Genomic DNA, 113,590 nt, shown 5'->3' on the forward strand with positions numbered 1-113,590 from the left:
CACGGGGAAGGTCTGCGCCGGGAGTTCGGTGCCGACCTCGACCTCGTCGTAGGAAATCGTGGCGGTCATCTCAGGCCTCCTTCGCGGCGCGTGCCACCAGCTTGGTGACGGCGGTCACGACATGCTCGCCCGCCTCGTCGTGCACCTCACCGCGGATATCGATGATGTCGTTGCCCGCCATGGACTTGATGGCCTCGATGGTGGAGGTGACGCTCAGCCGGTCCCCGCTGCGCACCGGCCGGGTGTAGGCGAACTTCTGGTCGCCGTGCACCACCCGGCTGTAGTCCAGACCCAGTTGCGGATCCTCGATGACCTGGCCCGCGGCCTGGAAAGTGATCGCGAACACAAAGGTCGGCGGCGCGATCACATCACAGTGCCCGAGTGCCTTGGCCGCTTCGGCGTCCGTGTAAGCGGGGTTGGTGTCACCGATCGCCTCGGCGAATTCGCGGATCTTTTCCCGGCCGACCTCGTACGGGTCGGTGGGCGGGTACGTGCGTCCGACAAAAGACTGGTCGAGCGCCATGGGCTCGCAACCTCCCTGTACTGATGGTGATAACGCCGTGAGGCCGCCCCCACGAATGGGGACGGCCTCACGAACGAGCCTGTGTTATCGCGTCTCGCGGTGCGCGGTGTGCGAGTTGCAACGGGGGCAGTGCTTCTTCATCTCAAGACGGTCCGGGTCGTTACGCCGGTTCTTCTTGGTGATGTAGTTCCGCTCCTTGCACTCCACGCAGGCCAGCGTGATCTTCGGGCGGACGTCGGTGGCAGCCACGTGAGTGCTCCTTGACGGAAATGGACGGATGAACGCATAAAAGAGTAGCCGATCGGAGGACCGACCCCACAATCGGCTACTGTCAGTAGCGGTGACCGGACTTGAACCGGTGACACAGCGATTATGAGCCGCTTGCTCTACCGACTGAGCTACACCGCTGCGATGCGAGGGGATCCCGTCCGAAGACGGGAACCTCACACATCAGAGCCCCAATACGGAATCGAACCGTAGACCTTCTCCTTACCATGGAGACGCTCTGCCGACTGAGCTATTGGGGCGAGCGATGAAGACATTACACGGCCCGCCGCCAAACGTGAAATCCGTATCCGGGCCGTGCCCCAACGGCCCCGCGCACCACACCGGTACGACTATTCCGCGCCTGCGCGAAGCTCTCCCGGCAGCGCCCTAGGCTCGGAAGAACGCTGCGTGATCTTGCACGCCGGTGGCTTCGAGGAGCGCGATGTCCGACAGCAGTTCGCCGCAGCCCCAGCCGGGAAAGCCCGGCGGCGGCGGCCGCTACGCCAGGTCGGACAGCGGTGCGCTGGTGCTGTGCGGCGCCCGGCTCGCCGACGGCAGGACGGTGGACGTACGGCTCGGCGGCGGGTGCATCGAGGCCGTCGGAACAGCCGGCAGCCTCGCCCCGCAGGGCGCCCGCGTCGACCTCGCCGGCTACCTCCTGCTCCCCGCCCCCGCCGAACCCCATGCGCACTGCGACACCGCCCTGACGGCGGACGCCGAGGGCCCCGCCTCGGGGTCCCCCGAGGACGTCCAGCGGCGGACGACCGAGGCCGCGCTGCTGCAGCTGGGGCACGGCGCCACCGCTTCGCGCAGCCACGTCCGGATCGGCGACGTACAGGGCCTGCGTTCGCTGGAGGCGGTGCTGCAGGCCCGCCGGTCGCTGCGCGGGCTGGCCGACCTGGCGGCGGTCGCGGTGCCGCGGGTGCTGACCGGGGTGGCCGGGGCGGACGGGCTGGCGATGCTGCGGGACGCCGTGAAGATGGGCGCCGCGGTCATCGGCGGCTGCCCGGACCTCGACCCCGATCCGGCCGGGTACGTCGAGACGGTCCTGGAGCTGGCCGGGGAGCACGGCTGTCCGGTGGATCTGCACACCGACGGTGACGATCCGGCGCGGCTGGCGCGGTTCGCGGCGATGTCCGGCGGGCTGCGGCCGGGTGTCGCCCTCGGGCCGTGCTCGGGGATGGCACGGATGCCGCGGAGCGTGGCGGCGCGGGTCGCCGAGCAGTTGGCGGCCGCCGGGGTCGCCGTCGTCTGTCTGCCGCAGGGCGACTGCACGGGGCTGGAGCGGTACGGCTCGCGGGTGTCGCGGCCGGCGCCCGTACGGCTGCTGCGGGCGGCCGGGGTGCGGGTGGCGGCGGGCAGCGGGGCGCTGCGGGACGTGGCGAACCCGGTCGGGCGGGGCGACCCCCTGGAGGCGGCCTATCTCCTGGCTTCCCTGGGGGAGGCGACGCCGGATGCGGCGTACGAGACCGTGAGTTCGGCGGCGCGGGCGACGCTGGGCCTGCCCGAGGTGCGGGTCGAGGCGGGCTTCCCGGCGGAGCTGCTGGCGGTGCGCGGCGAGCGGATCGCCGGGGTGCTCTCGCTGGCCTACAGCCGGATCGTGATCCACCGCGGGCGGGTGGTCGCCCGTACCAGCGCGGTGCGGGAGTACTGCGACTCGGCGGCGGAGGTGGCGCTGGAGCTGCCGCGGCAGTCGCAGCGCTGAGCCACGGCGGCGAGAAGGCCCCGGCCCCCGGCCGGTCCCGCACCGCGCGACGGGCCTTCGGCGTACGGTCGGGATCATGCGCATTGTCATCGCAGGTGGACATGGTCAGATCGCGCTGCGGCTGGAGCGGTTGCTCGCCGGGCGCGGGGACGAGGTCGCGGGCATCGTCCGCCGGCCGGAGCAGGCCGGCGATTTGCTGGCCGCGGGCGCCGAGCCGGTGGTCTGCGACCTGGAGTCGGCGTCGGTGGAGGACGTCGCCCGGCACATGGAAGGCGCCGACGCGGCCGTCTTCGCGGCGGGTGCGGGGCCGGGCAGCGGCAGCGAGCGCAAGGAGTCGGTGGACCGCGGCGCGGCGCGGCTCTTCGCGGACGCGGCCGAGGCCGCGGGCGTACGGCGTTTCCTCGTCATCTCCTCCATGGGCGCGGACCGCGAGCCCCCCGAGGGCACCGACCCGGTCTTCGCGGCCTACCTGCGGGCCAAGGCCGCCGCCGATGCGGACATCCGGTCCCGGGCCGGCCTGGACTGGACGATCCTGCGGCCGGGCATGCTGACGAACGACCCCGGCCCCGGCCTGGTGACGCTGGCCGACGCGACCGGCCGCGGCCCCGTCCCGCGCGACGATGTCGCCGCCACCCTGATGGCACTCCTCGACGAACCGGGCACGATCGGCAAGACGTTGGAGCTGATCGCCGGGGATGTGCCGGTGGTGGACGCGGTGCGGGCGGTGTCGGCGGCGCAGCGGTAGGACGGCTGCCGGGTGCCGAAGGACACACCGGGCCCCGTTCCGCCCCGGCCCGTCGGCGCGGAACGGGGCCAGCTGTTCACTGCGGACCGGCTTGCGCTGCGGGCGCCGGCCCACGGCAGTCGCGGTGCCGTGCTCGACCGGGCGAAAGAAGCGTTCGGGAAGGAAGCGTTCGGGAAGGAAGTCTTCGGACAGTGACGACGACCACCCGCCCCGGAAATCCCGGTGGCCGACTGCTCATCGGCACCTTTGTGGGGGCATGTCTCCTGGTCACGGTGGAGGCGCCGCCGGCCTTCGTCACCCTGGTCCAGCTCATGCCCCGCGGCGAAGAGGCTGTCGAGTTCGACGCGGCGGCGGAGTTCGCGCTCCTCAGCAAGCTCGGCAACGGCTGGGCCGTGCTCTGCCTCGCCCTCACGCTTCCCTTCGTGAGGACACGGAGGCTGCGCCCCTGGTGGTACGCGCCGCCCCTCGCCCTGCTCGCGGCGCTGACGGTACGGCTCGTCGTGTTCCCGCCGTACGGAAGCTGACCCGGCGCGCGGAACGCAAGGCCGGCCGCGCCCGAAGACGCATGGCAAAAGGCCCTTGGCCTGCGATAGTCGCAGGCCAAGGGCCTTTGCTTCCTGTGGCGGCGCCAGGATTCGAACCTGGGAAGGCTGAGCCGGCAGATTTACAGTCTGCTCCCTTTGGCCGCTCGGGCACACCGCCAAGGTTTGCTGCCGGGAGACCCGCTGTGGGGCGGCGCTCCGTGGCAACGACGTAAACCATACCCGATGGCTGGGGGTGGTTCGCCACTCGATTCGGGAGCGCTGGATCTTGGCCGGGTGGCTAGGCTTGGCAGGCGGGCCCGGGAAGGGCCGCAGCCCTGACGGATCTACGTACGAGGAGCCAACTCAACATGGCCGACTCCAGTTTCGACATCGTCTCGAAGGTAGAGCGGCAGGAGGTCGACAACGCCCTCAACCAGGCCGCCAAGGAGATCTCGCAGCGCTACGACTTCAAGGGCGTGGGCGCGTCGATCGAGTGGTCGGGCGAGAAGATCGAGATGCGGGCCAACGCCGAGGAGCGGGTGAAGGCCGTGCTCGACATCTTCCAGTCCAAGCTGGTCAAGCGCGGGATCTCGCTGAAGGCGCTGGACGCCGGTGAGCCGCAGGCCTCGGGCAAGGAGTACAAGATCTTCGCCTCGATCGAGGAGGGGATCTCGCAGGACAACGCCAAGAAGGTCGCCAAGATCATCCGCGACGAGGGCCCGAAGGGCGTCAAGGCGCAGGTGCAGGGCGACGAGCTGCGGGTCAGCTCGAAGAGCCGGGACGACCTGCAGGCGGTGCAGCAGCTACTCAAGGGCAAGGACCTGGACTTCGCCCTGCAGTTCGTGAACTACCGGTAGCAGCCCGGCTTTCGGGTGCCACGGGATGGGGCGGCGCGTTTCGGCGTGCCGCCCCACCGATGTGTCGGGGCGGCACGCCGAGGAGCGGCACGCCTGCCCGGGCGGTCCCCGGGCAGGCGCTCAGCAGGCTGTCAGCGGGCGGCGAACGGCTCGTCGGTGGGGACGATGTCGCGGCCCAGGGGCATCAGGGAGACCGGGATCATCTTGAAGTTGGCGATGCCGAAGGGGATCCCGATGATCGTCACGCACAGGGCGATGCCGGTGATGATGTGGCCCAGAGCCAGCCACCAGCCCGCGAAGATGATCCAGATGACATTGCCGATCGCCGATCCGGCGCCGGCGTCGTCGCGTACGACCGTCGTCCGGCCGAAGGGCCACAGGGCGTAGCCCGCGATCCGGAAGGACGCGATGCCGAACGGGATGGTGATGATCAGGATGCAGCAGATGATGCCCGCGAAGACGTAGCCGAGCGCCAGCCAGAAGCCGCTGAGGACCAGCCAGAGGACGTTGAGGATGAACTTCATGATCAGCAGCCTTCCACGGGCACGGCGGAGAATGTATCTGCCGTGCTAGACGCGCTGAGCCCGGTGAATCGTTGCGTTCATGATGCGCCGGGCGTCTGCTGACGGCCACCGGTCCCGGCGGACGCGGCGGTGTCAGGGGCGGTGGCCCGCCATGTTTTCGAGGCGGGCGATCCGTTCGTCCATCGGGGGGTGGGTGGAGAAGAGCCGGGACAGGCCGCCGCCGCGGAACGGGTTGGCGATCATCATGTGGCCGGCGGTCTCCAGGCGCGGCTCGGGCGGGAGCGGGAGCTGCCGGGTTCCGGTCTCCAGCTTGCGCAGCGCGGAGGCCAGGGCCAGCGGGTCGCCGGTGAGCTGGGCGCCCGCGGCATCGGCCTCGTACTCGCGCGAGCGGCTGACGGCGAGCTGGATCAGCGAGGCCGCGACCGGCCCGAGGATCATGATCAGCAGCATGCCGAAGAGGCCGGGGCCCTCGTCGTCGTCGGAGCGGCCCAGGGGAATCAGCCAGGCGAAGTTGACCAGGAACATCACGACGGAGGCCAGCGCGCCGGCGACGGAGGAGATCAGGATGTCGCGGTTGTAGACATGGCTGAGCTCATGGCCGATCACGCCGCGCAGCTCGCGTTCGTCGAGCAGCTGGAGGATGCCGTCGGTGCAGCAGACCGCGGCGTTGCGGGGGTTGCGGCCGGTGGCGAAGGCGTTGGGTGCCTGGGTCGGGGAGATGTACAGGCGCGGCATGGGCTGGCGGGCCGCGGTGGAGAGCTCACGGACCATGCGGTAGAGCTGTGGCGCCTCGAACTCGCTGACCGGGCGGGCGCGCATCGCCCGCAGGGCCAGTTTGTCGCTGTTCCAGTAGGCGTAGGCGTTGGTGCCCAGGGCCACGACGACGGCGATGATCAGGCCCGTACGGCCGAACAGGCTGCCGATGACGATGATGAGGGCGGACAGGCCCCCGAGGAGTACGGCGGTCCTGAGCCCGTTGTGCCGGCGGTGCACGGTACGCCCTCCAAGCGGTGCGGCAGGGGAACCCTGTGCTGCGTTTCTCCACTGACCAGTGGACCCTTACTCACTGGTCAACGCGAGATGAACGAGCCAGGTTCCCTTGTGCACCGGCGGCACACCGGGGAGGGCATGCGGGCGCGCCCGCCGGGGAGGGGCGCCGTAGGGGCGGGATGGAGGCCGGTGTGGGCGCCGTGGGGGCGTTGGTGCCCGCCCCCGTGGGGGCGCCGGTGTCCACCCGTGGGGCCGCCGGTGAGGGCTTCCGTGGGGCGGGTCGGCCGTTAGAGCAGTGCCCCGGAGGCGAAGCGCAGGACGAGCTGCGGGGCGCCGGAGAGGGCGATGCCGAGGACGGCGGCGAGTCCGATGGCGGTGGCCAGGGGGGCCGGGACCGCGGTGCGGGCCGGGTGGCCCGCGGGGGCGGGGGTTCCGCCGGCCCCTGCCGTATCGCCGGTGCTCGCGGCTTCCCCGGTGCTCGCGGTTTCCTCTGCTCCCCGGAAGAGGACCGTGGTCCACTGCAGGTAGTAGTAGAGCGCGATCACGACATTGACGGCCATGATCACGGCGAGCCAGGCCAGCCCCGCGTCGACGGCCGCGGAGAAGACCGTGACCTTGGCGAACAGGCCGATGATGCCGGGCGGCAGTCCGGCGAGGCAGAGCAGGAAGAAGCCGAGGGCGAGCGCCACGACGGGCCGCTGGTGGTACAGGCCCCGGTAGTCGGTGATGCGGCCCGCGGGGCTGGTGCGGGCCACCAGGGCGGCGACGGCGAAGGCGCCGAGGTTCACGGCCGCGTACATCAGGGCGTAGGCGACGGTGGAGCCGATGGCGTGCCCCGGGTCGTGGGCGTAACCCGCCGCGGCGATCGGGACCAGGAGGTAGCCGGCCTGGCCCACCGAGGACCAGGCGAGCAGGCGTACGGCGCTGTGCGCGCGGCGGGGGTCCTGGCGCAGGGCCGCGACGTTGCCGACGGTCATGGTGAGTGCGGCGAGGACGGCCAGTGCCGGGCCCCAGACGTTCGCGTACGAGGGGAAGCCCCGGACGGTGACGAGGATCAGGCCGGAGAAGCCGACGGCCTTGCCCACCACGGAGAGGTAGCCGGCGATGGGCAGCGGCGCGCCGACGTAGGTGTCCGGCACCCAGAAGTGGAAGGGGGCGGCGGCCGTCTTGAAGGCGAAGCCGACCAGGGTGAGGGCGACGCCGGCGCTTGCCAGGGTGGCCAGCCGCGGGTCGGGGAGGTCGGTGAGGGCGTGGGCCACCCGGGAGAGGTGCAGGCTGCCGGTGGCCGCGTAGAGGAAGCTCACGCCGAGCAGCATCACGGCGGTGGCGGCCACCGAGGACAGGAAGAACTTGAGGGCGGCCTCGGAGGAGAGCCGGTCGCCGCGCCGCAGGCCGACCAGCGCGAAGGCGGGCAGGGAGGCGACTTCGAGGGCGATGACCAGGGTGGCGAGGTCGCGGGAGGCGGGCAGCAGGGCGGCGCCTGCCGCCGAGGAGAGCAGCAGGAACCAGTACTCGCCGGCGGGCAGGTCCTGGTCCTTGAGGGTGTCGATGGACAGCAGGGCGGTCAGCAGCGCCCCGCCGAGCACCAGGAACTGGATGACCAGGGCGAACGGGTCGGCCGCATAGCTGCACACGTCCGGGTGGGCGGGCAGGCAGAAGGTGCGGCGGTCGCCGTCCAGGAGGGGCAGCAGGGACAGCGCGGCGAGCGCCAGGCCCGCGGTCGCGATCCACCCCAGCAACGGCTTGCGGGCCGCCGGGAGGAAGAGGTCGGCGACGAGGATCACCAGGGCGACGGCCGCGGCGAGGGTGGGCGGCGCGAGGGCGAGCCAGTCGACGGACTGGACCAGAGAAGTCGCCGTGCTCATCACTTACCGCCTCCGAGGAGCTGCTGGACGGCCGGGTCGGTGAGGCCGAGGAGGGCTGCGGGCCACAGTCCGGCGAGGACGGTGAGGACGGCGAGGGGGGTCCAGGCCGCGTACTCGTAGCGCGCGATGTCGGGGATGACGGGGGCCGGTACGGCCGGGGCCGTGGTGGCCGCTTCGGCCGCCGTCGCGATGCCCTCCTCGACGGCCGGGGCGGGTTCCACGGCCGCCGGGGTGCCGCCCATGCAGACACGGCGGACGACGAGCAGCAGGTAGGCGGCGGTCAGCAGGGTGCCGAGGCCGGCCAGCGCCATGAACGTCAGGAAGGCGGGGCGGCTGAGGCCGGCGGCCGGCCGGAAGGCGCCGAACATCGCCAGCATCTCGCCCCAGAAACCGGCCAGCCCGGGGAGGCCCAGCGAGGCGACCGCCCCGAAGGCGAGCAGGCCGCCGAAGCGGGGGGCCTTGCCGTAGAGGGCGGCGCCGGTGCCGTACGGGAGGGGCGCGGCGGAGCCGCTCGTTGAGGGGCGGTGGTCGGGCGACGGGCGGGACAGGGTGTCGAGGTCGGTGCTGCCGTAGCGGTCCTTGAGGGCGCCGACCAGGAAGAAGAGCAGGCCGGTGATGAGGCCGTGGGCGATGTTGGCGAAGAGCGCGCCGTTGACGCCGGTGGGGGTCATGCTGGCGATGCCGAGCAGGACGAAGCCCATGTGGCCGACGGAGCTGTAGGCGATCAGGCGCTTGAGGTCGCCCCCCGCGCCCTTGCGTACGAGGGCGAGGCAGGCGAGCGAGCCGTAGATGATGCCGATGGCGGCCAGCGCGGCGAGGTAGGGCGCGAAGGTGTGCATGCCCTCGGGGGTGATGGGCAGCGCGATCCGCACGAAGCCGTAGGTGCCCATCTTCAGCAGGACGCCGGCCAGCAGCACCGAGCCGACGGTGGGCGCCGCGGTGTGGGCGTCCGGCAGCCAGCTGTGCAGCGGCCACAGCGGGGACTTGACGGCCAGTCCGATGCCGATCGCGAGCACCGCCAGGAGCTGAACCGTGTGGCTGAGCTGGGCTTTCGGCCCGTTGTCAGTGGCGAGTGCCACCATGTCGAAGGTGCCGGATTTCACGCCGATGAGGAGGAGGCCGAGCAGCATCACGACGGAGCCGAGCAGCGTGTAGAGGATGAACTTCCAGGCCGCCGCCTGCTTTTCCGCGCCGCCCCAGCGGGCGATGAGGAAGTACATCGGGATGAGGACCATCTCGAAGGCGAGGAAGAACAGCATCAGGTCGAGGACGGCGAAGCTGGCGAGGGTGCCGGCTTCGAGAGTGAGCAGCAGGGCCACAAATGCCTTGGGGGACGGGCCCTTCGGCATGTGGAAGTAGCTGTAGAGCGCGCAGAGGAAGGTCAGCAGCGCGGTCAGGACGACAAGGGGGAGCGAGATGCCGTCGACGCCGAGGTGGATGCGGATGTCCAGCGCCGGGATCCAGCTGATGTCGGTGGTGGCCTGCATACGGGCCGGGTGGTCGTGGTCGAAGCCGGCGGCCAGCGCGAGGGCGGCGGCGAGCACGACGCCGGTGACGGTCACGCCGTGGCGCAGCACGGCCTGGCCGGGGTTGCGGCCCTTGAGGCCGGGGGGCGCCGGGAGCAGGGCGCCGGCCGCGCCCAGCAGGGGGAGGACGACGACCGCCGCGAGGAGGTACTGCAAAGCGGTGGGGTTCACGGGTCAGGCCCTCCTGCGGGTTTCGGCTCCGGCGAGCCCGGCCACGAGGGGCGTCGGCTGGGGGTGCGGGGTGCGGCCATCAGGGGTGCGGGCGCCAGGGGTGCGGCCATCGGGCGTACGTGCACCAGGGGTGTGCGGCATAGGCATCGGCATGGGTCAGGCTCCCGTGCCCGTGGCGACGAGGACGGCGGCGACGGCCAGGACGAGCGAGCCCGCGAGCAGCGCGGCGAGGTAGGTCTGCACGTTTCCGGTCTGGGCGCGGCGGACCGCGGCGCCCAGCAGGCGGGGGGCGGCGCCCGCGCCGCGGACGTAGGTGTCGACGACCGCGCGGTCGAGGAAGCGGACGAGCGTGGCCGCGGCGCGTACGGGCCGGACGAAGAGGGCGGAGTAGACGGCGTCGAGGTGGAAGCCGACCGCCGCATGACGCTGCAGCGGGCCCAGGAGGAGGCGGCCGGGGTCGGCCGGGTCCGGGGCGGCGGCGTTGTCGCCGTAGGCCGGGGCGTGGGTGTCGATGGCCACCTCCTCGGCGAGCGCGGGGGTGGCGTCCGGAGCGGCGACGACCGCGCCGAGGGGGATGCGGGCGGCGAGCGCGGTGGTGTGCCGCCAGGCCGCATAGGTGACCAGGCCGCCGACGAGGGCGGTACCGGTGCCCAGGACGGAGGTGGTCAGGGTCGGCGCGAGCGAACGCCCGTCGAACCAGCCGGGCAGGAAGGGGGCGGCGAGGCCGAGCGCGACGGTCGGGAGGAAAAGCACCCACAGGACGGCGTTCATGGCGACCGGCTGCGGGCCGTGGGCGGGGGCTTCGGCGCCCTTGCCCTTGAAGACCAGCAGCCACAGGCGGGTGGCGTAGGCCGCGGTGAGGAGGGCGGTCAGCAGTCCGGAGACCAGCACGGTCCAGCCGGCCGCGCCGGGGATGCCGTGCGCATGGCCGGTGGCGGCGTGTTCGGCGGCGCCCAGGACGGCTTCCTTGGAGAAGAAGCCGGCGAACGGCGGGATCGCGGCGAGCGCCAGCAGCGCCACGGTGACCGTCCAGTAGGCGTCCGGGATGCGCCGGGCCAGGCCGCTCATCCGGGACATGGCGGCCAGCGAGTTGGTGCCGGCGGCGTGGATGATCACGCCGGCGCCGAGGAAGAGGAGGGCCTTGAACGCACCGTGCGAGATGAGGTGGAAGACGGCGGCACCGCGGTCGCCGACGGCCAGGGCGCCGAGCATGTAGCCGAGCTGTCCGACCGTCGAATAGGCCAGCACACGCTTGATGTCGTCCTGGGCCAGTGCGGCCAGCCCCGAGCCGACCATGGTGAGCGCGGCCATGACGGCGAGCACGACCAGCGCGGCCGCGGAGGCGGCGAAGACGGGGAGGAGACGGGCCACGAGATAGACACCGGCCGCCACCATCGTCGCGGCGTGGATCAGCGCCGAGACGGGCGTCGGGCCGGCCATCGCGTCGGGGAGCCAGGTGTGCAGCGGGAACTGCGCCGACTTGCCCGCGACACCGGCCAGCAGCAGCAGCGCGATCAGCGTCGGATGGTCCAGGCCGCCGGCGGCGACGGAGCCGAGGATGCCGGTGATCCGGAAGGTCCCGGCATCGGCGGCCAGCGCGAAGATGCCGAAGAGGAAGGGGACGTCGCCGAGCTTGGTGACGAGGAAGGCCTTGAGGGAGGCGGCGCGGGCGGCCTCGGTCTCCCAGTAGTGGCCGACGAGGAAGTAGGAGCAGATGCCCATGACTTCCCAGCCGACCAGCAGCAGCATCAGGTCGCCGGTGTAGACGACCAGCAGCATCGCGGAGGTGAAGAGCGAGACCAGCGCCGCGTAGGAGGGGTAGCGCGGGTCGTCGCGCAGATAGCCGGTGGAGTAGATCTGCACACAGGTCGCCACGACGCCGACCAGGACGGCGATCAGCGCGGCGAAGCCGTCGATGTGCAGGGCCAGGTCGATGGGGATCGAGCCGGTCGGGGTGAGCTCGGTGGCGATGTCGGTGGCCGGCCCTGTGCCCTGTCCGAGGGCGACGGCCACGGTGAGCGCGGCCGCGGCCAGCGTCGGCAGCACGGCCAGCGGCCGGACGAAGCCGGGCGCCCGCCGGCCCAGGAGGAGACCGGCGACGGCCCCGAGGAAGGGCAGGAGGGGAACGAGAACGGCGGTGGTGGTGAGGGTCACGCGGCGGCCTCCGCCGTGGTGTCCGGCTGCGGGTCCCCGTCCGCAGCGCCCGTCTTCTCGGCGAGATCGCGGAGCCGGTCGATGTCGGAGCTGCCGCGGTTGCGGTAGACGAGCAGCACGATCGCCAGGCCGATGCCGATCTCGGCGGCGGCGATCGCGATGGTGAAGAGGGTGAGGGCCTGGCCGGTGTGCAGGGTGTCGCGCAGCCAGACGTCGAAGGCGACGAGGTTGAGGTTGACGGCGTTGAGCATCAGCTCGACGGACATCAGCACCAGGATCGCGTTGCGGCGCGCGAGCACGCCGTACAGCCCGGTGCAGAAGAGGAGGACGGCGAGGACGGCCGGGTAGACGAGATGCATCAGCGCTGCTCCTCTCGCGGGGCGGGGGCGGCGGGGGCCCGGGAGGCGGCAGGGGCCGGCGAGGCGGCGTTGTGGAGACCGGCCGCAGCGGACCGCTCCTCCCCCGTCCTGCGGGACAGCACGATCGCCCCGACGAGCGCGGCCAGCAGCAGCACGGACAGCGCCTCGAAGGGCAGCACCCAGTACTGGAAGAGGCTGCGTCCGGAGGCCTCGGTGGAGCCCTGGGCGGCGCCCTCGAAGCTGATCCAGGTGGTGCGGAAGGCATCCACGACGACCCAGACCAGGGCGGCGGCCGAGGCGAGGGCCACCGCGAGCGCGGCCCAGCGGTTGCCCGAATCGGCGTCCGGGGAGCGGCCGATGGGCGCCTTGGTGAGCATCAGCCCGAAGAGCAGGAGGACGACGACGGAGCCGACGTAGATCAGCACCTGCACCCAGGCGATGAACTCGGCCGTCAGCAGCAGGTATTCGACGGCGATCCCGCCGAGCGCGACGACCAGCCAGAGGGCGGCGTGCACCAGCTGCCGGGTGGTGACGGTGATGACGGCCGCGCCGAGGGTGGCGATCCCGACGAGGAGGAAGGCGATCTCGACACCGGAGGTCGAGAGGAAACCGTGGCCGGCTGCGGTGGCGGCGAGCGTCACTGTCCCTCCCCAGGGGTGTCCGGTCGGTTCCGGTCCGTGGCCTCGTCCGCTGTCGGGTCCGTGGCCTGGTCCGGGGTCCGGTCCGCGGCCTCGTCCACCGCCTGGTCCTGGGCCTGGGCGGCCTCGGCTTCGGCCTGCTGCTGGGCGGCAAGCTTGTCGGCCGCCTTGCGGGCGGCGGCGAGCTCCTTGGGCTCCTCGGCCGCCGGGTCGAGCGCCGGCGGTTCGGGCACCGTCCACATCCACTCGCGGAGCTTGTCGCGCTCATGGGTCAGATCGCGGATGTCCGTCTCGGCGTACTCGAACTCCGGTGACCAGAAGAGCGCGTCGAAGGGGCAGACCTCGATGCAGATACCGCAGTACATGCACAGCGCGAAGTCGATCGCGAAGCGGTCCAGCACATTGCGGCTGCGCTCCCGGCCTCCGGGGGCGGCCGGCGGCACCGTTTCCTTGTGGGAGTCGATGTAGATGCACCAGTCCGGGCACTCACGGGCGCACAGCATGCAGACCGTGCAGTTCTCCTCGAACAGCCCGATGACGCCACGGGTACGGGGCGCGAGGTCGGGCTGGACGTCCGGGTACTGCGCGGTGACCGATCGTTTCGTCATCGTCCGCAGGGTGACGGCCAGCCCCTTGGCGAGTCCGGAACCGGGGAAGCTCATGACGAGATCACCACCTTGACGACGCCGGTGAGGGCGATCTGGGCGAGCGAGAGCGGGATGAGGACCGTCCAGGCGAGCTTTTGCAGCTGGTCCTCGCGCAGCCGCGGGTAGGTCACCCGCAGCCAGATGACGCCGAAGGCGAGGATCACGGTCTTCAGCAGCGTCCACAGCCAGCCCAGGCCGTCGGCGCCGAACGGGCCGTGCCAGCCGCCGAGGAAGAGGACGGAGGTCAGGGCGCAGAGGACGACGATCCCGGCGTACTCGGCGAGCAGGAAGAGCGCGAAGCGCAGTCCGGTGTACTCGGTGTAGGCACCGAAGATGATCTCCGAGTCGGCGACCGGCATGTCGAACGGCGGCCGCTGCAGCTCGGCGAGCCCCGCGGTGAAGAAGACCACGCCGCCGACGATCTGCCACGGCACCCACCACCAGTGGAAGGCCTCGATGATGCCGGGCAGGGAGAGCGTGCCGGCCGCCATGGCGACGGAGGCCGCGGCGAGCAGCATCGGCAGCTCGTACGCGAGCAGCTGCGCGGCCGTCCGCAGACCGCCGAGCAGCGAGAACTTGTTCGCCGAGGCCCAGCCCGCCATCAGCGAGCCGAGCACGCCGACGCCCATCACGGCGAGCACGAAGAAGATTCCGGCGTCCAGCGCCTGTCCCACGGCGTTGTGCGGGCCTATCGGGATGGCGACCAGGACCAGGAGGTACGGCAGCAGGGCGACGGCGGGCGCGAGCTGGAAGATCCGCCGGTCGGCGCCGGCCGGAACGATGTCCTCTTTCTGCGCGAACTTCACACCGTCGGCGACGAGCTGCGCCCAGCCGTGGAAGCCGCCCGCGTACATGGGACCCAGCCGGCCCTGCATATGGGCCATGACCTTGTGCTCGGTCTGCCCGATGACCAGGGGGAAGACGAGGAAGACGACGAAGACGGCGGCGAGGCGCAGCGCGATGTCGAGGGCGTCGCTCATGGGGTGTCGCCTCCTTGCTCCGGCTCCGGCTGCTCCTTGGGCTCCGTCGGCTCTGCCTGTTCCTTCGGCTCTGCCGTTTTCTCCGGCTCCGGTTTCTTCTCCGGCTCCGGCTTCTCCTGCGGCTGCTTCTCCGGCTCGTCGAAGGCCGGACGGGCGTGGTGCCAGGGCGCGTCCGAGGAGCGCGGGGCCGCCTCCTTCGGGGGAGCCGCCGCGGCCTCCTTGGCCGGGGTCTGTGCCGACGGGGTCTCGGCCGACGGGGTCTCCGTCGACGGACCCTCCTTGGGCGAAGCCGCCTCGGAGGCCCCCTTGGGCGAAGCCGCCTCAGGGGTCACCTCGGTCGCGGCAGCCTCGGTCGCGGCAGCCTCAGTTGCGGCCGCGGCTGCCTCAGCCGCCTGCCGCTGGGCGGCCGAACCCTCGCTCGCCGACCGCGTACGCCGCGCCGGGCGCTCCGGGCGCTCGGGACGTGCTTCGGCCGCTGGGGTCCCGGCCGCCTCCCCCGCTGCCTGCTGCTGACCGGCCGAGCCTCCGGCCGCGGTCCGCGTACGCCCCGCCGGCCGCTCACCCGCGGCACCACCGGCCGCACCGGCCGCACGTGCACCACCGGCCGCCCGCGCACCCCGCGCCGGACGCGCAGGGGCAGGCGGCAGCTGGCCCTTCAGCGGGCCCCACTCGTTCGGGTCCGGGACGCCGGGGGGCAGCATCTGGCGGCGCTTGGGCCCGCCGTGCTCGGACTCCCCCGGTTCCTTGGCCCCCGGCCATGCCTTGGCGACCCGCGCCGCCAGCACGAAGTCCTTGCGCAGCGGATGCCCCTCGAAGTTCTCCGGGAGCAGCAGCGGTACGAGGTGCGGATGGCCGGTGAAGTCCACACCGAACATCTCGTGGGTCTCCCGCTCGTGCCAGCCCGCGCCCGCGTACACACCGACGGCGGTGGGGAGCGCGGCCGCCTCGTGCGGCACGGTCGTCCGCACGATCAGCCGGTGGACGGTACCGGGCCGCGACACATCGGCGAGGTGCGCACAGATCCGGAAGCCGGTGCCGGGCTCGTCGACGGCGCTCAGCCAGTCGAAGTAGCTGCAGCCGAGCGCGTCGCGGGCGGCCGTCAGCGCGGTGAGCCAGCCGTTCACGGGGACGTCGACGGTCAGCACCTCGTACGCCAGCTCCGCCGTGGCCCCCGCACCGAAGATCTCGCTCGCGGGCCGCGGCAGCCAGCCGACAACGGGCTCGGCGACCGGCTGCCCGGTCTGCTCGCCCTGCGTGTCACCCTGTGCGTCGGTCTCCGCCTGCTGCTCCGGCCGCCGCTCCGGCTGCTCGCTCATCGGGGCTCCTCCCCCGCCGCCTTCGGCTCATCCGCCGGTGCCGTGGTCTCCTGCGCCGGCTTCGGCGCGGGCGGCGTGACCAGCCCGCTGCGCAGTGCGGCGGCGGAGGGGCGCGCGGCGCCGCCCTTCGCGTACCGCTCCCCCAGCGACTCGCGGGCGATCTTCTCCTGGAGCTTGAGGATGCCCTGGAGCAGCGCCTCCGGACGCGGCGGGCAGCCCGGTACGTACACATCCACGGGAATGATCTGGTCGACGCCCTTGGTGACCGAGTACGAATCCCAGTACGGGCCGCCGCAGTTGGAGCAGGCCCCGAAGGAGATGACGTACTTCGGCTCGGGCATCTGCTCGTAGAGCCGCTTGACCGCGGGCGCCATCTTGTCGGTGACCGTGCCGGAGACGACCATCAGGTCGGCCTGGCGCGGGCCGGGCGCGAACGGGATCACGCCGAGCCGGATGAAGTCGTGCCGTGCCATGGACGCGGCGATGAACTCGATGGCGCAGCAGGCGAGGCCGAAGTTGAAGACCCAGAGGCTGTAGCGGCGGCCCCAGTTGAGGACCACCTTCATCGGTTCGGGCGCGAGCCGGGCCAGGGTGCCCAGGCGCCGCGGCTCCGGCAGGAACTGCGGGGCGGCGCCCTCGGACGCGGCTGCGGAGCTGTGGGAGGCGGGGGTCACGTCCATTCCAGGACGCCCTTCTTCCATGCGTAGAGCAGGCCGATGGTGAGGAAGCCGAGGAAGATGAACATCTCCACCAGCGTCACACCACCGAAACCGGGGGCGGCAAAGATCGTCGCCCAGGGGAAAAGGAAGATCGAGTCGACGGCGAAGATGACGTAGAGGAAGGCGTACACGTAGTAGCGGACCTGGGTGTGTGCCCAGCCCTCGCCGACGGGGTCCACGCCGCACTCGTACGTCAACAGCTTCTCGGGCGTCGGCACCACGGGCCGCAGCAGCCGCCCGGCACCGAAGGCCACGGCCACGAAGAGCACCCCGATCACGGCGATGATGCCGACGACCGAGTAGCCCTGGAAATAGTCCGCGGCGACGGTGGTGCCCACGGTCGCGTCCGGCACGTCCGCCCCTCGCTCCCTGACTGCGCTTGTTTCAACGACTTCGACGATCTGTACGGATCGGAGTCTAGGCCCTGCCCCGGCCGCGGTGAGCAGCCGGATCGTCGCGGACGGTGGGGTTGTCCCTACTTCGCCCTACCTGGGCGGCCGGCAGCGTAGACGGCGCGGACGGTTGTCTCAGAAGGTGTCTCACGGAGCGGACGGGCACGGGGTGGCTCGGGCGGGGCGGGACACCTTCTGCCGCGTCACCGGGGCGGCCCTGCGTGGGGGTGGGCGGGGCCGGGGTGGACGGGGCCGGGGTAGACGGGGCCGGGGTGGACGGGGCCGTCGTGAGCGGGACCGGCGTGAGCGGGGCCGGGGTATGCGGGGCCGGGGTAAGCGGGGCCGGGGTAAGCGGGACCAGGGTGGACGGGGCCGGAGGGGGCGCCGTCCGGGGCTGCCGGGGCGCTCCCGCCCGTACGCTGCCGGCCCGGGCCGCGCGAGACGGCCCGGTTCATCGCCTCGGCCGCGATCCGCGCCGCCGCCTGCAGCGTCCGCTCGCCGAGCAGCTCGGTGCGGATCGCACCGCCCGCCGCGAGATGGCGGTCGTAGGGAAGCGGGAGCACCGTCGCGCCGCCGACGCTCAGATGCTCGGTGGCCTTGCGCAGGTCCAGCCCGGAATCGGGGGACACATGGCTGAGAACCACCACTGTCGTCGGCAGCATGCCGGGGTGGAGCCCGCCGGCCCAGTCCAGTACCGAGCGGGTGGCCGCCACTCCCTCCGGGGTCGCCGGGGAGACCAGCACCCTCGCCTGCGTCGTCACCAGCGCGGTACGCGCCACCTCGGCGGGCAGCGTCTCGCAGTCCACGACGGTGGTCGCGAAGTACCGGCGCAGGGACGTCATCACCACCCGGTAGGTGTCGATGTCCAGCCTCGTCCCGATGGCGCCCTGGCTGCCCGGCAGCAGCCAGCCGCCGCCGGGGAACGGGATCAGATAGCCGGTCAGGTCCGTGATCAGCATCGACGGATCCACTATCTGCGCCAGGTCGGTACCCGACCAGCGCACTTCTCGTGCGCCCAGCCGGTGCGGCAGCGTGCCGAGCGCTGGATCGGCCTCGACCGCCAGCACCGGATCGGCGCGGTAGTGCGCATAGGTGAGGGCCAGCAGGGCGGCGACGGTGGACTTGCCCGCACCGCCCCGGATGCTCGTCACGGAGATCTGCCGGCCGGTGGCCACCGGCTGCTGGATGGCGTGGGCGGTCTGGGTGACGGCGGCGGTCTCCGCGGCGGGCGACGAGGCGATCGCCCGCCGTACGGCCCGCCCCGCACGCTGCGCGACCGACTCTCCGTGCCGCGGCTTGGACCGCAGCGCGTCCAGCTCGGGCGGCAGCAGCGGTACCGAGACGGGCGTCGGCTGGGACCTGAGCAGGCGCGTGGGCTGGGACCTGCGCACGGGGGTGGGCGTGTGAACAGGGGCGGGCGGGGGCGGCGCGGTGGAGGGGGCTGCCGCGGTGGAGGGGGGTGGCGTGGTGGGCAGGGGCGGCATGAGGGGAGGGGGTGCGGTGGTGTGGGGGGCCGTGGCGGCGTGGGGCGCCACTGTGGTGTGGGGGGCACCCGTGCCGTAGGTGACCGGCACGTCGTAGGGGACCGGCACGTCGTAGGTGACCGGCACGTCGTGGGCGGCCGGCGCGGGTGCCTGTCCCGGTACGGCTGCCGGTTCCGGTGCGCGTGCCGGTTCCGGTACGGGCTGCGGCGGCGGAGCGGCAGCCGGCAGCGGTCCTGCCGAGGGCATGGCAGCAGGCATGACGGGCGGCGTCACGGGTGGCGTGACGGGGGGCATGGCAGGAGGTACGGCAGAAGGCATGGCGCCGGGCGCGACCGCACCGGCGTCCGGCGCGTCCGGCGCGTTCGGCTCCGCCCGCGCCGTCAGCGGTGTGTCCCATACGGTCGCAGCCACGGCCGAGGGGGCGGACGTGGCGGCCGCCGGCTCGGGCGCATCCCCGGGTACGGGCATGGCCAGCGCCTCGGGCGCATCCCCAGGTACCGGCGTGGCTGCCCTGGCCGTCTTCTCAAGGGTGACTGCGCCAGTGCCGCTCTTCTCAAGGGTGGGGCCACCGGGGCCACTCCCCGTGCCGCCCTCCGCGGCGCCCGTTCCCGCGGGCATCCCCGGCGTCATCGCCGCCCCGCCGAGACCGCGCGGCACATCGTGCTGCCGGTCTCCTTGCACAGGTTGCGCCGGTTGCCCAGGCTGCACCGGTTGCCCGGGTTGCCCAGGTCCACCCGGCCCGCTCGATCCCTTGGTTTCCTCTGCTGACATGGTCCCGCGGCCGCCTTTCCGGTTCCGTCAGAAGGTGTGCAGCAGCCCGCTGAAGACCCCGAACGCCCCGAGGGCCACCGGGATCAGCGCCACCACACTGACCGACTCGACGAGGTTCATCAGCCGGCGCAGCCGGACCTGAACGTGTTCCGGCACCCGCACCGCGAGCACCACCAGCGGCAGCACCGCCGCCACACACAGCGCGGCGAGCGCGCCCGGTGCCCCGGCCCCGTCCGCCGCTCCTTGCCACACCAGGCTCACCCCCACTGCCGTACCGGCGGCCAACAGAGCGACGACCTCGACCACCAGGGGATAGGCACGCGCACGTGACAGCGTCACCAGACACAGCAGGGCCGCGGCCGCCACCGACCAGCCGTCCTCCGACCCGGCCGCAAGTACTCCCGCCGCACCCGCCGAGACCGCCATGGCGACGGTGGCCGGCGCGAGACCGCGGTGGGTCGCACCGAGGGCGGTCGCCACCTGATGCCGGCTCACCGGCGCGCCACCGGAACGCCGGTCATCGAGCCGGGTCAACCCGGCCGCCGTCAACGCCAGTCGGGGCAGGTAGCCCAGCACGAGCACCGAGAGCACACCGAGTACGACCCCCGCACGCGCCACCCCGGTCAGCGCCAGCGCGGCCTCCCACGCTCCCACCGCGAGCGCGACCGCCGCCGCGCCGACGAGTCCGCCGCGCCCCAGCTCCGTACGGACGCCGAGCAGCGCGAGCGCGGCCGCAACGGTCAGTCCGACGGCGGCCAGTCGCACCGCGCCGGCCGGAGCGGCCTGCCAGGAGGCGAGTGTGCCGAGCGCGCCGCCCCACACCAGCAGTGCGGTGGCCGGCGCACGCCGTCCGAGCCCTCCGGCGGCAGCTCCGCCGGCCGCGGCGAGCACAGCAACGCCCCCGAGCCAGGGGGCGGCCGGCCCCGGCCCGTACCAACTCGCCGCCGCGACCCCGGCGACCAGCGCCAACAGCACGCTCGCGGCACCGGCCGTCCACGTCCGGCTGCGCGCGTCCCAGGACCGGCCGGGCACCGCCGGACCGCCCGGGGTGTCATCGGCGGCCTCGCCAGTTGCCCCGTCAGCTCTGCCGTCAGCGGCCTCATCGGTGGCGTGCTCGGTGGCGTACCTGGTGTCGTGCTCAGTCGCGTGCCCGGTGGCGTGCTGCATCCCCGCCGTCACCAACCGCCGCGCCATCGCCCGCTCCCCCTCCCGATCTGTATCGCGACACGATACGGCCCTCCTCCGACACGCTGTCCAGCACGGTCGGCAGCGGCGGGTGGGGAAAACCCCACCCCCACCACCCCAGCCACCCCATGGCACGCGGATCGGCAACCGGGCAGGCTGGGCGCATGACGGAGAGTCCCCGGCCCAGTGCCGATATTGGCGATACCACCCCTGACGGTGGGTCACTGCCGCCGCCCGCAGGGCCACTCAGCGGCGCGACGTGGCGGGAGATCGCGTACCTGCTGTCCAACTTCCCGCTGGGTCTCATCGGGTTCGTGGTGCTGGTGGTGTGGCTGACCCTCGGAATCGGGCTGGCCGTCACCGTGATCGGCCTGCCGCTGCTGGCCGGGGGCCTGGTGGCCTGCCGGCAGTACGGGAAGCTGGAACGGGCGCGGGCGCGGGCCCTGCTCGGGGTGCGGGTGGCGGAGCCGAGTCCGCTACGGGCCCGGGAGCGGGGGTTCCTGCCCCGGATGTGGACGTGCCTGAAGGATCCGGTCGCCTGGCGGCATGCGCTGTTCGCGTTCATCCGGCTGCCGTGGGCCCTGCTCACCTTCGCCGTCGCCCTGGTCTCGCTCCTGGTGGCATGGCCGGCGCTCCCGTGGCTGGCGCGCTGGCTGACCAACGTGGACCGGGCCATGGTGCGCGGTCTGCTCTCGCCCTCCGACGAACTGGAGCGGCGGATCGCCGAGCTGGAAACGGACCGGGTGACGGTCACCGACACCGCGGCCGCCGATCTGCGGCGCATCGAACGGGATCTGCACGACGGCGCACAGGCCCGGCTGGTGGCGCTCGCCATGGGGCTCGGCCTGGCGAAGGAGAAGCTGCTGGAGGGCCGGGCCGACGACAGCGTGGCGGCGATGGTGGACGAGGCGCACGGCGAGGTGAAGCTGGCGCTGCAGGAGCTGCGGGATCTGGCCCGGGGCATCCATCCGGCGATCCTCACCGACCGCGGGCTGGGTCCCGCCCTGGCCTCGCTGGCCGGGCGCTGCACGGTGCCCGCCACCACGGCCGTGGACCTGGACGAGCGGCCCGCGCCCGCCATCGAGGGCATCGTCTATTTCACGGTCTCGGAGCTGCTGCAGAACGTCTCCAAGCACAGTGCGGCGCGGGAGGCGTCCGTGGAGGTGTGGCGGGCCGAGGGGAGTGGGCGCGGCGGGCACGGCGGGCCCTCGGGCAAGGGCGCTGGCGGGCCCCGGGCGGGCGACCGGCTGCTGATCCAGGTGACGGACGACGGGAAGGGCGGGGCACGGCTGGACGGCGGCAGTGGGATGGCCGGGCTCGCCGAGCGGCTGGGGTCGGTGGACGGGCTGTTCGTGCTGGATTCGCCGGTGGGCGGGCCCACGCGGGTGACGGCGGAGCTGCCGTGGCGGGCGCGGACGGCACGGAAGGCGTCGGCGAAGGTGCCGAGGGCGGCGAAGGCCTCGAAGGCGGGGGCAAGGGCTTCGAGGGCGGAGTCGAAGGCGCGCTGACGAGGCCGGAGGTGCGCTGACGGGGGCCGGAAGTGCGCTGACGGGGCCGCGGAGGCGCTGACGGGGGCGGAGGGGCCGCCGACCACCCGGCCAAGGCGGGTGGCGGCGGCCGCAGGCCCGGGGGTGGGGAAAACCCCAGGCGAAGACTGCGAAAGGCCTCATGGTGCGCGGGACGCCGGCCGCGGACCCTTGTCATGGCGGAAAGAACCGCACGGCCTGCAGGTCAGGCAGCGGGTCCGACCGGGCAAGGGCCGCATCCGGCGGAACGGACGAACGGACGACGAGACATGGAAACCGCATACGCACCGCAGCCCCACGGCTCCCGGGTGCCCGAGGGGCTGCGCGCCCCGTTCTCCGGGCGGGCCTGGCGGGAGTTTCTGTACCTCATCCTCAGCTTCCCGCTGTCCATCGTGATGTTCACCTACGCGATGGTGGTGATCACCACGGGCGCCGGTCTGCTGATCACGTTCCTCGGCATCCCGCTGCTGGCGGGCGGGCTGGCCGGCGCCCGTGCGCTGGGCGCCCTGGAGCGGGTGCGGGCCCGCGCGCTGCTGGGGCTGGACGTCGCCGACCCCGAGCCCGTCCGGCCGTCCAAGCCGAGCCTGATGGGGTGGGTCGGGGCCGTACTGAAGAGCGGGGCGTCCTGGCGGCACGTTCTCTACTCGCTGCTGCACTTCCCGTGGGCGCTCTTCTCCTTCATCTTCTCGGTGACCTTCTGGTCCCTCGGCTGGGGGCTGCTGACCTACCCGCTGTGGCGGTGGACGTTCCCCGCCTACCTCGGCCAGTCGGGTATCCAGCTGTGGGGCGACGGCAACGGCCACGGCGCCTGGCTCGACACCCCGACCGAGACCGCGGTCGTCAGCGGGGCGGGGCTGCTGCTGGTGCTGGCCGGGCCGTGGGTGGTCCACGGGCTGACGCAGGTGGACCGGGTCATGGTCCACGGCCTGCTGGGGCCCTCCTCCCTCGCCACCCGGGCCTGGCAGCTGGAGTCGGACCGCGGGGTGATGGTGGACACCGCGGCGGCGGATCTGCGGCGCATCGAGCGTGATCTGCACGACGGGGCGCAGGCCCGGCTGGCCTCGCTCGCCATGGACCTGGGCCTGGCCAAGGAGAAGCTGGCCGAGGACCCGGAGGCCGCCGCGCGGATGGTGGACGAGGCGCACGGCGAGGTGAAGGCCGCGCTCCAGGAGCTGCGGGACCTGGCCCGCGGGATCCACCCGGCGATCCTCACCGACCGGGGCCTCGGCCCGGCCCTGTCGGCGCTGTCCGCACGCGGCGCGGTTCCGGTGACGGTGACCGTGGACCTGGACCGGCGGCCGGCCGCGGCGGTCGAGGGCATCGCGTACTTCACCGCCTCCGAGCTGCTGCGGAACGTCTCCCAGCACTCCGGGGCCACGCACGCGACGCTGGACGTCTGGCACACCGAGGACCGGATCATGGTGCTGGTCGCGGACAACGGCCACGGCGGCGCACACACCGGGCCGGGCACGGGCCTGGCCGGCCTCGCCGAGCGGCTGGCGGCCGTCGACGGCCTGCTGCTGGTGGACTCCCCGGCCGGCGGCCCGACCTGCATCACCGCGGAGCTGCCGTGGCGCGGGTGACGGCGGGGCTGCCGTAGCACGGTCGGCCTCCGAGCTGCCGGGGCAGCTGGCTACCGGGTCGCCAAGGCACCAGGCCGCCGGGCCACTGGAGGCCTGGCCGGCGCTCTGGCGGCTCCGGTGCCTTGGTGCCCCTGCTCCACCCCACGCGCGGCCCAGCCCCCACCCCCGTCGCACCCCGCCCCAGCCCCCGTATCAGCCCCGCATCGCCCCCACTCCCCCTTCCCCGCACCCCGATCCCCCTCATCCGCCGCGCCGCCGTCCGAATGCTGGAATGCTGGAGGCCGACGGGGTGGGACGCGAGGAGACATGGGGGAACCTGAGCCGTGGAGGACAAGGTGCGGGTGGTCATCGCCGAGGACTCGGTGCTGCTCCGCGAGGGCCTGACCCGGCTGCTCACCGACCGGGGGCACGAGGTCGTGGCAGGTGTGGGGGACGCCGAGGCGCTGATCAAGACGATCGGGGAGCTGGCGGACGAGGGGGCGCTGCCGGACGTGGTCGTGGCGGACGTACGGATGCCGCCCACGCACACCGACGAAGGGGTCAGGGCCGCCATCCGGCTGCGCCGGGACCACCCCGGCCTCGGGGTGCTGGTGCTTTCGCAGTACGTCGAGGAGCAGTACGCGACGGAGCTGCTGGCCGGGTCGAGCCGGGGCATCGGCTACCTGCTCAAGGACCGGGTGGCCGAGGTGCGAGAGTTCGTCGACGCCGTGGTCCGGGTCGCCGGGGGCGGAACCGCCCTGGACCCTGAGGTGGTGGCGCAGCTGCTGGGCCGCAGCCGGAAGCAGGACGTGCTGGCACATCTGACACCCCGGGAACGCGAGGTCCTGGGCTTGATGGCCGAGGGCCGGACGAATTCCGCGGTCGCCCGGCAGCTGGTGGTCAGCGACGGAGCGGTCGAGAAGCACGTCAGCAATATCTTCCTGAAGCTGGGCCTGTCGCCGAGTGACGGGGATCACCGCAGGGTGCTTGCGGTGCTCACCTACCTCAACTCCTAGCGACCTGACAACCTGTCAGGTAGGCGCTCCGAGACGTTTTCCGCCGCGGTCCAGGACTTTGGTCGTAGAACCAATGGAGGGGTCCGGAGCGTCATGAAGAAGGGGCCACGGGGGTGGTGATTTCATGACTAAACACACCAGATCGGTGTCTCATGTTGATGTCCAACATGCGAGCACCCCAGGGAAGGCCACCCTTACCCACGTACGATGGTTATGGGACAACCGGTCGGTATGACACGTCCCGAGCCCTGCCTCCGGCGGGGAAGCCGCACCCCTCGAGGGAGGTCCGAAGCAGTGACCAGCCAGGTCAGTAGCACAGCCGAGCAGACCGACGCAGCGCTTGTCGGGGAAGAGCGCGCTTCCGGTAACGGCGGCGAAGGCAAGGAAGTCCGACGCCTCGACCGGGTGATCATCCGGTTTGCCGGTGACTCCGGTGACGGTATGCAGCTCACCGGCGACCGGTTCACCTCGGAGACCGCGTCGTTCGGAAACGACCTGTCGACGCTGCCGAATTTCCCCGCCGAGATCCGCGCCCCTGCCGGAACCCTGCCGGGCGTCTCCAGCTTCCAGCTGCACTTCGCCGACCACGACATCCTCACGCCCGGTGACGCGCCGAACGTGCTGGTGGCGATGAACCCCGCGGCGTTGAAGGCGAACCTCGCGGATGTGCCGCGGGGCGCGGACATCATCGTCAACACCGATGAGTTCACCAAGCGCCCGATGGCGAAGGTGGGCTATGCGACCAGCCCGCTGGAGGACGGGTCGCTGGAGGCCTACAACGTCCACCCGGTGCCGCTGACGACGCTGACGGTCGAGGCGCTGAAGGAGTTCGGGCTCTCCCGCAAGGAGGCCGAGCGCAGCAAGAACATGTTCGCGCTGGGGCTGCTGTCGTGGATGTACCACCGGCCGACCGAGAGCACCGAGAAGTTCCTGCGGGCGAAGTTCGCGAAGAAGCCGGAGATCGCGGAGGCGAATGTCGCGGCGTTCCGGGCGGGCTGGAACTTCGGTGAGACGACGGAGGACTTTGCCGTCTCCTACGAGGTCGCGCCGGCGACCACGGCCTTCCCGCCCGGCACCTACCGCAACATCTCCGGGAACCTCGCGCTGTCCTACGGGCTGATCGCGGCCGGCCGGCAGGCGGACCTGCCGCTGTATCTGGGCTCGTACCCGATCACCCCGGCCTCCGACATCCTGCACGAGCTGTCCAAGCACAAGAACTTCGGTGTGCGCACCTTCCAGGCGGAGGACGAGATCGCCGGGATCGGCGCGGCGCTGGGCGCCGCGTTCGGCGGGGCGCTGGCGGTGACGACCACGTCGGGTCCCGGTGTGGCGCTGAAGTCCGAGACGATCGGTCTGGCGGTCAGTCTGGAACTGCCGCTGCTGATCGTGGACATCCAGCGCGGCGGACCCTCGACGGGGCTGCCGACGAAGACCGAGCAGGCCGACCTGCTGCAGGCGATGTACGGGCGCAACGGTGAGGCGCCGGTGCCGATCGTGGCACCGAAGACGCCCGCGGACTGCTTCGACGCCGCCCTGGAAGCGGCCCGGATCGCGCTGGCCTACCGCACGCCGGTCTTCCTGCTCTCCGACGGCTACCTGGCCAACGGTTCGGAGCCGTGGCGGATCCCCGAGGTCGACGAACTGCCGGATCTGCGGGTCCAGTTCGCCTCGGGCCCCAATCACCAGCAGGCGGACGGCACCGAGGTGTTCTGGCCGTACAAGCGGGATGAGCAGACGCTGGCCCGGCCCTGGGCGGTGCCGGGCACACCGGGCCTGGAGCACCGTATCGGCGGTATCGAGAAGCAGGACGGCACGGGCAACATCTCCTACGACCCGGCCAACCACGACTTCATGGTGCGCACCCGCCAGGCGAAGGTCGACGGCGTCGACGTCCCCGACATCGAGGTCGACGACCCCACCGACGACAGCGGCCGGGGCGCCGGGACCCTCGTACTGGGCTGGGGGTCGACCTACGGACCGATCACCGCGGCGGTGCGGCGCGTGCGGCGGGCCGGCGAGCGCATCGCGCAGGCCCATCTGCGCCACCTCAACCCCTTCCCGGGGAATCTCGGCGAGGTCCTGGCGCGTTACGACAAGGTGATCGTGCCGGAGATGAACCTCGGACAGCTCGCCACCCTGCTGCGCGCCACGTACCTCGTCGACGCGCAATCGCACACCCAGGTCAGCGGAATGCCGTTCAAGGCCGAGCAGCTCGCGGAGGTCTTTAAGGAGGCCATCAATGACTGAGACGATCGCGGAGGGGTCCTCGCCGATCGAGGCGCTCTCCCTGGTGCCCAAGGCCGATGCCAAGCAGTCCATGAAGGACTTCAAGTCCGATCAGGAAGTGCGCTGGTGCCCCGGCTGCGGTGACTACGCCGTCCTTGCCGCCGTGCAGGGCTTCATGCCCGAGCTCGGCCTGGCCAAGGAGAACATCGTCTTCGTCTCCGGCATCGGCTGCTCCTCCCGCTTCCCGTACTACATGAACACCTACGGGATGCACTCCATCCACGGCCGCGCCCCCGCCATCGCCACCGGCCTGGCCTCCTCCCGGCGCGACCTGTCCGTATGGGTCGTGACCGGCGACGGCGACGCGCTCTCCATCGGCGGCAACCACCTCATCCACGCCCTGCGGCGCAACGTCAACCTCAAGATCCTGCTGTTCAACAACCGGATCTACGGTCTGACCAAGGGGCAGTACAGCCCCACCTCCGAGGTCGGCAAGATCACCAAGTCGACGCCGATGGGCTCGCTGGACGCACCGTTCAACCCGGTCTCGCTGGCGCTCGGCGCCGAGGCGTCCTTCGTCGCGCGCACTGTCGACTCCGACCGCAAGCACCTCACCTCGGTGCTGCGCGAGGCCGCTGCCCACCCCGGCACGGCGCTGGTGGAGATCTACCAGAACTGCAACATCTTCAACGACGGCGCCTTCGAGGTCCTCAAGGACAAGGACCAGGCCGAGGAGGCCGTCATCCGCCTGGAGCACGGGCAGCCGATCCGCTTCGGCGCCCTGGCCCCCGACGGCTTCGGCTCCAAGGGCGTGGTCCGCGACCCCGCCACCGGCGACCTCAAGGTCATCGACGTCCGGGAGGAAGGCCTGGGCGGGGTGCTGGTGCACGACGCGCACAACCCCTCGCCCACCACGGCCTTCGCCCTCTCCCGGCTCGCCGACCCCGACACGCTCCACCACACCCCCATCGGGGTCCTGCGCAACGTCAACCGGCCGGTCTACGACACCCTGATGTCCGACCAGCTCGACGACGCCATCGAGCAGAAGGGCAAGGGCGACCTGGCCTCTCTGCTGAACGGCAACGACACCTGGACGGTCGTCGGCTGACGGTCGGTCCACGACGGCGGATCATTCCGACGGGCTGCCCGCGGGCTGCCGGCGGGTGTCCCTACGGGAGCGTCTTACGGCGTCCCGTACGGGCACCCGTTTTGCGTTCCCCGGGCCCGGGACGCGTGAGCCGGCCCGGCACTCGTGGGCCGCCGGCCTGTCATGACCGTATGGCAAGACAGGTATGACAGCCGGGCAGGGCGGCGCTACTTTCGCAGAGGCGGCGAAGCATCCTGCGGAGGTCCCCCTTGCAGCCTCGAAGCGATCAGCGTGCCGGACTTGCCTACGGTCTCGCCGCCTACACCATGTGGGGCCTGCTGCCGCTCTACTGGCATCTGCTGGACGCCGCCTCACCGTCCGAGATCCTGGCCCATCGCATGGTGTGGTCGCTCCCCGTCGCCGTCGTCATCCTGGCCGTGCTGCGCCGCTGGTCCTGGATCGGCCCGTTGCTGCGGCAGCCCAGGAGGCTCGGGCTGATCCTGGTCTGCGCCCTGGTCATCTCGGCGAACTGGTTCCTCTACATCTGGTCGGTCAACGCCGGGCACGTCCTGGAGGCCTCGCTCGGCTATTTCATCAACCCGCTGGTCAGCATCGCCTTCGGCGTACTGGTGCTGCGCGAGCGGCTGCGGCCGCTGCAGTGGACGGCGGTGGGGACCGGCCTGCTCGCCGTCGTCGTGATGACCGCCGCGTACGGCAAGGTGCCCTGGATCGCGCTCGGGCTGGCCTTCTCGTTCGCGACCTACGGGCTGGTCAAGAAGGGCATCAAGCTCGACGGGATCGAGGGCTTCAGCGCCGAGACGGCCCTCCAGCTGCTGCCCGCGCTGGGGTTCCTGGTCTTCCTCGGCTTCCACGGCGAGTCCCGCTTCACCACCGGAGGGGTGGGCCAGGCGCTGCTGCTCTCGGGTTGCGGTATCGCGACGGCGGTACCGCTGATCTGCTTCGGCGCCTCGGCCGTGCGGCTGCCGCTGACGACGATCGGGATGATGCAGTATCTGGCGCCGACCTTTCAGTTCCTGCTGGGGCTCACCGTGTTCCACGAGCGGATGCCGCCGGAGCGCTGGGCCGGCTTCGCTCTGGTGTGGGCGGCCCTGACGCTACTGACCTGGGACGCGCTGCGGACCGCACGGCGGGGTCGGGCGGCACTGGCCGAGGCGGCGGCACGTGCGGGCGAGGCGGCCGGGGCGCATGTGGGCGAGGTGGCCGGGGCGCGTTCGGGCGAGGTGGCCGGGGCGGTGCAGGCGGCGGAAGCGGACCGGGCAGCGGAAGCGGCGGCGGGCCGGTCGACGGATGCGGACCGGGCAGCCGATGCAGTGGCGGGGAGGCCCGCCGGAGCACCGGACGCGACGCCGCGGTCCGGTGGCCTCACCCGGTGATGTCCCGGGTGGTGAAGCGCGCCCAGGCGGCCGAGCCGAACACCACGGCGTACAGCGCCTGCAGGCCGAGGTTCTTCTGCAGCTGGTCCCAGTAGACGGGGTCGCGGAGCAGGTCCGCGAACGACAGCCAGTAGTGCGGGAAGAGATAGGGCTGGATGGCGTGCAGCTGCGGGAGGGTGTCCAGGATCTGCACGGTGATCAGCAGGCCGACCGTGGTCGCCATGGCGGCGATACCGCTGGTGGTGAGTGCCGAGATGAACAGGCCAACGGCCGCCACTCCGATGAGGGACAGCGCCACCGCGACCGCGATGGCCAGCGCCCGCAGCAGCCCCTCGCCGAAGGACACGGACGTCCCCGAGAGCAGGGTGACCTCGCCCAGGGGGAAGAGCAGGGCGCCGGTCGCCAGGGCGGAGAGCGCCACGACCAGGGTGCCCACCAGGCAGAACGTCAGGACCGTGGCGTATTTGACCAGCAGCAGGCGGGTGCGGCCTGCGGGAGCCACCAGGAGATAGCGCAGCGTCCCGCCGTGGGCCTCACCGGCGAGGGAGTCGCCCGCTATCACCCCGATGGACATCGGCAGGAAGAACGGCAGCGTCACCGCGAGCGAGGTGAAGACCAGGAAGAGGCCGTTGTGGGTGACCTGCGAGAGGAACGCCGGGCCGCCACCGCCACCGCCCGCGCCGCCCCCGCCACCCGTCTCGATCTTGACGGCGATACCGACCAGGACCGGTACGCCCGCGAGCACCGCCAGCAGCGCGAGGGTGCGCCAGCGCCGGAACATCGTCACGATCTCGCTGCGCAGCAGACCCAGCGACCACAGCGGTCGGGGCGTGCGCGCCGCCGCCTCAGCCTGCGACATCGAAGCCCTCCCCGGTCAGCTGAACGAAGACATCCTCCAGCGACGCCCGCTCCCTGCCGAACCCACGGACCCGTACACCGGCGAGCACCAGCGCGGCGTTGAGATCGGCCAGGTCCGGCAGGTCCCCCAGCTCCGGCACGTCCTCCAGCTCCGGCAGGTCCGGCGGCGTCCCGCCGTCCGGGGTGCCCATGGACGCGTGCGGGCCCGGGAGTTCGCCGGTCACCCGGTCGCCGGTGACCTCCAGGCCGGTCAGGCCGTGCTCCTTCAGGACCCGGACCGCGTCGGCCGGGTCGGGGGTGGTCACCGTCAGCCGGCCGTGACCGCGCGAGTCGAGAACCGTGGCGGAGAGGTCGGCGACCGTGCCCTGGGTGATCAGCCGGCCACGGGCCATCACCGCGGCATGGGTGCAGACCTGCTCGATCTCGTCGAGGAGGTGGGAGGAGAGGAAGACGGTGGTGCCGTCCGCCGCGAGTTCGCGGATCAGCGCGCGGATCTCCCGCATGCCCTGGGGGTCCAGGCCGTTGGTCGGTTCGTCGAGGACCAGCAGCTCACGGGGCTGGAGCAGGGCCGCGGCCAGGCCGAGGCGCTGCTTCATGCCGAGGGAGTAGGCGCGCGCCTTCTTGCCGGCCGCGGCGGCCAGGCCCACCCGCTCCAGTGCCTGCCCGACCCGTTCGGCACGGGTACGGGGATCGGCGAGCGGGTCGGCGGCGTCGAAACGGCGGAGATTGTCCCGCCCGCTGAGGAAGCCGTAGTGCGCCGGGCCCTCGATCAGCGCGCCGACCTTGGGGAGCACCCGGCGTACCGCGGCCGGCATCGGCTGCCCCAGCACCCGGGCGCTGCCGGCGCTCGCCTGGATCAGGCCCATCAGCATGCGGATGGTGGTGGTCTTGCCGGAGCCGTTGGGTCCGAGGAAGCCGAAGACACTGCCCCGCGGTACGGCCAGATCAAGTCCGTCGACCGCGAGCCGGCCGCCACGGTAGGCCTTGGTCAGCCCGCGCGTCTCGATCGCCGGCTCCCCGGCGGGCCGGCGAGCGGGCTCGTCGTCGGCCGGGCGGGCGTCGTCGGGCGCGCGGGAGCCATCGGGTGGCCGGGCGCCGTCGGGCGCCGAGGCGGTGGGCTGTGGCATCGGCTCCCCCCGACGTCGTACGGATGTGGCCCACGAGCCGCACCGCGCCACCCACGGAGGGGCGGCACGGCGCTCCCGCTCTTCTGCGCTTCCGCACTTGCGCACGTCCGCGCTTCCGCGCTCTGTATTTGCTTGGCGCTTCTGCGCTTCCGCGCGGTGGCCCGTTACTTGGCGGCGTTGGCCGCGTCGATCAGGGCCTGCTTGTCGACGGCGCCGACGTAGACCGTGCCCTTGTCCGTGACCAGGGCATTGACCAGGCGGGTGCTGAAGACCCGGCCGGAGCCGAAGGAGCCGTGCGCCTTCTCGCCGATGCTGTCCAGGAACTTGGCGGCGTCACCGCCGGCGCCCTGCTCCTTGCCGGAGGGCATACCGGGGCCGGCGCCCTTGATCGTGGCGATGGACGTCCAGCCCTTGCCGATGACGTTCAGCCCGCCCATGTCCTTCTTGAAGTCCTTCGCGCCCTGGTGGGACCGGAGGTTCTTGCCGTGCTCGCGCTGCGCCTTCGCCCCTGCCTTGTCGCCGTCGACGACCTTGGCGCCCTTGGGCGGGGTGAAGGAGAACGTGCTCGCGGCGGGCTTGGCGAAGTCGACGTTCGTGTAGCCGACGTCGATGGCGGCCGCGCCACCGCTCTTGGGGGTCAGGGTGAACTTCAGCGGCACGCCGTTGGAGGCGTCCACCGCGACCCGGATCGAGCCGACCGTCGAGGCGGCCTGCTTGGGCTTGATCAGCAGCTGGTAGGCGTCCCGCCCGGCAACCGTGGCGGTGCCGTCGACGGTGACCGAGGTCGTGTCGCCGGCCGCCTTCAGGGCCTGCTTCGCGAGGTCCTGCGGGGTGGCACCCTTCAGGTTCTTGGGCAGGCCCTCGGGCGCCCGGTGCTGCTTGCCGTGCGGGCCGGCGTGGGGTGCGGTGCTGTGCACCGCGGTGTTGCTGCCGCTGTCGTAGGCCCAGACCTCGTTGCCGTTGTGGACAAGGCTGTACTCGGCGGCCTTGTCGATGATCGACACCCGCTGCTTCTCGGGGCCGTCGGCCGCGACCCGCAGCGTGTGCGCCCCGGACGCCAGCTCCATCAGCTTGTTCTGGGGCGCGGCGGAGGCGCCGTCGCCGCCCTTACCGCCGGGGGCCTGGCCGCCGCCGAAGCCGCCCGCCGCGCCGCCGGCGCCCGGCAGGGACGGCAGACCGAGGTCGGTGGTGACCCGGACCGTGCCGGAAAGCTGCTGGACATCCGACTTGGCGACCTTGGCTATCAGGTCCTGCGCCGAGATCTTGGGCAGGTCCGGAGAACCGGAGCCGGCGAACGCCGGGACCAGCCCGATCGTGGCCGCCGCCACTCCCGCCACGGCAACCGGTACGCCGTACCGCACCGCCTTACGGCGCCTCGGGGAGCGCCTCTCGTCCCATCCGTCGGTGGCCTGTGTCGGTTCGTTCCGTGGCATCTGCCCTACCTCCGTCGTATGCGGCGGTTGCTGCGCTGTCCACTCGTCACCCCTGGGGCTCATTGTGACCGTCCGCCGCGCTCTGGTGCTTTCCATCTCACCAAATCGCCTCACGAATAGCGTCACCCAGCGGGAGCAAGTCGTCCTACTGCTGAGGTATGACGCATGGTCACCGCAGGGCGGAGTCCGTACCCCAGGAGTCTGAGCGTTCCCTAGGGGATGCGGGCACCGGCTCTAGGGGATGCGAGGCACAGGCAGCGGAGCGATGCGGAACACGGGGAGGGAAGGCAGGCACGGAAAGCTGGCACGGAGAGAACAAAAAGCAGGCACGGAACACAGCCCCCGCACAGGCCCCCAGGCAGGCCTCAGCCAGCCCGGTGCACCACCGCGTCGCAGAGCCCTTCCAGGGCCGACTTGGCCGTGCAGGACCGCAGCGGCGCCAGCATCGCGCGGGCCTCCTGCGCATAGCGCACGGTGTCGCGGCGGGCCTCTTCGAGCGCCGGGTGGGCGCGCAGGCCGGCCAGTGCCTCGGCGTGCCGGGCGTCGTCCGTGAGGTCGCCGGACAGCAGCTCGGCAAGGGCACGGTCCTCGGGCGTCCCGGCGTCGCTCTCGGCGCGCGCCCGCAGATGCAGCACGGGCAGCGTCGGGATGCCCTCCCGCAGGTCCGTGCCGGGCGTCTTGCCCGATTCATGCGAATCGCTGGCGATGTCCAGCACGTCGTCGGCCAGCTGGAAGGCGGTGCCCAGGCGCTCGCCGTACTGGGTGAGGATGTTGACCGCCGACTCCTCGGCGCCCGACATCATCGCGCCGAACCGGCACGCGACGGCGACCAGCGAGCCGGTCTTGCCCGCGAGGACGTCCAGGTAGTGGCTGATGGGGTCACGGCCGTCGCGCGGGCCCGCGGTCTCCAGGATCTGGCCGGTCACCAGGCGCTCGAACGCCTCGGCCTGGATCCGGACCGCCTCAGGGCCGAGGTCGGCGAGGATGTGCGAGGCGCGCGCGAACAGGAAATCGCCGGTCAGCACCGCGACGGAGTTGCCCCAGCGGGCGTTGGCGCTGGCCACGCCGCGGCGCACTTCGGCCTCGTCCATCACGTCGTCGTGATAGAGCGTCGCGAGATGCGTCAGCTCCACGACGACCGCGGAGGGCACCACGCCCGGGCTGTAGGGGTCACCGAATCGGGCGGCCAGCGTCACCAGCAGCGGCCGGAACCGCTTACCGCCCGCGCGCACGAGGTGCTGCGCGGCTTCGGTGATGAACGGCACGTCGCTCTTGGTGGCCTCCAGCAGGCCCTCCTCGACAGCCGCCAACCCGGCCTGGACATCGGCCTCAAGAGCCTGGTCCCGCACGCTCAGCCCGAAGGGCCCGACGACGGTCACGAGGGGTACTCCTGTCTGCTGACGATCAAACTGAATGTCGATCTGTCGCTGTCTCCACCGTTGGCCAGCGTATCCGGTCGCAGTTCGATCACCGTGAGCGCCCGCCCCCCGAACCGCCCGGGAAGCACAGCGGCCCGGCCGACAGGTTCTGGATCACCTGTTGACGAAAGTGTGACGCGGGAGCGTGGTCTGCGGCAACGAGAGGAGTATTTCCGGCCTGCTTCTTGTCCGGCAAGGCATCCCGCCCGGCCAGGGCACGGCCGCCCCGCTCGCCTCCGCGCCCGCTCTTCCGCGCCTCCGCGCCCGTCTCGCGCGCCTCCGTGCCCGCCTTACGCGCCTCCGCGCCCGTCCCCCGCTTGCCCGAATCGCCGCGGTTTCGCCCGGATCACGGTCACTGCGTCCACCATCACCGCAGCTTCCCGCGAAAGCACCCCAGCTCCCCCGAAGTCACCGCAGCCTCCCGCGAAGGCCCCGCAGCGCAGGGTGACTTCCCTCGCCGGAGACGAGCCGCAGGGCCCCACCGGAAGCAGCGCCACCGGCTCACCTCACCGGCAGGCCCGCTCCGCGGCGGCCCCTCTCACCCGCAGGCCCCTTCCGCGGCAGCCCCGCTCACCCGTAGGCCCACCTCCCCCCGCAGCCCCCTACTACCTGCAGGCCCGCTCCCCCGCAGCCCCTCTCACCCGCAGGCCCCTTCCGCGGCAGCCCCGCTCACCCGAAGGCCCGCGCCACCGCCCGTGCCAGCCGCGGCGAGGCGAACTCCGTGCCGCACACGAAGCGCATCACCGGCCCGAACGAGGCGGCCGCCGGCAACCCCGTGAAGTACAGCCCCGGTACGGACGAGCCGAAGCCCGCGTCCAGCAGCGGCCCGCCGGCCCGGGTCACGATCCCGGTGCGCAGCCCCTGGCCCAGGAAATCCAGTGCCGCCAGGTCCATCCGGTAGCCCGTCGCGGCCAGCACATGGTCGGCGGCGAGCTCCCCGCCCTGCCCGTCGGCCCCGCGCAGCGCCAGTACGGGACGGCCGTCACGGACCGTGGCCCGTACGATCCGCCGCCCCTGCGTCACCTGCACCCGGCCGGCGAAACGGTCCCGCAGCCACCACGCCCCCAGCGGGCCGAGCACCCGCCGCACCAGATACCGCCGGGCGGGCACCGGCAGCCGGCGAAAGCCGCCGGCGTAATACGTCAGCGCATGCAGCGACCAGGCGTTGCCGAACGGCGACGGCGGCCGCAGGCGGGGCTGGCGGTCCGGCGGCGCACCGAAGCCCACCGCGGCCTGGCCGCGCGCCACCACCCGTACGGATGCCGCGCCCGCCTCGGCGAGCAGCACCGCGCTCTCCAGCGCCGACTGCCCGGCGCCGATCACCACCACCTCGCGCCCGGCCAGCGCGGACAGGTCGTGGTGCTGCGAACTGTGCGAGACCGGGCCCGTGGCGGACGGCCCGTCCGGGATCGCGGCGGCCAGCTCCGGCGGCAGCTGCGCCAGCCCGCTCAGGCCGGTGGCCACGACCACGGCCCGCGCGCCGACCTGCTCCCCGCTGTCCAGCTTCAGCTCGAAGCCGCCGTCCCGCCGGTCGACCGAGACCACCTTGACCTGCTCCAGATCGGGGACCGTGCGCTGCTGCACCCACTGCCCGTACCGGATGAACACCTCGATGGGGACGATGTCCCAGTCCGAGGCGTAGGGCCCCTCCCCCGTCTCCGCGCAGAAGTCGCCGAGGGTGCGGCCGGGCTGCGGGACGTCGATGGTGGAAGCCGCCGGCGTCGACTTGAGCAGCATGCCCGCGGGCATCTGCGTGCGCCAGCTCGCCATCGGCGCCCCGAAGACCCGCACCGGCAGGCCGCGGGCCCGTAGATGCGCGGCCGTCGACACGCCGTACGGGCCGGCCCCGATGACCGCTACCGGAGTGCTCACTTCGGTCCCTCCCCTTGCCTGAGTGGTGCCTCGGTACCCGCCCGGCGGCCCGCCAGCCGCAGTTGCCTCAGATGCCGGGCGCCCGGCCCGGCGGACCGCGCCAGCATCGTGAGGAACGGCAGCGGGTCGTCGCCCGCGAACCACGCCAGCTCGGTGCCCGAGGCCCGCGCCGGAGCGTGCGGCGGGCGCGGGCCGCTGCGCCGGTACGCGAGCCGGGCGGGCAGATCGACGTTCTCGACGACGAAGCGGCGCCCGGCCCGCTGCGCCCCCTCGGGGACGGTGCGCCCGGTGAGCTCCAGATGCTGGGCGCGGACGACATCCACCCCGGCGGCGTTCTCGAAGAGCCGGAACTGCGCGCCCATCCGCGGGTTGAAGTCCAGCAGCTTGTACCGGCCGTCGCGGCGGTCGAAGCGCCAGTCCAGATCGGCGATGCCGGTGAACCCGATGCGGTCGACGAACTCCGCCGACATGGTGGCGAGTTCCGGGTTGTCGACGACGTACGCGCAGGCCGTCATGCCGGCGTGCGGTGGCCAGGAGCGCACCTTGACCCCGGTGAACAGCGCCAGCGGCGCACGGTCCGCGCCGAAGCAGGCGTGCACGATCCAGTCCTCGGCCTGCTCCCGCGGCAGGTACTCCTGCAGGATCACGCCCGGCCGCGGGCCCCAGTCACGGGCCAGATCCAGCAACTGGTCCGGCCCTCCTATCCGGGTCGTCCCCGCGACGGCGGGCCGTTTGCGCCGGACGAACGCCTCGCGGTTCTTGGCCACCACCGGGAAGCGCGCCCGCCCGGCGTACGCCTCGATGTCCGCGTACGAACCGGGGAAGACGGCGGCCGGCGAGGGCACTCCATGGGCCGCGCACAGTTCGTGCAGGCCCTGTTTGCTGGCCAGCCGGCGCGGCAGTCCGGGGGCGGAGCGGGGGAAGAGGAACGACCCGGCGAGCGCGTCGGTGTGCTCGGCTATCAGCACGGCCGCCTCTTCGTCGGTGGGGAGCAGCAGCGTCGGCCGGCCGATCCGCCGCCCGATCCGCAGCAGCCCCGTCACCAGCCGGTCCGGCTCCTCCCGCCCGGTGGTCGGCCAGACGAAACGGCCCCGGAGATAGCGGGAGAGGGCCGCCGGGGTGAAGCGGTCCTCCGTCACGGCGTACATGGGCACCCCGAGCCGCCCCAGGCTGCGGATCGCCCCCACACCTCCGTGGTGCAGGGGGTAAGCCCCGATCTTCACGATCAGCCCCGGAACGCTCCGGTCGACCGCGAGCCGTGCGGCACTGCGAGCCACGTGTCCCCCCAACGGCGCGGTCCCTCCCCGGCCCGCGCCAGGAAAGGAAGCTAGGCCCGAATTGCGCAGTGCAGCAAGGCTTTTCCGGACATTGCCGATGCTTGGGGGCGCATCACACGGCGCGCCCGCCGTCCGAATCCGTACGCCCGCACGCCCTCGCGCCCCATGACCGCCCCGTGGGTCACCACCCGGCCGTACGCTGATCGTCGGCACCGCCGGCCGTCGGGCCACCAGGTCCGGCCGGCCCGGCCGCCCACCGGCGACGACGAACGCGAGGAGCTGTCCATGCCCGAGCAGAGCCCGTTCGACCTGGCGGAAGGCGATCCCTTCGGCCCGCACAACCTGCCCTACGGCGTGTTCAGCACCGCCGACGCGCCCGGTCAGCGGCGCCTCGGCGTCCGCTACGGCGACCGGGTCCTCGATCTGAGCGCACTGCCGAGCGCCCTGCCCGCCGCCATCCACCCGCACGCCGAACTGCTCGCGGCCCCGACCCTCAACCCGCTGCTGGCGGCCGGCCGTCCCGTCTGGCAGCAGATCCGGGCGGCCGTCCGCAGCGCCGTGACCGACCCGGCGCACCGCGACGAAGTGGCACCGCTGTTCCATCCGCTCACCGAGGTCACGCTGCACCTCCCCTTCGAGGTCGCCGACTACGTCGACTTCTACGCCAGCGAGCACCACGCCACCAACGTCGGCCGGATCTTCCGCCCGGACGCCGCGGCGCTGACCCCCAACTGGAAGCATCTGCCGATCGGTTACCACGGCAGGGCGGGCACCGTCGTCGTCAGCGGCACCCCGGTCGTCCGCCCGCACGGCCAGCGCAAGGCCCCCGCGGACGAAGCGCCCTCCTTCGGCCCCTCCCTCCGCCTCGACATCGAGGCCGAGGTCGGCTTCGTCGTCGGTACGCCCTCCACGCTGCACGAGCCCGTACCGCAGGAAGCCTTCCGCGACCACGTCTTCGGCGTCTGCCTCGTCAACGACTGGTCCGCGCGCGACATCCAGGCCTGGGAGTACGTGCCGCTCGGCCCCTTCCTGGGCAAGTCCTTCGCCACCTCCGTCTCCGCCTGGATCACCCCGCTCGACGCCCTCGACGAGGCCCGGACGCCGCCGCCCGCCCGGGACGTGCCGCTGCTGCCCTACCTCGACGACGCGGACGCGGAGCCGGGCGGCATCGACGTCCGCATCGAGGTGCGCATCAACGGCGAGACCGTCTCCCGGCCGCCGTTCTCCACCATGTACTGGACGGCCGCCCAGCAGCTCGCCCATATGACCGTCAACGGCGCCTCGCTGCGCACCGGCGACCTGTTCGCCTCCGGCACCGTCTCCGGTCCTGACCCCGACCAGCTCGGCTGCCTGCTGGAGCTCACCCAGGGCAAGGGCCCCTACCTCCAGGACGGTGACGAGGTCACTCTCACCGCCTGGGCGCCGGGCCCCGAGGGCGCCCGGATCGGCCTGGGCGAGGTCACCGGCCGCATCCTGCCCGCGGGATGACCGGCGCGCCGCTCACCCTCCCGGAGGAGCTGCTGCTGCTCGCCCTCGACCCGGTCCGCGGCCGGCCGCTGAACCACGGCGCGTACCTGCGGTACGGGCTGGCCGGTGCGGCGCTGGCCGATCTGGAGGGGGCCGGGCGGATCACCGTCGAGGGCCGCGACCGGATCGTGGTGGCCAACCCGCTGCCGCTGGGCGACCCGGTGCTGGACGGCGCGCTGGCGGCGCTTCCGGGACCGGCCAAGCAGCGCCGGGGCGGCACGGCGCGGCGCTGGGTGCGCAGCGCCGGACGGCCCGTTCAGGAGCTGTGTCTGCGCCGGCTGGAGGAGCGCGGCGCGCTGCGCAGGGAGTCCCGGCGGGCCCTGGGCCTCTTCCCCTACGAGCGCTTCCCGGCCGGGGCGGTGGATCTGGCCGGCCCGGCCCGGGAGCGCTTCGCCGCGGCGCTCGGCGCCGGGTTCCCGGACCGCCGCAGCCGGCTGCTCGGCGCGCTGGCCTCGGCGACCGACCTCGACCGCAGGCTCCTGCCGGGCCGCGAGTACCGCACGGTCCGCCGCGAGATGAAGCGCTGGGCACGGGAGATCTGGACGGTGCATGCGGTGGAGCGCGCGGTACGTCAGGACAAGGAGGCGGCGTCGAATGCGGGCTCGTGAGGAAGGCGGCTGGGGCCGGAGGGGACCGAGCAAGGCCGGAGGGGACCGGAGGAGACCGGACGAGACCGGCTGAGGCCGGAGGGAACCGTACGAGAAGGGCCGAGACCGGCTGATATACGGCAGATGTGCTCATCCGTCCCGCCCGGCGTCCCGCTACGTCACAGCCCCACACCAAGTCCGTACCGGCGTTGCCGCGGTCCGGGAACCGTCACGGGCCGCTGCTAGCCTCACGGGTCCCTGACCCACAACGGAGGAGACGTACGTGCGTAAGGCAGCGCAGATCGCCGGGGCGGCAGCCATCGCCGCGATGCTGCTCAGCGGTTGCGGAAGCAGCGGCGACAACGGCAGCGGCAACGACAGCAAGCCGAGCAAGTCGCCGGACGCGCCGTCGACTCCCGACAAGCCCGCGGGCGCCGGTGCCGTCGAGGGCGCCTGGAAGGCCGGCACGAAGAGCAGCCCGCTGATCCTGGTGATCAGCAAGGGCACCGTCGCCTTCAGCAACGGGCACAAGGCCGCCTGCCTGGGCAAGGTCCAGGAGATGGCCGGGATGACCATGGCCGCGATCAAGTGCACCGACAAGGACACCACCCGCACCGTGGGCACCCTCAAGCCCGCTGCCGACGGCAAGACCCTGACCGTCGACTGGAAGAACGGGCCCACCGAGAAGTACACCAAGTCCAGCGACGGCAGCGTGAAGGTCCCCGACATGCCGCAGCTGCCGAGCGGTATGCCCAAGAGCTGACCGCCGCCACCCGGCGGGCTGCCCACCGCAGGCCGGACCGCCCGCCACAGGCCGGACCGCGCGCCGCACGACGACGGCCGCCGCCCGGAACCCCCCGAGGGCTCCGGGCGGCGGCCGCTGTCGTGGCGCGCCGCCGGATCTCAGCGCACGAAGACCCCGGCCTGGCCGGCCAGGTCGAGGAAGTACTGCGGCGCCAGGCCGAGCACCAGCGTGGCCGTGACGCCGACGGCGATGGCCGTGGTCGTCAGCGGGCTGGGCACCGCGACGGTCGGGCCGTCCGCCTTGGGCTCGTTGAAGAACATCAGCACGATGACGCGGATGTAGAAGAACGCGGCAATGGCCGACGAGATCACACCGACGACCACCAGCCAGCCCGCGCCGCTTTGCGCAGCCGCCTTGAACACCGCGAACTTTCCGGCGAAACCGGAGGTCAGCGGGATACCCGCGAAGGCCAGCAGAAAGACCGCGAAGACCGCGGCCACCAGCGGCGAACGCCGGCCGAGCCCGGCCCACTTGGACAGCGCGGTGGCCTCGCCGCCCGCGTCCCGCACCAGGGTGACCACGGCGAAGGCGCCGAGCGTCACGAAGGAGTAGGCGCCGAGGTAGAAGAGCACCGAGGAGATGCCGTCCTTGCTGGTGGCGATGACACCGGCGAGGATGAAGCCGGCGTGGGCGATGGAGGAGTAGGCCAGCAGCCGCTTGATGTCGGTCTGGGTGATGGCGACGATCGCTCCGCCCAGCATCGTGAGGATCGCGACGCCCCACATCACCGGCTGCCAGTCCCAGCGCAGGCCCGGCAGGGCGACGTACAGCAGCCGCAGCAGCGCACCGAACGCGGCGACCTTGGTGGCGGCCGCCATGAAGCCGGTGACCGGGGTCGGGGCGCCCTGGTAGACGTCCGGGGTCCACATGTGGAAGGGGACCGCGCCGACCTTGAACAGCAGCCCCATCAGCACCAGCGCCGCACCGATCAGCAGCAGCGCGTCATTGCCCATCGTGCCGGCCAGCGCCGGATCGATCTGCTTGGCGCCGTCCGAGACCACCTCGGCGATCCCGGCGTAGGTGACCGTGCCCGCGTAGCCGTACAGCAGGGCCACGCCGAACAGCAGGAAGGCCGACGAGAAGGCGCCGAGGAGGAAGTACTTCACCGCGGCCTCCTGCGACAGCAGCCGCTGGCGGCGGGCCAGCGCGCACAGGATGTACAGCGGGAGGGAGAAGACCTCCAGCGCGATGAAGAGCGTCAGCAGATCGTTGGCCGCCGGGAAGACCAGCATCCCGCCGACCGCGAAGAGCAGGATCGGGAAGACCTCGGTGGTGGTGAACCCGGCCTTGACCGCGGCCTGTTCGGCGGCGCCGCCGGGAACGGCCGCGGCCTGAGCGGCGAAGGAGTCCACGCGCTTGCCGTGCGCCGCCGGGTCGAGCCGGCGCTCGGCGAAGGTGAAGACCGCGATGAGGGACACCAGCAGGATCGTGCCCTGCAGGAACAGCGCCGGGCCGTCGACGGCGAGGGCGCCCATGGCCGCGAGGTGCGCCTTGGACGAGCCGAAGCCGCCGGCCGCCAGGCCGATCACCGCGGCGAACGCGGCGGCCAGCGCCACCACGGTCAGCAGCAGTTGGGAGTAGTAACGGTGCCGGCGCGGCACGAACCCCTCGATGAGGATGCCGGCCACCGCCGCGCCGACGACGATCAGCGTCGGCGACAGCTGGGCGTACTCGATGTGCGGTGCCGGGATCTTGCCCGGCGCACCGGCCGCCGCTGTCCACAGGCTGTGGACACTTGCCACGGAACTCACTTCGCGGCCTCCACGTCTTGAGGGCGCACGGTATGGCCGGCCCGGCCTCCACCGGGCACGGCGTCCACCTGCACAGGGGGCTTGGGGTCCTTCTTGTCCACGACGGACAGGGTGTGGCCGACCGCCGGATTGACGAGGTCGGTGAGCGGTTTCGGATACACCCCGAGGAAGAGCAGCAGCGCGATCAGCGGCGCCACCACCACCAGCTCCCGTACCCGCAGGTCCGGCATGCTCCGCACGTCCGTCTTCACCGGCCCGGTCATCGTCCGCTGGTAGAGGACGAGGACGTACAGCGCGGCGAGGACGATGCCGAGGGTGGCGATGATGCCGATCACCGGATAGCGGCTGAACGTGCCGACCAGGACCAGGAATTCGCTGACGAACGGGGCCAGGCCGGGCAGCGAGAGGGTGGCCAGGCCGCCGATGAGGAACGTGCCGGCGAGGACCGGGGCGACCTTCTGGACGCCGCCGTAGTCCGCGATCATCCGCGAGCCGCGGCGGCTGATCAGGAACCCGGCCACCAGCATCAGCGCGGCGGTCGAGATGCCGTGGTTGACCATGTAGAGCGTCGCGCCGCTCTGGCCCTGGGACGTCATCGCGAAGATGCCCATGATGATGAACCCGAAGTGGGAGATCGAGGCGTAGGCGATCAGCCGCTTGATGTCCCGCTGGGCGACCGCCAGCAGCGCGCCGTACAGCACGCTGATCAGCGCCAGAACGAGGATGACCGGGGTGGCCCAGCTGCTGGCCCCGGGGAAGAGCTGGAGGCAGAAGCGGAGCATCGCGAAGGTGCCGACCTTGTCGACGACCGCGGTGATCAGCACCGCGACCGGCGAGGTCGACTCGCCCATGGCACCGGGCAGCCAGGTGTGCAGCGGCCACAGCGGCGCCTTCACCGCGAAGGCGAAGAAGAAGCCGAGGAAGAGCAGCCGTTCGGTGCCGGCTCCGATCTCCAGCTTGCCGGCCGCCCGCGCCTCGACGATCTGCTGCAGCGAGAACGTGCCGGTGCCGAGCTGGTCGGCGGTGACCGCATACAGCCCGATCACCGCGGCCAGCATGATCAGTCCGCCGGCGAGGTTGTAGAGCAGGAACTTCACCGCGGCCGACGACCGCCGGCTCGCGTCCCGCTCCTCACCGTCCCCGCCCGCCCGGTCCCCGAAGCCGCCGATGAGGAAGTACATCGGGATCAGCATGGCCTCGAAGAAGAGGTAGAAGAGGAAGACATCGGTGGCCTCGAAGGAGAGGACCACCATCGCCTCGACGGCCAGGATCAGCGCGAAGAAGCCCTGGGTGGGCCGCCAGCGCCGGTTGGGCGTGGCCTCTTCCAGGGGATCGGCGTCGTGCCAGCCCGCCAGGATGACGAACGGGATCAGCAGGGTGGTCAGCGCGATCAGGGCGACCGCGATGCCGTCCACACCGAGTTCGTAGCGGACACCGAAGTCGCTGATCCAGGCGTGCGATTCGGTGAGCTGGAACGGGCCCTTGGCACCGGGGTCGAAGCGGAACGCGACCACCAGCGCCAGCGCGAAGGTGGCCAGCGAGAACAGCAGCGCGAGCCATTTGGCCGCGGTGCGCTTGGCGGCGGGCAGCGCGGCGGTGGCGATCGCACCGGCCGCCGGCACCACGGCCACCGCCGTCAGCAGGGGAAACGACATGGCTCAGACACCCCTCATCAGCAGGGTCGCGGCGACGAGAACGGCGGCCCCGCCCAGCATCTGGACCGCGTACGAACGGACGAATCCGGTCTGCAACCGGCGCAGCAGGCCGGAGAGTCCGCCCATCGAGGCCGCCGTGCCGTTGACCGCGCCGTCCACGAGGGTGCGGTCGAGCTGGACGAGGGTGCCGGTGAGCTCTTCCCCGCCGCGTACGAACACGACGTGGTTGAAGTCGTCCTGGAGCAGATCGCGGCGGGCCGCCCGGGTCAGCAGCGAGCCGCGCGGGGCGAGCGCCGGAACGGGCTTGCGGCCGTACATCAGCCAGGCGATGCCGACGCCGAGGAGCAGCACCACGATCGTCGAGGCGGTGACGGTGGTCGCGCTGACCGGGGAGTGGCCGTGCGCGAACGAGGTGACCGGCTCCAGCCACTTCACAAAGGCCTCGTTGATGCTGAACAGCCCGCCCGCGAAGACCGATCCGAGGGCCAGCACGATCATCGGCAGCGTCATGACCTTCGGCGACTCGTGCGGATGCACCTCGTCGGGGTTCCAGCGCTTCTCGCCGAAGAACGTCATCAGCATCACCCGGGTCATGTAGAACGCGGTGATCGCCGCGCCCAGCAGGGCCGCGCCGCCGAGGATCCAGCCCTCGGTGCCGCCCTTGGCGAACGCCGCCTCGATGATCTTGTCCTTGGAGAAGAAGCCGGACAGACCGGGGAAGCCGATGATCGCCAGATAGCCGAGGCCGAAGGTGACGAAGGTGACCGGCAGGTACTTCCGCAGGCCGCCGTAACGGCGCATGTCCACCTCCTCGTTCATGCCGTGCATCACGGAGCCGGCGCCGAGGAAGAGGCCCGCCTTGAAGAAGCCGTGGGTGACCAGGTGCATGATCGCGAAGGCGTAGCCGATCGGGCCGAGGCCGGCGGCCAGGATCATGTAGCCGATCTGCGACATCGTCGAGCCGGCCAGCGCCTTCTTGATGTCGTCCTTGGCGCAACCGACGATCGCACCGAAGAGGAGCGTGACCGCACCGACCACGACGACCGCCAGCTGGGCGGTCGGCGCGGCGTTGAAGACCGCCCCGGAGCGGGTGATCAGATACACCCCGGCGGTGACCATGGTGGCGGCGTGGATCAGGGCCGAGACCGGGGTCGGGCCCTCCATCGCGTCACCGAGCCAGGACTGCAGCGGTACCTGCGCCGACTTGCCGCAGGCGGCCAGCAGCAGCATCAGCCCGATGGCGGTCAGCTTGCCCTCGGAAGTGTCACCGGTGGCGGCGAGCACCGGGCCGAAGGCGAAGGTCCCGAACGTCGTGAACATCAGCATGATCGCGATGGACAGGCCCATGTCGCCGACCCGGTTGACCAGGAACGCCTTCTTGGCGGCGGTGGCCGCGCTCGGCTTGTGCTGCCAGAAGCCGATGAGGAGGTACGAGGCGAGGCCGACGCCCTCCCAGCCGACGTACAGCAGGAGGTAGTTGTCGGCGAGGACGAGCAGCAGCATCGCCGCGAGGAAGAGGTTGAGGTAGCCGAAGAAGCGGCGGCGCCGCTCGTCGTGCTCCATATAGCCGATCGAGTAGATGTGGATCAGCGATCCGACACCGGTGATCAGCAGGACGAAGGTCATCGACAGCTGGTCGAGCTGGAAGGCGATATCGGCGTGGAAGCCGCCGACCGGAATCCAGGTGAACAGGTGCTGGTGCAGCGCGCGGTCGTCGACGCCCTTGCCGAGCATGTCGGCGAAGAGCACCACTCCGATGGCGAACGACGCCACCGAGAACAGCGTGCCGATGAGGTGGCCGGTGCGGTCGAGTCGTGTACCTCCGCACAACAGCAGGGCCGCACCGACCAGCGGTGCCGCGACAAGCAGCGCGATCAAGTTCTCCACTTTGTGCGACCCCTTACAGCTTCATCAGGCTGGCGTCGTCGACCGAGGCCGTATGACGGGTGCGGAAGATCGACACGATGATCGCCAGGCCGACCACGACCTCGGCCGCGGCGACGACCATCGTGAAGAAGGCGATGATCTGGCCGTCCAGATTCCCGTGCATCCGCGAGAAGGTGACGAAGGCGAGATTGCAGGCGTTGAGCATCAGCTCGATGCACATGAACACCACGATGGCGTTCCGCCTGATCAGCACCCCGGCCGCACCGATGGTGAACAACAGGGCGGCGAGATAGAGGTAGTAGACCGGGTTCATTTCTTGGCCCCCTCCTTGTGCTCCTTCGGCGCCACGCCACCGGACGAGGAGGGCCGGGGCTCCTCCGAACCCCGGCCCAGCCAGTTCTCGGAGCGCTCCTCCAGCGCCTTCAGCTCGGCGAGCGATTCACCGGAGACATCGCGCATCTGGCCGCGCTCCCGCAGCGTCGGGCTGACGCTCAGCTCGGACGTGGTGCCGTCGGGCAGCAGGCCCGGGATGTCGACGGCGTTGTGCCGGGCGTAGACGCCCGGGGCGGGCAGCGGCGGCACCTGCTTGCCCTCGCGGATGCGCGCCTCGGACTGCTCGCGTTGCGTCCTGGCGCGCTCCGTACGCTCCCGGTGGGTGAGCACCATCGCGCCGACGGCCGCCGTGATCAGCAGCGCGCCGGTGATTTCGAAGGCGAAGACGTACTTGGTGAAGATGAGCGCGGCCAGGCCCTGCACATTGCCGCCGGCGTTGGCCTCGCCCAGGCCGTCGAACTCCTTGAGCGAGGCGTTGCCGATCCCGGCGATCAAGAGGATGCCGAAGCCGATGCCCAGTCCGGCGGCGAGCCAGCGCTGGCCCTTCAGCGTCTCCTTGAGGGAGTCCGCGGCGGTGACACCGACCAGCATCACGACGAAGAGGAACAGCATCATGATCGCGCCCGTGTAGACGACGATCTGGACGACGCCGAGGAAGTACGCACCGTTGGCGAGGTAGAAGACCGCCAGCACGATCATGGTCCCGGCGAGCGAGAGGGCGCTGTGCACGGCCCGCTTCATCAGGATCGTGCACAGCGCGCCGCTGACGGCGACGATGCCCAGGATCCAGAACTGCACGGCCTCTCCGGTGGAGGTCATGGAGGCCGCGGCGGCGAGAGAGGTCATGCTTTCGCCCCCTTCTCCCGGGCGTTCCCGTCGGCCTTCTCGCCCTTGGAGGCCGCGACCTGACGGACGGTCCCCGGAGCGGCCTCGGCCACCAGGCCCTGGTAGTAGTCCTTCTCCGTCATGCCGGGGTAGATCGCGTGCGGGGAGTCGACCATCGTCTCCGACAGGCCCGCCAGCAGCTCCTCCTTGGTGTAGATGAGCGATTCGCGGGACCGGTCGGCGAGTTCGTACTCGTTGGTCATGGTCAGTGCGCGGGTCGGGCAGGCCTCCACGCACAGGCCGCACAGGATGCAGCGCAGGTAGTTGATCTGGTAGACGCGGCCGTAGCGCTCACCCGGGGAGTAGCGCTCCTCGGCGGTGTTGTCCGCGCCCTCGACGTAGATCGCGTCCGCCGGGCAGGCCCAGGCGCACAGCTCGCAGCCGATGCACTTCTCCAGCCCGTCGGGATGGCGGTTGAGCTGGTGGCGGCCGTGGAAACGCGGCGCCGTCGGCTTCTTCTCCTCCGGGTACTGCTCGGTCAGCCGCTTCTTGAACATGGCCTTGAAGGTCACGCCGAAGCCGGCCACGGGGTTCTGGAACTCAGGCACCGTCGCCCCCCTTTCCGTCGTTTCCGATTCCGTCACTGACAGTGTCCGCCCCGCCACTGACAATCAGCTCGCGCTCGCGGCGCGGCCGGCGTCGCGGCACCGGCGGCAGGCTCTGTCCGGGCAGCGGCGGCACGGGGAAGCCGCCGGCCATCGGGTCGAAGGCCCCGTCTCCGCCCGTCTCCTCCTTCTCGGCGCGCCGGAAGAAGTCCACGAGGAGGGAGATCAGCAGCAGCACGACGGCGCCGCCGGCGACATAGAGCACGATCTGGGAGAAGTTGTAGCCCTCGTTCTTCAGCGCCCGGACGGTGGCGACCAGCATCAGCCAGACCAGCGAGACCGGGATGAGGACCTTCCAGCCCAGCTTCATGAACTGGTCGTAGCGCACCCGGGGAAGGGTGCCGCGCAGCCAGATGAAGAAGAACAGCAGCAGCTGCACCTTGACCGTGAACCAGAGCAGCGGCCACCAGCCGTGGTTCGCGCCCTCCCAGAACGTGGAGATCGGCCAGGGGGCCCGCCAGCCGCCCAGGAAGAGCGTGATCGCGACCGCCGAGACGGTGACCATGTTGATGTACTCGGCGAGCATGAACATCGCGAACTTGATGGACGAGTACTCGGTGTTGAAGCCGCCGACGAGGTCGCCCTCGGACTCCGGCATGTCGAAGGGCGCACGGTTGGTCTCGCCCACCATCGCGACGATGTAGATGATGAAGGACACCGGCAGCAGCAGGACGTACCACCTGTTCTGCTGCGACTCCACGATGGTCGACGTCGACATCGACCCGGAGTAGAGGAACACCGCCGCGAACGACATCCCCATGGCGATCTCGTACGAGATCATCTGCGCGCACGAGCGGAGCCCGCCGAGCAGCGGATAGGTCGAGCCGGAGGACCAGCCGGCCAGCACGATGCCGTAGATACCGACCGAGGCCGTGGCCAGGATGTAGAGGATGCCGATCGGCAGGTCGGTGAGCTGCATCGGGGTGCGGACGCCGAAGATGGAGATCTCGTTGCCGGCCGGGCCGAAGGGGATCACCGCGATCGCCATGAAGGCCGGGATGGCCGCCACGACCGGCGCGAGGATGTAGACCACCTTGTCGGCCCGCTTGACGACCAGGTCCTCCTTCAGCATCAGCTTGATGCCGTCGGCGAGGGACTGCAGCATCCCCCAGGGGCCGTGCCGGTTGGGGCCGATGCGCAGCTGCATCCAGGCGACGACCTTGCGTTCCCAGACGATCGAGAACAGCACCGTCAGCATCAGGAACGCGAAGCAGAAGACCGCCTTGATGACGACCAGCCACCACGGGTCGCGGCCGAACATCGACAGGTCTTCCTGCGCCAGCGCGCTTCCGGTGGCGGCGAGTTGACCGAGCTGCATCATGCGTCCACCTCCTCGGCCGGCTCCGGGGTGCCCGGGACGGCGGAGATCTTCACCAGGTCACCGGGTTGCGCCCCGGTGTCGGCGGCGATGCCACCGCCCGTCGAGTTGAGCGGCAGCCACACCACCCGGTCGGGCATCGGCGTGACCTGGAGCGGCAGGCGGACCGGGCCGGCCGGTCCGGTGACCGCCAGCAGGTCTCCGTCCTTGACCCCGGTCTCCTGCGCGGTGACCTGCGACAGCCGGGCAACGGCGGCGTGCCGGGTGCCGGCCAGCGCCTCGTCGCCCTCCTGGAGCAGCCCCTGGTCCAGCAGGAGCCGGTGTCCGGCGAGCACCGCCTCGCCGGGTTCGGGGCGGGGCAGCGGGCGTCCGCTCTCCCGGGGCTCGCCCGCGTGCGGACCGTCCCAGCCGCCGAGCCGGTCCAGTTCGCGGCGGACCGCGCGGATGTCGGGCAGCGCCAGATGGACGTCGAGGGCATCGGCGAGCATGTGCAGCACCCGGGCATCCGGCAGCAGGTGCCGGCGGGTCATCTGGTCCGGCTTGAGGGCGGCCTCGAACAGCCGCGCCCGGCCCTCCCAGTTGAGGAAGGTGCCGGCCTTCTCGACCACGGCCGCCACCGGGAGGACCACATCCGCCCGGTCGGTGACCTGCGAGGGCCGCAGCTCCAGGCTGACCAGGAAGCCGACCTCGTCCAGGGCTGCCAGCGCACGCGCCGGGTCCGGCAGGTCGGCGGCCTCGACGCCCGCCACCAGCAGGGCACCGAGCTCGCCGGTCGCCGCCGCCTCGATGATCTGGCCGGTGTCCCGGCCGTGCCGGTGAGGCAGCGCGGCCACGCCCCAGACGGCCGCGACCTCGTCGCGGGCCCGCGGGTCGGTGGCCGGCCGGCCGCCGGGCAGCAGGCCGGGCAGTGCGCCCGCCTCGACGGCGCCGCGTTCGCCCGCCCGCCGGGGGATCCACACCAGCCGGGCGCCGGTGGCCGTGGCGGCACGGACGGCGGAGGTCAGGGCGCCGGGCACGGCCGCCAGCCGTTCGCCGACGACGATCACCGCGCCGTCGGCCCGCAGCGCCTCGGCCGCCGCCTGCCCCTCGCCCTCCAGCCCGACGCCGCCCGCGAGCGCGTCCAGCCATTCGGTCTCGGTGCCGGGCGCGGCCGGCAGCAGCGTGCCGCCCGCCTTGATCAGCCCGCGGGAGGCGTAACCTGCCAGCCCGAAGGTGCGCTGTCCGCTCTTGCGGTGCGCCTTGCGCAGCCGCAGGAAGACGCCGGGCGCCTCCTCCTCGGCCTCGATACCGGCCAGCAGGACGGCCGGCGCCTGCTCCAGCGCGGTGTACGTGACGCCGCTGCCGTCCACATCGCGGCCCCGCCCGGCGACCCGGGACGCCAGGAACTCGGCCTCCTCGGCGCTGTGCACCCGTGCCCGGAAATCGATGTCGTTGGTGTCCAGCGCGATCCGGGCGAACTTGGCGTAGGCGTAGGCGTCCTCGACGGTCAGCCGGCCGCCGGTCAGCACTCCGGTGCGCCCCTTGGCGGCGGACAGCCCGCGGGCCGCCGCGGCCAGGGCCTCGGGCCAGCTCGCCGGCTCCAGTTCACCGGACTCCGGGTTGCGTACGAGGGGCTGCTCCAGCCGGTCGCGCAGCTGCGCGTAGCGGAAGGCGAACCGCCCCTTGTCGCAGATCCACTCCTCGTTGACCTCGGGATCGTTCGCCGCCAGCCGCCGCATGACCTTGCCGCGCCGGTGGTCGGTACGCGTCGCACAGCCGCCCGCGCAGTGCTCGCACACCGAGGGCGAGGAGACCAGGTCGAACGGGCGGGAGCGGAAGCGGTACGCGGCGGAGGTGAGCGCGCCGACCGGGCAGATCTGGATGGTGTTGCCGGAGAAGTACGACTCGAAGGGGTCGCCCTCCCCCGTGCCGACCTGCTGGAGGGCGCCGCGTTCGAGCAGCTCGATCATCGGGTCGCCGGCGATCTGGTTGCTGAAGCGGGTGCAGCGCGCACACAGCACGCACCGCTCGCGGTCCAGCAGCACCTGGGTGGAGATCGGCACCGGCTTGGCGAAGGTGCGCTTCTTGCCCTCGAAGCGCGACTCCGGGTCGCCGACCTGCATCGCCTGGTTCTGCAGCGGGCACTCGCCGCCCTTGTCGCAGACCGGGCAGTCCAGCGGGTGGTTGATCAGCAGCAGCTCCATCACGCCGCGCTGGGCCTTCTCGGCCACCGGCGAGGTGAGCTGCGACTTGACGACCATGCCGTCGGTGCAGGTGATGGTGCACGAGGCCATCGGCTTGCGCTGGCCCTCGACCTCGACGATGCACTGCCGGCAGGCGCCCGCCGGGTCCAGCAGCGGGTGGTCGCAGAACCGCGGGATCTCGATGCCGAGGAGTTCGGCGGCACGGATGACCAACGTCCCCTTGGGGACGGAGATCTCGATGCCGTCGATCGTCAGGGTGACGAGGTCCTCCGGCGGGACCGCGGCCTCGCCGCCCCCCGTAGGGGCATTTGTGGTGACGGTCATGCATTCACCCCCAGGTGAGCGTCGTTGTCGGCCCACAGGGTCGACTTGGCCGGGTCGAAGGGGCAGCCCTTCCCGGTGATGTGCTGCTCGTACTCCTCGCGGAAGTACTGCAGGGAGGAGAAGATCGGCGAGGCGGCGCCGTCGCCGAGGGCGCAGAAGGACTTGCCGTTGATGTTGTCGGCGATGTCGTTCAGCTTGTCGAGGTCGTCCATCCGGCCCTTGCCGGCCTCGATGTCGCGCAGCAACTGCACCAGCCAGTAGGTCCCTTCGCGGCAGGGCGTGCACTTGCCGCAGGACTCGTGCGCGTAGAACTCGGTCCAGCGGGTGACCGCCCGCACCACGCAGGTGGTCTCGTCGAAGCACTGCAGCGCCTTGGTGCCGAGCATCGAACCGGCCGCGCCGACGCCCTCGTAGTCCAGGGGGACGTCGAGGTGTTCGTCGGTGAACATCGGCGTCGAGGAGCCGCCCGGCGTCCAGAACTTCAGCCGGTGGCCGCGGCGCATTCCGCCGCTCATGTCCAGCAGCTGGCGCAGGGTGACGCCCAACGGGGCCTCGTACTGGCCGGGGCGGGTGACATGGCCGCTGAGCGAGTAGAGCGTGAAGCCCGGGGACTTCTCGCTGCCCATCGACCGGAACCAGTCCTTGCCCCGGTTCATGATCGCGGGAACCGAGGCGATGGACTCGACGTTGTTCACGACAGTGGGGCAGGCGTACAGGCCCGCCACCGCCGGGAAGGGGGGACGCAGCCGGGGCTGTCCGCGACGCCCCTCCAGCGAGTCCAGCAGCGCGGTCTCCTCACCGCAGATGTACGCGCCGGCGCCCGCGTGCACGATCACGTCCAGGTCGAGTCCCGAGCCGAGGATGTTCCGCCCGAGGAAACCCGCCGCGTAGGCCTCGCGCACGGCTTCGTGCAGCCGCCGCAGGACGGGCACGACCTCGCCGCGCAGGTAGATGAAGGCGTGGTGCGACCGGATCGCATGGCAGGCGATCACGATCCCCTCGATGAGGGAGTGCGGGTTCGCGAAGAGGAGCGGGATGTCCTTGCAGGTCCCGGGCTCCGACTCGTCGGCGTTGACGACGAGGTAGTGCGGTTTGCCGTCGCCCTGCGGGATGAACTGCCACTTCATCCCGGTGGGGAAGCCGGCGCCGCCGCGGCCACGCAGCCCGGAGTCCTTGATGTACGCGATGACGTCGTCCGGGGGCATGGCGAGCGCCTTGCGCAGGCCCTCGTACCCCTCGTGCCGACGGTAGGTCTCCAGCGTCCAGGGTTCGGGCTGGTCCCAGAAGGCGGACAGGACGGGCGTCAGAAGCTTCTCGGGGTTGGTCTCCCCGCCGGCGTCCGGCCGGGAGGCGCCCCCGTGTTCGGCTGCCACTGTCATCACTCCCCCTCCTCTGCTGCGGGGCCGGATGGGTGCTGGTCATCGGAGGCCGAGGTCTGCTGCGGTGCGTCATGGGAGCTGGGGTGCCCGGCGGGCGGCTCCTCGGCGGGGTGGCCGGACGGGGGTTCGCCGCCGGTCGCGTCGGTGGCCCCGTCGGTGGTCTCGGCGGTGCGCGGCGCGATGACGTGGTCGGCGCCACGGCCGGGGACGGCCTCGCCCTTGGCGAGCCGCAGCCCGATCAGCGAGGCGGGGCCCGCTCCGCCGGTGGCCTCGACGGCGCCAGGACGCTCGTCCGGGAAGCCGGCGAGCATCCGGGCGGTGTCCTTGAAGGTGCACAGCGGCGCACCGCGGGTGGGCCGCACGCTCCGGCCGGCCCGCAGGTCGTCGACGAGCTGCCGGGCGGACTGTGGCGTCTGGTTGTCGAAGAACTCCCAGTTGACCATCACGACCGGGGCGAAGTCGCAGGCCGCGTTGCACTCGATGTGTTCGAGGGTGACGGCGCCGTCCTCGGTGGTCTCGCCGTTGCCGACGCCCAGGTGCTCCTTGAGGTCCTCGAAGATGGCGTCGCCGCCCATCACCGCGCACAGCGTGTTGGTGCAGACTCCGACCTGGTAGTCGCCGCTCGCCTTGCGGCGGTACATGGAGTAGAAGGTCGAGACCGCGGTGACCTCGGCGGTGGTGAGGTCGAGCATTTCGGCGCAGAAGCGGATGCCGGTGCGGGTGACGTGCCCTTCCTCGGCCTGGACGAGGTGCAGCAGCGGCAGCAGCGCCGAGCGCGCGCCGGGGTAGCGGGCGATCACCTCCTTGGCGTCCGCTTCCAGCCGGGCCCGTACGTCCACCGGATAGTCGGGGGCGGGGAGTGCGGGCATCCCCAGCTGCACGTCATGGTTTGCCTCGGTGGGGTTCACCGGTCGACGCCTCCCATCACGGGGTCGATGGACGCGACGGCGACGATGACGTCGGCGACCTGGCCGCCTTCGCACATCGCCGCCATGGCCTGGAGGTTGGTGAAGGACGGGTCGCGGAAGTGCACCCGGTAGGGGCGGGTGCCGCCGTCGCTGACCGCATGCACGCCCAGCTCGCCCTTGGGCGACTCGACGGCCGCGTACGTCTGTCCCGGCGGGACCCGGAAGCCCTCGGTCACCAGCTTGAAGTGGTGGATCAGGGCCTCCATCGAGGTGCCCATGATCTTCTTGATGTGGTCGAGGGAGTTGCCCAGGCCGTCCGGGCCGAGGGCCAGCTGGGCGGGCCAGGCGATCTTCTTGTCCGCGACCATCACCGGGCCGGGCGCCAGCCGGTCCAGGCACTGCTCGACGATCCGCAGCGACTGGCGCATCTCCTCCAGCCGGACCAGGAACCGGCCGTACGCGTCGCAGGTGTCGGCGGTCGGCACCTCGAAGTCGTAGGTCTCGTAACCGCAGTACGGCTGCGTCTTGCGCAGGTCGTGCGGCAGTCCCGCGGAGCGCACGATGGGCCCGGTGGCGCCGGTGGCCATGCAGCCGGCCAGGTCGAGATAGCCGATGCCCTCCATCCGGCCCTTGAAGACCGGGTTGCCGGTGGCGAGCTTGTCGTACTCGGGGATGTTCTTGCGCATCTTCTTCACGAACTCGCGCACCTGGTCGACCGCGCCCGGGGGCAGGTCCTGGGCGAGGCCGCCGGGCCGGATGTAGGCGTGGTTCATCCGCAGGCCGGTGATCAGCTCGTAGAGATCGAGGATGAGTTCGCGGTCGCGGAAGCCGTAGATCATGATCGTGGTGGCGCCCAGCTCCATCCCGCCGGTGGCGATCGCCACGAGGTGGGAGCTCAGCCGGTTGAGCTCCATCAGCAGCACGCGGATGACGGTGGCCCGGTCGGGGATCTGGTCGGTGATCCCCAGCAGCTTCTCCACGGCCAGGCAGTAGGCCGTCTCGTTGAAGAAGGGGGTGAGGTAATCCATGCGCGTGACGAAGGTGGTGCCCTGCGTCCAGGTCCGGAATTCGAGGTTCTTCTCGATGCCGGTGTGCAGATAGCCGATGCCGCAGCGGGCCTCGGTGACGGTCTCGCCGTCGATCTCCAGGATCAGCCGGAGCACGCCGTGGGTGGAGGGGTGCTGCGGCCCCATGTTGACGATGATCCGCTCGTCGTCGGACTTCACGGCGGCGGCCGCGATCTCGTCCCAGTCGCCACCGGAGACGTTGTAGACGGTGCCCTCGGTGGTCTCCCGGGCCAGGGACTCCGTCGTGTCGAAGTCGCTGGCGGTGCGGTGGCCGTTCGGGGAGTGGGAGTGCGGTGCAGTAGTCATCAGCTGTACGACCTCCGCTGGTCGGGAGCCGGAATCTGAGCGCCCTTGTACTCGACGGGGATGCCGCCGAGCGGGTAGTCCTTGCGCTGCGGGAAGCCCTGCCAGTCGTCGGGCATCATGATCCGCGTCAGCGCCGGATGGCCGTCGAAAACGATTCCGAAGAAGTCGTAGGTCTCGCGCTCGTGCCAGTCGTTGGTCGGATAGACCTCCACCAGCGAGGGCACGTGCGGGTCGGCGTCCGGGGCGGAGACCTCCAGCCGGATGAGCCGGTTGTGGGTGATCGAGCGCAGGTGGTAGACGGCGTGCAGCTCGCGGCCCGTGTCGCCCGGGAAGTGCACTCCGCTCACGCCCGTACACAGCTCGAAGCGCAGCGCCGGATCGTCGCGCAGGGTCCTGGCGACCGTCGGCAGGTAGCTGCGCTCGATGTGGAAGGTCAGCTCGGCGCGGTCCACGACCGTCTTCTCGATGACGTTCTCGGGGACCAGGCCCTGTTCGTCGAGAGCGCCCTCCAGCTCGTCGGCGATCTCGTCGAACTCTCCGTACCCTCCCCCGTCGCCGCGGGGCCCGCCGTACGGGCGGCTGCTCGCGCCGGGCAGCCGGACGGTCCGGACGAGTCCGCCGTAGCCGCTGGTGTCGCCGCCGTTGTCGGCGCCGAACATGCCGCGGCGGGTGGCGATCGCCTCGCCGGTGTCGTCGCGCTGCGCGGGAACGGCGTCGTCCGTGCCGTTCTCGCCGTCCGGCTCGCCGGGGTTCTTCTGCTCACTCACTGCAGCAGCCCCTTCATCTCGATCAGCGGGAGTGCCTTGAGCGCCGCCTCCTCCGCCTCGCGGGCGGCCTGCTGCTGATTGACCCCGAGCTTGGTGTTCTGGATCTTCTGATGCAGCTTGAGGATGGCGTCCATCAGCATCTCGGGGCGCGGCGGGCAGCCCGGCAGATAGATGTCGACGGGAACGATGTGGTCGACGCCCTGCACAATCGCGTAGTTATTGAACATTCCACCTGATGAGGCGCAAACCCCCATGGAAATCACCCACTTCGGGTCCGGCATCTGGTCGTAGACCTGCCGCAGAACGGGGGCCATCTTCTGGCTCACCCGGCCGGCCACGATCATCAGATCCGCCTGCCGCGGGGAGCCGCGGAAGACCTCCATGCCGAAGCGGGCCAGGTCGTAGCGCCCGGCGCCGGTCGTCATCATCTCGATGGCGCAGCAGGCCAGCCCGAAGGTCGCGGGGAAGACCGATGATTTGCGCACCCAGCCCGCGGCCTGTTCGACAGTGGTCAGCAAAAAGCCGCTGGGCAGCTTCTCTTCAAGTCCCATGTGTGACCCCTAGTCCCATTCCAGGCCGCCACGACGCCAGACATAGGCGTAGGCGACGAAGACGGTGAGCGCGAAGAGCAGCATCTCGACGAGCCCGAACAGCCCCAGGGCGTCGAAGGTGACGGCCCAGGGGTAGAGGAAGACGATCTCGATGTCGAAGACGATGAAGAGCATCGCCGTCAGGTAGTACTTGATCGGGAAGCGACCGCCACCGGACGGATGTGGCGTCGGCTCGATCCCGCACTCGTACGCCTCGAGCTTGGCCCGGTTGTAACGCCTGGGCCCGACGAGGGTGGCCATCACGACGGAGAAGATCGCAAAGCCTGCCCCGAGGGCTCCCAGTACGAGGATGGGCGCATAAGCGTTCACCGTCCTCGCTCCCTTCAGTCGACGATGACTGGATGGCGGTCCGCTCGGGCCCTCCGGCTGCCCCATGGAGGTCGTGCATATGTGAGGCAGTTCACAAGCCCGAACCGCCAGCATCTTATGCCCGCTGGTCTGTGATCTGCGACACGGGAGTGAACAACGCCTTTGTGATCTCCACCACCCGGCGAAGGATCATGAAGTCGGATGAGCGGTGATCTTCATACGCGAAGCGCGCGAGTGATCACCAGAGGTGACATTCGCATGGGTTACCGCTGGTCAGGGCGGGGTTGTCGATATCAAGTGGATGCCGCTACAGGCAAATTGGCGCCGGACGCGACCAACTGCTATACGGGGGCGGCCCGCAGGCGTGATCCGCTCGTGACCTGACCGTGATCATCGGTACGTGCATCGATTCACGAGCATCCGGCCGACGCCAGGTCACGGGAACATAACGGACACTCAAGAGTGACCTATCCCACGCTATTTCCAGCACTAAGTCCTTGACGCCCGGGAAGCCTTGGCGTGGCGGATGGGGAAGTGATAAGCCCTCGCCGCCCCCGCATCGAGCAGCAAATGCCATGCGTAGGAACATGATCGCGAAATTCGGACATCCCGTCGCCGGCTCGCCGGGCGGTCAAAAGTCCGTTTTATTCGTCGCGTACACGTCAAGTGTGGCGCACTGCACCTTTCTTGGCAGCAACCTGCGGCTCCTGATAGCCGTTGTTGCCATGTCCCCGAACGCACTCATACCCAGCCACCGGAAGCCCCGCCGTCCTTCCGCGTCCTCGCGGGCGCTGCGCGCGGGCGTGACCGGTGGCTTCCTCACCCTCGCGGTGACCGGCGCCACCGTGCCGGCCAACGCCGCGGAGAAGCCCGTCTCCGAAACCCAGGAGATGCCGACGATCACGACGGCGCTGGCCACCAGCGCCACGAAGAGCGCCGACACCGCCGAGCAGGTCGCGTTCAACTACGAGCGCCAGGCTCTCCAGGACAGCGCCTTCTCCAAGGCCGCCAAGGCCGCCGAGAAGGACAAGGCCGAGGCCGTGAAGAAGGCCAAGGCCGAGGCGAAGAAGAAGGCCGAGGAAGCCCGTAAGGCCAAGGAGGCCGCGCAGGCCCGTGCCTCGCGCTCCTCCGAGCGTTCGACGCTGTCCGCCCCGTCGTCGTCCAGCGCCACCGGCAGCACCGCCACCCTGGTCTCCTTCCTGAAGGCGCAGCTCGGCAAGGCCTACGTGCTCGGCGCCACCGGCTCCTCGGCGTACGACTGCTCCGGCCTGACCCAGGCCGCCTTCAAGCAGGTCGGCATCGACCTGCCGCGGGTCTCCCAGGACCAGTCCACCGCCGGCAAGCAGGTCGGCCTGGACAACCTCCAGGTCGGCGACGTCCTGTACTGGGGCAGCGCGGGCAGCGCCTACCACGTCGGCGTCTACGTCGGCGGCGGCAAGTTCATCGGCGCCCAGAATTCCAGCACCGGCATCGTCGAGCGCCCGCTCGACTACGACATGCCGACCGGCGCGGTGCGCGTCCTTTAGGACCACCACGCCCTCAGCGCCCCCATGAGGGCCGTCCCTCTCGCCGCTCGGGAGGGACGGCCCTTTGGTGTGCGCGGGTCTCCTGGTCGTGCCGTCACGGCCCTCCCGGCGCCCGTGTCGTCGCGGCTCTCCCGGCGCCCTTGCCGTCCCCTCCCGGCGCCCGTGCCCGCCCGCCGGCCGGAGGGCCGCGGGCGGGCCGCCGGTCACCAGCCCGCGCCCGCTGGCTGCTTGGTGGTCGCGTTGAGCCGGTTGAAGAGGTTGGTGACACCGATCGTCAGGATGATCGCCGACAGTTGCCGCTCGTCGAAGTGGTCCGCGGCGTCCTCCCAGACCGGGTCCGGCACCGGGTCACTGCGGTCGGCGAGCCGGGTGGCGGCCTCGGTGAGCGCCAGGGCGGCGCGCTCGGCGTCCGAGAAGTACGGCGCCTCCCGCCAGGCCGCGACCGCGAACAGCTTGTCGTCGCTCACGCCCTGCTTCCTGGCGTTCTTCACACCCCCGTCGACGCAGAAGCTGCAGCCGTTGATCTGGCTCGCGCGCAGGTGCACCAGCTCCAGCGTGGCCTCCGGCACCCCGCCCTGACGGGTGGCCTTGACCACGTCGAGAAGGGGCTGCAGGGCCTCGGGCAGGACTATCGCGGGGTTCTTCATTCGTGCGTCCATCACTGTCTCCTCAAGGAATCGCGTCGTTACTGCGCTGACGGATCCCGGCCGGAGAATGTGACGGGGCGGCCCACGTGGCAGGGAGGGCCCACGCGACAGGGGCGGCCCGGGATGTTTCCCGGACCGCCCGTGGGGCGCTCGCCAGGGGCAGGCACCGGGGCTCCCGCCCGGCGCCGGAGCCTCGTGAAGGCCCGGCGACCCGGCCTCAGGCCTTCGGCGCGACCTTGCTCAGGCCGTTGATGATGCGGTCCATCGCGTCGCCGCCCGTGGGGTCGGTGAGGTTGGCGAGCATCTTGAGGGTGAAGCGCATCAGCAGCGGGTGGGTCAGACCGCGCTGGGTGGCGATCTTCATGACCTTGGGGTTGCCGATGAGCTTCACGAAGGCGCGGCCCAGGGAGTAGTAGCCGCCGTAGGTGTCCTTGAGGATCTTCGGGTAGCGCTGCAGGGCCAGTTCGCGCTGCGCGTACGTGGCGCGGGCGTGCGCCTGCACGATGACCTCGGCGGCGATCGCGCCGGACTCCATGGCGTAGGCGATGCCCTCGCCGTTGAACGGGTTGACCAGGCCGCCCGCGTCGCCGACCAGCAGCAGGCCCTTGGTGTAGTGCGGCTGGCGGTTGAACGCCATGGGGAGCGCGGCGCCACGGATCGGCCCGGTCATGTTCTCCGGCGTGTAGCCCCACTCGGCGGGCATCGAGGCGCACCACGCCTTGAGGATCTCGCGCCAGTCCAGCTCCTTGAAGGCGGAGCTGGAGTTGAGGATGCCGAGGCCGACGTTGCTGGTCCCGTCGCCCATGCCGAAGATCCAGCCGTAGCCGGGCAGCAGCCGGTCCTCGGCGCCGCGGCGGTCCCACAGCTCCAGCCAGGACTCCAGGTAGTCGTCGTCGTGCCGGGGCGAGGTGAAGTACGTCCGCACGGCCACGCCCATGGGACGGTCCTCGCGCCGGTGCAGCCCCATGGCCAGGGAGAGCCGGGTGGAGTTGCCGTCGGCGGCGACCACGAGCGGGGCGTGGAAGGTGACCGGGGTCTTCTCCTCGCCGAGCTTGGCGTGCACGCCCGTGATGTGGCCGGTCAGGTCGTTGATGATCGGCGCGCCCACGTTGCAGCGCTCGTACAGCCGCGCGCCGGCCTTCTGCGCCTGCCGGGCCAGCTGCTCGTCGAAGTCGTCGCGCTTACGGACCAGTCCGTAGTCGGGGTAGGAGGCCAGATCCGGCCAATCGAGCTGGAGGCGGGAGCCGCCGCCGATGATCCGCAGGCCCTTGTTGCGCAGCCAGCCCGCTTCTTCGGAGATGTCGATCCCCATCGCGACCAGCTGCTTGGTGGCGCGCGGGGTCAGCCCGTCGCCGCAGACCTTCTCGCGCGGGAATGCGGTCTTCTCCAGCAGGAGCACGTCCAGACCGGACTTGGCGAGGTGGTAGGCGGTCGCCGAGCCGGCGGGCCCGGCACCGACGACGATCACGTCCGCGCTGTGCTCCGAGCGGGCGCTGGTCACGGAATCGGTCACGGACGCGGACTCGGTCACGGTGCTGTCTCCCGGAAGTCGATATCTGGATTTCTGGGTGCCGACCGGCACCGGGCACGTCAGTCTATGGGGGTCGTGGTGATCAGAACCTGAAGGGTTGTGCCGTGAAGTCTGTGAACACCCCGCCCGTGGACCGGCCGCTTCCTGCCGTCGAACTGCGTGTGCCCACCGATGAGGACGCGATGAACTGGCACCGGGTCTTCAACGACCCGGACGTCATGGAATTCCACGGCGGCACACCGGCCGAACTCTCCGTCTACGAGGAGCTCACCGCGCGCCAGCGCAGGCACCACGCGGAGCGGGGATTCTGCCTGTACACGCTGGTGGATCCGGCGGACGGCGCGGTCCTCGGCTTCGCCGGCGCCCAGCCGTGGCCGTGGGACTGGGGCCCGGCGGGCGAGATCGAGATCGGGTGGCGGCTGGGGCGCGCCTCCTGGGGCAAGGGCTACGCCACCGCCGCGGCGCAGGCCGCGCTGGCGGCCGTCCGCACGGCCGGCGTCCGCCGTGTGGTCTCCCTGGTGGACGCGCACAACGAGCGGTCGATCGCGGTGACCCGGCGGCTGGGAATGCGGCGGGCGGAGATGGTGATCACACCCGCGCAGCGGACGGCGTACTGCCACCGGCTGGAGGTGTGAGCGACCGGCGGGGCGGGGGCCGGGCGGCGCGACGGGGCCGGCGTCCGGCGTCAGCCCCGGCCGTCAGCCCTCGCCGTCAGCTCCCGGCCGGCTTGCGCCCCCGGTGCATCGCCACGATGCCGCCGGTCAGATTGCGCCAGGCCACCTCACTCCAGCCCACGCCCTGCAGCCGGGCGGCGAGTTCGGGCTGGTTCGGCCAGGTGCGGATGGACTCGGCGAGGTAGACGTAGGCGTCCGGGTTGCTGCTGACCGCGCGGGCGACCGGCGGCAGCGCGCGCATCAGGTACTCGGTGTAGACGGTCCGGAACGGCGCCCAGGTCGGCTCGCTGAACTCGCAGATCACGACCCGGCCGCCGGGCTTGGTGACCCGGTACAGCTCGGCCAGCGCGGCGTCGGTGTCCTGGATGTTGCGCAGCCCGAAGGAGATGGTGACGGCGTCGAACACCCCGTCCGCGAACGGCAGCCGGGTGCCGTCACCGGCCGTGAACGGCAGCCACGGGTGCCGCTTTTTGCCCTCCCCCAGCATGCCGACGGAGAAGTCGCACGGCACGACGTAGGCGCCGCTGCGCGCGAACGGCAGCGAGGAGGTGCCCGTACCGGCCGCGAGGTCGAGCACCCGCTCGGCGGGCCGGGCGGCCACCGCACGGTCCACCTCCTTGCGCCACAGCCGCGCCTGCCCCAGGGACAGCACATCGTTGGTGAGGTCGTACCGTGCCGCCACGTCGTCGAACATCGCGGCGACTTCGTGCGGCTGCTTGTCCAGGGATGCTCGGGTCACCCGGCCATTGTCCACCGTGCCGGGGGCCGCGCCCGCACCGGGCACGGCCCGGCACGCCCGCCGTCAGCGGCGGCGGTACACCAGGCGGCCGGCGAGGACGGTGGCCAGGCACGTTCCGGCCCCGTGCAGCCGTAGCGCGCGGGCCGGCAGCTCGTCGACCGGGACGTCGAAGACCGCGAGATCCGCCGGCCGGCCCTCGGCGAGGTCGCCGCCCAGCACGGCGCTCAGCGGCTGCACGGCAAAGACGTCGAGTGTGGCCGCGGCTTCGTGCCCTTCCCGTGGAGCGCACACGCGCAGGCCGGAGCGCGCCACGGCCGTGCGCACCGGCGTCCGGCGGAAGGGCCCGGCCACCGCGGTCGTGCCGTGCTGGAGCATGCGCTGCAAGCCGCGCCGGGCGCTCGCCCCCCAGCGCGCATCGTCCATCGGGAGCGCCGCGAGCGCGTCGCCGGTGAGCGGTTCGGTGCCCAGCTCGTCGGCCTCCCGCGGATCCGGGTGGTAGGCCGCTTCGAGCAGCGCCGCCGCCTGGTGATTGACCAGCCCGGGCGTCATCAGCCCGGGCCAGCGCCGCACCCTGGCCTGCGGCCACGCGGCCGTCATCCGCTCCAGCGTCCCGACGCCCGCGATCGCACCGCCGTCGACGGCCACGGCGTCACACCGCGGACCGGCCCCGAACACCGCGTCGGCTGCGTGAATCGTCAGCACGGCCGCTCAGCTCACTTCCGACGCCGCCCGCAGGGCGCTCAGTTGGCCTCGACGAGCTTCAGCTCCGGATGCGCCGTGCCGCCCTCGATCGCCGTCGACGACAGATGCGAGACGACCTTGTCGTCGACCGGGTCGTTGGCCGGATCGTCGTGGACGAGCAGGTGCTCGTACGTGGTCGCGCGCTGCGCCGGGACCCGGTCCGCCTTGCGGATCAGGTCGATGATCTCCATGCGGTTGGAGCGGTGCTTGGCGCCGGCGGAGGAGACGACGTTCTCCTCCAGCATGATCGAGCCCAGGTCGTCCGCGCCGTAGTGCAGCGACAGCTGGCCGATCTCCTTGCCGGTGGTCAGCCACGAGCCCTGGATGTGCGCGACGTTGTCGAGGAAGATCCGGCCGATGGCGATCATGCGCAGGTACTCGAAGAGGGTGGCCTGCGTCTGGCCCTTCAGGTGGTTGTTCTCCGGCTGGTAGGTGTACGGGATGAAGGCGCGGAAGCCGCCCGTACGGTCCTGGACGTCCCGGATCATCCGCAGGTGCTCGATCCGCTCGGCGTTGGTCTCGCCGGTGCCCATGAGCATGGTGGAGGTGGACTCGACACCCAGCTTGTGGGCCGCCTCCATGATCTCCAGCCAGCGCTCGCCGGACTCCTTCAGCGGCGCGATGGCCTTACGGGGACGGGCGGGCAGGAGCTCGGCGCCGGCACCCGCGAAGGAGTCCAGGCCCGCGGCGTGGATGCGCGAGATCGCCTCCTCGGCCGACACCTTGGAGATCCGCGCCATGTGCTCGATCTCGGAGGCCCCGAGGGAGTGGATGACCAGCTGCGGGAACGCCTTCTTGATGGCGGAGAAGTGCTCTTCGTAGTACTCGACGCCGTAGTCCGGGTGGTGGCCGCCCTGGAACATGATCTGGGTGCCGCCCAGTTCGACCGTCTCCGCGCAGCGGCGCAGGATGTCGTCGAGATCGCGGGTCCAGCCCTTGGCGGTGTCCTTGGGCGCGGCGTAGAAGGCGCAGAACCTGCAGGCCGTCACGCACACATTGGTGTAGTTGATGTTGCGCTCGATGATGTACGTCGCGATGTGCTCGGTGCCGGCGTAGCGGCGGCGGCGCACGGCGTCGGCGGCCTGGCCCAGCGCATGCAGCGGAGCGGAGCGGTACAGGTCGAGCGCTTCCTGTGGCGTGATGCGGCCGCCCTGGGCGGCGCGGTCGAGTACGGACTGGAGGTCGGCGTTCTCGGTCACCGGGGCGTCCCTTTCGCAGGCGGGCATCACGAACTGAACCAGCGTACGTCAGGGGTACGACAGCGCCGTCGCCGGTCAGCCGGGCGGGCGGGGTTCCGGCGGCGCCCGGGGCCGGCGCCGGTCGGCGAGCGGACAGTGCCCAGCGGTCTGCAGCCGGACAGCGCCCGGGGAACGAAGACGCGACAGCGCCCGGAGCTGGAGACGGGACAGCGCATGGCGGCGGCGGCCCCTGCCCGTCCCGGCCGCGCCTCAACGCTTGGTCAATGTCGCCTTCGGCGTGCCGCCCGCGTCGTCCTGCGAGGAGAAGCCGAGCGTGCCGTCCTTGCCGAGCGCGTACGTCACACGGGACTTGTTGCCCGTACAGCCGGGCCCCTGCCTGCCGTCCGGCCGTTCCATGAGCACCAGCCGCCGCGCCGTGGCCGACTCCAGCTTCGCCTTCGCCTGACACTTCACCAGCACCGCGTCATAGGTGGTGTGGATGACGTAATCGCCTTTGCCGCCGGGCTTGATGACGCTGGTGATCGTGCCGTTGGGGATGCCGTGCACCGTGGTGACGCTGCCCGTCCAGGTGCCGAGGAAGGCCTTGGCCACCGTGGCGTGCCCGGCCGCGTCCCCCGGTCCGGTGGGCCGGGACGTCGGCGCATCGCCGGCCGGCGGCCTGGCGCCCGGCTGCGCCCTGTTGTCCGTGCCGCCGTCTCCACCCGGCATCAGATGGAAGACGAACCCGGCCGTCGTGGCGGCGGCGAGCGCACCTGCCACCGACAGCACCAGCGTGCAGCTCATCCGCCGCGGCCGGCCCGGGCCGCCGGCCGCGGCGGACAACGCGATCCGCCGCTCCTTGGGGGCGGCAGGCGGCGCCCCGGTGGGCAGGTCGGCGATGCCGGAGGCGGACGGCGGACGGTCCGGGCCGGTGGCCGCGGGGTGGCCGGCACCGGCCGTCGCAGGATGGCTGCAGGCCGTCGCGGGGTGCCCGTGACCGGCAGCCGCGGAGGACGCCGCGGCCCCGGCCACAGGCCAGGACGGCGGCTGCGACGGAGGGCCGGGCGGCTGACCGGGGAGGCCGGCGGCGCCCGGCGGCGGCCCGGGCGGCCCGGCCGGAAGCGGACTCTCGAACGGCACCAGCCCGGACGGCGCGCCGTGGGAGGGATCTATCGCCGCATATGAGGGATCCGGCGGCCCGAACGCCCCGCCCGGAGACGTTCCCGCCCCACCCGTCGATACCCCTGCCGCGCCCCCGGCTTCCGCCGTCCCCTCCCCCGCATCCAGGTTCAGCAGCTCCACCGCCTGCCGGCTGACCCGCTCGACCAGCGGGCCGGGCAGCCACCCGGCCCGCACCAGACCCGTCGCGCCCCCGCTCCCCTCCCCCGCGAGACAAGCCGCCAACGCCTCCGGGACGGGCCGGGCCGCAGGGTCCTTGGCAAGCGCGCCGGCCACCGACTCCCGCAGGTCGCCGCTGAGCCGGGAGCCCAACTCGGGCTCCTCGTGCACGACCTTGTAGAGCAGGGCAGCGGAGGAATCACCCGAGAACGGACTGAGGCCGGTCGCCGCAAAAGCCAGCACCGCACCGAGCGAGAAGACATCCGCGGCGCCCGTGGCCGCCTTGTCCAGGATCTGCTCGGGCGCCATATAACCGGGCGACCCCACCGAGACCCCGGTCGAGGTCAGCGAGGCGGTGCCCGCCATGGCCCGCGCGATCCCGAAGTCGATCAGCAGCGGCCCGTCCAGCGTCAGCAGCACATTGGACGGCTTGACGTCCCGGTGCACCAGCCCGAGCGCATGCACCGCGGCCAGCGCCTCGGCCAGCCCGGCGCCCAGCGCCCGTACGGAGTGCTCCGCCAGCGGTCCGAAGTCGGCAACGGCCTGCGCGAGCGAGGGGCCCGCGGCGTAGCCGGTGGCGACCCAGGGCACGGCCGCGTCCGGGTCGGCGTCCAGCACCGGGGCGGTCCAGGCGCCGCCCACCCGCCGCGCCGACTCGATCTCACGCCGGAACCGCGCACGGAACTGGTCGTCCGCGGCGAAATGCGCATGGACGACCTTCACGGCGACGGTGCGACCGCCCGCGCTGCGCCCGAGATAGACCCGCCCCATCCCGCCCGCGCCGAGCCGGCGCAGCAGCCGGTACCCGCCCAGGACCCGTGGATCATCCGCTGCCAACGCCTCCATGGCGCCTCCCCCTCGATACGGCGCACCCAGCTTATGGCCCGGGCCCTGCCGGGCCCCCGCACCGGTCCGCAGGCGCCCGTGCCACACCGCTCCGGGGCAACGCCACGGGCCGAGACGGCTCACCCGCCGACTAGCCGGCCGACCGCTCCAGCAGCGACACCTTCACATCGGCAGGGAACCCGGTCGTCGGCCCGACCCGCCGGGCGAATTCCGTGACACCGCCCAGCTGTTCGGGCCCGAAGCGGAAGTCGAGCGTGGTGAAGTACCGCTCCAGGACCGGCTCGTCGAAGGTCTCCCAGCGCGCCGCCTGCTCGGCGACCTTGGCGACCTCCTCCAGCGACAGATCGCGCGAGGCCAGAAACGCTTCGTGCACCTTCCGGACGACGGCCGGCTCGCGCTCCAGGTACTCGCGCCGGGTCGCCCAGACAGCGAAGACGAAGGGCAGGCCCGTCCAGTCCTTCCACATCTGGCCCAGGTCGTGCACCTCCAGGCCCAGCCGCGGCCCGTCGTGCAGATTGGCGCGCAGCGCGGCGTCGCCGATCAGCACCGCCGCGTCCGCCTCCTGCATCATCACGCCGAGATCCGGGGGGCACGTGTAGTAGTCCGGCCGCACGCCGATCTTCTCGGCCAGCAGCAGCTGGGCCAGCCGCACGGACGTACGCGAGGTCGAGCCGAGGGCGACCCGGGCACCGTCCAGCTGCTCCAGCGGCTTCTGCGAGACGATCACGCAGGACATCACCGGGCCGTCGCAGCCCACCGCGAGGTCGGGGAAGGCGACGAGGTCGTCGGCGGCCCGCAGGTACTCCACGAGGGTGATCGGGGCGATGTCGAGCTCCCCGCGGACCAGCTGCTCGCTGAGCTTCTCCGGCGTGTCCTTGGTGAGGTCCAGATCGAGCAGGGTGCCCGTACGGGCGAGGCCCCAGTAAAGGGGCAGGCAGTTGAGGAACTGGATGTGGCCCACTCGCGGCCGGCTGCGACGGCGGCCGGCGTCGGCTCCCGCGGGTGCGTCTCCGAAGGTTGAATTGTCCACATGCGGAGGCTAGACCTGTGTCCCCGGGGGCAGAGCGGCGGGGCGGCGTATGGACGTTAGTGCCATCGGTTAAACGTGATCTTTGGCTCTTCCGCCTCAGGAGCAGCACATGCTACGCTCAGCGCAAGTTGCAGTTTGGTTTCCCTTGCAGTACAGAGCCTGCGGAGCATGTGACCCCGCAGGCTCTTGTAGTTTCAGACTTCTTTGCAGGTTCTGGAGCAGGGCAACCCTTTGGCCCAAGGAGGGCTTATGGCTACCGGAACCGTCAAGTGGTTCAACGCTGAAAAGGGCTTCGGCTTCATCGCCCAGGACGGCGGCGGCCCGGATGTCTTCGTCCACTACTCGGCGATCAACGCCTCTGGCTTCCGCTCCCTGGAGGAGAACCAGCAGGTGAACTTCGACGTCACGCAGGGCCCGAAGGGTCCGCAGGCGGAGAACGTCACGCCGGTCTAAGTTGCCCGGCCCGGAATTCCTTCCAGGTCGCCCCTAAGCAGTACCCAAGGAGCCTCGCTCCGCCACTTCGGTGGCGAGCGGGGCTCCTGCCTTTTGTTTGCCGCACGGTAAATGTCGGCTGCATGAATTTTCACCGTCGGGTACCTGACACACCCGAATGGCGGGCGCAATACGGAATTGCCGAGGCATTGTGCGCCCGGCCCGTACGCCCTCTCGGCGACGGACCGGGCGCACTGCCGGGACGGCGGAATACCGGTGCGGCACGCCCGTCCGTTCCCTCTGCCGAGCGGCACCTGCTGGGCAGCGGCGACGGACCGGCTGCCGCCCGGCCACGGACCAGCTGGTCCCGGCTGCCGCCCGGCCGGCTACTGATCAGGCAGCCACCCCAGCTGCACCAGGGGCGTGCCCCGCTTGCGGGAGACGAAGTGGGCGCGGCCCGCGGGCAGGGGCTGGGGGCGGGTGGTGCCGAGGATGTCCCCTTCCTGTGGATCGCCGGAGAGGATCAGGCCCTGGGCTCCGAGCTCCTTGATGCGCTGGAGGAAGGGCTCGAACAGGGCGCGCGAGACCCCGGCGGTGGTGCGGGCGATGAGGAAGTGGATACCGGCGTCGCGGGCGAAGGGGAGGTGGTCGGTGAGGACGGCCAGCGGGTTGCCGGCGGACGAGGTGACCAGGTCGTAATCGTCGATGATCACGAAGAAGCGGGGGCCGGTCCACCAGCTGCGGTCTCGGAGCTGCTGAGGAGTGACCTCCGGGCCCGGCCGGCGGCGTTCCATGAGGCCGGCAAGGGCCTCCATGTGACCGGTGAGCGCCGCATCGGTGGCGGCGTATTCGAGGAGATGGCCGGAGGAGACCGCGCCGAGCAGGGAGCGGCGGTAGTCACCGACGACGATCTTCGCCTCATCCGACGTGTACCGCTCGGAGATCTTGTGGGCGAGGTGGCGCAGGGCCGCGGTCTTGCCGGATTCGCTTTCGCCGAAGACCAGCAGAAAGGGATCGGTCTCGAAGTCGACATGGACCGGTTCGAGACGGGTCTCGTCGATACCGATGGGGATGCCGCGGTCCGGGTGGGCGGATCCCTTGGGGAGATGGCCGGCGGGGACCTTACGGGGAAGGAGGCGGACCGCGGGCGCCTGCGGACCCTGCCAGGCGTCCCCGACCGCCCGGACGAAGGCGGCCGTGGCGTCGGCGAGTTCGGTGCCGGCGCCGGCCGCGTCGGTACGCGGGAGGGCCGCCATGAAGTGGAGCTTGGCGGGGGTCTGGCCGCGGCCGGGGACGCCAGGGGGAACATTGGCGGCGGCCTTGCGGTCGAATTCGGAGTCGAAGGGGTCCGCGAGACGCAGTTCAAGGCGCCCGAGCAACTGGTCCTTGAGGGCGGCGCGCACCTCCATGTGCCGGGAGGCGGTGAGGACGACATGGATGCCGAAGCCGAGGCCACGGGCGGCGAGGTCGGTGACGACCGGTTCGAGCAGTTCGTACGCGTCCTTGAAGGGGCCCCAGCCGTCGATGAGGAGAAAGACGTCGCCCCAGGGCTGGTCGGGGAAAGCACCCTCGGCGCGCCGGCGGCGGTAGGTGGCGATGGTGTCGATGCCGTGGTCGCGGAAGAACTCTTCCCGCTGGGCCAGGATGCCCGCCACCTCCGCGACGGTACGGCGGATGCGCTCGGGGTCGAGGCGGGAGGCGACGGAGCCGACGTGCGGGAGATCCGCCATCGAGCTCAGCGCGCCGCCGCCGAAGTCGAGTCCGTAGAACTGGACCTCACGGGCGGTGTGGGTGAGCGCGAACGCGCCGATGAGGGTGCGCAGCAGGGTGGACTTTCCGGACTGCGGGCCGCCGACGACCAGCAGATGCCCCGTGGCTCCGGAGAAGTCGTGCAGGAGGATTTCGCGGCGCTGCTCGAAGGGCTTGTCGACCAGGCCGAGGGGAACGGTCAACCCGCCGGTGGCGCGCGGGGACCCGGCGTGCAGGCCGCGTTCGGGCGTGGTCACCAGGGCGGGCAGCAACTGGTCGAGAGCGGGGGCCTTGTCCAGGGGCGGGAGCCAGACCTGGTGGGCGGCGGGGCCCTGGCCTTCCAGACGGCCGACGATCACGTCCAGGACGGTGTCGGCGAGCCCGTCGCCCGGTGCGGGCCCGGTGCCCGTGCCCAGGGCGGTGTCCGGCTCCGGGGCGGCCTCGGCGAGCGGGACGGGCGGGGCCTGGAAAAGGGCGGCGGTCCGCTGGACGGGGCGCGGGCCCTCGTCCGTGGCGGCGGCGCCCGGGAGAGCGGGGCCGGAGACGTATGCGGCCTTGAAGCGCGTCATCTCGTCCGTGCCGAACTTGAGGTAGCCCGAGCCGGGGACGGAGGGGAGGTGATAGGCGTCGGGGACGCCCAGGGCAACACGGGATTCGGCGCCGGAGAAGGTGCGCAGGCCGATGCGGTACGAGAGGTAGGTGTCCAGGCCGCGCAGCCGGCCTTCCTCCAGGCGCTGGGAGGCCAGGAGCAGATGGGCCCCCAGGGAGCGGCCGATGCGGCCGATCTGGATGAACATCTCGATGAAGTCGGGCTTCGCGGTCAGCAGTTCGCTGAACTCGTCGATGACGATGACGAGTGAGGAGAGCGGGTCCAGCGCCTGTCCGGCGGCGCGGGCCTTCTCGTAGTCGTGGATGTTGGCGAAGTTCCCCGCCTGGCGCAGGAGTTCCTGGCGGCGCTGGAGTTCACCGCGGAGGGAGTCGCCCATCCGGTCGACCAGGGAGAGGTCGTCGGCGAGGTTGGTGATGACCGCGGCGACATGCGGAAGAGCCGACATCCCGGCGAAGGTGGCGCCGCCCTTGAAGTCCGCCAGCACGAAGTTCAGGGTCTCCGAGGAGTGGGTGACGGCCAGGCCCAGGACGAGGGTGCGCAGGAGTTCGGACTTTCCGGACCCGGTGGCGCCGACGCACAGGCCGTGCGGGCCCATGCCGTTCTGCGCGGCCTCCTTGAGGTCGAGCATGACCGGCCGTCCGGCCTCGTCGATGCCGAGCGGCACCCGGAGGCGTTCGGCCTGGGAGCGGGGGCGCCAGGTGCGGGCGGTGTCCACCGAGGCGGGGTCGCCGAGGTCGAGCAGATCGGTGAAGTCGAGATTGGCGAGCAGCGGCTCGTCGTCATCGGTGCCCTCGATCCGTAACGGGGCGAGCCGGCGGGCGAGCGTGTCGGCGCGTTCGGGGGAGAGCGTGTCGGGGGTGCCGTCGTAGACGGAGACGGCGGATTCCAGACGGAGGCGGGCCGGATGGACCTGGACGGACAGGCCGCCGCGCGGTTCGCCGAGTTCCCCCGGGACGACCTCGACGACGGTGACGCCCTGCAGCCCCTCGGGAGCGGCGAAGGCGGAGTCCGGGGGGACCATTCCGCCGTCCAGGACGACCACGAGGTGCGGCCGGTCCAGCAGCGGCGGTGCGTCCCGGCTGAAGCGCGGGCGGTCGGCCAGCTGGTCGCCCAGGAGGGTTTCGAGTTCGGCGAGGTCGTCGCCGAAGAGGCGCTTGGTGCCGGCCCCGTCCACAGACTGGGGAAGCTGGGCGTGCGGCAGCCACTTGGTCCAGTCCCACCGGGCGAGGGCACCGGGGGACGCGACCACGGCGACCATGAGGTCCTGTGGCGAGTGCAGCGTGACGAGTTGGCCGATCAGGGCCCGTGCGGCGCCCTGGGCGGACTCCGGGTCGCCGGAGACGGTGAGGTGGTAGAAGGCGCGCATCGAGACCGCGACCGGCATGTGCCGCAGCGAGCCGTGGGCGGTGAGGAAGCGCTGCATGACCCCCGCGGTGAGCGGTTCGAGCTCGTCGACGGGCGCGGTGTCGGGAGCGATGAGCGGGGTGGCGAGCTGCTGGGTGCCCAGGCCGATACGGGCCTGGCCGAAGTCGGCGTCACCGATCCGCCGTTCCCAGACCCGGCGGCCTTCGGCGACCACCGCCCACAGCTGGTCGGGAGCGGGATGGAGGTAGTGCTGGGCGTTGCGCTGCGACGCTGCCGTACGGCGGATCCGGCGCCGGGTCTGCGCCAGATACTTCAGGTAGTCACGGCGACTTTGCGCCATCTCTCCCTGGGTGCCCCGGCGGTAGCGGACGACCTGTGCGATCACCATGCCGAGCGTCGAGGCAAGCATCAGCGCACCCATGATGCGCATGAAGCCGGGCATGCCCGGCATGAAGAAGAACACCACCGACGAGCCCATGCCGATCATCGGCAGGAGCTGCATCAGCACGCCCTCCTGCTGGCCACGCGGGAGTTCCGGCGGCGATTCGAGGCGTAACTCGTCCGTGGGGACCACGGGCGGCAGCGCCCGCGGCGGACGCTTGACGACAATCTGGCTCACCGCGCACCCATCCCTCGGCGCGGAAGGGAAATCTCCGTACCGCTCACCCCCCTGGCGACGGCGCCTTCCGCATCGGACGATCCTACTGCCGACTAATGTGGCCGATGGGGAAGGATCATGTGTCACGGCCGGCCGGGCGCAGGACCGGGTGGCGGACAGGGGGAAGAAGTGCGAACGAGCGTGGGGACCGGTTTCCGCAGGGTGACCGTGGTCGCGCCCGACAGCCGTATCGATGTGGCACTGCCCGAGAACATCGCCGTCTCCGACGTCTATCCGGAAGTACTGCGGCTGACCCGGCAGACCCAGCCCGCGGACGCGCCGACCGGCTACTACCTCTTCCGGAGCGACGGCAGCGCGCTGGACAGTTCCCGCTCGCTCGCCGACCAGCGGGTCGTCGACGGCGAGATGCTGCACTTACGGCCCTTCGCGCAGTCCCTGCCGCCGGCCGTCTACGACGAGGTGTCCGACGCCGTGGCCTCCGCCGTCGCCCGGGACCGCCGCCTGTGGAGCGACGGCATGCTGCGCGGCGCCGGCCTGGTGGGGGTGGGCGTGCTGCTCGCCCTCGTGGGGTTCGTGCTGTGGTGCGCCGATCCCTTACGTCACGACATGCACGGCCTGCCCGGCGTGATCGCCGCCGTCGCGGGGCTGCTGGCGGCCGCGTTCGCCGGTGTCCGCGCCCGGGTCTACCGCGACCAGCCGTCGGCCGTGGCGCTGGGCCTGGGAGCGTTACCTGCCGTCTGGTGCGCGGGCTCGGGGATCGTCGGCCCCGACGCCGGCCAGGGGGCCGGACGGCTGCAATTCCTGCTGGGCTGCATCGCCGCGCTCGTCGTGTCCGTCGCGCTGGTCGCGCTGTCGCCGCAGGGCGATGCCCCGTTCATCGGGGCCACGTTCGTGACGGCCGCCGGCACCCTCTCGTCCTTCCTCGCCCTCATCGCCGAGGCCCCGGCCGCCCGGGCCGCGGCCGTCTGCCTCCCGGTGGCCATCGGCCTGATGGCCTTTCTTCCCGCCCTCGCCACGCGTCTGGCCAGGCTCCCCATCGGCTACGCCACACCGCGCAGCCTGGCCGAGCGGGAGGCGGAAGCGGGCCCGGGCGGGGCGATGTCCGCCGAAGACCTCGTGGACATGGACGGCATCGCCGCACAGGCGCGCCGCGGCCATGAACTGCTGCTGGGGCTGCTGGGCGGCTGCTGTGCGGTGGTCATCGCGGCCGCTGCCGTGCTCGGTCCGTCGGAATCGGCATGGGGACGTCTGCTGACCCTCGCCGCCGGCCTCGCCACGCTGCTGCGCGCCCGGCTCTTCCGCTACACCGCGCAGGTGGCCTGCGTGATCATCGCGGGGTTCGGGGCGCTGGCCCTGCTCGTCCTGGGGATGGCCCTCGCTCCGCCGGCCGGCGCGCTCACCGACTTCGCCGCGGGCGACCGTGCCCAGCTCGACCTCCGCACCCTCTGGCTGGCACTCGCTCTGGCGGGCGGGGTGGCGCTGGTGACCCTGGTGGCGCTGACCGTGCCGAAGCGGGGGCTCACGCCCTTCTGGGGGCGCGCTCTCGATCTCACCGACGGACTGCTCCTGCTGTCCCTGATGCCGCTGTGTCTGGCGGTCCTGGACCTGTACGGCCGGGCACGCAGCATGACCAGCGGGTGACGCGACGCGTCGGCAAGGACGGTCGTGGCCGCACGCACACACGGCCGGCACTCGGGTAACGGTCTCAGGGGGAACTCAGCACCATGGCATCACGGCGGGACGAGCTCAACGGCTACACCTTCGCCAAGAAACGACTCGTGGCGGCCTTCCTGCAGCCCTCCCCGGACCGTACCGACGAGGGTGCCCCGCATCCGCTGCGTGCCGTGCTTCCCGGCCTGGTCATCGCCGCGCTCGTGCTCGCGGGCTTCGGCGCCTGGGGCATGTTCCGGCCGCAGGCCCCCAAGGGCTGGAACACGCCGGGCGCACACGTCCTCCTGGGCAGCCAGTCGGCCACCCTCTACGTCGTGCTCACCACGGACGGCAAGCCGCAGCTCCACCCCGTCCTCAACATGGCCTCCGCCCGGCTGCTGCTGAAGACCGAACAGTTCGACGTCCTCAAGGTCGATGAGCACGAACTCGACAGCGGGAAGATCCCGCACGGACCGACCCTGGGCATCCCGTACGCCCCCGACCGCATCCCCGAGGCCCCGGAAGCGCAGAAGAGCAAGCGCTGGGCGGTGTGCGAGCAGCCTGGCAGCAACGGCAAAGCCGTACAGAAGGCCACGTTCCTCTTCGCCGCCCGCGACGAGCACAAGGTGGAGGGACCGGGCCGGCTGCGCGGCGGCCAGGTGCTCTACGTCCAGGAAACCGGCGCGTCCGGCGCCCGCTATCTGATCGGCCCCCAGGGCACCAAGTACCGCATCGACGGCGGCAGTTCCGGCAAGGAATCCGAACTGCTGCTGCGTGCGCTGGTGGGGAGCCGGCCGCCGCAGCAGGTCACCAAGGACTGGCTGGCCACGTTCCACGACGGCACGCCGATCGGCTTCCCCTCCCTTCCGCGGTCCGTCGGGCGGCGGGCCGGCATCAAGGGCCTGGACCCCCGAGACGACCGGGTCGGCATGGTGCTCCGCGCCACGACGGGCTCCGGAGCACAGCAGTACGTCGTGCTGCCCGGCGAGGTCCGGCCGGTGTCGGACTTCGTCGCACGGCTGCTGCTCTTCTCCCCGCAGACCGGCCGGCTCCAGCAGCACAACGAGCCGACGGAGGTGAACGCGCAGTCCTTCACCCCGAAGGGCGGGAACCTCTTCGCGGAGAAGAAGTGGCCGCAGCCGGCCGCCGCGCAGGCCAACACCGCTGCGGCACCGGGCCGACGGGACACGGTCTGCAGCGTGCTGCGCACCGTGTCCCCGTCCGGCGGCACCCAGCTCAGCACCTGGGCCGGGACGGACTATCCCCAGCCGGTCGTCAACGGCGGGACCAGCGCCTATGTGACGCCCGGAACCGGGCTGTTCTACCAGCAGATCCAGGCCGGAGACGGGACATCGGGAGGGCGCTTCCTGGTGACGGACACCGGCCTGCGGTACGGCGTACAGACGAACAACGACAGCAGCACCAAGCCCTCCGGCATCGGTGCGGACGCCAAGGACACCGGGCAGAGCCGGGGCGCGCCGCAGCAGGAGACGTACCGGGCGCAAATGCTGCTCGGTTACAAGGGACTCAAGCCCGTGCGTGTCCCGGCGAACTGGTCGCAGTTCCTGCCGATGGGCCCTCGGCTGGACACCAACGCCGCACGGCAGCCCCAGGGCTCGTAGGGAAACGGAGTCACCACGGTGCGGAGGAAGACAACCGCGGCCTGGGGCACGGGCGCGCTGCTCGTGGCGCTGGCCGCCGCCCCTGCGACGGCGGCAGGACCGGAGGGCACCACTCCGGTCCCGGAAGGCAACGGCGCCTGCACCTTCCCCATGAAGCAGCAGATCAAGGAGCGGCCGTGGGCCCTGCAGCGGATCGTCTTCGACCGCCTGTGGCAGAGCACCAAGGGCCGTGACGAAGACGGCCGGCCGGTCCGGGTCGCGGTGATCGACACGGGCGTCGACCGCACCAACCCGCAGCTCACCGACGCCGTCGAGGCCACGTCCGGCCGGGACTTCCTCGGCAAGGGCGACGACGCGGATCCCAAGGCGCCCAAGGACGGCACCTACGATCCGGTCGGCCACGGCACCAAGGTCGCGGGCATCATCGCGGCCCGCCCGCGCCCCGGCACCGGCTTCGTCGGCCTGGCCCCCGAGGCGACCGTCATCCCCCTCCGTCAGAACGACGAGAAGGGCACCGGAAACGTCGGCACGCTGACCGCGGCCATCCAAGCGGCCGTGGCCGCGAAGGCCGACATCATCAATATCTCCCAGGACACAACACAGCCCGTCCCTGCGGACTCCCGCCTCGCCCAGGCGGTCCGCGAGGCACGGCGCAAGAACATCGTCGTGGTGGCCTCCGCCGGCAACGACGGCTTCGACGGCCGCCTCAAGAAGACCTACCCGGCGTCGTACCCGGGCGTCCTGGCCGTCGCCTCCTCCGACCGCAACAACGAGCGCGCCGCCTTCTCCCAGAGCGGCGACTTCATCGGCGTCGCCGCTCCCGGGGTGGACATGGTCTCCACCGTCCCCAAGGGCGGCCAGTGCGTCGACAACGGCACCAGCTTCTCGGCTCCTTATGCCGCCGGTATCGCGGCCCTCCTGCGGGCCAAGCACCGCGACTGGAAGGAGTACCAGATCGTCGCCCAGATCGAGCAGACCGCCGAGCGCTCCGTCAACGGCCGCGACAGCTTCGTGGGCTGGGGCGTCGTCGATCCCGTACGCGCCCTGACCGAGGACGACCACCCCCTCGACCACGCGAGCGCGGACGACGGCCCGCCCCGGGCCGCTCCCCCGGACCCGGTCACCCCGGTGGACGGTGAGACTCCGCAGGACCGGAGGGAGCGATATGCGACATACGGAGTGGGGGCAGGGGGCGTTGCGGTCGCGGTCATCGTGGGAGTGGCGGTCGTCCGACGGGACATTCGCCGCCACGCGGCAGCTTCCGCGGCGCCCTCTGCGCCCGCCGCGGGACAAGTCAATGAGTAGCCGTACTCAGGTTTCACCGGAATAAGACCACATGACCGGGAAAACCGGCTGCCGCTGCCTTCGCCCCGGGCTCGCGGTGAAGGCACGCGCCATTGGCGAATTCTGAACGGTACCGGCCAAACACCACCGTTCGTTGTCAGAGGTGGTGACTACAGTGACTCCTGAAGTTTCTGACTTACGGGTCTGACTTACGGGGGAGTCACTATGGGGTCCGACGCGAACACAGGCGTGCAGGTGAACGGCGCGGGCACCGGCGCCGGAGGCGGGTCGTTCGAGGTCGATCCCGAGGAGCTGAAGAAGCTGAAACAGCGCGTGGACGACCTGCTGGACCAGCTCAAGGGATCAAATGCGGATCACCGCGCGATCGGCCATCGCAAGATCCCTCCGTCTTCCTTCGGCCAGGGATTCGTCGAGGCGCAGGGCATCGCGGACACCTACGAAAAAGTATTGTCCCAACTCGAAACTTTCTCCAAAGCGTTCGGCGACCAGATCGAGGCGCTGAGCCTCGGAACCGAGTTCATCGGCCGGGACTACGAAGCGGTGGATGCCGACGTCCGGAACCGCCTGGCCGCGATCCAACGTCGTACCCAAGGCCTCTACAAGGCACCACAGCCCCCGCACCAGCCCGCCGGCACCACCGGTCCGGAACTGGGCGACGGCCGGTCCGCGGGCTCCGACGGCATCTGAGGCAAGGGGGGAACGGACATGGCAGGCAACACCGTCGACTTAGGCATTCAGGGTTGCACCAACTTCGAGCAAGCGTCCCATCAGACGCTCTACGACATGGTGGCCGACGCCGATCACCTGCACATCATCGTGATGGGATCCGACCTGGTCGACGCAGGCAAAGAGATCGCCAGAATCACCCACGACCTCGAGGCATACGCCCGGCAGACCCAGGCCCACTGGAAAGGCGAGGGCGCCCAGGCTTTCGACGACTGGACCAGGGAAACCGCCAGGGAAAGCCGCAAACTGGGCCACTACGCCAAAAACACCGGCGAAGCAATGGTCGATGCCGCAACCGCACTGGGCCAGGCCAAACTGATGCCCAAGCCTCCCGAACTGCGGAATTTCGTGGAGACGGACCCCGGAAAGGCGAACGGGGTCACCGCCCTCACCAAAGACCCGGACAGGGAAGCTGCCATCGGCGAGATGAGCCGGCTGGCGTCCTACTACCGGACGGCCCAGGAGAAAATCGCGCAGCAGGAGGCGCCCAACTTCCGGCCGGCTTCTGGGTTTGTGCCGGAGCCCTGGGACGATGGCCTTGATACGAGTTATGTTCTGGACCAGCCCATGGCCAGTCGAAATGCGGACGCCAGAGGCAGTGCAGGGGCCACTACTCCTTCGTCAAGCGATAGCCGCGGAGAGCACCACGCAGGAACTGCCCAGCCGGTCACGGGTGGCCAGCGGGTCCAACAGGTGAGTACGTCCGTCGACTCCACTGCACCCGTCACCACAGCCGATGCGGCACCGCCTCACGGGGATACCACCCGCTCTCAGCCCGGCAGTTTCCCCGACTCTCAAAGTACCAACGTGCCCAGCACCGTGCCCCCTGCCGGGGGTAGGAAAGCGCCTATCGGGCGTGACGGCACGACGAGAGGCTCGCAACCAGTAACTGGAGGCCCGGGCAGGGTGCAGCAAAAGCCCCGCAGCACCACGGGCGACGGCATCATCGGGGGCAATGCCCAACGCGGCGGAACCGCCACTGGGCGTGCCCGGTTGCCAGGAGGGGCCGTCATCGGGGAGGAGCGCGGCGCGATCACGCCCCGGCCTGTCCAGGGCGGAGGGAATCCTCCAGGCGGTAGAGGCGTTACACCACAAGACGGAATGGGAAACTCCGGTCAGCGCCCTCTCCCCCCGCCTGGAGAGGCCTTTGGAAAAGCTCGTGGATCCGTCATGGGCGAGGAACGTGGTTCGCATGCTCGCGGCCTCACGGGCGGCGGCATCCCGGGAGGTACAGGGAACGGTGTAAGCCAAGGCATGCGAGGCGGTTCTGGACGTCGTCTGGCATACGAGCCCGGTGGAACCGTGGGCACAGGGCCCGGCGAAGCAGTGGCAGGAGGTGAGCAGCGCTCCGGGCTGCACCGCTCCCTGCCCGGTAATAGCAGCTCAGGAGGCATCGCCGAAGGTGCCGCCGCCGGACCCTCCACGACGGGGCGCATTTCTGAGCCAGGCGGGAAAAGCGGACGAGCAGAGGCCTCTCGTCTCCGGGCAGGTGACTTCACGTCCGGCGGATCGGGACTGACGCGAAGCAACGCCTCCGGCGGCACGCTCCCCCTGGCCGGAGCCCCGTCCCACCAGGGCAAGAGGCGCCCCTCCACGCAGCGGCCGAGCTATCTCCAGGAAGAAGAAGAGATGTGGACGGCGCAGGGCCCAGCAGTTGTTCCCCCAGTGATCGAGTAGCCCTGGCGTGATTCGGCAATGGGAAGGAGGACACGCACCGTGACTCGTGCGGAAATTCGTGTGCAGTGGAAGGGCCAGCTGCCGACTACTGCGGTGTTATGCCTCACGGCACTGTGCCTGGGCTCGTTCGCACCCGCAGCCGCTGCGGAGGACAAAAGATCCCACCAGTGGTACCTGGACGCAATGCAGGCCGAACGGATGTGGCAGAGCAGCACGGGAGTAGGCGTCACCGTTGCTGTGATCGACAGTGGCGTCGACAGCTCCGTACCCGAACTGAACGGTCAAGTGCTGCCGGGCAAGGACTTCTCAGGCGAGGAGCGCGGCGCACACTACGACGGTGAGGGCCATGGGACGGGCGTGGCCGTGGTCATCGCCGGCAAACGGAGCGGGCCGAACGCCTGGGGACTGGCACCCGGGTCAAAGGTGCTCCCCATCAGAGCCCAGGGGGCGAACGGGATCCTCAGCATGGCGAATTCCATCCGCTACGCAGCGGATCAGGGAGCAAAGGTCATCAACATCTCCCGCGCCGGGCCTGCTGGAAAAGCAGCGAAAGATGCGCTCCAACCGGCGGTTGACTATGCGAACAAGAAGGGGAGCCTGATCTTCGCCGGCACAGGGAACAACGGCGCCAAAGGCAACGCTCCCGTCTATCCCTCAAGTCTCCCTGGAGTTGTCGGCGTCGGGGCAGTGGACAAGTCCCTGAAGGCAGCGAAGTTCTCCGTCCATGGGCCCCAGGTAACACTGGCAGCGCCTGGGGTCAGCATTCCAACTCGCTGCACAAAGGAACTTCTGGGCTGCACAGCGGACGGCACCACCCAAGCCACCGCCATCGCCTCGGCCTCCGCCGCCCTGATCTGGTCCGCCCACCCCACCTGGACGAACAACCAGGTCCTGCGGGTCATGATGGAGACCGCCGGCAAGCCGGAGGACGGCAAGGTCCCGAGCGAATACCTCGGCTACGGCATCGTCCGCCCCCGGAAGGTGCTCCTGGACAAGGAGGGCGACCCCGGCCCCGCCGACATCAACCCGCTGCTTGCCGCCCGCGGAACCACCGCACCGCCCAAGACCCCGCAGTCGAGGGCGGACAACTCAGCAGCCGACGCCGCGCATAAACCGGCCGACCGCCCGGACAGCTCACTGCCCTGGCCCCTCACTGCCGGACTGGCCGCAGCAGTCGCGGCCCTGGCAGCCGGCGGACTGATCATCGTCCGGCGACGGCGGACGTGATGACGGACCTATCGGCGGACGTAACGGCCGACGAACACCGCAGAACAACCAGAACTCCGGCTGCCCACGCCACGAGCAGCCGGCGCAGAAACCGCATCTCTCGAGATACGGCCAACAACCCGAGCTGAAAACCAAGACCTCTCACTCAGCTCTTCTGTAACCCACTCATGGGGGAAGGTGGATCATGGCAGGGAATACCGCACTTACCTATGCGGAGATCGAAAAGCTCAAGAACGAGATCCAGAGCGGCAGTCAGGCGATGTCGTCCCAGCTGCGGACGCTGGTCAACGCCATCTCCGCCGTCGAGTCGGCGTGGACCGGCCAGGGCGCCAGCGCCTTCAAGCAGGCCCAGAACGCCCTCAACGAGGACCACGCCGCCCTGCGCCGCATGCTCGACGGCATCAACGACGCGATCGCCCAGACCGGCACCACCAGCCAGTCCAACGACTCCGAGGTGCTTTCCAGCTTCCGCGGCATCGACGTCAACGGCGGCGCCCCCGGCGGCCAGCTCAACACCGGCTCCACCAGCGGCATCAGCAACTACTGAACACCCGCGCCTGCACCTGTGCTTACGCCTGAGGAGCAGGCCTCCAGGTAAAGCGACATCCACCGATCAGCCACCAGCAGTGGGGGAGAAATGGCCGGCGACGAGAACCTTCGGGTGACATACGGCGCGGTAGAGCAGACCGCCGCCGACATCGAGCGTTCCGCCAAGGAACTGCAAGCCGAACTCGACAGGATCTGGAGCGCGGTCAAGCGCGTCTCCAACTCCTGGGAAGGCGAGGCCCACCAGGCCTTCCAGGCCGCGGAACGGCAGTGGAACAGCCGCGCGAGCCACATCCAGAGCACCCTGCACGAGGTCGCAACCAAGATCCGTTCGGGCAGTGCGGACTACCGGGCGACGGACCGCCGGGCTGCCGGGTTCTTCCAGTAGCGATCGGCAGCCCAGGTGACTTGGGGTGGGCGTGCAGCGAATGTACGCCCACCCCAATAGCGCTGGGAGAGTTCGAGAGCCGGCACGGAGAAGTCCCCTCGGGCATAGATGGTCAGCGCGGCAGTAGCGCTCACGGCTCATAAGTAGCCGTACTCAGGCCCCGCATGGTCCATCGCCGTAGGATTTCCAGCCGTATACCAGCGAGGATGACGGGGGACGCTGTGTCTTGGGACGAAGAATGGGCCGCGCTCAAGCGGGAGGCCGGCGAAGGGCGCGGATTACGGCTCGCGAGCGCCGGCGGAGGCGGTTCGGATGGCGGCTCCGGGGACTTGAAGTCCAAGCGATCCGTGTGGACCACGGCGGGGCGCGAGGTCCAGTCGTTACGCGGCGACATCAAAAAGGCCCTGGCGAAGCTGGAACAGGAGCAGCAGGGTCTGGGCACCGGCGGCAGTGGCGTGCAGAGCGCTGCGGCACAGCAGGATGTCTACCGCTCCTGGAAGCGGTACCTGGAGGCCCTGAGCGGCCGGTGCGGCGCCGTCCAGGCTCGGATGGAGAAGGCGGGCGGCGAGCTGTACGGGAACGACGCAGCCGTCAAGGGCTCGTTCAGCAAGCTCTCCCAGCAGTACGCGGACACCCCCGCCGTCGGTGGCCGGCAGCAGGGGAAGTGACCCGAGCCATGGACTACTCGACGCTCAAGAACCTCAAGACATCCGAGTTCGAGGACGCCGCGGACGGATATCGCGCCGCCAGCCATATGGCGAGTTCAGCCAAGGACGCGCTTGAGCAGCGCATCAACGTCAAGTTACGGGAGTCGCTCTCCGGCGAGGCAGCGGAGGCCGCTCTCACGCAACTCCGCTCGCTGGCACAGGACTTCCACTACACCCAGGTGGAGTGCGGCGTCATCAGCACCGCGCTCAACGCCCTTGCCGCCGACCTGCAAACCGCCAAGAAGAAGCTCGATGCGGCGGTGGCGGATGCGGAGGGCGAGAAATTCACTGTGGGAAACGACGGCTCGGTCACCTACCCGGCAGCGGGTGACGAGTACCGGGGCAAGACCCCGCCGGGTGGCACGGCGAACGGCGTCACGGACGAGACAGCCAAGGCGCTCAACCGGCAGGCGGCCAACTTCGACCCCAACCCCCACTTCGCGCGGGCACAGGCCTACGCCGACCGCATCACCGCAGCCCTCGAAGAGGCCACAACGGCCGACGAGAAGTGGGCTCCCAAACTGCGCAGACTCAAGGCTGACGACGACCTGACGGTATCGGCCGCGGACTGGGTCGACGCCAAGAAGGACACGGGTGGTGTAAGCGACGGCGCCGAGCGCTATCTGGACAGCGTCAAGGAACCGCCCCAGCACGGCGCCCCGGAGGACAACGCGGAGTGGTGGAAACACCTGTCCGCGGATGAACGGGACGCCTACATTTCCCTGCATCCCGCGAGCATCGGAGCGATGAACGGCCTGCCCGCCGATGCTCGCGACGAGGCCAACCGTACGGTCCTCGCGGAGACGCGTGGCCAGTACGAGGTAAGGCTGGCTGCGCTCACCAAAGCGGAGCCACCCGAGTTCGAGAGCGTCGGGGCCCGCGGCGACATGAAATACAGCCAGAAGTGGCTGGACTGGCATCACGAGAAGGAGCGCCTGGAGGGGAAGCTGAAGGGAATGCGGGCCATTCAGGACCGCTTTGACCGGACCGGCCACGACGATCTCCCCGAGGCCTACCTCCTGGGGTTCGACCCCGATGGCGAGGGCAACGGAAGAGTGATTCTCGCCAACGGAAATCCTGACACAGCTCACCACACCGCTATATACGTCCCTGGCACCAAGTCGGACATCGCCACCATCGGCGAGGACGATGGCGACACACCTTCGGACCTCAAACGCAGCGAGTACCTTTGGGGCGAGAGCAACAAGCTCGCCCCGGGGAAGAAGATCTCCACCATCACCTGGCTCGATTACGACGCCCCGGACGGTATCTTCACGGAGGCCACGCAGGACAAGTTCGCGGAAAAGGGTGCGCCAAGACTGCTCGATTACCTCGAAGGCAACAGATCGGCCCATCAGTACGCGACCGGCAGCCACGGCCACACCACTGTCATGGGGCACAGCTACGGCAGCACGCTGATCGGCGATACGGCCAAGACCGCGAGCTGGAATGGGGCTTCGATACCTGCAGACGACGTCATGGTCGCCGGCAGCCCCGGCATGCAGGCGGCCCACGCCGCGGACCTCGGTATCGAACCCAAGCACATGTGGGCGATGGGTGGTGATTGGAGTGACTTGTTCGTCCGCGAGGGTGGTAAGAATGTCGGCCTCGGTGGCGACCGGACCATCCCCACTGATGTGGAATTCGGCGGAAACATCATGAAGAGCGATGCAGGAGATCATGGCGCTTTTTGGGACAAGGGATCAGTTAGCTTGAAGAACCAGGCAGCCGTCATCACCGGACAGTATCAAATGGTGGATTATGACTAGGCGAATTCCACGAACAATACAGGCACTCTTGACGTGCATGCTGATGGCAGGATGTTCACAAATGAATAAAGATGATCCAAAAGTGCGAAGCGCCGAGGAAAATAAGGAGAGCACGAAGAGGGCTTCCAGCGAAATCTTGGGTCTCATCGCCTTGAAGGGGAAGCTGGCAGAGTCGGGGCCGTTCACCATGCCGTGCTCGGGGTACTCGGGGGGCGTGTACAGGGATCACCACCCCTGGAGCCTGTACGACGTTCCGATCGACGACATGAAGGAAGCCATGGATCGACTGAGAAAAGGGCTTCCCAGGAAGGGCTGGAAGATCGTCAAGGACGGCTTTGACGGTAGCCCATCAAAAGCTCCGCAGATCGTAGCGAACTCCAAGGGTGAAGAATTCTCCGTCGACATCAGGCTACACGACCAGCGAAAGTATGGAAAAGACCCCTCTTTCATCGAAGTCACACTCGAATCCGCTTGCTTCAAGACCGAGAAGCCCGACTAAGGGTTGCCCCCGGACGGCCGCGTCGACGAGGGCCCATGACTGTGCCGACTTGCGATGGAGTATCGACACCAGGCCAGCCACTGTCGGGCAGTGCCCATGACGAAGTGATCACGGAAAGTGCTCACATGACAACATGGAGCGGCCTACCTTGGGCAAGATGAGCGAGGACATGCCCCCGCAGAAGCCCTGCCCCGACTGTGGCGGCCAAGGCACCGTGGAGTGGGAGACGCCGATGGGCGATGCGGTCACCACGCAGTGTTCCGGGTGCGGTGGCACCGGAACCGTCCTGGCGTAGAGGAGGCGGAGGCAGGCGTGGCGGCCTTCGAGAGGAACGGCAAGCCGGTCGGCCTGGACGCGCAGTACGTCGACCGGCTTCCGTGCGCGACCTGCGGGATACGGTCGATGAAACTGCCCGGTCAGCAGGGCGGGTTGTGCATCCCCTGCTATGCGGATGAGTGCGCGACCGCGGGGCGCCGCGCGGCGACGGCCGGCGCGTGGGTGGCGGCCAGCTTTGTGGGCGACCCCTGCCTGGCGTGCGGGTCGCGGTCCGTGGACGCCAATGGGTGGGCGTTCTGGTGCAACTCGTGTGAGATGCAGACGGCTGTGGCCCTGCCCCCGACGTAAGAGCGGAGCCCGTGCGGACGAGGGGCAGGGCGATGTTGCCGGACGCGCCCTCAGACGCCGAGCGAGTCGGCTTTGACGGCCGTGACGAAGCGCCTCCAGGCGACGGCGCGGACGATAAGGGCCGGGCCTTCGGGCACCTTGGAGTCCCGTACGGGGACGAGGCCGGGGAAGTCGTCGGCGACCTCCAGACATTCGCCGCCGTCACCATTGCTGTAGCTGCTCTTCCGCCAACATGCGGCACTCAAGTCAAGGGTTTTGCTGGCCATTTCGATAATCCTCAGCCGCTTCTTCGATGATGGCGAGGGACGCCTCCGGTGGCAGTGCGGCGGCCCTGAGACGATCGTATGCCTTCCGGTACTGCTGCACGAGGGCCGGATCGTCGAAGGTCTGGCCGTGGTAGGGCCCCTCCGTGTACATCAGCGGCGGTTCGTCATCGAACTCCATGAACATGAGCGACAGTTCCATGAAGGGGCGAGTCGGGGCATTACACGGCAGGATCTGTGGAAAGACGCGCCGACGCCGCACTAAGCCGGCGATCTGGTCGAGCTGTTCGGCCATCTCCGAAGGCGCCAGAAGCGGGTCCGCGCCTCGCACCAGAGACTCATGGAGGATGACCCAGTACTCCAGCTTCTTCGGAGCGTCGAAGAGCTTGGCCCGCTGCAACCGGGCCCGGACCTTCACCTCGACCTCCTCCGGCAGGTCGAGGGGGTGCGTGGAGTGGATGACCGCCCGCGCGTACGCCCCGGTCTGCAGCAGACCGGGGATGAGCGCATTGCTCCACCGTTCGATGACCCGAGCCCGCGTCTCCGCCTCCGCAATCGGAGCGAAGTACTCGGCGTGCGCACCCCGCCTCGCCTTGCGTACGTCCTCACATCGCCGCTCGAAGAACCCATCGGTCTCCAAGACCCGGTCCACATGCCGAGCCAGTTCCAGCGGCATCCGCCGCGTAGCGCGCTCGATCTCGCTCAGGTAACTCGGCCCGAAGAAGCTGCCGTTGGCCGTCTCCTGGAGAGTCCGGCCCGCCGCCTCCCGCTTCCAGCGCAGCTCGGCGCCGTAGAAGGCGGGGACGCTCGCCGATCCGTCAACGTCTTTGCGTGCAGGCATGGTTCACCGTTCCACGGTTCGCGCAGTGGGGTCCGAACCCCTTCCACGCTACGCCCCGTGACGTCACGCTGTGAGCACTTCGTCACCATGCGCACAGGAAGGCGTACGCCCCATGCCCAGCCACCTCCACCACGACGACGACGTGCAGGACTGCACCGAGCTGCTGCGTAGCGCGCTCAGGGACAACGGGATCACGCTGCCGTCCCTCGGGATCGACCTGCCGGGGTTCGCCGGCAGTTACGCGGTGCCGCTTGTCGCGCTCGGTAACTGCAACACGGCCACCGCCCGCAAGCTGGCCGAGGCGCTTCGTAAGGCGGCGGCCGCGCGATGAGCACGTCTTCCGAGCCCTCTTCCAGGCCGCTCACGCTGGAGCTGCTTGCCCTGCCCAAGGAAGTGCCTGTGCTCCGGCGCACCGTGCGCGAGCACCTGGGCGGGCCGTGCGCCGAGGTACAGCTCTGTGTCAGCGAAATAGTGGGAAATGTGATCCGGCACGTCGGGGAGGGCACCCCGGTCGTCGTCCGCGTCATCGGCGGGGCCGCCGACAGCATCCGGGTGGAGGTCACCGACCCCGACGCGCGGGCGCTGCCCGTGCTGCTGCGGGCGGGCGGCGACGACGAGCGCGGGCGGGGCCTGGCCCTGATGGAGGCCGTCTCGCTGCGGTGGGGGGTGCGGCGGGAGGGCGCCTGCAAGACCGTGTGGTGCGAGGTCGGGCGGCCCTGCGAGGTCAGCCGGGCGTAAAACGCCACGACAACGCACGTCAGACCCCGTGCCACCTCCCCCACAGAGGTGACACGGGGTTCCAGTTTGACGCGCCGGGGGCTCGGGCTCCAGAGCAGGGGTCACCTGCTTTCGTAAAGGCCCGCTATGTCTTTGGCGAAATCGCGCGTGACGGCGGCGCGGCGGAGCTTCAGGGAGGGGGTGAGATGTCCGGTTTCCTCGGTGAAGTCCACCGGGAGGACGGCGAAGCGGCGGATGGATTCGGCCCGGGAGACCAGTTCGTTGGCGTCGTCGACGGCGCGCTGGAGGTCGGCGAGCAGGATCTCGTCGTGGACCAGGCGCTCCAGCGGCAGATCCTGCTTCTTGTTCATCTGGCACCAGTGGGCGAGGCCGTCCGGTTCGAGCGTGATCAAAGCGGTGATGTAGGGGCGGTTGTCGCCGAGGACCAGGCACTGGCCGACGAGGGGGTGCGAGCGGAGGCGGTCCTCCAGGGGGGCCGGGGCGACGTTCTTGCCGCCCGTGGTCACCAGGATCTCCTTCTTGCGGCCGGTGATGGTGAGGTAGCCGTCGGCGTCGAGGGCACCGAGGTCGCCGGTGGCCAGCCAGCCCTGATCGGTGACGGGGCGGGCCGCGCCGAGGGCCGCGTCCCAGTAGCCGGAGAAGACATGGCCGCCACGGACCAGGATCTCGCCGTCCTCGGCGATGCGGACCGCGGTGCCGGGCAGCGGCCAGCCGACCGTGCCGATGCGGGGCCGCAGGGGCGGGGTGACGGTCGTCGCGGCCGTCGTCTCCGTCAGGCCGTAGCCCTCGAAGATCTCGATGCCGGCGCCGGTGTAGAAGGCGGCGAGGCGGTGGCCGAGGGGCGAGCCGCCGCTGAGGATGTAGCGGACCTTGCCGCCTAGGGCCGCGCGGATACGGCGGTAGACGAGCGGGTCGTAGAACTTGCGGGCGGCTTTGAGGGCGACCCCGGGGCCGGAGCCCGTGCCGTGCTCCTTGGCTTCCACCGCCTCGCCGTACGAGCGGGCGATACGGGCCGCGCGGTCGAAGGAGGCGGCGCGGCCCATCTTCTCCGCGGTGGCCCGGCCCGTGTTGTAGACCTTCTCCAGGACGTACGGGATGCCGAGGAGGAAGGTCGGCCGGAAGCCTGCCAGGTCGGCCAGCAGGTCGTCGGTCTGGAGGCTGGGGGCGTGGCCGAGGCGGACCCGGGCGCGCAGGGCGCCGACGGCGACCATGCGGCCGAAAACGTGCGAGAGCGGCAGGAAGAGGAGGGTGGAGGCGGGCTCCTCGCTGACCGACTTGAAAACGGGGTGGAGGAGTTCGACGGCGTTGTCGACCTCGGCGAAGAAGTTGGCGTGGGTGAGGGCGCAGCCCTTGGGGCGGCCCGTGGTGCCCGAGGTGTAGATGAGCGTGGCGAGGTCGTACGGGCCGGTGGCGGCACGGCGCTCGTCCACCACCGAGTCCGGCAGGGCGCGGCCCTCGGCGACGAGTTGGGCGACGGCGCCGGTGTTGAACTGCCAGAGGTGGTCGAGGCCCGGAAGCTCGGCGCGCAGGCCGCTGATCAGGCGGGTCTCCTCGACGTTCTCCACGACGCAGGCGCGGGCGCCGGAGTCGTGCAGGATCCATTGCGCCTGGCGGGCGGAGGACGTCGGGTAGAGGGGGACGGTGACCAGGCCGGCCGCCCAGGCGGCGAAGTCGATGAGGGTCCACTCGTAGGTCGTACGGGCCATGATCGCGAGCCGGTCGCCCGGGCGGAGGCCGAGCGCGATCAGCCCCTTGGCGACCGCGCGCACCTCGACGGCGAACTCCGCCGCGGTGATGTCGCGCCAGGTGCCGCTGGGCTGCTTACGTGCCAGGACGACGTCGGCGGGGGCCTCGACGGCGTTGTGGAACGGGAGATCGCCGAGCGAGCCGCTGTGGACGGGCGGGGCGAGTGCCGGGACGTAGACCTCGCGGACCGTGCCGTTCAGCAGGGTTTTTTGGGGTTCTACGAGGGTGGGGCCGGTGGGGTTGGTACGGCCGGTGGGGGCGGTGGTGGCAGGCGCGGCAGTGGGAGTGTCGGCCGGGTGGACGGGTGAGGTGGGGGGTGCACTTTCCTGGTTGGACACGAGCGGGTCCTCGTTTCTCCTGTGGAGTGCGGGGAGGGGGGAGGAGTGAAGGGGGGGAAGGGGCGAAGGGGGGAATGCAGGGGTGCGGAGGGGTTCGTCGACGGGCTGCTTACGGGGCTCTTGGCTTATGGGGCTCGTGCAGGACGGCGGGGTCGCGCAAGGGCCGTCCATGGGGCCACGATTGGCCATGCCGGGGGCCCGTCGTAGCCGGCCAGGGCCGCAAACGCCGTGGGGGCGGTGGGTAAGAGAGGTGGAGGGGGTCGCGCCCCCTCGGGCAGCGGCGGACGAAGCCGGCGCCGTGGGCCGCGCCGTGTCCAGTGCCGTGCCCTGTGCCCGGCCCGTCCGTGGTGTCGGACTGCCGGACTGCCCTGCGTCATCGCGGCGTTGGGGACGTCAGGTCCGGACACCCGTGTGAGCAGGGGGCGTTACGGCGGCGCAGGAGCGGCGATAACAGCCGATGGCGGCAGGCTCGCCCCCGGCGGTGGTATCCGTGGAACACATCCTCGCCCCAGCTTCTGACCCGACAGTAACCTTACTTCGAAGTAAATCTACGCGAGGACCGGGAGTTGGCCAATGGCCGTAACTCCCTTGATCTCGGCAATTCCGGGCCCGGCCGCACACCGACCAACCCATCGGGCCACCCCGTCGGCTGCCCGTCGGCCGCCTGTCGGCCGCCCCTCGGCCGCCCCTCGGCCGCCGCTTCGTCGGCCTCGCCCCTGACCGTCCCGGTCTGCCGCAGCCCGCACGGCCCTCCCCCGGGCCCGCCCGCCTGAGACGGATCCGGATCCGGAGCAGCCGGCCTGAGCCGGAACCGGAGGCCGCCCGAGCCCGGGTCCCAGCCCCATCCCCATCCCCAGCCCGGACCCGGGCCACCGAAGCCCAAGTTGAGCGGCACCCACCCAGCGCCCCGGCACCAGACCAGAGGCGCCAGCCCAGGGGCGACAGGGAGGCGAGCCCGGCCAGGAAGCCGCGTCGGGCCGGACCGCCGTCCGCCTCACCCCCTGGCGACCGACCGCCCCTGCCGGCCGATGAGCCCGCCGGGTGCCCACCGTTCGCCCTCCATCAGACGACCGAGGCCCGCCCAGACGAAGTTCATCATCGTGGCCGCCGTGTCCTTCGCCGACGGATGCTCCCCCTCCCCCGAAGGCCCCTCGTCCGTACGGAGGTTGGCCCACCCGGCCAGGGACTCGGCCGCGCCTACCAGGGCGTGGGCAAGCCCGGCGACCTCCCGCTCGTCCAGCTCGCCGACGCAGCCCGCCTCCTTTGCGGCCGCACCGATCAACCCCGTCACAAATGCGACGATCTCCCCCCGCACCACAGCCACTTCACGCACAAACGGCTCACCGTGCGTCCGCGCCTGCTGGTGGAGTACGGCCCAGCTGTCCGGATACTCGGCGGTGTGCGCGAAGAACCCGCGCAGACCGCTCCACAACTGCCGGTCGGCCGTCGCCCCCGGCTCCACGGCCGCCGTCACAGCCGCCACCAGCGCCTCCGACTCCCGCCGGATCACCGCGCTGAACAGGTCTTCCTTCGAATTCAGGTAGAGATAGACCAGCGGCTTGGAGACCCCCGCCGCCTCGGCAATCTCGTCCATCGAGGCCGCCGCATAACCACGCCGTGCGAACGTCAGCACCGCGGCGTCCAGCATCTGCTGCTCCCGGACCGCGCGCGGCACCCGCTTGCTCTTCACAGCTCCCACCCTGAATGTCCCTCCGTCCCGCCCCTTTACTGCAAAGTAAGTTTACGATCTTCGCCTCCCGGCCCCATCTCCCTTGACACGTTCCCGACATGACGAGACGCTACGTCTCGTCGCGCTGGCCCCTGTGGATGCCCATCCGGTGCGAATCCGGCCGCGGCTGCCCCATACGACTGCGGCCGCAGTCCCAGCCAACGCCAATGCCAATGCCAATGCCACGGCTGCGATGCCCGCGTGCCAGTGTGCCCGCCCCCTCCTGGAGGACAGCCCCATGCAGCAGTTCATCGACGCAGCCCCCGGCATCCGCCTGTGGACCGAGCAGCGCGGTGCCGCCGATACGGATCCCTTACTCCTGATCATGGGCGCCCAGGCAAGTGCCGTCGGCTGGCCCGAGCCACTGGTCGATGCGCTTGCCGCGCACCACCGGGTCATCCGCTACGACCACCGCGACACCGGCCGCTCGACCTGGCCCTTCGAGGAACAGCCGTACCGGATCGCCGATCTCGCGGATGACGTGATCGCGGTCCTGGACGGGCTGGGTATCGACCGGGCTCACATCGTCGGCATGTCATTGGGCGGCATGCTGGCCCAGATGGTGCTGGCGGACCACCCCGACCGACTGCTCAGCGCCACTCTCATCAGCACCAGTGCTCTCAGCAGCACCCCGTACACCCGCCCGGACGGCGCCAAGATCCCGGTCGACGAGTTGCCGGGCATCGCACCCGAGCTCCTGGAGCTGTGGGCCCGCCCGGCCGAGGATCACGGACAGGCGGCAGAGATGCAGCGCCGGATCGAACACTGTCGGATACTCGCCGGTAGCCAATTGCCTTTCGACACCGACTCTTTCCGCGCTCTTGAACAGCGCGTCATCGAGCACACCGGGCACTACCGGGCGAGCACCGCACACGGCCGTGCGGCACACGACGGGATGCTCCGCACGGACCAGCTCACCCAAAACGAGGTGCCGGCGCTCGTGATCTGCGCCCCCGCCGACCCGGTCTTCCCGCCGCCGCACCCCCAGCACCTCGCACAGTGCGTCCGCGGCGCGTCCCTTGTCGAGATCCCGGGGATGGGACATGCCCTGCCGCCCGCCGTACTCGGGCCACTCGCCACGGCGATCCTGGGCCGTACGGGAGGGGCGGAGGGCTGAGCGGAAAGCCCGGACACGAACGCGGAGGTGCCCCGGCCTTGGGGCAAGAACGGGCCCGGGCCGCGCCGTCTAGCACGCCGCACGAGCAGCGGACGAGGGGGCGTTCCGTGAGGCATCGGGAAGACCAAGACCACGGCCGGGCTGCCGGGCCCGGCCGGTGCGCAGCCGCCCCGTGCCACCAGGGCATTCGTCCACACCGTGGCGGGCGGCCGTGCGGATGCGTCTCGATGGCCCGCCGTCCACGCCCATCCGGGTTGCCTGACGGCGCGGCGTCGATCAATTCCGGTGGTGGCGGGGGGCGGGCGGCGTGTCCGGCGGTGGCGGTGGCGCCACCGCCACCACCGACGTGCTGTTCTCGGGTGGCGGTGGCCGTGGCGGGGCGGCGGATCGAGCGCCGGGCCGGCGGGCAGTACCTTCGCCACCGGTGCGAACACCGAGAACGGGCACGTCACCCTCACCTACACGACGGCCTCCCAGCCCGTCACCACCTACCTCAAGTCGAAGCCGAACCCCTCCCGGCCGGGAGAACCGGTCAAGCTGACGGACCGCGTCTGCCCGTCCCACCCCGCATCCGGCGCGCCCCGTCCGACAGGCACCGTCAGTTTCACGGTCGACGGCACCCACGTGGGGACGGCGCAGCTGCGGCCCGACGGCGACAACTGCAGCGTCGCCGAACTGACCGTCAGGATCCTCGGCGCCGGCACCCGCACCCTCACCGCGGCCTACTCCGGTGACACCAACTACCGGTCCAACCGCGGCAACCCTGAAACCCTCACCCATGTCGTCAGGCGGTGCGGTGACCGGGAGCACGACCACGACCACGGCGGCAAGGGCAACAGCAAATGGGGCGTCCATGGGTCGAAGGCCTGCCCGCCCCGGGCTCGTATGTGATCGGAACAGTTCGCCGGCGGGCCCTCGGCTCAAAGAGACAGGGGCGCAGTCGAAGCGAGCTCAGCCGGGCGGCCGACGGCACGGAGACCTCCCGCTCCGCGCCGTCGGCCGCGACCGCGACCGCGACCGCGACCGCGTCAAGCCTGATGCTGGTGGAGCCGTTGGCAGGAGGCCTTCGTCTGTCAGCCACCGCGAGACCCCGGCCGCAATACGAAGCCGGCCAGAAATACACTCATGGGATGGAAGCGGCACAGGACTCGGCACGGGCAGCTGTCGAACGGGCCGCTGAGCGCGGCCACTTCAACCATTCCACCGTGACGGACCTCTCGCATTCCGCCTCGGACGCCGCCATGGACGGGCACACCTCGGGGGCGCAGTGGGAGGACGCTCGTCATGGCTGACCAGGTGGCCAAGCCCCGGAACACCGCTTCACGGGTACCGGCTTGGCGGCGGACGGCTGCATCGGCTTCAGCGTCAGCTGCCGCCGTGCTCAGCTTCACCCTGCTCGCGTCCGGTTGTGGCGGTCCGCAGGTCAACTACGCCATACCGAAGGACCTTTGCGGCATCCCCGTGAGCCGGGACCTGATTCGCCCCTTCTTTCCCCCGGGAGACCGGGTCGAGTTCGACGGTGACGCCTTCCCTGACGACAGCAAAGCCGAGTTCTTCTGCCAGTACTACGTCGACGGGAACACAGCGCTGTCAGTGGACGCAACACGGAATTCGGAGAACGTAACTGCGGCGCAAGTCGTGAAAGGCGACGTCAGGCATACGGACCTCAAATCCTGGGCACGGCCTGACGGGCACATAGCAGGCTACTCCGGGAGCGCCTTGGGAACCAGCAGCTGTTCCGGAGCGCCGTCCGACAGCCGCAGCCGGCCGGCCCGCAGCTTCACGCTGGAAATCTCCGTCAATAACTTCACCAGCACGAAAGCGCTGCGTCCTAAGCTGGAAAAACTCATGGACACCCTGCTTCCCAAGGCAGCCCGCGCCAGAGGCTGCTAGGGCGTGTCCGATGGGTCAGGCCGAGGACGTGCACGCACGACGGATCGGCAACGACGGCGCCCCGGCCAATGGCTGAGGGCGCCGTCCGTCCGCTCGGCCGTGCGCCGGAAGTAACCCAGGCTCACAGCCAGGACTCTTGGCGTGACCGCCAGTTCCGCTATCCAGCGACTGCCGGAGCAGGAACCGTCACCTTCTGCTCGGCGGACATGGCGTCTCCGCCGCCCAGGCCCGCGCCCTCGGCGTTGTTGTACGCGTCGCGGTCCAGGATCTTCTCCCTGGCGGAGACCAGGATCGGGATGACCGACTGGCCGGCCACGTTGGTGGCCGTGCGCATCATGTCCAGGATCGGGTCGATGGCCATCAGCAGGCCGACGCCCTCCAGGGGCAGGCCCAGCGTGGAGAGGGTCAGCGTCAGCATCACCGTCGCGCCGGTGAGACCGGCGGTGGCGGCGGAGCCGATGACGGAGACGAAGGCGATCAGGACGTAGTCGCCGATGCCGAGGGGGACGTCGAAGATCTGGGCGATGAAGATCGCGGCGATCGCCGGGTAGATCGAGGCGCAGCCGTCCATCTTGGTGGTCGAGCCGAACGGCACCGCGAAGGAGGCGTACTCCCGCGGCACACCGAGGCGCTCGGTGACCTGCTGGGTGACCGGCATGGTGCCGACCGAGGAGCGGGAGACGAAGGCCAGCTGGATGGCGGGCCAGGCGCCGCGGAAGAACTGCAGCGGGTTGACCTTGGCGACGGTCGACAGCAGCAGCGGGTAGACGCCGAAGAGGACGAGCGCGCAGCCGGCGTAGATGTCGACGGTGAAGGTCGCGTACTTGCCGATCAGGTTCCAGCCGTACGTCGCGATGGCGTTGCCGATGAGGCCGACGGTGCCGATCGGGGCGAGGCGGATGACCCACCACAGGGCCTTCTGGAGCAGTTCGAGGACCGAGCGGCTGATCGCGAGGACCGGCTCGGCCTTCTCGCCGAGCTGGAGCGCCGCGATGCCGGCCACGGCGGCCATGAAGACGATCTGCAGGACGTTGAGCTCGGTGAACGGCGTGATGATGTCGGTGGGGACGATGCCGGTCAGGAAGTCGATCCAGGAGCCCGCGTGGTCGGGGAGCTTGCCGTCCTTCGGAGTCAGGCCGGTGCCCGCGCCCGGGTTGGTGAGCAGGCCGATTGCCAGGCCGATCGCGACGGCGATCAGCGAGGTGGCCATGAACCACAGCAGGGTGCGGCTGGCGAGCCGGGCGGCGTTGTTGACCTGCCGCAGATTGGTGATCGACACCAGGATCGCGAAGAAGACCAGCGGGGCCACGGCGAGCTTCAGCAGCTGGACGAAGAGGTCGCCGATGTGCTGCAGCGTGGTGGTGAGCCAGCCGAGGTCACCGCTCTTGGCGATCCAGCCGAGCAGCACGCCCAGGGCGAGGCCGGCCAGGATCTGCGCCCAGAATGGGACCTTGGGTATCCGGGAGGACTTGGGGGTCTGGGGAGCCTGTGAGGGCTCGGCGGTCTCGGCAGACGTGGACAACGGACACACTCCGGGGACAGGGGAGACGTCGGGGACGTCAAGGACGGCGGGACGGCGAAAAGAAGCGCGCCAAAAAGGAGAGCGGCTGCAGGGCAGACGCGGCGGGGGCCTCTCCCGCCCGGAGGGGTCGGGGAGAAGATCTCCGGCCGCTGGGGAAAGCGGTCAGCGGCGGCAACAGGCCGCGGACATACAGCGGCAGAGATCGACGTGCAGGCGCGCCACGAGCGGAGTGCTCCTGGGGGACGAGGGCGCGGCTGCTGTCTTCATGTCACGTACATTAACACTTGAACTTTGAGGAACCCAAAGAAAATCTTTGGGTTCCGGGGGGACCGGCGGGGAGGCGGGCGCACCGGACCATCCGTCAGGAACGCGACAGGCGCCCGGCCATGGAGCGGAATCCATGGCGCCGGGCGCCTGTGGTGGAGAAGCGGCTGTGAGGCGTCTTACATAAGGTCCAGGCCTTTGCCGGCCCCGTCCGTTACCGGGACTCGTCCCCTACTGGGCCCCGTCCTCCTGGCCGGCGTTGGCCATGAGGCGCTCGCGCTGCCGGTCGACCTTGGTGACGATCTGCTCGGACATCGCATCCCGCTGCTTGCGCAGCAGCACGAAGCTGAGCGGCGCGGAGATCACGATGGCGAGCAGCAGCAGCCAGACGGTGTTGGAGGCACCGACGGCGAGCGGGATGACGTGGACGTACGCCAGCGCCCACACCACGGCGAACGAGGCGACGAAGAGGCCGATGCGAAGGGCGGTGTAGCGGAGCGTGGCGAAGTTGTGGCTACTCACGGATGGGACCTTCTCCTCAACGGCAACCTAAAGGGTCTGCATCCAGTCAAGCACAGCGCTTCGGGCGATCTTCGTGGACCCTGCCGGGGACGCGCCCGGGACCGGCGGACCCGCCCCGGACCGGCCGCCCGCCCCCGGTCACCCCAGTTCCAGCCACATGGTGACGTCATCACGGAATTCACCGTCGCCCAGCTTGATCGCGCCGGGGACGCGTCCGACCTCTTGGTAGCCGCAGGCCTCGTAGAAGCGGTGGACGCCGGTGCCGCCGCGGCAGGTGAGACGGAGCGCGGTGACGCCGTCGAAGGTGCGGGCGGCGTCGGCGACCGCGGCCATCAGCCGGCGGCCGGCGCCCTGTCCCTGGAGGGAGGGGTGGACCATGACCGTGTAGACCCACAGCCAGTGCGTCATCAGGCGGTGGCCGTTGAAGGTGAGGAAGGCCGTGGCCAGCACCCGGCCGTCCGCGTCCCGGCCGGCCATCAGACGGGTACGGCCCTCGGCCATGGCCGTCAGGTGCGTGAGCAGATCGGGGCGGACCTCCTCGGGCGACACCGGCGGGAGGAAACCGACCGCGCCGCCGGCGTTGGAGACATCGGCCCACAACGCGCATATCCCGTCGCGGAGTCCGGGGGTGACGGAAGGGTCCAGGTCGAAACGCACGTCCATGACCCGGACCCTAACCCTCCCTGCCGGCAGCGCTTCCGCGCAGGTCAGACGCGCATCGCCTGGGGGGATTCGCGGCGGTCCGGGTCGGGGCCCGGGTACTCGCGGATGGCCTCGTAGCGGGTGTTGCGCTCGATGGGGCGGAAGCCGGCGTCGCGGATCAGGTCGAGCAGGTCCTCACGGGTCAGCTTGTTGGGCGTGCCGTAGTTGTCCGCGTCGTGCGTGATCTTGTACTCGACGACCGAGCCGTCCATGTCGTCCGCGCCGTGCTGCAGCGCGAGCTGGGTGGTCTGCAGGCCGTGCATCACCCAGAAGCACTTCACGTGCGGGACGTTGTCGAAGAGGAGGCGGGAGACCGCGAAGGTCTTCAGGGCCTCGGCGCCGGTCGCCATGGTCGTCCGGGCCTGGAGCTTGTTGCGGACCTTGCCGTCCTGCATGTCCACGAAGTCGTGCTGGTAGCGCAGCGGGATGAAGACCTGGAAGCCGCCGGTCTCGTCCTGGAGCTCACGCAGCCGCAGAACGTGGTCGACGCGGTGGCGCGGCTCCTCGATGTGCCCGTAGAGCATCGTCGAGGGGGTCTTGAGGCCCTTCTCGTGGGCGAGGCGGTGGATCCGCGACCAGTCCTCCCAGTGGGTGCGGTGGTCGACGATGTGCTGCCGGACCTCCCAGTCGAAGATCTCGGCGCCGCCGCCGGTCAGCGACTCCAGGCCGGCGTCGATCAGCTCGTCGAGGATCTCGGAGGCGGTCAGGCCCGAGATGGTCTCGAAGTGGTGGATCTCGGTGGCGGTGAAGGCCTTGAGGGAGACCTCCGGGAGGGCTTCCTTGAGGGCCTTGAGGGAGCGCGGGTAGTAGCGCCACGGCAGGGTCGGGTGCAGACCGTTGACGATGTGCAGCTCGGTGAGGTTGTCGCCCTCCATCGCCTTGGCGAGGCGGACGGCCTCCTCGATGCGCATCGTGTACGCGTCCTTCTCGCCCGGCTTGCGCTGGAAGGAGCAGTAGGCGCACGACGCGGTGCACACATTCGTCATGTTGAGGTGGCGGTTGACGTTGAAGTGGACGACGTCGCCGTTCTTGCGCGTGCGCACCTCGTGGGCGAGGCCGCCCAGCCATGCCAGGTCGTCGGACTCGTAGAGGGCGATACCGTCCTCGCGGGTCAGCCGCTCCCCGGCGTGGACCTTCGCCTCCAGCTCACGCTTGAGGCCCACATCCATCGACGCAGCCATCCGGTCGCCTCCCAGTCTCTGCCGTATTCGGTGCCGTTCCGGTGCCTTGTCCGGAGCCGGAAACGGGCTCCGACGAGCGTACTCCCCCATGGCAGGGGCGGACGGGGGCCCCTTGGCGCGCCCGTCCGCTCCCGGGCGCCGAGCGGCGCCCGGTGGCCGGTGGGCCTGCCCGCCCGCCGTCCGGTGGGCCCGCCCGGCCTCCGCGTCCTACTCGGCCTCCTCGGGCAGCTGGCCGACGCGGTTCTCCCACTTGGTGGAGAGCACGATCGTGGTGCGCGTACGGGAGACACCCTTGGTGCCGGACAGCCGCCGGATGGTGCGCTCCAGCCCGTCGACGTCCCCCACCCGCACCTTGAGCATGTACGAGTCGTCGCCGGCGATGAACCAGCAGTCCTCGATCTCCTCGAGGTCGCGCAGCCGCTGCGCGACGTCCTCGTGGTCGGTGGCGTCCGACAGCGAGATGCCCACCAGCGCCGTGACACCGAGGCCGAGCGAGGCGGCGTCCACCGTCGCGCGGTAACCGGTGATCACACCCGCCGCTTCGAGGCGGTTGATCCGGTCCGTGACGCTGGGCCCGGAGAGGCCGACGAGCCGGCCGAGCTCGGCATACGAGGCCCGGCCGTTCTCGCGAAGTGCCTGGATGAGCTGCCTATCCACCGCGTCCATGCCCTCAAGCCTTCCAATCTTTACGCATATTCGGGTTCTGCATGTAGAATCTAAGGCATACAGGGCCTTGACCCTGTGAATCTTTCAGTCGATCACGACGATCACAGACGATCCCAGGAGTTGTCACCGTGTACTCGATCGAGATGGCCTACGCCCGCATGCGTGAGCTGCAGGACCAGGCCAATCGTTCACGTGCCCACCGGGCCGCGGCACCGCGGACCCGCAGCCTCTTCGGCCGCGCCGCCGCAGCGAAGAAGCGCTAGCCGGCGTCCGGGGCCTCCTCTGCATCCTTGGAGCCGCCCCGCAGCTCTCCCTCCCAGCGCCGGTAGAGCCCGTGCGGCACCTCCGCCGCATCGAGCACCCGGCCGGCGACGAAGTCCACCAGATCCTGGATGTGCGTCGCCCCCGCATAGAACGCCGGTGAGGCGGGCGCCACCACGGCGCCCGCCTCGTCCAGCGTCACCAGATGCTTGAGCGTCGGACCGTTCAGCGGGGTCTCGCGCACCGCGACCACCAGCCGGCGCCGCTCCTTGAGCGTCACGCTCGCCACCCGCTGCAGCAGATCCTTCGAGAGCCCGAGCGCCACCCCGGCCACACACGCCGTGCTCGCCGGGACGATCAGCATCCCCTTCACCGGATACGAACCCGACGAGGGCCCGGCCGCCAGATCCCCGGCCGGCCAGTACCGCACATCCGCCAGGTCCGCCTCCGTCACCGGAAACGCCGACGGCTTGCCGTCCGCCCCGCGCGCCAGCCATTCCCGCAGGTCGGCGCGCCAATGAGCGTCGCGGAAGGCGATGCCGGTCTCGTCCAGCAAGGTCAGCCGCGACGCCCGGCTGACGATCAGATCCACCGCCTCCCCGGCGGCGAGCAGCCCGCGCAGAACGGACGCCGCATACGGCGTCCCGGACGCGCCGGAAATCCCCACGACCCACGGACGGCGTCGGCCGGGGCCCTGCTTACTGGTGTCGTTGTGCGGCGGCTCCACGCATCGAGCCTATCCGGCGGAACCGCGGACCCCACCACGGCCGTTCTTACCTGTGCGCCCCGCGCGCGGACCCGCCCAGGGCCGCCCCACCGGGGGACGAGAAGGGACGGCCGGAGATGAGATCACGCGCGAAGCCCGCGATCTGCCTGATGCTGGGCTGGGTCGCACTGCTCTGGCTGCTGGAGGGCGTCGACGTCGCCACCGGCGGCAGCCTGGACACCTTCGGCATCCAGCCGCGCGAGCCCGCCGAACTGCTCGATGTGGTGCCCGCCGCCTTCCTGCACTTCGGCTTCGCCCATCTCGCCGCGAACACCCTGCCGTTGCTGCTGCTCGGCTTTGTCGCCGCGCTGCGCAGCGGGGTCGGCCGCCTGCTCGCGGTCGTCCTGCTGATCATCCTCGCCAGCGGGCTGGGCGTGTGGTTCACCGCCGCGCCGGACAGCAACACCGCGGGCGCCTCGGGCGTCGTCTTCGGCCTCTTCGGCTATCTGCTGGTGCGCGGCTTCATCGAACGCAGCGCCCTCGACATCGGCATCGGCCTGGTCATCGGCGTGCTCTACGGCTCGATCCTGTGGGGCGCGCTGCCGTCCGACAACGGCATCAGCTGGCAGGGGCATCTCTTCGGGCTGATCGGCGGCGTGCTGGCGGCCTTCGCCTTCCGGGAGCGCTCCCGCGGCGACCTCACCGGGGCCGGTGTCCGGCCCGGCATCTAGCCTCGGGGCGGACCGGCCGGCCCGCCCTCAGACCGTCAGCCCCCGCACCAGCAGATCCAGCAGCGCGCACACGAAGAGCGCAATGCCGATAAAGCCATTGACCTGGAAGAACGCCCGGTTCAGCCGGGTGAGGTCGTGCGGCTTCACGATCGTGTGCTCGTACACGAAGGCCGCCGCCACGATCACCAGACCCAGCCAGAAGAACGCGCCCGCGCCGGTCGCCAGCGCGTACCAGGCGAAGAGCGCCGTCGTGACGAGGTGACAGCCGCGCGCGCCCCAGATCGCGGCCGGGATACCGAAGCGGGCCGGCACCGACTTCACCCCGACCTCACGGTCCGTCTCCACGTCCTGGCAGGCGTAGATCAGGTCGAAGCCGCCGATCCAGATGCCGACCGCGAGGCCGAGGATCACCGCCTCCCAGGACCAGGACCCGGTGATCGCGAGCCAGGCGCCGATCGGGCCCATCGCCTGGGCCAGGCCGAGGATCGCCTGCGGGAAGTTCGTGAACCGCTTGCCGTACGGATAGACCACCATCGGCACCACCGCGAGCGGCGCCAGTGCCAGGCACAGGAAGTTCAGCAGCGCAGCCGCGCCCAGGAAGACGACGAGTGCGATCACCGCGCCCGTCCACGCCGACTTCACCGACACCGCTCCGGTGACCAGTTCGCGGTGCGCGGTACGCGGGTTCCGGGCGTCGATCTCGCGGTCGATGATCCGGTTCGCGGCCATCGCGAACGTCCGCAGCCCGACCATGGCCACGGTGACGAGGAGCAGCCGCGCCCAGTGGACGTGCCGGTCCCACTCGTACATCGCGGTCAGGGACGCGATATAGGCGAAGGGCAGCGCGAAGACCGAGTGCTCGATCATCACCAGGCGCAGGAAGGCCTTGGTGCGACCCGGCTGCGGGACCGCGGCGGATGCGCTGCTCATGAGAGTCCGTACTCCTTCCAGCGGCGGTCGACCATCGCCGCCGTCCGCGGGTCGGACTCGACCATGTGAGGCCAGCCGCCGTCGCGCGTATAGCCCTCCTCGGGCCACTTCTCCGTCGCGTCGATCCCCGCCTTGCCGCCCCAGAACTGCTGGTAGGAGGCGTGGTCGAGATGGTCGACGGGGCCTTCGACGACGGTGAGGTCGCGGGCGTAGTCGGTGTTGCCGAGCGCCCGCCAGGAGACCTCGTGGAGGTTGTGCACATCGCAGTCCGCGTCCACGACCACGATCAGCTTGGTCAGCGACATCATGTGCGCGCCCCAGATGGCGTGCATGACCTTCTGTGCGTGCTTGGGGTACTTCTTGTCGATCGAGACGATCGCGCAGTTGTGGAAGCCGCCGGACTCCGGCAGGTGGTAGTCCACGATGTCCGGGACGATGATCTTCAGCAGCGGCAGGAAGAACCGCTCCGTCGCCCGCCCCAGCGGCCCGTCCTCCGTCGGCGGGCGCCCCACGACGATCGACTGGAGCAGCGGCCGCTTACGCATCGTCACACAGTCGATGGTCAGCGCCGGGAACGGCTCCTGCGGCGTGTAGAAACCGGTGTGGTCGCCGAACGGGCCCTCGGGAAGCATCTCGCCGGGCTCCAGCCAGCCCTCGATGACGACCTCGGCGTGCGCCGGGACCTGCAGCGGCACGGTCTTGCAGTCGACCATCTCGATCCGCTTGCCCTGGAGGAAGCCCGCGAAAAGGTACTCGTCGATATCACCGGGCAGCGGCGCGGTCGAGGCGTACGTGACGGCCGGCGGGCAGCCGAAGGCGATCGCGACCGGCAGCTTCTCCCCGCGCTTGGCGGCGACCTGGTAGTGGTTGCGGCTGTCCTTGTGGATCTGCCAGTGCATGCCGATGGTGCGCTTGTCGTGGCGCTGCAGGCGGTAGAGGCCGAGGTTGCGCACCCCGGTCTCCGGGTGCTTGGTGTGCGTCAGCCCCAGGTTGAAGAAGGAGCCCCCGTCCTCGGGCCAGGTGAACAGCGCCGGCAGCTGGTCCAGATCGACCTGGTCGCCCTTGAGGACGACCTCCTGGACGGGCGCGCTCTCCCCCTTCACCTTCTTGGGCGGTACGTGCGTCATGCCCGCGAGCTTCCCGAACGCCTCGCGTACGCCGACGAAGCCCTGCGGCAGCTCCGGCTTGAGCAGTCCGCCGATCTTGCCGCTGATGTCCTCGTACGACTTCAGGCCCAGCGCCTTCAGCAGGCGGCGGTCGGTGCCGTAGACGTTCATGGCGAGCGGCATCGCCGAGCCCTTGACGTTCTCGAAGAGCAGCGCCGGGCCACCGGACTTCTGCACCCGGTCCACGATCTCGCCGACTTCCAGATACGGATCGACCTCGGCCTTGATGCGCTTGAGGTCGCCCTCCCGCTCCAGTGCACGCAGGAACGAGCGAAGATCGTCGTAAGCCATGCCGTCCAGTATCGGGTACGCACTACCCTGGACGGGTCACCGGGCCCCGGCGAGGGCCCGCCGTCGTGTGCAGGGGGCTCGTTCCGCAATGCTCAGGTATCTGCCGTTCCTCCTGGTGCTGGCGCTGTGGATCTACGCGTTCATCGACTGCCTGAACACGCCCGAATCCCAGGTGCGCGGACTGCCCAAGGTGATCTGGGTGATCATCATCCTGCTCTTCGGCGAGGTGCTGGTCGGCCCGGTCGCCTGGCTGGTGGCGGGCAAGCAGCGGCAGCCGGCGACGGACGGCGGCTCCACGCCCTCCGCCTGGCACCGCAACCACCGCACGAAGTTCGTCGCGCCCGACGACAATCCCGAGTTCCTTCGCTCCCTCCAGCGCGAGAACAAGAAGGACGAGGCGCTGCTGAAGGACTGGGAGGCCGACCTGCGCCGCCGCGAGGAGGAACTGCGGCGCAAGAGCGGTGGCACCGCGGACGGCGGTACGGCGAACGGCGGTACGGCGAACGGCGGTACGGCGAACGGCCCCGAAGAAACTCCCTGAGCGTGCCGCCGGCGTCATTCGTGCCGCCCGGCGTCGTGCCTCCCCACGTCGTGCCGCCCGACGTACGGTGAATTCATGGACGACCGTACGCAGGACTGGGGCCAGGACCGCGACGAGCTTCGCCTGCACGGCCACGTCGACGGTCACAGCGACCTGACCGGCCACCCCGCCCACGTCCAGGAACAGGCCCGCGCCATGCTGGCAACGGCGCTCGCCGAGGCCCGCACCGGTCTCGCCGAGGGCGGCATCCCGATCGGGGCGGCCCTCTACGGCCCGGACGGCACCCTCCTCGGCCGCGGCCACAACCGCCGCGTCCAGGACGACGACCCGACCCTGCACGCCGAAACCGCAGCCTTCCGCGCGGCGGGCCGCCGACGCACCTACCGCGGCACGACGATGGTCACCACCCTCTCCCCCTGCTGGTACTGCAGCGGCCTGGTCCGCCAGTTCGGCATCTCCCGCGTCATCATCGGCGAGTCCCGCACCTTCCACGGCGGCCACGACTGGCTGGCCCGACACGGCGTCCGCATCGTCCTCCTGGACGACCCCGAATGCGCGGCCATGATGCGCGACTTCATCAAGGAACGGCCGGAGCTGTGGCAGGAGGACATCGGGGGCGAGTGAGCAGCCGAGGGCACGCGCTACCCAGCACCTACATGAGATGCATCTCTACGCTGAATCCAGGCGCAAGTACTCGGTTCAGGCACTCGGCGTGACCGCCCAGCCCCTGCTGGGCACCTGTTTCGTCTGTGGTCAGCGTCATGGATACGTAGTCGTCAGCTGTTTCTGTTCCTTGGCCACAGATGCAACACCGCAGTCGCTTCGAGACGTCCAACGGCGCCTTTTCATCCATTGCACTCATTCCCAAATCCCCCTTCGATATCTGGCCTCGGACATCAAGGCGACGGTACGCACGGGCGTTACACGGAGGCGGGCGCAGGGACATCGCGATCGGCCACGTCATCAGGAGAAATCCCGAGCGGCCACTCCGGCACCCTTTGATCGGCCGCTGCCGCAGGCCGGCGCTCCCCCGGCCCCGCAATTCGCTGGCCCCCGGTCCCCGCCCTCCGTCAGGATGACCAGCCATGAGCACCACCCCCGAAGCCCCCGGCGTCCCCGCGCAGGCCGCGCAAGTCGCGAACGCCCCCGCGCAGGCCGCGAACGCCCCCGTAGAGACCGCCCACTCCCCCGCCCACCCCACCGAACCACCCCGCCGCATCCGCGCCCGGTACACCGAGACAACGGTGACCGTCTATCAGGCGTACTCCCCCGCGCTGGGTGTGCCGGCGGCGCGGGACGGGCGGTTTCCTGCTGCCTGGAAGCGGGAGCGGATGACATGGATCAAGCCCTCTTTCCTGTGGATGATGTACCGGTGCGGGTGGGGGGCCAAGGCCGATCAGGAGACTGTGCTCGCTGTGGAGATCGAGCGGGCGGGGTTCGACTGGGCGTTGGGGCATGCGTGTCTGTCGCACTACGAGCCGGGCGAGCACGCCGACCGTGCGGCCTGGCGGCGGGAGTTGAAGGGGGCGCCGGCGCGGGTGCAGTGGGATCCGGAGCGGGATCTGCGGCTGCAGGCGCTGCCGTACCGGTCGCTGCAGCTGGGGCTGGCGGGGGAGGCGTCGCGCCGGTATGCCGATGAGTGGACGGTGGCGATCACGGATGTCACGCCGCTGGCCCGGGAGATCCATGCGCTGGTGGGTGCCGGGGAGATGGCGGCGGCCGCCGCGCTGCTGCCCGGGGAGCGCCCCTACCCGGCACCCGGGGGAACTCCGGGCCTCGGCCGCGTGTCCTGATACACCTTCCGGCACGCGTAAATCCGGCCGCCGCACGGTCCGCGGGGCACTGGTGCGTGTGACGTACGGGACGTAGCGGTCCCCGGCCAACTCTCGGCCGTTCACAGCCAATTGCTGCATCGTTCAGCAACCTCCCCCTGCCCGGGAAACCCGGGCGCCGCCACAGTCATGTCGGCCCACTGAGGGCTCACGCGACTCAGGGAGAGTGGCACATATGCCCGACATGACCCGACGCAGACTCCTCGGCTCGGCGGCCGGCGCAGTCGGCGGCGCCGCCGCGCTGTCGCTGCTGCCGCCCAGCGTGCAGAAGGCCGTCGCCGCCGGACCGGCGCGGCACGGCTCGCTGCACGACGTCGAGCACGTCGTGATGCTGATGCAGGAGAACCGGTCGTTCGACCACTACTTCGGCACCCTGCGCGGCGTCCGCGGCTTCGCCGACCCGGACGCGCTGACGCTGCCGGACGGCCGGTCCGTCTTCCATCAGCCGGACGCGGCGAACCCGGACGGCTATCTGCTGCCGTTCCGCCTCAACACGCACACCACCAGCGCCCAGGCCATCCCCTCCACCAGCCATGCCTGGTCGGTGCAGCACGAGGCGTGGAACGGCGGCACGATGGACCGCTGGCTGCCCGCGCACCGCAAGGCCGACGGGGTCAACGGGCCGTATGTGATGGGCTATCACACGCGGGCGGACATCCCTTTTCAGTTCGCCCTCGCCGAGGCGTTCACGCTGTGCGACAACTACTTCTGCTCGGTCTTCGGTCCGACCTGGCCCAACCGGCTGTACTGGATGACCGGCACCCTCGACCCGGGCGGCACCCTGGGCGGTCCGGTGCTGAACAACACCGCGCCCAAGCCGTACCGCTGGACGACCTACGCCGAGCGGCTGGAGGCGGCAGGGATCAGCTGGAAGGTCTACCAGGAGGAGGACGACTACGGCTGCAACCTGCTGGAGCAGTTCCAGACCTTCCGGGACGCCAAGCCGGGTGAGCCGCTGTACGAGCGCGGGATGCGGGCGCAGCCGGCCGGGACGTTCGAGGACGATGCCCGGGCCGGCCGGCTGCCGGCCGTCTCGTGGCTGATCCCCACCAGCCACCAGTCCGAGCACCCGGACTATCTGCCGGCCGCCGGCGCCGACTACGTCGCGCGGAAGATCGAGGCGATCGCGTCCAACCCGCGGCTGTGGGCGAAGACCGTCTTCATCCTGAACTACGACGAGAACGACGGGCTCTTCGATCATGTGCCGCCGCCGGTGCCGCCGGCCGGGACCAAGGACGAGTTCGTCCGGGGCCTGCCGATCGGCGGCGGGTTCCGTGTGCCGTGTCTGATCATCTCGCCGTGGACGGTGGGCGGCTGGGCCGCCGGCGATCCCTTCGACCACACCTCGGTGCTGCAGTTCCTGGAGCGCTGGACGGGTGTGGCGGAGCCGAACATCAGCGACTGGCGGCGGTCGGCGTTCGGCGATCTGACGTCGGCGTTCGGCTTCCGTCACCGGGCGCACCGCCCGCCGCGGCTGCCCCGTGACACCGCCGAGCAGCTGGTCGAGGCGCAGTGGGAGGTGGCGAACCTGCCGAAGCCGACGCTGCCGGGGGCGGGGCAGCAGCAGCCGCGTCAGGAGCGCGGCCGGCGCAGGCGGCGCTGAGGCCTGCCGCCGGCGGGCGGGCGCCCTCCCCCTGGATACGACGGTGCCGTACGGGCCGGCCTCGTAAGGAGGCGTCCCGTACGGCACCGGGCAGCAGCGCGCCGTCCGCGGGGGCGGGCGGGTCGGACCGGATCAGGCCGGACCGGACCGAATGAGACCAGCTCCGAGCGGTTCAGACCCCCGCGTAGGAGTGCAGGCCCGTCACGAAGATGTTCACGCCGTAGTAGTTGAACAGGTAGCAGGCGAAGCCGATCAGGCCCAGGTAGGCGGCCTTGCGGCCCTTCCAGCCTGCGGTGGCGCGGGCGTGCAGGTAGGTGGCGTAGGCGACCCAGGTGATGAAGGCCCAGACCTCCTTGGGGTCCCAGCCCCAGTAGCGGCCCCATGCGGCCTCGGCCCAGATGGCGCCCGCGATGATGGTGAACGTCCACAGCGGGAAGATGGTGGCGTTGACGCGGTAGGCGAACTTGTCGAGCGAGGCGGCCGAGGGCAGCCGCTCCAGTACGGACGAGGCGAAGGCGCCGGGCTGCTTGCCCGCGGGGTCGGCGAGCTTGCTCTCGTAGGAGTCGCGGAACAGGAAGAGCAGGGTGGAGACGGCGCCGAGGTAGAGCGCCGCGCCGGAGATGATCGCGCAGCTGACGTGGATCCACAGCCAGTACGAGTGCAGCGCGGGCACCAGCTGGTCACTGGCGGTGTAGAGCACCGAGACGGCCAGCCCGAGGTCGAGCAGGACGGTGGTGACCAGGGGCAGCCCGATCCAGCGGACCTTCTTCCCGAGGGCGAGCAGCAGGAGGTAGAGGCCCACGGCGACCGCGGCGAAGGTCGTGGAGAACTCGTACATGTTGCCCCAGGGGGCACGCTCCACGGACAGGGCGCGGGTGACGACGCCGCCCACGTGCAGCGCCCAGGCCAGGACGGTCAGCGAGATGGCGATCCGCCCGTAGAGGTCGCCCTTCTCGGTGTCGCCCGCGGCGCCCGGCCCGTCGGGGACGTCGCGGCTGCCGGCGACGGACTTGGTGACGACCTCGGGCCGCTCCAGTACGGCGGTCGCGCCGCCCTGCTGGGACTTCTTGCGGGCGGTGACCGTCGCGGACGCCGTGGACTGCGCGGTCAGGGCGGCGGCGGTGCGGCCGACCTTGCTGCGGCTGCCGAACACCCACTCGGCCATGTGCGCGAGGAAGGCGAGCGTATAGACCGCCATCGCGGAATAGACCAGCAGGTTGCTGTTGTGCGCCAGTGTCTCGTTGGCTGCGGCCGCGATGTTCACGCGCGCGCTCCTTCGGAGGGGTCAGCAGGTCCGTCAGAGTCAGTGGGCTCCGCGGGGTCTTCGGTGTCGGGGGCGGGTGCGGGGGCGTCGGGAGCGGGCGGGGCCTGCGGGAACAGGTCGCCGGCGAGAGCGCCGAGTTCGTCCGGCAGCCGGGCCGATTCGCTGCGGCCGAGCCCGGCCATCTCGACCACGGTGACGCCGTCGGCGCCCTTCTCCGCCCGGACCCACACCCGGCGGCGCTGGATGAACAGCGACCCGGCCAGGCCCAGCAGGGCGGCGACCGCGCCGGTCAGTGCCAGGCCGTTGCCGGGCTGGTGGGAGACCTTGAAGCTGGCCCAGCTCTTGACGCCCTCGAAGGTGATGGAGCCCTGGCCGTTCGGCAGCTTCATCGTGGTCTGGGCTTCGGCGGCGCGGACGGCGCCCTTGTTCTTGGAGCCCGCGTGCTGCTCCACGCGGTCCTTGGGGAGCAGCATCTTCTTGAGGATGCTGCCCTTGCCGTCCTGGTACTTCTTGAGGCGCTTGGTGTCCAGCTTGTAGACGCTCTGCGGCAGGCCGGAGTCCAGGCCGAGGTCGCCGTGGTACGCGTTGACCGAGAGCACGGGGAAGTCCAGCGCCGGGAACTGCGAGAACATCGAGCCGGTGCCGCGGCCGCCGAACGTCGGGACGAACATGGCCTGGAAGCCGAGCTGGTTGCGCTTGCCGTCCTTGGTCTGCGCGCCGGGCACCTTCACCACACCGGTCGAGGTGAGGTTCTTGGGGTCGGCGGGCAGGAAGGCCGTGGCGCCGTGGAAGACGGTCTTGCCGCGGCCGTCCTTGACGGTGACGACGGGCGAGTAGCCGTGCGAGAGCAGGTAGACCCGGTTGCCCCCGATGTCGAGGGGGGTGTTCACCTCGATGGCGGTGTGGTGCTGCTTGCCGTCGGCGCCGAGGTAGTAGGAGATCTGCGCCCGGTAGGTGCGCGGGGTGCCCCGCTGGGGCCCGGTCCGTTCGTACGTCGCGTCGAAGCGGTCGAGCTTGAAGCCGAACGGGTCCATGTCGTCGGTGTCGTAGAACGGGCCCGACTTGAACTCGTCGTACTGCGTGAGGCTGTTGGCGAAGCCGTCGCCCTCGGTGACGAGCTTGTTGCCCTCGGACTTCCACAGGCCGCCGACGGCGAACGCCACCAGCATCACGATCAGCGCGACGTGGAAGACGAGGTTGCCGACCTCGCGCAGGTAGCCCTTCTCGGCGGCGACCGCGGTGGCGTCGGGGTGGGCGCGGAAGCGCCGCTTCTTCAGCAGCCGCTGCGCCGCGCCGAGGACTTCCTCGGGGGCCGCCTCGGTGCGCCAGGTGGTGTACGCGGGCAGCCGGGTCAGCCGGTGCGGGGCGGCCGGCGGGCGGCCGCGGAGCTGTCCGACGAACTGCCAGCTGCGCGGCACGATGCAGCCGATCAGCGAGATGAACAGCAGCAGGTAGATCGCGGAGAACCACACCGAGCTGTAGACGTGGAACATCCCGAGCTTGTCGTAGATGCCCGCGAGGGTGGAGTGGTCGGCCTTGAACTGGTCGACCTTGACCGGGTCGACGCTGGTCTGCGGGATCAGCGAGCCGGGGATCGCGCCGATGGACAGCAGGAAGAGCAGCAGCAGCGCGACCCGCATCGAGGTCAGCTGCCGCCAGAACCAGCGTGCCCAGCCGAGCGGGCCGAGCGAGGGGAAGGTGACGTCTTCCGTGGGCGCGGTGGAGAGCTGGGATCCGGCCGCGCCGAGATCACTGCCCGCGTCGGCAGCGGAGCCCGGGTCGCGGGGGGTGTCGGTCTTGGTGGACATCAATCAGATCCCAACGGTGGAGCTTTGCGTCCAGCTCTGGAGCTCGGACATCAGGCTGTCCCAGATGCCGGTGACGAGGAGGATGCCGAGGGCGACCATCATCCCGCCGCCGATCCGCATCACCCACAGATAGTGCCGCTTGACCCAGCCGAAGGCGCCGAGGGCCCGGCGGAAGGCCAGCGCGACGACGATGAACGGCACGCCCAGGCCGAGGCAGTACGCCACGGTGAGCAGGGCGCCGCGGCCGGCGCTGGCGCCGGAGTACGCGAGGGCGCTGACGGCGGCGAAGGTGGGGCCGAGGCACGGCGTCCAGCCGACGCCGAAGAGCACCCCGAGCACCGGTGCGCCGGCCAGTCCCATCGCGGGCTTCATGTGGAAGCGCAGTTCGCGCTGTCCGAAGCGCTTGAGGATGCCGGCGAAGGCCAGCCCGAGCAGGATCATCAGCACGCCGAGGACCCGCGAGACGACGTCCTTGTACTGCTGCAGGGTCTGGCCGAAGAACCCGAAGAGGGCGCCGCCGGAGACGAAGACGGCGGTGAAGCCGAGGACGAAGAGCGCGGCGCCGGCCAGCATCCGGCCGCGCCGGGCCTCGCCGAGGTCGGTGCCGGTGACGCCGGTGACGTACGACATATAGCCCGGCACCAGCGGCAGGACGCAGGGCGAGAAGAAGGAGACGAGTCCGGCGACGAGCGCGAGGGGGACGGCGGCGAGCAGGGTCCCGTTGAGGACGGTCTGGTTTTCCGCGGCGGCGGCGAGCGCGATCACGTGATCACTTCTCGGCGATCAGCGGGGTGATCATCTTGCGGAGATCGTCCTCGGCGAGCGGGCCGATCGAGCGGGCGGCGATCTTGCCGTGCCGGTCGATGGCGATCGTGGAGGGGATGGACTGCGGGTTGAGGCTGCCCTTGGGGAAGCGCAGCATCAGCCGGCCGGTCGGGTCGAACAGGCTCGGGTAGGGCATCTTGTGCTCTTCCTCGAAGCTGTTGGCCTGCGACTTCTCGGAGTCGCGGGTGTTGATCCCGACGAACTGGACGCCCTTGGCCTTGGTGTCGTTCGCGACCTTGGCGAAGTTCGGCGCCTCGGCGATGCAGGGCCCGCACCATGATCCCCAGACGTTGAGGATGACGACCTTGCCCTTGTAGTCGGCGATGTCCAGCTTCTTGCCGGTGGTGGTCTCACCCGAAAGATCGGGGGCCGGCTTCCGCTCGTCCTTCGTGACGGTGTCGATGCCGTTCTTGCCCTGGACGAACCGGGTCTGGGAGGAGCCGCCGGAGGCGCCGTCGCCGCAGGCGCTGAGCGTCAGCGACGCGGCCGCCGCCCCTGCGGCGAGCAGGGTGATGCGGCGGCGGCTCGTGAGGCGGCGGGGGGCGCGGCAAGCACTCATGTGAAAAGTTTCGCATGGGCCCATTCCGGATCTTCCGCGCCCCCCTCCGACGGCCTGCCGCCGCCCGGGGGTAGCCGTCAGGCCGCCGACAAATACGACTTCCAGCCGCCGTAGGGCCGCGCTCCGACCGGAAGCTGCTGGAGCTTGCTCACCACCTCCGGGTCCTGTGCGTCCAGCCAGTCGGTGAACTGCCGGAACGACACCAGACGGACATCTTTGTTCTGCTCATTGGCAATGTGCTTGAGCGCTTCCTCGACGGCATCCATGTAGATGCCGCCATTCCACTGTTCGAAGTGGTTGCCGATGAAGAACGGCGCGCGATTCGTCTCGTAGGCCCGGCGGAATCCGGAAATGTAGGCGTCGGTGGCCTGCTGCCGCCAGCCCGGGTAGTTGACCGGCGGAGCCTGCGTGGAGTTCTTCGACTGATTGAAGAGCATGTTGTAGTCCATCGAGAGCACCTGGGAACTGTGCCCCGGGAACGGAATCAGCTGGAGCGGGAAGTCCCACAGGCCCCGCTTCTTCCTCGGCCACATCTGCATACCGCCGGGCGAGCTGGCGTCGTACCGCCAGCCGAGTTCCTGGGCGGTGGGCAGCAGGTTTCTCTGGCCCAGCAGGCAGGGGGTGCGGCCGCCGACCAATTCCTTGCGGTAGTCGAAGGGCAGCGGTTCGAGGTCGGTGAATCCGGTGTTCGTGCGCCACTGCGTGACGAAGTCCATCGCCTGGTCGATCTCGGACTGCCACTGCCGGGGCGTCCAGTACTTGACCGAGGTCGGGGCGTTGCCGCAGAAGTGCCCGTTGAAGTGGGTGCCGACCTCGTGGCCGTCCAGCCAGGCCTCCCGCACGTACTTCAGCGTCTCCCTGATGTGGTCGTCGCTGAGATAGGGGATGTCGGAGGCGCCCTGCGCGTTGTTCGGCGGGTCGTAAAGGTGCTTCTGGGATTCGGGCAGGAGATACAGGCCGGAGAGGAAGAAGGTCATGGCCGCGCCGTGGTCCCTGGCGAGCTGGAGGAAACGGGGGAAGAGGCCGTTGCCGACCTCTCCGGCCCCGTCCCAGGAAAAGACCACGAACTGCGGCGGGGTCTGGCCGGGCTCGAGTCGTTCGGGTGCCTTGGGCTGATGGGGCTGCGCGCCGGAATATGCTGTCGAACCGTCACCGATGAGCTTTGCCCGGGCCTGGACCGAGTTCTTGACCCGCTGTTTGCCGGCCCCCACGCCATCCGAGTCCGTCGACGAGCAGCCGGCGATGCCCAGCGCAGCGGCTGCACCGACTCCCATACCCAGCAGGCTTCGCCGGCTGATCGCGCGCATACCCTCGTCCCCATCCGTGCTCGCCGAACTCAATATCCATATAAACGGACAATGGAGAGGAGGGCATGTCGAGCGTCGGGGTGACGAGTTATGCGTCTGGACAGGTCATTTCGCCTGCATATGACATTCCGCCAAGTGATGCGCCGTCAGGCCCCGAAAGCCTTGGCCTTTCCCTTGACCGGTTTGGCGCCGGCCAGGAGATGGGAGGGAACCAGGTCGCGCGCGGGCTCGCTGTAGCCCACCGAAATGATCTTGTCGCCGTGGAAGGTGAACGACGTCAGCGAGGCCAGCGTGCACTGCCGCTTCCGCGGGTCGTGCCACAGCCGCCGCCGCTCAGCGAAGCTGCGCACGATCCAGATCGGCAGCTGATGGCTGACCGCCACCGCCTCGTGCCCGCGCGCCGCGTCCCGTGCCGCGCCCAGCGCCGCCATCATCCGCACCACCTGCTCGAGGTACGGCTCGCCCCAGGAGGGCCGGAACGGATTCGTCAGGTACTTCCAGTTCCCCGGCTTCTTCAGCGCACCGTCACCGACCCCGAAGGTCTTCCCCTCGAAGACGTTGGCCGCCTCGATCAGCCGCTCGTCGGTGGCCGTCTCCAGGCCGTGCGCCCCGGCGACCGGCTCCGCGGTCTCCTGGGCGCGCTCCAGCGGCGAGGCGACGACATGCGTGATGTCCCGCCCCGCCAGGTGCTCCGCCACCCGGTCGGCCATCTTCCGCCCCAGCTCGGAGAGGTGGTAGCCGGGCCGGCGCCCGTAGAGCACGCCGTCGGGGTTGTGCACCTCGCCGTGCCGCATCAGATGCACCACGGTGATGTCTTCGCTGCTCATGTCACCCATTCATTCAGTCGTCGGCAAGCAGTCGCCGAAAGCAGTCACCGGCCCGTGCGCCGGAGGTGTCCTCAGGCCGTCGCCGCGGCCGCGGCCCGTGCGGCGGCCGGCAGGGCGGCGGCGATGCGCTCGACGGCCGCCGCGTCGTGTGCGGTCGAGACGAACCACGACTCGAAGGCGGACGGCGGCAGGTAGACGCCCTGCGCCAGCATCGAGTGGAAGAAGGCGGTGAAGCGGAACGATTCCTGCGCCTTGGCAGCGTCGTAGTCGGTCACCTCGGCATCCGTGAAGAAGACCGTGAACATGTTCCCCGCGGCCTGGAGCCGGTGCGCCACGCCCTCCTTCGCCAGCGCGGCGGTGACCAGGCCCCGCACCTCCGCGGAGACCGCGTCGACCTTCTCGTACGCGGCGTCGTCCAGCAGCCGCAGCTGCGCGACGCCCGCGGCGGTGGCGATCGGGTTCCCGGACAGGGTGCCCGCCTGGTAGACCGGGCCGGCCGGCGCGAGGTGCGCCATGACGTCCGCGCGGCCGCCGAAGGCCGCGGCCGGGAAGCCGCCGCCCATGACCTTGCCGAAGGTCATCAGATCCGGACGTACCCCATCAATGCCGTACCAACCGGCCTTGCTGACGCGGAAGCCGGTCATCACCTCGTCGGAGACGTAGAGCGCCCCGTCGCCGGCGCACAGGTCCTTCAGGCCCTGGTTGAAGCCCGGCAGCGGCGGCACCACGCCCATGTTGCCCGGCGCCGCCTCCGTGATCACACAGGCGATCTCGCCCGGGTGCGCGGCGAACGCGGCCCGCACCGCTTCGAGGTCGTTGTACGGCAGCACGATCGTGTCGCCGGCCTGCGCCCCCGTCACCCCCGGCGTGTCGGGCAGCCCGAGGGTCGCCACGCCCGAACCGGCCGCGGCCAGCAGCGCGTCCACGTGCCCGTGGTAGCAGCCCGCGAACTTGATCACCTTCGGCCGGCCGGTGAACCCGCGCGCCAGCCGGATCGCGGACATCGTCGCCTCGGTGCCGCTGGAGACCAGCCGCACCTGCTCGACCGGCGCGATCCGGGCCACGATCTCCTCGGCCAGCTCGACCTCGCCCGCACCGGGCGTGCCGAAGGACGTACCGCGGGCGACCGCCTCCTGGACCGCAGCGATCACCTCGGGGTGCGAGTGGCCGAGGATCATCGGCCCCCAGGAGCACACGAGGTCGACATACTCACGGCCATCGGCGTCGGTGAGGTACGGACCGGTACCGGACACCATGAACCGGGGCGTACCGCCCACGGCGCGGAACGCCCGCACCGGAGAGTTGAC

At 70.7% G+C, this 113,590-nt stretch carries 104 protein-coding genes and 3 tRNA genes (2 of these 107 cut by a window edge); 40 read left to right on the forward strand and 67 right to left on the reverse strand.

Features of this window, described 5'->3' with window-relative positions; all coding sequences use genetic code 11:
• The 5 genes from ABR737_RS20690 to ABR737_RS20710 form a co-directional block, all read right to left on the reverse strand.
• On the reverse strand, positions 1 to 69 hold the 5' portion of the coding sequence (locus ABR737_RS20690; protein ID WP_350251626.1) for a MaoC family dehydratase. The gene continues 366 nt to the left of window position 1, outside the view; 69 of the gene's 435 nt are visible here — the first part of the coding sequence; the start codon lies at positions 67 to 69; the stop codon falls past the left edge of the window.
• 1 nt (position 70) lies between these two features.
• Complete coding sequence (locus ABR737_RS20695) at positions 71 to 523, reverse strand: FAS1-like dehydratase domain-containing protein (RefSeq protein WP_350251627.1); 453 nt, start codon at positions 521 to 523, stop codon at positions 71 to 73.
• An 84-nt stretch (positions 524 to 607) separates the two neighbouring features.
• Complete coding sequence (gene rpmG / locus ABR737_RS20700; RefSeq protein ID WP_006604855.1) at positions 608 to 772, reverse strand: 50S ribosomal protein L33; 165 nt, start codon at positions 770 to 772, stop codon at positions 608 to 610.
• 86 nt (positions 773 to 858) lie between these two features.
• Positions 859 to 931, reverse strand: a tRNA-Met gene (locus ABR737_RS20705).
• 46 nt (positions 932 to 977) lie between these two features.
• Positions 978 to 1,050: transfer RNA gene (locus tag ABR737_RS20710), tRNA-Thr, on the reverse strand.
• Between the two features lie 182 nt (positions 1,051 to 1,232).
• Here ABR737_RS20710 and ABR737_RS20715 point away from each other — a divergent pair.
• From ABR737_RS20715 to ABR737_RS20725, 3 genes are all read left to right on the forward strand, one after another.
• Positions 1,233 to 2,495, forward strand: coding sequence for an amidohydrolase family protein (locus ABR737_RS20715; RefSeq protein ID WP_350251628.1), 1,263 nt, complete (start codon positions 1,233 to 1,235; stop codon positions 2,493 to 2,495).
• Between the two features lie 76 nt (positions 2,496 to 2,571).
• Entirely contained in the window at positions 2,572 to 3,240 is a 669-nt protein-coding gene (locus ABR737_RS20720; protein WP_350251629.1) for an NAD(P)H-binding protein, read from the forward strand.
• A 191-nt stretch (positions 3,241 to 3,431) separates the two neighbouring features.
• Positions 3,432 to 3,764 carry a hypothetical protein gene (locus ABR737_RS20725; RefSeq protein ID WP_350251630.1) on the forward strand — a complete coding sequence of 111 codons (333 nt, stop codon included), beginning with the start codon at positions 3,432 to 3,434 and terminating at the stop codon, positions 3,762 to 3,764.
• A 96-nt stretch (positions 3,765 to 3,860) separates the two neighbouring features.
• Here ABR737_RS20725 and ABR737_RS20730 read toward each other — a convergent pair.
• Positions 3,861 to 3,942, reverse strand: a tRNA-Tyr gene (locus tag ABR737_RS20730).
• 190 nt (positions 3,943 to 4,132) lie between these two features.
• Here ABR737_RS20730 and ABR737_RS20735 point away from each other — a divergent pair.
• Positions 4,133 to 4,621, forward strand: coding sequence for a YajQ family cyclic di-GMP-binding protein (locus tag ABR737_RS20735; protein ID WP_018090929.1), 489 nt, complete (start codon positions 4,133 to 4,135; stop codon positions 4,619 to 4,621).
• A 131-nt stretch (positions 4,622 to 4,752) separates the two neighbouring features.
• On the opposite strand, the gene ABR737_RS20740 is transcribed toward ABR737_RS20735, so the two are convergent.
• The 14 genes from ABR737_RS20740 to ABR737_RS20805 form a co-directional block, all read right to left on the reverse strand.
• On the reverse strand, positions 4,753 to 5,145 hold the full coding sequence (locus ABR737_RS20740; RefSeq protein ID WP_093492406.1) for a YccF domain-containing protein: 393 nt from the start codon (positions 5,143 to 5,145) through the stop codon (positions 4,753 to 4,755).
• Positions 5,146 to 5,277: 132 nt separating this feature from the next.
• The gene (gene htpX, locus ABR737_RS20745) at positions 5,278 to 6,138 is read right to left on the reverse strand and encodes a zinc metalloprotease HtpX (protein WP_350251631.1); all 861 of its coding nucleotides are present in this window, start codon (positions 6,136 to 6,138) and stop codon (positions 5,278 to 5,280) included.
• Between the two features lie 284 nt (positions 6,139 to 6,422).
• On the reverse strand, positions 6,423 to 8,000 hold the full coding sequence (locus ABR737_RS20750) for an NADH-quinone oxidoreductase subunit N (RefSeq protein ID WP_350251632.1): 1,578 nt from the start codon (positions 7,998 to 8,000) through the stop codon (positions 6,423 to 6,425).
• On the reverse strand, positions 8,000 to 9,697 hold the full coding sequence (locus tag ABR737_RS20755) for a complex I subunit 4 family protein (RefSeq protein ID WP_350251633.1): 1,698 nt from the start codon (positions 9,695 to 9,697) through the stop codon (positions 8,000 to 8,002). The genes ABR737_RS20750 and ABR737_RS20755 overlap by 1 nt, the downstream gene beginning before the upstream one ends.
• 156 nt (positions 9,698 to 9,853) lie before the next feature.
• Positions 9,854 to 11,851 carry an NADH-quinone oxidoreductase subunit 5 family protein gene (locus ABR737_RS20760; RefSeq protein WP_350251634.1) on the reverse strand — a complete coding sequence of 666 codons (1,998 nt, stop codon included), beginning with the start codon at positions 11,849 to 11,851 and terminating at the stop codon, positions 9,854 to 9,856.
• Positions 11,848 to 12,210 carry an NADH-quinone oxidoreductase subunit NuoK gene (gene nuoK, locus ABR737_RS20765; protein ID WP_350251635.1) on the reverse strand — a complete coding sequence of 121 codons (363 nt, stop codon included), beginning with the start codon at positions 12,208 to 12,210 and terminating at the stop codon, positions 11,848 to 11,850. Before nuoK (ABR737_RS20765) ends, ABR737_RS20760 begins: the two co-directional genes overlap by 4 nt.
• Positions 12,210 to 12,851, reverse strand: a complete 642-nt coding sequence (locus ABR737_RS20770; RefSeq protein WP_350251636.1) for an NADH-quinone oxidoreductase subunit J family protein — start codon at positions 12,849 to 12,851, stop codon at positions 12,210 to 12,212. Before ABR737_RS20770 ends, nuoK (ABR737_RS20765) begins: the two co-directional genes overlap by 1 nt.
• Positions 12,848 to 13,510 carry a NuoI/complex I 23 kDa subunit family protein gene (locus ABR737_RS20775; protein WP_350251637.1) on the reverse strand — a complete coding sequence of 221 codons (663 nt, stop codon included), beginning with the start codon at positions 13,508 to 13,510 and terminating at the stop codon, positions 12,848 to 12,850. Before ABR737_RS20775 ends, ABR737_RS20770 begins: the two co-directional genes overlap by 4 nt.
• Positions 13,507 to 14,475 carry a complex I subunit 1/NuoH family protein gene (locus ABR737_RS20780; RefSeq protein WP_350251638.1) on the reverse strand — a complete coding sequence of 323 codons (969 nt, stop codon included), beginning with the start codon at positions 14,473 to 14,475 and terminating at the stop codon, positions 13,507 to 13,509. Before ABR737_RS20780 ends, ABR737_RS20775 begins: the two co-directional genes overlap by 4 nt.
• Entirely contained in the window at positions 14,472 to 15,791 is a 1,320-nt protein-coding gene (locus tag ABR737_RS20785; protein WP_350251639.1) for an NADH-quinone oxidoreductase subunit C, read from the reverse strand. The genes ABR737_RS20780 and ABR737_RS20785 overlap by 4 nt, the downstream gene beginning before the upstream one ends.
• Positions 15,788 to 16,471, reverse strand: a complete 684-nt coding sequence (locus ABR737_RS20790; protein ID WP_350251640.1) for an NADH-quinone oxidoreductase subunit B — start codon at positions 16,469 to 16,471, stop codon at positions 15,788 to 15,790. Before ABR737_RS20790 ends, ABR737_RS20785 begins: the two co-directional genes overlap by 4 nt.
• Positions 16,462 to 16,863: an NADH-quinone oxidoreductase subunit A gene (locus ABR737_RS20795; RefSeq protein WP_328386124.1), complete on the reverse strand. Its 402-nt coding sequence runs from the start codon at positions 16,861 to 16,863 to the stop codon at positions 16,462 to 16,464. Before ABR737_RS20795 ends, ABR737_RS20790 begins: the two co-directional genes overlap by 10 nt.
• A gap of 242 nt (positions 16,864 to 17,105) precedes the next feature.
• Entirely contained in the window at positions 17,106 to 18,644 is a 1,539-nt protein-coding gene (locus ABR737_RS20800; RefSeq protein ID WP_350251641.1) for a CpaE/TadZ family protein, read from the reverse strand.
• A gap of 540 nt (positions 18,645 to 19,184) precedes the next feature.
• Positions 19,185 to 20,351 carry a secretion protein snm4 gene (locus tag ABR737_RS20805; RefSeq protein ID WP_350251642.1) on the reverse strand — a complete coding sequence of 389 codons (1,167 nt, stop codon included), beginning with the start codon at positions 20,349 to 20,351 and terminating at the stop codon, positions 19,185 to 19,187.
• Positions 20,352 to 20,506: 155 nt separating this feature from the next.
• On the opposite strand from ABR737_RS20805, the gene ABR737_RS20810 reads away from it, so the two are divergent.
• From ABR737_RS20810 to rarD, 6 genes are all read left to right on the forward strand, one after another.
• The gene (locus tag ABR737_RS20810) at positions 20,507 to 21,850 is read left to right on the forward strand and encodes a sensor histidine kinase (RefSeq protein ID WP_350251643.1); all 1,344 of its coding nucleotides are present in this window, start codon (positions 20,507 to 20,509) and stop codon (positions 21,848 to 21,850) included.
• A 287-nt stretch (positions 21,851 to 22,137) separates the two neighbouring features.
• Positions 22,138 to 23,451: a sensor histidine kinase gene (locus tag ABR737_RS20815; RefSeq protein WP_350251644.1), complete on the forward strand. Its 1,314-nt coding sequence runs from the start codon at positions 22,138 to 22,140 to the stop codon at positions 23,449 to 23,451.
• Positions 23,452 to 23,786: 335 nt separating this feature from the next.
• Positions 23,787 to 24,446 (forward strand): LuxR C-terminal-related transcriptional regulator, encoded by a 660-nt coding sequence (locus ABR737_RS20820; RefSeq protein WP_350256865.1) that lies wholly within the window; start codon positions 23,787 to 23,789, stop codon positions 24,444 to 24,446.
• Positions 24,447 to 24,740: 294 nt separating this feature from the next.
• Positions 24,741 to 26,693 carry a 2-oxoacid:acceptor oxidoreductase subunit alpha gene (locus ABR737_RS20825; RefSeq protein ID WP_350251645.1) on the forward strand — a complete coding sequence of 651 codons (1,953 nt, stop codon included), beginning with the start codon at positions 24,741 to 24,743 and terminating at the stop codon, positions 26,691 to 26,693.
• Complete coding sequence (locus tag ABR737_RS20830; protein ID WP_350251646.1) at positions 26,686 to 27,780, forward strand: 2-oxoacid:ferredoxin oxidoreductase subunit beta; 1,095 nt, start codon at positions 26,686 to 26,688, stop codon at positions 27,778 to 27,780. Before ABR737_RS20825 ends, ABR737_RS20830 begins: the two co-directional genes overlap by 8 nt.
• Positions 27,781 to 28,028: 248 nt before the next feature.
• A complete protein-coding gene (gene rarD / locus ABR737_RS20835; RefSeq protein ID WP_350251647.1) occupies positions 28,029 to 29,153 on the forward strand; it encodes an EamA family transporter RarD in 1,125 nt (374 codons plus the stop codon).
• On the opposite strand, the gene ABR737_RS20840 is transcribed toward rarD, so the two are convergent.
• The 6 genes from ABR737_RS20840 to ABR737_RS20865 all read right to left on the reverse strand — a co-directional run bounded on the left by ABR737_RS20840 (position 29,143) and on the right by ABR737_RS20865 (position 37,138).
• Positions 29,143 to 30,012, reverse strand: a complete 870-nt coding sequence (locus ABR737_RS20840; protein WP_350251648.1) for an ABC transporter permease — start codon at positions 30,010 to 30,012, stop codon at positions 29,143 to 29,145. The two genes, rarD and ABR737_RS20840, sit on opposite strands and share 11 nt — an antisense overlap.
• A complete protein-coding gene (locus tag ABR737_RS20845) occupies positions 29,999 to 31,138 on the reverse strand; it encodes an ABC transporter ATP-binding protein (protein WP_350251649.1) in 1,140 nt (379 codons plus the stop codon). Before ABR737_RS20845 ends, ABR737_RS20840 begins: the two co-directional genes overlap by 14 nt.
• 164 nt (positions 31,139 to 31,302) lie before the next feature.
• The gene (locus ABR737_RS20850; RefSeq protein ID WP_350251650.1) at positions 31,303 to 32,571 is read right to left on the reverse strand and encodes a LolA family protein; all 1,269 of its coding nucleotides are present in this window, start codon (positions 32,569 to 32,571) and stop codon (positions 31,303 to 31,305) included.
• Between the two features lie 365 nt (positions 32,572 to 32,936).
• Positions 32,937 to 33,950, reverse strand: coding sequence for a polyprenyl synthetase family protein (locus ABR737_RS20855; protein ID WP_350251651.1), 1,014 nt, complete (start codon positions 33,948 to 33,950; stop codon positions 32,937 to 32,939).
• A 708-nt stretch (positions 33,951 to 34,658) separates the two neighbouring features.
• The gene (locus ABR737_RS20860; protein ID WP_350251652.1) at positions 34,659 to 35,861 is read right to left on the reverse strand and encodes an FAD-dependent oxidoreductase; all 1,203 of its coding nucleotides are present in this window, start codon (positions 35,859 to 35,861) and stop codon (positions 34,659 to 34,661) included.
• Positions 35,858 to 37,138: a carboxylate--amine ligase gene (locus ABR737_RS20865; protein WP_350251653.1), complete on the reverse strand. Its 1,281-nt coding sequence runs from the start codon at positions 37,136 to 37,138 to the stop codon at positions 35,858 to 35,860. Before ABR737_RS20865 ends, ABR737_RS20860 begins: the two co-directional genes overlap by 4 nt.
• A 285-nt stretch (positions 37,139 to 37,423) precedes the next feature.
• Here ABR737_RS20865 and fahA point away from each other — a divergent pair, with 285 nt between their 5' ends.
• The 3 genes from fahA to ABR737_RS20880 all read left to right on the forward strand — a co-directional run bounded on the left by fahA (position 37,424) and on the right by ABR737_RS20880 (position 40,015).
• Positions 37,424 to 38,626 (forward strand): fumarylacetoacetase, encoded by a 1,203-nt coding sequence (gene fahA, locus ABR737_RS20870; RefSeq protein ID WP_350256866.1) that lies wholly within the window; start codon positions 37,424 to 37,426, stop codon positions 38,624 to 38,626.
• On the forward strand, positions 38,623 to 39,273 hold the full coding sequence (locus tag ABR737_RS20875) for a GOLPH3/VPS74 family protein (RefSeq protein WP_350251654.1): 651 nt from the start codon (positions 38,623 to 38,625) through the stop codon (positions 39,271 to 39,273). Before fahA ends, ABR737_RS20875 begins: the two co-directional genes overlap by 4 nt.
• A gap of 262 nt (positions 39,274 to 39,535) precedes the next feature.
• Positions 39,536 to 40,015: a hypothetical protein gene (locus tag ABR737_RS20880; RefSeq protein WP_350251656.1), complete on the forward strand. Its 480-nt coding sequence runs from the start codon at positions 39,536 to 39,538 to the stop codon at positions 40,013 to 40,015.
• Between the two features lie 140 nt (positions 40,016 to 40,155).
• Here ABR737_RS20880 and nuoN read toward each other — a convergent pair whose 3' ends face one another.
• The 14 genes from nuoN to ABR737_RS20950 are packed head-to-tail and all read right to left on the reverse strand — an operon-like array spanning position 40,156 to position 56,345.
• Positions 40,156 to 41,808, reverse strand: a complete 1,653-nt coding sequence (gene nuoN / locus ABR737_RS20885; RefSeq protein WP_350251657.1) for an NADH-quinone oxidoreductase subunit NuoN — start codon at positions 41,806 to 41,808, stop codon at positions 40,156 to 40,158.
• Positions 41,805 to 43,463 carry an NADH-quinone oxidoreductase subunit M gene (locus ABR737_RS20890; RefSeq protein WP_350251658.1) on the reverse strand — a complete coding sequence of 553 codons (1,659 nt, stop codon included), beginning with the start codon at positions 43,461 to 43,463 and terminating at the stop codon, positions 41,805 to 41,807. Before ABR737_RS20890 ends, nuoN begins: the two co-directional genes overlap by 4 nt.
• Positions 43,464 to 43,466: 3 nt before the next feature.
• On the reverse strand, positions 43,467 to 45,350 hold the full coding sequence (gene nuoL, locus ABR737_RS20895) for an NADH-quinone oxidoreductase subunit L (RefSeq protein WP_350251659.1): 1,884 nt from the start codon (positions 45,348 to 45,350) through the stop codon (positions 43,467 to 43,469).
• A 13-nt stretch (positions 45,351 to 45,363) separates the two neighbouring features.
• Positions 45,364 to 45,663: an NADH-quinone oxidoreductase subunit NuoK gene (gene nuoK / locus ABR737_RS20900; protein WP_018090964.1), complete on the reverse strand. Its 300-nt coding sequence runs from the start codon at positions 45,661 to 45,663 to the stop codon at positions 45,364 to 45,366.
• Positions 45,660 to 46,529 (reverse strand): NADH-quinone oxidoreductase subunit J, encoded by an 870-nt coding sequence (locus ABR737_RS20905; RefSeq protein ID WP_350251660.1) that lies wholly within the window; start codon positions 46,527 to 46,529, stop codon positions 45,660 to 45,662. Before ABR737_RS20905 ends, nuoK (ABR737_RS20900) begins: the two co-directional genes overlap by 4 nt.
• On the reverse strand, positions 46,526 to 47,116 hold the full coding sequence (nuoI, locus tag ABR737_RS20910) for an NADH-quinone oxidoreductase subunit NuoI (RefSeq protein WP_350251661.1): 591 nt from the start codon (positions 47,114 to 47,116) through the stop codon (positions 46,526 to 46,528). Before nuoI ends, ABR737_RS20905 begins: the two co-directional genes overlap by 4 nt.
• Positions 47,109 to 48,494, reverse strand: coding sequence for an NADH-quinone oxidoreductase subunit NuoH (nuoH, locus tag ABR737_RS20915; RefSeq protein WP_502964349.1), 1,386 nt, complete (start codon positions 48,492 to 48,494; stop codon positions 47,109 to 47,111). The genes nuoI and nuoH overlap by 8 nt, the downstream gene beginning before the upstream one ends.
• Entirely contained in the window at positions 48,491 to 50,998 is a 2,508-nt protein-coding gene (locus tag ABR737_RS20920; RefSeq protein WP_350251662.1) for an NADH-quinone oxidoreductase subunit G, read from the reverse strand. The genes nuoH and ABR737_RS20920 overlap by 4 nt, the downstream gene beginning before the upstream one ends.
• The gene (gene nuoF / locus ABR737_RS20925) at positions 50,995 to 52,377 is read right to left on the reverse strand and encodes an NADH-quinone oxidoreductase subunit NuoF (protein ID WP_350251663.1); all 1,383 of its coding nucleotides are present in this window, start codon (positions 52,375 to 52,377) and stop codon (positions 50,995 to 50,997) included. Before nuoF ends, ABR737_RS20920 begins: the two co-directional genes overlap by 4 nt.
• Positions 52,377 to 53,246 (reverse strand): NADH-quinone oxidoreductase subunit NuoE, encoded by an 870-nt coding sequence (gene nuoE / locus ABR737_RS20930; protein WP_350256868.1) that lies wholly within the window; start codon positions 53,244 to 53,246, stop codon positions 52,377 to 52,379. Before nuoE ends, nuoF begins: the two co-directional genes overlap by 1 nt.
• A 35-nt stretch (positions 53,247 to 53,281) precedes the next feature.
• Positions 53,282 to 54,658: an NADH-quinone oxidoreductase subunit D gene (locus tag ABR737_RS20935; protein ID WP_350251664.1), complete on the reverse strand. Its 1,377-nt coding sequence runs from the start codon at positions 54,656 to 54,658 to the stop codon at positions 53,282 to 53,284.
• Entirely contained in the window at positions 54,658 to 55,425 is a 768-nt protein-coding gene (locus ABR737_RS20940; RefSeq protein WP_350251665.1) for an NADH-quinone oxidoreductase subunit C, read from the reverse strand. Before ABR737_RS20940 ends, ABR737_RS20935 begins: the two co-directional genes overlap by 1 nt.
• On the reverse strand, positions 55,422 to 55,976 hold the full coding sequence (locus tag ABR737_RS20945; protein ID WP_350251666.1) for a NuoB/complex I 20 kDa subunit family protein: 555 nt from the start codon (positions 55,974 to 55,976) through the stop codon (positions 55,422 to 55,424). The genes ABR737_RS20940 and ABR737_RS20945 overlap by 4 nt, the downstream gene beginning before the upstream one ends.
• A 9-nt stretch (positions 55,977 to 55,985) precedes the next feature.
• A complete protein-coding gene (locus ABR737_RS20950) occupies positions 55,986 to 56,345 on the reverse strand; it encodes an NADH-quinone oxidoreductase subunit A (protein ID WP_006604811.1) in 360 nt (119 codons plus the stop codon).
• A 725-nt stretch (positions 56,346 to 57,070) separates the two neighbouring features.
• Here ABR737_RS20950 and ABR737_RS20955 point away from each other — a divergent pair.
• Complete coding sequence (locus tag ABR737_RS20955; protein ID WP_350251667.1) at positions 57,071 to 57,871, forward strand: C40 family peptidase; 801 nt, start codon at positions 57,071 to 57,073, stop codon at positions 57,869 to 57,871.
• 203 nt (positions 57,872 to 58,074) lie between these two features.
• Here ABR737_RS20955 and ABR737_RS20960 read toward each other — a convergent pair whose 3' ends face one another.
• Entirely contained in the window at positions 58,075 to 58,530 is a 456-nt protein-coding gene (locus ABR737_RS20960) for a carboxymuconolactone decarboxylase family protein (protein WP_350251668.1), read from the reverse strand.
• A 205-nt stretch (positions 58,531 to 58,735) separates the two neighbouring features.
• Positions 58,736 to 60,100, reverse strand: a complete 1,365-nt coding sequence (locus ABR737_RS20965; RefSeq protein WP_350251669.1) for a geranylgeranyl reductase family protein — start codon at positions 60,098 to 60,100, stop codon at positions 58,736 to 58,738.
• A gap of 53 nt (positions 60,101 to 60,153) precedes the next feature.
• On the opposite strand from ABR737_RS20965, the gene ABR737_RS20970 reads away from it, so the two are divergent.
• Complete coding sequence (locus tag ABR737_RS20970; protein WP_350251670.1) at positions 60,154 to 60,684, forward strand: GNAT family N-acetyltransferase; 531 nt, start codon at positions 60,154 to 60,156, stop codon at positions 60,682 to 60,684.
• A gap of 76 nt (positions 60,685 to 60,760) precedes the next feature.
• Here the strand turns inward: ABR737_RS20970 and ABR737_RS20975 are convergent, their stop codons facing one another.
• From ABR737_RS20975 to ABR737_RS20995, 5 genes are all read right to left on the reverse strand, one after another.
• A complete protein-coding gene (locus ABR737_RS20975) occupies positions 60,761 to 61,462 on the reverse strand; it encodes a demethylmenaquinone methyltransferase (RefSeq protein ID WP_350251671.1) in 702 nt (233 codons plus the stop codon).
• 63 nt (positions 61,463 to 61,525) lie between these two features.
• Positions 61,526 to 62,164, reverse strand: coding sequence for an imidazolonepropionase-like domain-containing protein (locus tag ABR737_RS20980; RefSeq protein ID WP_350251672.1), 639 nt, complete (start codon positions 62,162 to 62,164; stop codon positions 61,526 to 61,528).
• 38 nt (positions 62,165 to 62,202) lie between these two features.
• Positions 62,203 to 63,402, reverse strand: a complete 1,200-nt coding sequence (mqnC, locus tag ABR737_RS20985) for a cyclic dehypoxanthinyl futalosine synthase (RefSeq protein ID WP_350251673.1) — start codon at positions 63,400 to 63,402, stop codon at positions 62,203 to 62,205.
• A gap of 249 nt (positions 63,403 to 63,651) precedes the next feature.
• Positions 63,652 to 65,565 carry a serine/threonine-protein kinase gene (locus tag ABR737_RS20990; protein ID WP_350251674.1) on the reverse strand — a complete coding sequence of 638 codons (1,914 nt, stop codon included), beginning with the start codon at positions 65,563 to 65,565 and terminating at the stop codon, positions 63,652 to 63,654.
• Positions 65,566 to 65,695: 130 nt separating this feature from the next.
• Entirely contained in the window at positions 65,696 to 66,595 is a 900-nt protein-coding gene (locus ABR737_RS20995; protein ID WP_350251675.1) for a menaquinone biosynthetic enzyme MqnA/MqnD family protein, read from the reverse strand.
• A gap of 249 nt (positions 66,596 to 66,844) precedes the next feature.
• Between ABR737_RS20995 and ABR737_RS21000 the strand changes: the two genes are divergently transcribed.
• Positions 66,845 to 67,048, forward strand: a complete 204-nt coding sequence (locus ABR737_RS21000; protein ID WP_003984261.1) for a cold-shock protein — start codon at positions 66,845 to 66,847, stop codon at positions 67,046 to 67,048.
• A 365-nt stretch (positions 67,049 to 67,413) separates the two neighbouring features.
• On the opposite strand, the gene eccCa is transcribed toward ABR737_RS21000, so the two are convergent.
• Complete coding sequence (eccCa, locus tag ABR737_RS21005) at positions 67,414 to 71,370, reverse strand: type VII secretion protein EccCa (RefSeq protein ID WP_350251676.1); 3,957 nt, start codon at positions 71,368 to 71,370, stop codon at positions 67,414 to 67,416.
• Positions 71,371 to 71,487: 117 nt separating this feature from the next.
• On the opposite strand from eccCa, the gene eccD reads away from it, so the two are divergent.
• The 12 genes from eccD (at position 71,488) to ABR737_RS21065 (ending at position 84,110) form a co-directional block, all read left to right on the forward strand.
• On the forward strand, positions 71,488 to 73,011 hold the full coding sequence (gene eccD / locus ABR737_RS21010; protein ID WP_502964350.1) for a type VII secretion integral membrane protein EccD: 1,524 nt from the start codon (positions 71,488 to 71,490) through the stop codon (positions 73,009 to 73,011).
• Positions 73,012 to 73,094: 83 nt separating this feature from the next.
• Positions 73,095 to 74,642 (forward strand): type VII secretion protein EccB, encoded by a 1,548-nt coding sequence (gene eccB / locus ABR737_RS21015; protein WP_350251678.1) that lies wholly within the window; start codon positions 73,095 to 73,097, stop codon positions 74,640 to 74,642.
• An 18-nt stretch (positions 74,643 to 74,660) separates the two neighbouring features.
• Complete coding sequence (mycP, locus tag ABR737_RS21020; RefSeq protein ID WP_498499179.1) at positions 74,661 to 75,947, forward strand: type VII secretion-associated serine protease mycosin; 1,287 nt, start codon at positions 74,661 to 74,663, stop codon at positions 75,945 to 75,947.
• 204 nt (positions 75,948 to 76,151) lie between these two features.
• Positions 76,152 to 76,634, forward strand: coding sequence for a DUF2563 family protein (locus tag ABR737_RS21025; RefSeq protein WP_350251679.1), 483 nt, complete (start codon positions 76,152 to 76,154; stop codon positions 76,632 to 76,634).
• A 1,755-nt stretch (positions 76,635 to 78,389) separates the two neighbouring features.
• Positions 78,390 to 79,577 (forward strand): S8 family serine peptidase, encoded by a 1,188-nt coding sequence (locus ABR737_RS21030; protein ID WP_350251680.1) that lies wholly within the window; start codon positions 78,390 to 78,392, stop codon positions 79,575 to 79,577.
• Positions 79,578 to 79,761: 184 nt separating this feature from the next.
• Positions 79,762 to 80,124, forward strand: coding sequence for a WXG100 family type VII secretion target (locus tag ABR737_RS21035; RefSeq protein WP_328386083.1), 363 nt, complete (start codon positions 79,762 to 79,764; stop codon positions 80,122 to 80,124).
• 90 nt (positions 80,125 to 80,214) lie between these two features.
• Entirely contained in the window at positions 80,215 to 80,511 is a 297-nt protein-coding gene (locus ABR737_RS21040) for a WXG100 family type VII secretion target (RefSeq protein WP_350251681.1), read from the forward strand.
• A gap of 329 nt (positions 80,512 to 80,840) precedes the next feature.
• A complete protein-coding gene (locus tag ABR737_RS21045) occupies positions 80,841 to 81,179 on the forward strand; it encodes a hypothetical protein (RefSeq protein WP_350251682.1) in 339 nt (112 codons plus the stop codon).
• A gap of 8 nt (positions 81,180 to 81,187) precedes the next feature.
• Positions 81,188 to 82,987, forward strand: coding sequence for an alpha/beta hydrolase (locus ABR737_RS21050; RefSeq protein WP_350251683.1), 1,800 nt, complete (start codon positions 81,188 to 81,190; stop codon positions 82,985 to 82,987).
• Positions 82,988 to 83,048: 61 nt separating this feature from the next.
• Complete coding sequence (locus ABR737_RS21055; protein WP_350251684.1) at positions 83,049 to 83,486, forward strand: hypothetical protein; 438 nt, start codon at positions 83,049 to 83,051, stop codon at positions 83,484 to 83,486.
• A gap of 157 nt (positions 83,487 to 83,643) precedes the next feature.
• A complete protein-coding gene (locus tag ABR737_RS21060; protein ID WP_176956267.1) occupies positions 83,644 to 83,781 on the forward strand; it encodes a hypothetical protein in 138 nt (45 codons plus the stop codon).
• A gap of 17 nt (positions 83,782 to 83,798) precedes the next feature.
• On the forward strand, positions 83,799 to 84,110 hold the full coding sequence (locus tag ABR737_RS21065) for a hypothetical protein (protein WP_350251685.1): 312 nt from the start codon (positions 83,799 to 83,801) through the stop codon (positions 84,108 to 84,110).
• Positions 84,111 to 84,160: 50 nt separating this feature from the next.
• Here ABR737_RS21065 and ABR737_RS21070 read toward each other — a convergent pair whose 3' ends face one another.
• Together ABR737_RS21070 and ABR737_RS21075 are read right to left on the reverse strand one after the other, a co-directional pair.
• Positions 84,161 to 84,376 carry a DUF397 domain-containing protein gene (locus ABR737_RS21070; RefSeq protein ID WP_350251686.1) on the reverse strand — a complete coding sequence of 72 codons (216 nt, stop codon included), beginning with the start codon at positions 84,374 to 84,376 and terminating at the stop codon, positions 84,161 to 84,163.
• A complete protein-coding gene (locus ABR737_RS21075) occupies positions 84,357 to 85,214 on the reverse strand; it encodes a helix-turn-helix domain-containing protein (RefSeq protein WP_350251687.1) in 858 nt (285 codons plus the stop codon). Before ABR737_RS21075 ends, ABR737_RS21070 begins: the two co-directional genes overlap by 20 nt.
• A gap of 112 nt (positions 85,215 to 85,326) precedes the next feature.
• Between ABR737_RS21075 and ABR737_RS21080 the strand changes: the two genes are divergently transcribed.
• Both ABR737_RS21080 and ABR737_RS21085 read left to right on the forward strand, forming a co-directional pair.
• The gene (locus ABR737_RS21080) at positions 85,327 to 85,545 is read left to right on the forward strand and encodes a hypothetical protein (RefSeq protein WP_350251688.1); all 219 of its coding nucleotides are present in this window, start codon (positions 85,327 to 85,329) and stop codon (positions 85,543 to 85,545) included.
• Positions 85,542 to 85,952 carry an ATP-binding protein gene (locus ABR737_RS21085; protein ID WP_350251689.1) on the forward strand — a complete coding sequence of 137 codons (411 nt, stop codon included), beginning with the start codon at positions 85,542 to 85,544 and terminating at the stop codon, positions 85,950 to 85,952. Before ABR737_RS21080 ends, ABR737_RS21085 begins: the two co-directional genes overlap by 4 nt.
• 101 nt (positions 85,953 to 86,053) lie before the next feature.
• On the opposite strand, the gene ABR737_RS21090 is transcribed toward ABR737_RS21085, so the two are convergent.
• Together ABR737_RS21090 and ABR737_RS21095 are read right to left on the reverse strand one after the other, a co-directional pair.
• Positions 86,054 to 88,036, reverse strand: a complete 1,983-nt coding sequence (locus ABR737_RS21090; protein WP_502964351.1) for an AMP-dependent synthetase/ligase — start codon at positions 88,034 to 88,036, stop codon at positions 86,054 to 86,056.
• Positions 88,037 to 89,030: 994 nt separating this feature from the next.
• Entirely contained in the window at positions 89,031 to 89,735 is a 705-nt protein-coding gene (locus tag ABR737_RS21095; protein ID WP_350251690.1) for a TetR/AcrR family transcriptional regulator, read from the reverse strand.
• Positions 89,736 to 90,003: 268 nt separating this feature from the next.
• On the opposite strand from ABR737_RS21095, the gene ABR737_RS21100 reads away from it, so the two are divergent.
• The 4 genes from ABR737_RS21100 (at position 90,004) to ABR737_RS21115 (ending at position 92,775) form a co-directional block, all read left to right on the forward strand.
• Positions 90,004 to 90,882, forward strand: coding sequence for an alpha/beta fold hydrolase (locus ABR737_RS21100; protein WP_350251691.1), 879 nt, complete (start codon positions 90,004 to 90,006; stop codon positions 90,880 to 90,882).
• Positions 90,883 to 91,170: 288 nt separating this feature from the next.
• Entirely contained in the window at positions 91,171 to 91,773 is a 603-nt protein-coding gene (locus ABR737_RS21105) for an Ig-like domain-containing protein (RefSeq protein WP_350251692.1), read from the forward strand.
• Between the two features lie 239 nt (positions 91,774 to 92,012).
• Positions 92,013 to 92,174, forward strand: coding sequence for a hypothetical protein (locus ABR737_RS21110; protein ID WP_350251693.1), 162 nt, complete (start codon positions 92,013 to 92,015; stop codon positions 92,172 to 92,174).
• Positions 92,167 to 92,775: a hypothetical protein gene (locus ABR737_RS21115; protein ID WP_350251694.1), complete on the forward strand. Its 609-nt coding sequence runs from the start codon at positions 92,167 to 92,169 to the stop codon at positions 92,773 to 92,775. Before ABR737_RS21110 ends, ABR737_RS21115 begins: the two co-directional genes overlap by 8 nt.
• 157 nt (positions 92,776 to 92,932) lie before the next feature.
• Here the strand turns inward: ABR737_RS21115 and ABR737_RS21120 are convergent, their stop codons facing one another.
• From ABR737_RS21120 to ABR737_RS21140, 5 genes are all read right to left on the reverse strand, one after another.
• Complete coding sequence (locus ABR737_RS21120; RefSeq protein WP_350251695.1) at positions 92,933 to 94,297, reverse strand: dicarboxylate/amino acid:cation symporter; 1,365 nt, start codon at positions 94,295 to 94,297, stop codon at positions 92,933 to 92,935.
• Between the two features lie 495 nt (positions 94,298 to 94,792).
• Entirely contained in the window at positions 94,793 to 95,083 is a 291-nt protein-coding gene (locus ABR737_RS21125) for a DUF4229 domain-containing protein (protein ID WP_350251696.1), read from the reverse strand.
• Between the two features lie 138 nt (positions 95,084 to 95,221).
• Entirely contained in the window at positions 95,222 to 95,746 is a 525-nt protein-coding gene (locus tag ABR737_RS21130) for a GNAT family N-acetyltransferase (protein WP_350251697.1), read from the reverse strand.
• Between the two features lie 44 nt (positions 95,747 to 95,790).
• Positions 95,791 to 96,954, reverse strand: coding sequence for an aminofutalosine synthase MqnE (gene mqnE, locus ABR737_RS21135; protein ID WP_350256871.1), 1,164 nt, complete (start codon positions 96,952 to 96,954; stop codon positions 95,791 to 95,793).
• A 219-nt stretch (positions 96,955 to 97,173) separates the two neighbouring features.
• A complete protein-coding gene (locus tag ABR737_RS21140) occupies positions 97,174 to 97,632 on the reverse strand; it encodes an Lrp/AsnC family transcriptional regulator (protein WP_042155701.1) in 459 nt (152 codons plus the stop codon).
• Positions 97,633 to 97,760: 128 nt separating this feature from the next.
• On the opposite strand from ABR737_RS21140, the gene ABR737_RS21145 reads away from it, so the two are divergent.
• A complete protein-coding gene (locus tag ABR737_RS21145) occupies positions 97,761 to 97,895 on the forward strand; it encodes a hypothetical protein (protein ID WP_328386060.1) in 135 nt (44 codons plus the stop codon).
• Here ABR737_RS21145 and ABR737_RS21150 read toward each other — a convergent pair.
• Positions 97,892 to 98,620, reverse strand: coding sequence for a UbiX family flavin prenyltransferase (locus tag ABR737_RS21150; protein ID WP_350251698.1), 729 nt, complete (start codon positions 98,618 to 98,620; stop codon positions 97,892 to 97,894). The two genes, ABR737_RS21145 and ABR737_RS21150, sit on opposite strands and share 4 nt — an antisense overlap.
• 116 nt (positions 98,621 to 98,736) lie before the next feature.
• Here ABR737_RS21150 and ABR737_RS21155 point away from each other — a divergent pair, with 116 nt between their 5' ends.
• Complete coding sequence (locus ABR737_RS21155; RefSeq protein WP_350251699.1) at positions 98,737 to 99,330, forward strand: rhomboid family intramembrane serine protease; 594 nt, start codon at positions 98,737 to 98,739, stop codon at positions 99,328 to 99,330.
• Between the two features lie 27 nt (positions 99,331 to 99,357).
• On the opposite strand, the gene mqnP is transcribed toward ABR737_RS21155, so the two are convergent.
• A complete protein-coding gene (gene mqnP, locus ABR737_RS21160) occupies positions 99,358 to 100,260 on the reverse strand; it encodes a menaquinone biosynthesis prenyltransferase MqnP (RefSeq protein WP_350251700.1) in 903 nt (300 codons plus the stop codon).
• Positions 100,257 to 101,717: a menaquinone biosynthesis decarboxylase gene (locus tag ABR737_RS21165; protein ID WP_350251701.1), complete on the reverse strand. Its 1,461-nt coding sequence runs from the start codon at positions 101,715 to 101,717 to the stop codon at positions 100,257 to 100,259. Before ABR737_RS21165 ends, mqnP begins: the two co-directional genes overlap by 4 nt.
• Before the next feature lie 88 nt (positions 101,718 to 101,805).
• On the opposite strand from ABR737_RS21165, the gene ABR737_RS21170 reads away from it, so the two are divergent.
• The 4 genes from ABR737_RS21170 (at position 101,806) to ABR737_RS21185 (ending at position 105,693) form a co-directional block, all read left to right on the forward strand.
• Positions 101,806 to 102,258, forward strand: coding sequence for a PLD nuclease N-terminal domain-containing protein (locus ABR737_RS21170; RefSeq protein WP_350251702.1), 453 nt, complete (start codon positions 101,806 to 101,808; stop codon positions 102,256 to 102,258).
• Positions 102,259 to 102,333: 75 nt separating this feature from the next.
• On the forward strand, positions 102,334 to 102,882 hold the full coding sequence (locus ABR737_RS21175) for a nucleoside deaminase (protein WP_350251703.1): 549 nt from the start codon (positions 102,334 to 102,336) through the stop codon (positions 102,880 to 102,882).
• A 461-nt stretch (positions 102,883 to 103,343) separates the two neighbouring features.
• On the forward strand, positions 103,344 to 104,051 hold the full coding sequence (locus ABR737_RS21180) for a DUF4291 domain-containing protein (protein WP_350251704.1): 708 nt from the start codon (positions 103,344 to 103,346) through the stop codon (positions 104,049 to 104,051).
• A gap of 214 nt (positions 104,052 to 104,265) precedes the next feature.
• A complete protein-coding gene (locus ABR737_RS21185; RefSeq protein ID WP_350251705.1) occupies positions 104,266 to 105,693 on the forward strand; it encodes an alkaline phosphatase family protein in 1,428 nt (475 codons plus the stop codon).
• A 172-nt stretch (positions 105,694 to 105,865) separates the two neighbouring features.
• Here ABR737_RS21185 and ccsB read toward each other — a convergent pair whose 3' ends face one another.
• The 7 genes from ccsB to hemL form a co-directional block, all read right to left on the reverse strand.
• Complete coding sequence (gene ccsB / locus ABR737_RS21190; protein ID WP_350251706.1) at positions 105,866 to 106,957, reverse strand: c-type cytochrome biogenesis protein CcsB; 1,092 nt, start codon at positions 106,955 to 106,957, stop codon at positions 105,866 to 105,868.
• Positions 106,954 to 108,765, reverse strand: coding sequence for a cytochrome c biogenesis protein ResB (gene resB / locus ABR737_RS21195; RefSeq protein WP_350251707.1), 1,812 nt, complete (start codon positions 108,763 to 108,765; stop codon positions 106,954 to 106,956). Before resB ends, ccsB begins: the two co-directional genes overlap by 4 nt.
• Positions 108,766 to 108,768: 3 nt before the next feature.
• Entirely contained in the window at positions 108,769 to 109,530 is a 762-nt protein-coding gene (locus ABR737_RS21200) for a cytochrome c biogenesis CcdA family protein (protein ID WP_350251708.1), read from the reverse strand.
• A 4-nt stretch (positions 109,531 to 109,534) separates the two neighbouring features.
• A complete protein-coding gene (locus tag ABR737_RS21205) occupies positions 109,535 to 110,149 on the reverse strand; it encodes a TlpA family protein disulfide reductase (protein ID WP_350251709.1) in 615 nt (204 codons plus the stop codon).
• Between the two features lie 77 nt (positions 110,150 to 110,226).
• Positions 110,227 to 111,456 (reverse strand): polysaccharide deacetylase family protein, encoded by a 1,230-nt coding sequence (locus tag ABR737_RS21210; RefSeq protein ID WP_350251710.1) that lies wholly within the window; start codon positions 111,454 to 111,456, stop codon positions 110,227 to 110,229.
• Between the two features lie 146 nt (positions 111,457 to 111,602).
• A complete protein-coding gene (locus ABR737_RS21215; RefSeq protein WP_350251711.1) occupies positions 111,603 to 112,283 on the reverse strand; it encodes a histidine phosphatase family protein in 681 nt (226 codons plus the stop codon).
• 71 nt (positions 112,284 to 112,354) lie between these two features.
• Positions 112,355 to 113,590: the 3' portion of a glutamate-1-semialdehyde 2,1-aminomutase gene (gene hemL / locus ABR737_RS21220; RefSeq protein WP_350251712.1), read on the reverse strand. The gene runs 90 nt beyond the window's last position; the window shows 1,236 of its 1,326 coding nt (coding positions 91-1,326); its start codon lies off the right edge, out of view; its stop codon occupies positions 112,355 to 112,357.

The sequence above is a fragment of the Streptomyces sp. Edi2 genome (assembly GCF_040253635.1).
GTDB lineage: Bacteria > Actinomycetota > Actinomycetes > Streptomycetales > Streptomycetaceae > Streptomyces.

What these genes read in the sequence shown, in the direction of transcription:
- ABR737_RS20695 (WP_350251627.1), bottom strand. Translation starts at nt 523, where the DNA reads ATGGCGCTCGACCAGTCTTTTGTCGGACGCACGTACCCGCCCACCGAC.
- ABR737_RS20715 (WP_350251628.1), top strand. Translation starts at nt 1,233, where the DNA reads ATGTCCGACAGCAGTTCGCCGCAGCCCCAGCCGGGAAAGCCCGGCGGC.
- ABR737_RS20720 (WP_350251629.1), top strand. Translation starts at nt 2,572, where the DNA reads ATGCGCATTGTCATCGCAGGTGGACATGGTCAGATCGCGCTGCGGCTG.
- ABR737_RS20735 (WP_018090929.1), top strand. Translation starts at nt 4,133, where the DNA reads ATGGCCGACTCCAGTTTCGACATCGTCTCGAAGGTAGAGCGGCAGGAG.
- ABR737_RS20740 (WP_093492406.1), bottom strand. Translation starts at nt 5,145, where the DNA reads ATGAAGTTCATCCTCAACGTCCTCTGGCTGGTCCTCAGCGGCTTCTGG.
- ABR737_RS20750 (WP_350251632.1), bottom strand. Translation starts at nt 8,000, where the DNA reads ATGAGCACGGCGACTTCTCTGGTCCAGTCCGTCGACTGGCTCGCCCTC.
- nuoK (WP_350251635.1), bottom strand. Translation starts at nt 12,210, where the DNA reads ATGCATCTCGTCTACCCGGCCGTCCTCGCCGTCCTCCTCTTCTGCACC.
- ABR737_RS20775 (WP_350251637.1), bottom strand. Translation starts at nt 13,510, where the DNA reads ATGAGCTTCCCCGGTTCCGGACTCGCCAAGGGGCTGGCCGTCACCCTG.
- ABR737_RS20780 (WP_350251638.1), bottom strand. Translation starts at nt 14,475, where the DNA reads ATGAGCGACGCCCTCGACATCGCGCTGCGCCTCGCCGCCGTCTTCGTC.
- ABR737_RS20785 (WP_350251639.1), bottom strand. Translation starts at nt 15,791, where the DNA reads ATGAGCGAGCAGCCGGAGCGGCGGCCGGAGCAGCAGGCGGAGACCGAC.
- ABR737_RS20790 (WP_350251640.1), bottom strand. Translation starts at nt 16,471, where the DNA reads ATGGACGTGACCCCCGCCTCCCACAGCTCCGCAGCCGCGTCCGAGGGC.
- ABR737_RS20800 (WP_350251641.1), bottom strand. Translation starts at nt 18,644, where the DNA reads ATGCCTGCTGCCATGCCCTCGGCAGGACCGCTGCCGGCTGCCGCTCCG.
- ABR737_RS20805 (WP_350251642.1), bottom strand. Translation starts at nt 20,351, where the DNA reads ATGGCGCGGCGGTTGGTGACGGCGGGGATGCAGCACGCCACCGGGCAC.
- ABR737_RS20810 (WP_350251643.1), top strand. Translation starts at nt 20,507, where the DNA reads ATGACGGAGAGTCCCCGGCCCAGTGCCGATATTGGCGATACCACCCCT.
- ABR737_RS20815 (WP_350251644.1), top strand. Translation starts at nt 22,138, where the DNA reads ATGGAAACCGCATACGCACCGCAGCCCCACGGCTCCCGGGTGCCCGAG.
- ABR737_RS20830 (WP_350251646.1), top strand. Translation starts at nt 26,686, where the DNA reads ATGACTGAGACGATCGCGGAGGGGTCCTCGCCGATCGAGGCGCTCTCC.
- ABR737_RS20840 (WP_350251648.1), bottom strand. Translation starts at nt 30,012, where the DNA reads ATGTCGCAGGCTGAGGCGGCGGCGCGCACGCCCCGACCGCTGTGGTCG.
- ABR737_RS20845 (WP_350251649.1), bottom strand. Translation starts at nt 31,138, where the DNA reads ATGCCACAGCCCACCGCCTCGGCGCCCGACGGCGCCCGGCCACCCGAT.
- ABR737_RS20850 (WP_350251650.1), bottom strand. Translation starts at nt 32,571, where the DNA reads ATGCCACGGAACGAACCGACACAGGCCACCGACGGATGGGACGAGAGG.
- fahA (WP_350256866.1), top strand. Translation starts at nt 37,424, where the DNA reads ATGCCCGAGCAGAGCCCGTTCGACCTGGCGGAAGGCGATCCCTTCGGC.
- ABR737_RS20875 (WP_350251654.1), top strand. Translation starts at nt 38,623, where the DNA reads ATGACCGGCGCGCCGCTCACCCTCCCGGAGGAGCTGCTGCTGCTCGCC.
- ABR737_RS20890 (WP_350251658.1), bottom strand. Translation starts at nt 43,463, where the DNA reads ATGTCGTTTCCCCTGCTGACGGCGGTGGCCGTGGTGCCGGCGGCCGGT.
- nuoK (WP_018090964.1), bottom strand. Translation starts at nt 45,663, where the DNA reads ATGAACCCGGTCTACTACCTCTATCTCGCCGCCCTGTTGTTCACCATC.
- ABR737_RS20905 (WP_350251660.1), bottom strand. Translation starts at nt 46,529, where the DNA reads ATGACCTCTCTCGCCGCCGCGGCCTCCATGACCTCCACCGGAGAGGCC.
- nuoH (WP_502964349.1), bottom strand. Translation starts at nt 48,494, where the DNA reads ATGATGCAGCTCGGTCAACTCGCCGCCACCGGAAGCGCGCTGGCGCAG.
- ABR737_RS20920 (WP_350251662.1), bottom strand. Translation starts at nt 50,998, where the DNA reads ATGACCGTCACCACAAATGCCCCTACGGGGGGCGGCGAGGCCGCGGTC.
- nuoF (WP_350251663.1), bottom strand. Translation starts at nt 52,377, where the DNA reads ATGACAGTGGCAGCCGAACACGGGGGCGCCTCCCGGCCGGACGCCGGC.
- nuoE (WP_350256868.1), bottom strand. Translation starts at nt 53,246, where the DNA reads ATGCCCGCACTCCCCGCCCCCGACTATCCGGTGGACGTACGGGCCCGG.
- ABR737_RS20935 (WP_350251664.1), bottom strand. Translation starts at nt 54,658, where the DNA reads ATGACTACTGCACCGCACTCCCACTCCCCGAACGGCCACCGCACCGCC.
- ABR737_RS20945 (WP_350251666.1), bottom strand. Translation starts at nt 55,976, where the DNA reads ATGGGACTTGAAGAGAAGCTGCCCAGCGGCTTTTTGCTGACCACTGTC.
- ABR737_RS20955 (WP_350251667.1), top strand. Translation starts at nt 57,071, where the DNA reads ATGTCCCCGAACGCACTCATACCCAGCCACCGGAAGCCCCGCCGTCCT.
- ABR737_RS20960 (WP_350251668.1), bottom strand. Translation starts at nt 58,530, where the DNA reads ATGGACGCACGAATGAAGAACCCCGCGATAGTCCTGCCCGAGGCCCTG.
- ABR737_RS20990 (WP_350251674.1), bottom strand. Translation starts at nt 65,565, where the DNA reads ATGGAGGCGTTGGCAGCGGATGATCCACGGGTCCTGGGCGGGTACCGG.
- ABR737_RS21000 (WP_003984261.1), top strand. Translation starts at nt 66,845, where the DNA reads ATGGCTACCGGAACCGTCAAGTGGTTCAACGCTGAAAAGGGCTTCGGC.
- eccD (WP_502964350.1), top strand. Translation starts at nt 71,488, where the DNA reads ATGTGTCACGGCCGGCCGGGCGCAGGACCGGGTGGCGGACAGGGGGAA.
- eccB (WP_350251678.1), top strand. Translation starts at nt 73,095, where the DNA reads ATGGCATCACGGCGGGACGAGCTCAACGGCTACACCTTCGCCAAGAAA.
- ABR737_RS21025 (WP_350251679.1), top strand. Translation starts at nt 76,152, where the DNA reads ATGGGGTCCGACGCGAACACAGGCGTGCAGGTGAACGGCGCGGGCACC.
- ABR737_RS21035 (WP_328386083.1), top strand. Translation starts at nt 79,762, where the DNA reads ATGGCAGGGAATACCGCACTTACCTATGCGGAGATCGAAAAGCTCAAG.
- ABR737_RS21040 (WP_350251681.1), top strand. Translation starts at nt 80,215, where the DNA reads ATGGCCGGCGACGAGAACCTTCGGGTGACATACGGCGCGGTAGAGCAG.
- ABR737_RS21050 (WP_350251683.1), top strand. Translation starts at nt 81,188, where the DNA reads ATGGACTACTCGACGCTCAAGAACCTCAAGACATCCGAGTTCGAGGAC.
- ABR737_RS21055 (WP_350251684.1), top strand. Translation starts at nt 83,049, where the DNA reads ATGAATAAAGATGATCCAAAAGTGCGAAGCGCCGAGGAAAATAAGGAG.
- ABR737_RS21060 (WP_176956267.1), top strand. Translation starts at nt 83,644, where the DNA reads ATGAGCGAGGACATGCCCCCGCAGAAGCCCTGCCCCGACTGTGGCGGC.
- ABR737_RS21070 (WP_350251686.1), bottom strand. Translation starts at nt 84,376, where the DNA reads ATGGCCAGCAAAACCCTTGACTTGAGTGCCGCATGTTGGCGGAAGAGC.
- ABR737_RS21075 (WP_350251687.1), bottom strand. Translation starts at nt 85,214, where the DNA reads ATGCCTGCACGCAAAGACGTTGACGGATCGGCGAGCGTCCCCGCCTTC.
- ABR737_RS21080 (WP_350251688.1), top strand. Translation starts at nt 85,327, where the DNA reads ATGCCCAGCCACCTCCACCACGACGACGACGTGCAGGACTGCACCGAG.
- ABR737_RS21085 (WP_350251689.1), top strand. Translation starts at nt 85,542, where the DNA reads ATGAGCACGTCTTCCGAGCCCTCTTCCAGGCCGCTCACGCTGGAGCTG.
- ABR737_RS21100 (WP_350251691.1), top strand. Translation starts at nt 90,004, where the DNA reads ATGCAGCAGTTCATCGACGCAGCCCCCGGCATCCGCCTGTGGACCGAG.
- ABR737_RS21110 (WP_350251693.1), top strand. Translation starts at nt 92,013, where the DNA reads ATGGAAGCGGCACAGGACTCGGCACGGGCAGCTGTCGAACGGGCCGCT.
- ABR737_RS21115 (WP_350251694.1), top strand. Translation starts at nt 92,167, where the DNA reads ATGGCTGACCAGGTGGCCAAGCCCCGGAACACCGCTTCACGGGTACCG.
- ABR737_RS21130 (WP_350251697.1), bottom strand. Translation starts at nt 95,746, where the DNA reads ATGGACGTGCGTTTCGACCTGGACCCTTCCGTCACCCCCGGACTCCGC.
- mqnE (WP_350256871.1), bottom strand. Translation starts at nt 96,954, where the DNA reads ATGGATGTGGGCCTCAAGCGTGAGCTGGAGGCGAAGGTCCACGCCGGG.
- ABR737_RS21140 (WP_042155701.1), bottom strand. Translation starts at nt 97,632, where the DNA reads ATGGACGCGGTGGATAGGCAGCTCATCCAGGCACTTCGCGAGAACGGC.
- ABR737_RS21155 (WP_350251699.1), top strand. Translation starts at nt 98,737, where the DNA reads ATGAGATCACGCGCGAAGCCCGCGATCTGCCTGATGCTGGGCTGGGTC.
- mqnP (WP_350251700.1), bottom strand. Translation starts at nt 100,260, where the DNA reads ATGAGCAGCGCATCCGCCGCGGTCCCGCAGCCGGGTCGCACCAAGGCC.
- ABR737_RS21165 (WP_350251701.1), bottom strand. Translation starts at nt 101,717, where the DNA reads ATGGCTTACGACGATCTTCGCTCGTTCCTGCGTGCACTGGAGCGGGAG.
- ABR737_RS21170 (WP_350251702.1), top strand. Translation starts at nt 101,806, where the DNA reads ATGCTCAGGTATCTGCCGTTCCTCCTGGTGCTGGCGCTGTGGATCTAC.
- ABR737_RS21175 (WP_350251703.1), top strand. Translation starts at nt 102,334, where the DNA reads ATGGACGACCGTACGCAGGACTGGGGCCAGGACCGCGACGAGCTTCGC.
- ABR737_RS21180 (WP_350251704.1), top strand. Translation starts at nt 103,344, where the DNA reads ATGAGCACCACCCCCGAAGCCCCCGGCGTCCCCGCGCAGGCCGCGCAA.
- ABR737_RS21185 (WP_350251705.1), top strand. Translation starts at nt 104,266, where the DNA reads ATGCCCGACATGACCCGACGCAGACTCCTCGGCTCGGCGGCCGGCGCA.
- resB (WP_350251707.1), bottom strand. Translation starts at nt 108,765, where the DNA reads ATGTCCACCAAGACCGACACCCCCCGCGACCCGGGCTCCGCTGCCGAC.
- ABR737_RS21205 (WP_350251709.1), bottom strand. Translation starts at nt 110,149, where the DNA reads ATGAGTGCTTGCCGCGCCCCCCGCCGCCTCACGAGCCGCCGCCGCATC.
- ABR737_RS21210 (WP_350251710.1), bottom strand. Translation starts at nt 111,456, where the DNA reads ATGCGCGCGATCAGCCGGCGAAGCCTGCTGGGTATGGGAGTCGGTGCA.
- ABR737_RS21215 (WP_350251711.1), bottom strand. Translation starts at nt 112,283, where the DNA reads ATGAGCAGCGAAGACATCACCGTGGTGCATCTGATGCGGCACGGCGAG.